We start from the raw sequence: 115343 nt of genomic DNA, 5'->3' as shown, positions 1-115343 counted from the left end.
ACCGGAACCTCTGTCGGCGACAGTGTCGAGATCGCTTCCTCCAGCTCAGTCTTCGCCGCCCGCCGCCTGCCCATCGGCTCCCTGAAAGCCAATACCGGTCACCTGATTACCGTTGCCGGCCTCGCAAGCGTCCTGAAGCTCACCGCCGCCATGCGCCGCGAAACCCTCCCCGCCATGCCGCTTGACGGCGCCGTCCTGCACGCACTCACCGGCACCGGACTCGCGCCCCTCTCCACTGCCGAGCCCTGGACGAGCGAAGATACCCCCCGGCGCGCAGCCATCAGCAATTTCGGCTTCGGCGGCAACAACGCCCACCTCATTCTGGAACAATACCAACCCAGCACAAAATACGTCACCGGCGCCCGCCCTGAAACTAACCCGCCGGACGACATCGTCATTTGCGGCATCGGCCTCCTGGGCGGGCCGGACCGGGGCGAACGTGGCGTCCTCCGCCGCCTGATGAACGCCCCGCTTCAGAGCGCGCCCGAAACGCAAACCGTCAGCGTCGATCCGATCCGCGCCCGCACACCCCCGGCCGATCTTCTCCGCGCCGAGCCTCAGCAACTCGCCATCTTCGAGACCGCCACCATGGCGCTCGAAGGTATCTCCCGTCCCGCGCCCGAAACCTGCGGTGTCTTCACCGGCACAGGCTGCGCCAATAACAGCGCCCGCTGGAGCCTGCGGGAACGGATCGCCTCTGAAGGCACCTCTTCGCCAGAAACCCTCAACGCTATCGCCCCGCCCCTCGTTGCTGCCGACGTCCTCGGCGCCATGGCCAACATGACCGCAAACCGCCTCACCGTCTCCGAAGACTTCCGCGGCCGCGGCTTTGCAATCGCCGCTGAAGAAGCCTCCGGCCTCGCCGCCCTCGACGCCGCTTGCGACGCCCTGCGCCGAGGCGACCTCGACCTGGCCATCGTCGCGGCTGCCGACTTCGCCACCGAAACGGTCACCGCCTCCCACACCCCGGCTCCGCCCGGCGACATGGCCGCCGCCCTCGTCCTCAAACGCCGCTCAGATGCCGAGGTCGCCGGTGATCCTGTCCTCGGCACAATCAGCGCCATCGACTGGGGGTCCGTTACCCCCGCAGACGCAGACGCGCGCCTCATTCAGTCCGCCTATGGCAGCGCCCCCATCGCAGCGCCCCTCTTCGATCTCGCCGTCCGTCTCGCCCTTGCCGCGCGGGGTCTTGCCCCGATGGCAGACGGCTCCATCGCCGCCCCCGCCCTTGCCCACGCCATCCCCGCTTTCAGATCATCCGCGCCCGCCACCGCGACATCCCCTGGCCTCACCGTCTCGATCACGCCTGCCCCCGTCCGTCCGTCGCCGGACATGCTCCGCCCCACGCCCCAGCTCTTCTGGGCTGCCGCAGCTAGCCGCGCCGCCCTCGCCAGAAAACTGATCGCAGGCAAACAGGGCGGCAGCGGCAAACACCGGATCGCCCTCCTCTCCCACACTGAAGAAACCCTCCTTGAACGTCAGAGTTACGCCGCAAGCGCGCTCGCCGTAAATGCGGCCCCGGAAGGCGAAGGCATCTTCTATGGCGCAGGTGAGCCCGATGGCGAACTCGCCTTCGCGTTCACGGGCTCGGCTGCCTCCTATCCCCGCATGGGCCGCGGCCTCCTCGCCGCCTTCCCGGACGTCGCCGCAAAGCTCAGTGACATCCCCGCCGCGCAGGCCATGACGCCCCTCCTGGCGAAATCCAGGCTCACGGAGTTCGAGCAACTCTGCGCCGTCAGCCTGCTGACACAGGCCCACACCATCCTCCTGCGCGACGTGCTCGGCCTCGCGCCGACCGCCGCCCTCGGCCTTTCGCTCGGCGAAAGCAACGCCCTCTTCGCCTTCGGCTATTGGAAGGACATGGGCGCCCTGCTGGACGATATCGCCGGCGCGGCCATGTATGAACGCCATCTGGGCGGAGACTTCGAAACAGCCAAAGAGGCCTGGGGGCCGAACGTCCCCACAGATTGGTCAAACTGGCGCCTGCGCGCGCCCATCGCAGATGTCCGCAAGGCGGTAGCCGCCCATCCCAATGTCGAAATAACGATCATCTATTCGGATATGGACGCGATGATCGGCGGCCCGGCTGAGGCGTGCCGCGCCGTCGCAGACTCCCTTGGTAAAGACGCTGGCGCGCTGATGCATCAGCATCTGATCGTTCATGCCAGCGCCATGGCGCCCTTCGCGGAAAAATGGCGCGAGCTCCACACCCGTCCGGTCTCCCGCATCGAAAACGGCCCCCGCCTCTACGCCAACGCCATCAACGCCGCCTACAAGCCCACCAAGGCCAAAGTTGCCGCTATGCTCACCCGGCAGGCCGTAACCACCGTCGACTTCCCCGCCACGGTGCGCCAGGCCTGGGAAGACGGTGTGCGGACCTTTATCGAACTCGGCCCCCGCGACTCCCTCACCCGGAGCATCGCGCTCACCCTGAAGGACAAGCCCCACCTCGCCATAGCAACGGACGAGATCGAAAGCGGAGATCTCGCCCATATCGCGCGCCTGGCCGCCACACTGTTCGCTGCAGGATACGCCATCCGAATAGACACGGTCTCGGCCCGGCTCGACGCCGCTCGCGCCCACCCCTGGGCCGCGCCCAAAGCTGCCACCGTCACCCAGCCGGCAAAATACGAAACACCCGTTGTGCCCAAGCGCAGAAAGTCGGCTGCGCCGCCCGGTGCCCCTGCCCGCTGCCCCTGCCCGCTGCCCCAGTCCTGCCCCCGCTCGTCTATGCAGGCATGACGCCCCCGCCTGCCCCTGACGGCCCGGTTCCCTTCCCGCCTCCCCCGGAGCGCGACAGCCCTGCAGCCCCAAACGGGCGCAGCCCGCCCTGCCCCCGCCCTCCGGCGTCGTCTCCGGCCGTCAACCGCTCGCCAGGCGCGCGCCCACTGGCAGGTCCTGGGACCGCCCCGCCATCGAGGCCGCCTCGCGCGGCCCTATGTCTGCCCTCTTCGGAGACGCTTTCGCCGAGCAGGACCAGTACGCCCGAAACGTGCGTCTGCCTGCCGCGCCGCTCCTCCTCGTTGACCGCGTCACCGGGATTGACGCCGCGCCGCTCGTCGATGGCAAAGGCGTCATCTGGACCGAGACAGACCTCACCGCAGATCACTGGATGATGCAGAACGGCCGCATCCGCCCCGGCCCTCTGATTGAGTGCGGCCAGGCAGACCTAACCCTTATCGGCTGGATGGGCGCAGATCTCCGTAACCGGAATGACCGGGTCTACCGCCTTCTCGGCTGCGAAATAACCTTCCATGAAGGCGGCCTGCCAGAAGCTGGCGAAACGCTCAAATTCCAGATCGAGATCACCCAGCACGCCACATTCGGCGGCGTGCGGATGTTCTTCTTCCAGTACGACTGCGAAGCCGGCGGTCGGCGCGCCTTCTCTGTTCGCCAGGGACAGGCAGGCTTTTTCACCGACGCCGAGCTCGCTTCGGGAAAGGGCGTCGTCTGGGACGCTGCCAGCGATGACCCGCCCACAGCACACCCCGCCCCGGTCAACACCGTCCGCGCCAGCCGCAAACCAGCCTTCTGCGCCGATGACGTCTCCGCCTTCCGCATGGGCGACGCGTTCGCCTGTTTCGGCCCAGGCTTTGAGCTTTGTGCCGCCCAGTCCTTCCCGGCCCACCTTCCCGGCGGCAAGCTCACCTTCTTTGACGACGTTCCCGAATTTGATCCCGCCGGCGGCCCCTGGAAGCGCGGCTATCTCAAGGCCCGCGCCAGCACGCCGAAAGACGCCTGGTTCTACGAGGGCCACTTCCACAACGATCCCTGCATGCCCGGCACGCTGATGGCAGAAGCTGGCGTTCAGGCGCTCGAATTCTATGCTGCCGCCCTCGGCCTCACCCAGGAACGCGATGGTTACGTTTTCGAGCCCGTCCCGGGCGAAACGGCAAAGTTCATCTGCCGCGGCCAGGTCATTCCGGATACGGATCACGAGATCACATATGAAGTCTTCATCGATGAAGTGATCGATGGTGAAACGCCCAAAGTCTTCGCAGCGCTCCTGGCCAGCAGTGACGGCAAGAAGGTCTTTTATTGCCCTCGTTTCGGCATTCAGCTGCGCCGGCAATGGCCTGCCCCGCGCGTTTCGCCCGCGCCCATCCGCACAGGTCCCGAACATGAAAGCCGGGGCGATTATGCCGCCCTGCTTGACTGCGCCAATGGCGCGCCCTCCGCCGCCTTCGGAGAGATGTACCAGCGCTTCGACACCGAGGGGAAAGTGCCCCGCCTGCCCCAGCCGCCCTATCACATGATGTCACGCGTCGTGGCTGCCACAGACCGTCCCGGCGTGCGCCGCGCCGGCGCCTCTATCTCGGCCGAATACGATATCCCGCCCGACGCCTGGTATTTCGCGGACAATCGCAACGGCGAAATGCCCTTCTCCGTCCTCTCCGAAATCGCGCTCCAGCCCTGCGGCTGGCTCGCCAGCCATTGCGGCTTTGCCCTCGATGGCGGCGACCGCTTCCGAAACCTCGAAGGTGATGGCCGCGTCTATCGCACGCTCGGTCCCCGAGACGGGACAATCTGCGTCGATACCACCCTCTCCTCCTTCTCCAAGGTCGGCCCGATGACCATCGTGGCGTTCGACCTGAAAGGGCGCCTCAAATCCGGCGAGCCGGTCATCGACCTTTCCACCCGCTTCGGCTTCTTCCCCGCTCAGGCCCTCATCCGACAGGCAGGCCTGGGCGCAGGAGACATGGACAAATCCTGGCTCGCTCTTCAAGGTGACGCGGGAGACCTGACGCCCCGCGATCCCCGCATCGCTGCTGGCCGGCTCCGTATGCTCGACCGCGTCGACTATTTTGACCCCGAAGGCGGAAAAGCCGGCCTCGGCCTCGCTCGCGCCCGGCAAGTCATCGATCCCTATGCCTGGTATTTCAAAGCCCACTTCTTCGGCGATCCCGTTCAGCCCGGCTCCCTTGGCCTCGATGCCATGGTCCAGCTCCTCACTCGCGCCAGTCTCCTCAAGGGCTTCGCGGCGGAGACCGCTCATGTCGAGACCCTCGCTGCCGGCATGCCGGTCAAATGGTCCTATCGTGGCCAGGTCACGCCCGAGAAAAAGGAAGTCATCACCGTCATGGAGATCACCGAAGTCTCCGGCGACGCTTGCCGGCGCATCGTTACAGGCCGCGGCTCGCTCTGGTGCGATGGTCTGCGTATCTATGAGGCGAGCTGCATCTCGATCGCCATTTCGGCTCGTGACTAGTCCAGCTGCAGCCTCCGCCCCATCAGATCCCGAAGCGCCCCGCTCCTGCTATGTTCTCCAACTCCCCAAAGTTGAGAATTTTCTGCCTTCTCAAACTCCCCTCGACTTCCGCAAGAAAGCAAATGCGCAAGTGACACCGGCCCGGATACGCTCCGCCCACGAATAATCAGGAGTAATTTCTCTCCACACGCGAAGTTGGACAGAGGCAAAGTTCTGTCTGCGCAGGCTCCAACTTCGGCGCGTCCCGCCAAATGCTGTGCCTATACAGGCGGAACAGCGCTGGGCTCACTGTAGAGCAAACGACCGGAAGACAATATACCTCAATAAAACAATGCATTAACGGCCTTAATGAAATCTGCTGGCGGAAATCCTGTTTATTACCGCCTTGTATTGCCGCTCCTGAAGTATTGTGGCTTTACTTGCTATAGTGTCAGGGCGTGACAGAGCCTGTCCGCCGAGCGGACCCAGGCCAGCAGAGGCGGTAGAATGGCGGTCGACTCCGTGCAGTCAGGCAGCAGCAGTGTCTCCACGGCAAGGCGATATCGCCGGGCCGACGGAGCCGCTTTGCCCTTTCTGCCCTATGGTCTCGTGCCCATCGCCGGCCTCGCTGCCCTTCTCCTTCTTGGCTGGACCGTCATCGCCCAGACCACCGTTCAGGGCACAGCGCTTGCCGCCGCCGAACGTGCCCTGGCAGAGTCCGGTGAAAGCTGGGCCCGCGCGGAAGCCTCCGGCCAATGGATCCGCCTGGAAGGCTCGCCCCCTTCGCCCGAGGCCGGCGCCCGCGCGGTTGCGGCCGTCAGAAACGCCTCTGCGCCAACATGGCTCGGGAATGCCCGCCCCGTCACCCGCGTGACCACAAACTTTGGCGCCACAACGCCCGCCCAGGCCAATTCGATCACCGCCACGCCGGGTGGTGGCGCAGACCCGGAATTCCTCTTCCGCCTCACGGCTGGCACCCTGACCCTCAACGGCAAAGTGCCCTCAGAAGCGCTGAAGACCGATCTGGGCACCAGAGCAGAAGCTCTCAAATCGGACGATCACCTTCTCGATGTCATCAACAGCCTTGAGGTTACCGGCGGTGACGGGCCTGTCGGCTTCGAAGACGTCGCCAATCGCGGCGTCGACACGCTCGCCCAGTGCAGTTCCGGCACAGCGACCTTCACCGAGAGAACCTTCAGCCTCCGCTGCGAAGCAGACGACGAGAAAGTTGATACGATCCGCACCGCTGCCAATGCAGGCCTTCCACTTGGCGCTTTCGGCAAGATCGAAATCCTGCCCCGGAAAGCCGTTGCCAGCTGCGAGGAAGACCTCTCGCGCCTCCTGGAAGCGGCCCGGATAGAATTCGCGCCCGGTAGCGTCGTCCTGAATGTGGCCAGCGGGCCTGTGCTTGATCTTGCCGCAAGAGCGGCCAGCGATTGCCCGGGAACGCTGCGGGTGGAAGGTCATACCGACGACACAGGCAACCCGGCCTTCAATGACCAGTTAAGCCTGCGCCGGGCACAAGCCGTCCGCGCCGCCATGATAGAGCGCGGCGTCGCTGCAGACCGCCTCGTGGCTGCCGGCCTCGGACAAAGCCGGCCCATTGAAGATAACGCGACTGAAGACGGCCGCGCCCGCAATCGCCGCATAGAAATTCGTATCGTCAGGCCCGGCGAATGACCCCCCGCCTGCTCACCCCTAGCGCCCCGACTGGCGGAGATCGTCCATGTGGTTCCTGATTCTTCAGATCTTCTTCTTCATGTGCATCGCTGCTGCACTTGGGGCCGCGCTTGCCTGGTGGTGGCTTCGCCGGCGGTTCGTAGATGTCACCGAAACTCATGCCGAACTCACACGCCAGGTGGAAACCGCCATCGCCGAAGGGCGGGCTCTGAAAGCCACAGATGTGGATGCGAGTCTGGCGACGGCGCTCGCCGGCTACAAGCCGCCCCAACCTGATTTCCAGCCCCTTCAGGACCGACTGGAGCGCCTTGAGGCGCATGTTGCGGCGCCCGATCCCGATGCTGGTCTCCTCAAGGAGCGCATCGGCTCGATCGAGCAGGCTGTCTCGACAATTTCGGCCTCGATTGCATCCCTGAGAAGCATCCATCTGGAAGGCATCACCCAATCCCTGAAGGATGTGACCGAACGGGTCGAGAGCATTCAGATGCCCGACATTGAGACCGTCCATGCCCGGGTTGCCTCGCTCGCAGACACGGTCACCGCAAGCAAGCCCGATCTGTCCCCCCTGCAGGAGCGTATTGGTGCGCTTGAAGACCGCATTGCAAACTTCAAAGTTCCGGACGTAGACCTCGGCCCGGTCCATAGCGGTCTGGCCCGTCTTGATCTTACCCTGTCAGAACTGCAGCCGCCTGAAGTCGATCTCCGGCCAATCGAAACCCGCCTTTCCAAACTTGAGGAACTCCTCGAGACGCAAGACCAGAAGGAAGCCTTTGCGGCGCTCGCTACGGACGTTTCCCTCATCAATGCGGAACTCGAAACCATGTCTGGAGGCATCACCACGGTCTCCTCCGACATCGCCCGGGTTTCGGGCGATGTCGCGACCGTCAGTGCGGCACTCAACCGTCTCGAGATACCCCAAGCCCCGGACCTCGATCCGATCTACCACCGGCTTGCAGATATTGATGCTTCGCTGATGGATCGCTTCGCGCTCGTCCAGGAGTCCATCTCTGCTGCCACCCCGCTCAATGACGCCCTGATCGCCACCCTGGCCGGGATAGAATCCGATCTTGATGTAGTCGCCTCCCGCCGGGGACCTGACCTTGAGCCTCTGTTTGCGCAGCTCGCGTCACTGGACACGTCCGTCAGCACGATCCGCAACGAGTTACGCGGCCAGACGCGGCTGGAGACGATTGAACGGCGTCTGATCTCCCTTCAGGACGCCGTCCAGAACCCTCCCTCCACGGAAGTCACGCGAGAAGATCTGACGGCGCTGGAAGACCGGCTCACCTCCATCGAGTATGGCATCACCGCCCTCCACCACATGCTCCGTGGGCGCGGTGATGTTTCAAGAGGAAATGCTGACCATGAAGGCCCGCGCGCCCGCGCGGAGGCGGCAAACCATGAAGCCCGCTCCGCCGCGCGCACAACCCGCTCCTTGCCAGCTCTTGAAACCCAAGCGCAGGTTGCCAGGAAGGCCGAAGCCATCGCCAAGGCGCGCCGGCCCGATGATCAGGCAAACCTTCTGACACACGCCGCGTTCGGCGAAGGCGATGACCTCGCCCGGATCGTCGGCGTCGGGCCGATCCTCACCGAACTCCTGCACGATGTTGGTGTGTTCTACTTCTGGCAGATCGCCGAATGGAGCGATGAGGACATCGACTATGTCGATGAAAAACTCCTCCACTTCAAAGGCCGGATCCAGCGTGATGACTGGGTTGGCCAGGCCAGGGCCCTTTGGGAACTGCCCGGTGCTGCGCAGCGCCCGGAGAGTGATTGATCTGCCCCTGCGGAACGGGTTGGCGGGCCGGGGCAGAGACGCCTAATCTGACACCAGACAGGCAGGCATGTTGGCCACCTGCCCACATGGAGAATGACACATGCTCGAAGGCATCCGCGTCGTCGAATACGCAACTTACATGGCCGCTCCGGGTGCGGGCTGCATTCTTCGGGACTGGGGCGCCGATGTCGTAAAGATTGAGCCGCCGGGCGGCGATCCGATCCGGCTGTTTTTCCGCACCATCGGCACCGACTATCCGGACAATCCCGTATTCGATTTCGACAATCGCGGCAAACAGTCGATCATCATCGACACCAGCAAGCCTGAAGGTCAGGCACTGATCCGCGAGCTGGTGAAGGATGCTGATGTCTTTCTTACGAATGTTCGTCCAGGCGGACTTTCGCGGTCCGGCCTCGATTATGACTCCCTGAAGGAAATCAATCAGAAGCTCGTCTATTGCTCCCTCTCCGGCTACGGCCTTCAGGGCGAAGATGCTGACCGCCCGGGGTTTGACATCGCCAGTTTCTGGAGCCGCACGGGCGTGGCCAATCTGACCATTCCCAAAGGCGGGGAACCCTTCCCCTTGCGCACGGCATTTGGGGATCACACAACCTCGATTGCAGCCGCTGCGGGCATCTGCGCGGCGCTTGTGGAGGCACAACGTACAGGCACGGGCCGTCTCGTCGAAGCTTCGCTCTTCCGCACTGGCCTCTACACAATGGGCTCAGACCTTGCGATTCAGCTCTTCTTCGGCCGCGTGGCGTCGACCAAGGGCCGTCATGAACAGAATGTCCCGATCTCGAACTTTTATCAGAGCAAGGACGGAAAGTGGTTCTGCATCGTGGCACGCCAGGGTGAAACGGATTGGGCGCCTCTCTGCCGCGTCGTCAACCGGCCAGACCTTGCAACAGATCCCCGCTTCAACAATGCCAAGGGTCGCCGTGCAAACAATGCCGAGGTGGTGAACATTCTCGATGCCGGTTTCGGGGCTTACGACATGGCAGATCTGGCCAAGCGTCTGGACGCTGAGTCGATTGCGTGGGCGCCGGTGCAAACGCTCGCGGATGTGGCCAGGGATCCCCAGGCCCACGCCGCTGGCGCTATTGTTCAGACGCCGAGCTCCAAGGGCGACGGGACGAGTTATGCCTCCCCCGCCTCCCCTGTCCGTTTTCCGGGGGCAGATGATGGTCCGAAAGGTCCCTCCCCTGGCCCTGGAGAACACACCCGGCATGTTCTGGCGTCACTCGGCCATGACGAGGCTGCGATCGAGGACTTCTACAAGTCCGGCGTTGTATTCTGATGATATGAAAAGGGCGCGAGTTTCCTCGCGCCCTTGCTTCTCCAGCCTCAGAAGCGGAAGCCTCAGCTTCCTTTGAATACCGGCGTTCGCTTCTCGAGGATGGCGTTCACGCCTTCGATATGATCATCTGTCTCGTGCATCAGGGCCTGAGACGCCGCCGAAAGCTCCATGATCGTGTCATAGGATGCGTTCGTTCCGTGCCGCATAAGCGTCTTGGCAAGGCGCAGGGCCTGCGGCGGCTGACCGGCTATCCTGTTCGCCATTGCCATCGCCTCGTCCATCAGCTTGTCAGCAGGCACAACCTTGCTGACGAGGCCCCATTCTGCGGCGGTCTTTGCGTCGATCACATCACCGGTAAACAGAAGCTCTGCGGCGCGGGAAGACCCGATCAGACGCGGCAGCAGCCATGCGCCGCCATCTCCCGGGATCAGACCGAGCTTCAGGAACGTAACACCCATCTTTGCGGTTTCAGAAGCGATGCGAATGTCGGCCATGCAGGCAACATCGCAGCCAAGGCCAATCGCCGCGCCATTGATCGCTGAGATCAGGGGCGTCTCCATATTGTACAGCGAGCGGACGATCATGTGGATGTTGCGGCGATATCCTTCCCGGATATCGGCCGGGCTTCCGCCAAAAGCGCCTGTCTTTTCCTTCATCGCCTTGACGTCACCGCCAGCGGAGAATGCCCGGCCTGCGCCGGTGAGGATCGCGCAGCGGATCTGCGGATCAGCGGCTATCTCTGCACACACCGCCGCTACAGCCGGCCCATCGCCTTCCTGCCCAAGGGCGTTCATCATTTCCGGGCGGTTGAGCGTCATCACGGCGATCGGGCCGTGTTTCTCGAGGAGCAGAATGGACATCGGCGTTTCCTTTGGTCTTGGCGGTGTCAGTTTTGAGGGATTTTGGCGGTGTGACGGCTGCCCGGTTCAGGTGGCGCCGCCGGCGGGCCGGCAAAACACTGCGCCTTTGACATCCAGTCTGCAGCGACCGGCCCGGTCACCTCGAGCGAGGTGTCATGAATATTGCGGGTCTGCGTGACGACCTGACAGAACTCTTCCGCCTTGCCTTCAATACGCTCAGCCTCGCTTGGGTTTCCATATGTCCAGATCGCACCGGAAGGCGCCGTCAAGACAATATGGGGCATGTCACCGGGAGGCATCTCCCGGCGTGTTGCATAGGTCCACCCGAAAGTGTTGATCCCCAGCATGACGATGTTGCCGATACGGTCTTCGTTCTGCCTGACGACACCCAGATGATCATACACTTCCTGGCCATGGGCCCAGGTTTCCATCAGCCGCGCCGTAATGGACGAGCGCGCGCTCATGTCCGGCCCGGCCCATTTAAGCCGCGCTTTGGGGTCAGCGACGGCAAACCGGTCTGCGGTTTCCTCAAACTGCTTTTCCCACTCCGCCACGAGCGCGCAGCCATCGAGTCCGCAGAGCGCTTCATTCTCGTACTCACGCATGGACTGGCCGGACTTGGCCATCGTCGTCAGGTGATGAACCAGTTCATCTTCATCCGCCAGCTGTAGATAGGCCATCCGGTTCCAGAAATGCAGGTGCTGAAGTACGTCATGAATGCCCCACCCTTTGAACTGGGTGGGCTCCCGATACCGGATCGGCGCGGTGCCGGAAACGAGGCCATGCAGGGCACGGCTTTCTGCCCGGAAGTCTGCGGCTTGCTGCATGGATCAAAGCTCTCCCTTGAGGTCTTTCATGACGCCGGAGAAATCAAGGCCGTCAAACCCGCGCTCTGAGAGGTTTTCGTAGATGTCCTCGGCCATTCTGCCGAGGCGGATGTCAGCGCCTGCTTGCCTCGCGGCGTTTGCCGCCAGGTGGAGATCCTTAAGCATCATGGCGACCGCAAAACCCGGCCTGTAGTCGCGATTGGCGGGAGAAGTGGGCACAGGCCCCGGCGCGGGGCAATAGCTCGTCATGGACCAGCATTGGCCTGACGAAACCGATGAAATCCTGAAGAAGGTTTCTGCGTCAAGGCCGAGCTTTTCAGCGAGGTTGAACGCTTCGCACGTGCCGATCATCGAAATGCCGAGCAACATATTGTTGGCGATCTTGGCCGCCTGACCATTGCCTGCCCCGCCGGCATGGAAGATGTTCTTGCCCATGCCTTTCAGGACTGGCTCAGCCAGGGAATAGGCGACTTCCCTGCCCCCGGCCATGAACGTCAGCGTGCCCGCTTCAGCGGCCGCCACGCCGCCGGACACAGGCGCGTCGACCATCATGAAACCAGCCGCTTCGGCCTTCTCATGCGCGTCTCTCGCGTCAGTGACAGCGATCGTCGAACAATCGATCAGCAGGATACCCTGAGGCGCATGTGCCGTAACGCCTTCGGGGCCAAAATAAACGCTGAGAACGTGTTTGCCGGCCGGCAGCATTGTGATGACGACATCGACGCCATTTACAGCATCGGCAATTGATTCTGCCGCGCGCGCTCCAAGCGCTTCAGCCGATGCCACTGCCTCCGCGTTGAGATCAAACGCTGCGACGTCATGGTGTGCCTTGACAAGGTTGGCGCACATTCCGCCTCCCATGTTTCCAAGGCCGATAAAGGCAATTTTTGCCATGACTTTTCCTCCGGAGACCCCGCTGGCCTACTTGTCTTCAAACCTGGCAGCGCGCTTTTCACTGAATGCGCTCATGCCTTCTTTCTGATCGGCCGTGCCGAAAAGGCCCTGGAACAGGCGCCGCTCGAACTTCACGCCTTCTGTGGTCGGAAGTTCAAGTGCCCGGGCGACCATCTCCTTTGCAGCCATCAGGGACGGTATGGAGAACGCAGCAATCTCCTCAGCAGCCGCCATGGCAACATCCATCAGCGTATCATGCGGTACAATGCGGGAAACAAGACCGATACGGTCGGCTTCCACAGCGTCGATCATGCGCCCGGTGAGGACGAGGTCCATCGCCCTGGCCTTGCCGACAGCCTTGGTCAGGCGAATGGAGCCGCCCATGCCGGGCGTAACGCCGAGCTTGATTTCAGGCTGACCAAACTTGGCCTTGTCCGACGCGATGATCAGGTCGCACATCAAGGCGAGTTCGCAGCCGCCACCAAGCGCAAACCCGTTGACCGCAGCAATCACCGGCTTGCGGGAGGCCGCGAACCGGTCCCATCCGGCGAAGTAGTCTTCCACATACATATCCGAGAAAGACTGCGGCTGCATTTCCTTGATGTCTGCCCCCGCAGCGAAGGCCCGGCCCGCGCCCGTCAGAACACTGACGGCGATGTCCCTGTTGCGGTCGATCGCCGCGAAGCAATCTACGACTTCCCGCATGACTTCAGCATTTAACGCATTGAGTGCATCAGGGCGGTTAAGGGTAACGACGGCTACCCTGCCCTTCTGTTCAAACTGAATCGTCTTGTAGTCACTCATGTCGGTTTACCCCATTGTCGGAATGACGAACGCCTGATCGCCGATGTCGCCCTCGGGCCAGCGCTGCGTGATTGTCTTGATCTTGGTCCAGAAGCGCACGCCTTCGGGTCCATGCTGGTTGGTGTCGCCGAAAGCCGACCGCTTCCAGCCACCGAAGGTGTGATAGGCCACCGGCACCGGGATCGGCACGTTTACGCCCACCATGCCGACATTCACCTGCGCCGCAAACTCGCGCGCGGCGCGCCCGTTTGACGTGAAGATCGCGCAGCCATTTCCGTACTGATGGTTTGACGGAAGCGCTGCAGCCTCTTCCAGCGTCTCTACCCGCATCACCTGCAACACCGGACCAAAGATCTCTTCCTTGTAGGACTGCATCGAGGCGGTGACATTGTCGAACAGGTTCGGGCCGATGAAATAGCCGCCTTCATTGCCCTGGAGTTTCAAGCCACGACCGTCGAGAAGCAGGCTGGCGCCTTCATCCACGCCCATCTGGATATAGCTTTCGACCTTCGCCTTGTGGGCCGCCGAAACAACCGGGCCATAATGGGCATCAGCATCCGTGGAGATCCCGACCTTCAGAGCGCGCGCCGCTTCGATCATCCGCTCGACGAATTCATCGCCCGTCTTCTTGCCGACCGTTACCGCGACAGGCAGCGCCATGCACCGTTCGCCCGCTGACCCATACGCAGCGCCGACAATATCCTTGACCGCCTGCTCAAGATTGGCGTCCGGCAGGATGATGCCGTGGTTTTTCGCGCCGCCCATTGCCTGCACGCGCTTTCCGTGCGCCGTGCCGGTTGAATAGACATATTGTGCGATGTCGGATGAACCGACAAAGCTCACCGCCTTTATGTCGGGATGGGTCAGGATCGCATCAACCGCTTCCTTGTCGCCATTGACGACATTGATGACGCCTTTGGGCAGGCCCGCTTCCATCATCAGTTCGGCCAGACGCATCGGCACCGACGGGTCTTTTTCGGACGGCTTCAGGATGAAGGTATTGCCGCACGCGATCGCCACGGCCGCCATCCAGCAAGGTATCATCGCAGGAAAGTTAAACGGCGTGATGCCCGCGCACACGCCCAGTGGCTGGCGCATGGAGTAGACGTCAATGCCGGGGCCTGCGCCTTCGGTGTATTCACCCTTGAGGAGGTGGGGAATACCACATGCAAACTCGACGACATCAAGGCCGCGCTGGACGTCGCCCCTGGAGTCGGCAATCACCTTGCCATGCTCGGATGAGAGCATGTGTGCCAGCTCGTCCATATTGGTTTCAACCAGGCGCTTGAACTCGAACATCACGCGCGCCCGGCGCTGCGGATTGGTGCTCGCCCAGCCCGGCAGCGCCGCGCTGGCGGCGTCCACGGCAGAACCCAGCTCGGCTTTGCTTGCCAGCGCCACCCTGCCCTGAACCTTGCCCGTGTTGGGATCAAAAATGTCGCCAAACCGGCCGGAAGTGCCGGCTACATTTTTACCATCAATGAAATGGTGCACCTCGCGCATGCGCGTTTCTCCTGACACTGGCCTGAGTGGCTGTCGCAGCATGGTCTGCGCGCCGACGCGGCGTTTCTGATGGCTGCGGGCTTGCCGCATTTTCAGAGCCGTTGCAAGGAAGTGGCAGGCTTTCAGGCCGCGCTATTGGGCTCATGCAGGAGCCTTCCCGAGAGGAATGCGCCTCGCACACGGGGGACTTGTATGGGCCAAAAACCAACAGGTTTGGGAAAGTGGTGCCGGCTACAGGACTCGAACCCGTGACCCTCTGATTACAAATCAGATGCTCTACCAGCTGAGCTAAGCCGGCACAGGTTTCGCGTTACCGGAAAGCCCCGCCGGGCGCAAGACGCCCCGCTGCAGGACTTGCCCCAGCCCGCCCATGCTGGTTTCCTGCCTTATGCAAAGAAAAGCCCGGTCATGACCTCCAATACGGCCCCTGCTCCGCCCCGCGCCCTCATGCCGGACCTGATCCGGGCATTTGCCCTCGTCGGTATCGCGCTGGTCAATGTCATGGGCTTTGCTCAACCGGCACTGTCGGGATATTACGATGGCGCCCTGGAGTCCCAGTTAGACCAGGCCGCCTTTGGCGCCGTCACCGGCTTGTTCTTCATGAAGTCCTATCCGCTCTTTTCAATGATGTTCGGCGCAGGGCTCGCCTGGCAACTGGCTGCCGCAGAGCGGGTCAGGGCGGATGGCGGCGCCCGGTACTTCCGTCGCATGGCAGCCTTGTTCGGGCTTGGGGCCCTGCATTTTATCTTCTTCTGGTATGGCGACATCCTGATGACCTATGCCCTTCTGGGCTGCCTGCTGTTTACACTGCGCGGGCTCTCCCCCAGGGCGCTGGTCATGACGGGCATCGCGCTGATCGCCCTGAACACGCTCGTTCTGCTGGTGTTTGCAGCTGGCCTTTACGCAGCACAAGCCCATGCGCCAGAGGTGATGGCCGAAGTGCGGGACCCTGTCTTTGATGAAGCGCAAACTCTGGCTTTCACAGAAGGCGGCTTCCTGGCGGCTGCGGCCTGGCGCTTTGGTCAGCTGCCAGCCGTCCTGCCGTCGGTGATCCTGCAGCAGGGGATCGCTGTTTTCGGCTTTTTCTGTTTCGGTCTCGCGGCGGTGAAGGCTGGCGCAATTGACGCGCCTCAGGCCCGCATCTGGCGTCTCTCGCGCCGTGTGCTCCTGCCAATTGGTCTGCTTGGCAGCGCCTGGGGCACCATTTTCCTGCTTGATGCCCCGTCGATTGTGAGTGGCTCCGCCATGCTGGGAATGGCGATCCTTATGGGATTTTCTCCGTTTTCTGCGCTCGGCTATGCCGGTGTCGTTTCCCTGTTTTCCACAGGCCGGCCAGGGCCTGTGCGAACCCTCATTGCCCGCGCTGGCTCGGCATCACTGACTGCCTACCTCTTTCAGTCAGTGCTTCTGTCCTTCGTGTTCGCTGCCTACGGCCTTGGTATGTTCGGGCAAATGACAGCTGCAGGCGCCATTTTGACAGCCCTGCTTGTTGCCCTTTCCTCCCTTGTGTTCACGGCCACCTGGCGCAGCTTTGCCAGGCGTGGACCCATGGAAGGCCTGCTTCGCAGGGTTACCTATTGGAGCCGCGCCTAGAGCTTTCCTTTACCAGCCGGAGCGTTAAAAGGCGCATTCCGCAATAGAAAGGCTCTGAAAAGGCCCCATGACCCAGCCACGGCGCATCCTGATCACTTCTGCCCTGCCCTACATCAATGGCGTAAAGCATCTCGGCAATCTCGCCGGATCGATGCTGCCTGCCGATGTATATGCCCGGGTAATGCGCCTTCGCGGCCATGAGGTGACCTATATCTGCGCCACCGACGAGCACGGCACGCCAGCTGAACTCGCTGCCCAGGCCGCAGGCATGAGCGTTCAGGCCTATTGCGACGAGCAGTACGAAGTCCAGCGCAAGGCCGGTGAAGGGTTCAACCTGTCCTTCGACTGGTTCGGCCGAACCTCACGCCCCGCCAACCACGCCCTGACCCAGCATCTGGCCCAGCAGCTCGAAACGAACGGCCTGCTCGAAGTGCGCACGTCCAAGCAGGTTTATGCGGTTGATGACGGACGGTTCCTTCCGGACCGTTATGTGGAAGGCACCTGTCCGCATTGCGGCTATGAGAAGGCTCGCGGCGACCAGTGTGACAGCTGTGGCCGCCTGCTGGACCCGACCGATCTTCTGAACCCCTATTCCTCGGTGACCGGCAGTCGTAATATCGAGGTGCGCGATACCGATCACCTTTACCTGCTCCAGACCGGTATGCAGGAGCGCATCCGGGACTGGGTCAATCAGAAGGGCAGGAACTGGCCCTCCCTCGCAGTCTCCATCGCCAACAAATGGCTCGACGAGGGCCTGATTGCCCGCTCCATCACGCGCGATCTCAGCTGGGGCGTGAAAGTCACGGACGCGGACGGATCACCGCGTCCGGGCTTCGAGAACAAGGTGTTTTACGTCTGGTTTGACGCGCCGATCGGCTACATCTCCGCCACGCAGGAATGGGCGCAGGCCACGGGCAATGACTGGAAGAAACTCTGGCTGACCGATCAGGGTGCTGACGAAACCGAATATGTTCAGTTCATGGGCAAGGATAACGTTGCGTTCCACACCGTCAGCTTCCCGGTCACCCTGCTTGGCTCTGGCGAACCCTGGAAAACCGTCGACAAGCTGAAAGCCTTCAACTGGGTCACCTGGTATGGCGGAAAGTTTTCGACCAGCCAGAAGCGCGGCGTCTTCATGGACCAGGCGCTCAGCCTTCTGCCATCGGACTATTGGCGCTGGTATCTCGTCTCCAACGCGCCAGAGGGTTCCGACGCTGCTTTCACATGGGAAGGCTTCCAGGCGGCGGTGAATTCAGACCTTGCAAACGTACTCGGCAATTTTATCAACCGGATCACCAAATACTGCGCCTCGAAATTCGATGGCAAAATTCCCGAAATCGGCACATCGGGCGACGCGGAAGCCTGGATGGCAAACGAACTGGCCGAACGCCTGCCGCGCCTCATCGAGTTCTACGAAGCCATGGAGTTCCGCAAGGCCGCCGCCGAAACGCGCGCGATCTGGGCCGCGGGCAACGAATACCTCACCAAGGCGGAGCCTTGGGTGAAGTACAAGAATGATGTGGATGCCGCCGCTGTCGGTGTGCGCGCCGGCATCAACCTGGCCGCGCTTTTTGGCATCATTGCCCAGCCGATCATACCGGACGCGGCAAAGAAGATCCTCGATGCCCTGGGTATCCCGGAGGCAAACCGCAAGATGCCCGGTGGTTCGAAGGCGGAAGACTACGCGGCCTTGCTCGACGCCATTCCGCGCGGCCACGTCATAACGCCGCCAGATGTCCTCTTTCAGAAGATTGAGGATAGCCAGGTTGAAGACTGGACCGCCCGGTTCGGCGGCGGCAAGGACTAGGTTGATGAACCTTGTGCGAACAGGCGTCTGTCAATGCGGACGCATCCGGGCGCGTGCAGCGAGCCTGCGCGATACCTCACATGTCTGTCATTGCCGCATGAGCCAGAAGGCAACGGGAAACTTCTTTGCCGCTTTGGCAGACGTTCCGGACTCAGATTTCCAGTAGGCGCGTGGAGCGCAGGCAGAATTTCACCGCTCCGGGAAAGCCCGGTATGGCTTTTGCCGGCGTCCTCGCCAGCAACACGCAGCATTCCGATCACGACACGCACGAGGGGACGCACAAAGCCTAAATCTTGCGGAAAAACACGGTCAGATTGTTTGCAGGCATTTGAACGACCGACTCCAGGCGCAGTCCCCCCTTCTGCGCCAGCGGCACTAACTCCCCGTCGAGATCCCGCACGCCCCAGCGCGCATCCCGGCGTTTCAGGCTTTCGTCAAATGCGGCGTTTGAAGGGGCAATCACGCCGTCGCGCGCAAACGGCCCGTACAGCGTCAGCAGGCCATCCGTCTTCAGCAATCTGCCTGCCCCCTCGATCAGGCCAGAGACGGCCTCAAACGGCGCAATATGAACCATGTTGGCGCTGAAGAGGACGTCCCAGGCGCCCGGTCGCTCCGCGTCACCCCAATTTGTTTCCGCCGCATTGATTTCCAGCGGCCCTCTCAACAGCGGCGCGCCCGTCGCATGACGCCAGGCGCGCTGGCTTTCCAGGCTCGGTCCGTCAATATCCGAATACGTCCAGTCAAGCCCCGGCAGCTCTGCGACAAGGTAGGCACCATGCTCTCCCGTGCCTGACGCAATTTCGAGCACGCGCGCAGGCAGGCAGAGATGTGCTGAGAGCACATCCCGTATCGCGTCCCGGTTTCGCGCGATGGACGGCGAATAGCGCCGCCCGTCTCCGCCCTCGCCGCGATCTTCCAGCGCAACAGGCGGCCTATCCGCCATGCTGGCGCTTCTCGAAGTCGAACATCTCAGTCGTTACGCTCGCCTGCCCCGGCCCGGAGTAACGGGGACCAACCGCGCGTTCTGGCGCAAACGCCACATCCAGCTGCGCCACCTGCTCCGCTGTCAGACGAACACAAGCTGCCGCATGGTTCTCCTCCATGTGCGCCATGTTCCGCGTTCCCGGAATGGGCAGCACATGCTCCCCCTTCGCCATCGTCCAGGCGATCGCAAGCTGCGCTACCGTGCAATCTGCCTCTGCAGCGATTGTCCGCGCGGCGTCCAGCAGGGGAAGGTTCCCCGAATAGTGCTCATCTGAAAAACGCGGAAACATTGTCCTGCGCATATCGACGGCATGAAATGTCGCCGGATCGGCAGGCGGATCTGCAAGGAACCCCCGGCCCACTGGCGAAAACGCGACCAGAGCAACACCCAGCTCCCGGCACGCCTCAAGGACGGCGATCTCAGGATTGCGAACCCAAAGGGAGTATTCTGACTGCAGCGCGGCAACAGGATGAACGCCATGCGCCCGGCGCAGCTGATCCTCCCCCATTTCCGACAAGCCATAGTAACGGATCTTGCCCTCGCTTATCAGATCGCACATCGCACCAGCAGAGTCTTCCACCGGCACTTTGTGGTCGGGCCGGTGCAGGTAGTAAAGGTCAATCACGTCCGTTTTCAGACGTTTCAGACTGGCTTCACAAGCAGCCTTGATTGCCTCCGGCCGCCCGTCGAGTATCCGCTCGCGCCCCTGAAACCCCAGGACACATTTGCTCGCCAGAAAATACTCTTTCCGGCGATGGCTCAGCGCTTCCCCGATGAGTTCCTCGCTTCGCCCCAACCCATAGATCGTTGCCGTATCAAGAAAGTCGCATCCGATATCCAGTGCGCGGGCGAGAAGCGCTTTGGCGTCGGCTTCATCAACAGGTGGCCCATAAGCGTGCATGATGTTCATGCATCCCAGACCGACCGGATGAACCATCCGGTCTCCAATTAATCTGCGTGCGGCATCCATTGACTAGGCCCTTGCCTTGAAGCGTTGCCGCAGGTCAGCTTTCAGGATCTTGCCATTGGCATTGCGCGGCAGCGGTTCGGCCTGAAACTGGATTTCGACCGGAACCTTGAACGCCGCAAGTTGTCCCGCCACATGCGCGCGCAGTTCAGCTTCGGTTGCCGTCTTGCCCGGCTTGAGCTGCACCACGGCGCCGACTTCTTCTCCCAAGATCTTGTGCGCAATCCCCACCACGGCTGCGTCCATCACCGCCGGATGGTCATACAGGGCGCTTTCCACTTCGATACAGTAGACGTTTTCGCCGCCGCGGATGAGCATGTCTTTCGCCCTGTCAACGAGATAGAGGAAACCCTCTTCGTCAATCCGCGCCAGGTCACCGGTAACGACCCAGCCATTGCGGAAGGTTTCTGCTGTGGCGTCAGGCCGGTTCCAGTAGAGCCGGCAGTTCGCCGCGCTCCTGCACCAGAGTTCGCCCACTTCGCCAGCCGGCATTTCCTTGCCGTCCGGATCGCATATCTTGAGTTCAACCGCCGCCGGCGGAGCCCCCGCGCTGGACGGCCGGTTCACATAGTCCTCACCAATGTTCAGGGTCGCCGTCGCGCAGGTTTCCGTCATGCCCCAGCCATTTCCAGGCGCGGCGTCGGGGAAGCGTTTCTTGATGGTTGAGACAAGCTCTGGCGCAGATGGCGCACCGCCATAGGAAATCGCCTGAATGGACGAGAGGTCGTATCTGTCCCTGTCGGGATGTTCAAGAATCTGCCACGCGATCGCCGGAACGCCGCCAACGGCCGTGATCTTCTCGCCCTCAATGATCGGCAATGCCTCGCCCGCGTCCCACTTGTACATCGCGACAACCTTATCGCCCCTCAGGGCCGAGGGGATGAGGATGGCGAATGAACCGGTCGCATGGAAAAACGGAATGGAGATCAGCGTCGCGCGCATGGCCTCCGGATCGGGTTCCGGAATGGCCTCGCCCTTTCTCAGGAACATGCGCGCCTGGCAAGCCGAGGAGTTGAACATGTTCGTGATCACAGCGCGGTGGGTTGCCAGGGCGCCCTTCGGTTTGCCCGTTGTGCCCGACGTGTACATGATTGTGGCATCGTCATCGGGCCCGATGTCGACACCCGCCGGCCCGGCGTCTGCAAGTTTGCCCCAGCTGTTGGGATCCCCCACAATCGCATCCAGCGAGGAAACGCGCGGGTCCGCGATCTCTTCGGCAGTATCCCGGGCGATGAGGATATGCTCGAGCTCTGGCAGCTTGTGCAGATGATCGCGAATACGCTCATAAATCTGCAGATCCATGATCGCCAGTTTGACACCTGCAAATGACAGCCCGTACTCCAGCTCTTCAGCCGTCCACCAGGAGTTCATCGGCGTGGCGATCGCGCCGAGGCTCAGCGCCGCGTAGAAGCCCAGCGGCCATTGAGGATAGTTGCGCATCACGATGGCGACCCGGTCGCCCTTCCTGATCCCGTATGTGTCGCGCATTTCGGCGGCCAGCCTGCGAACGGCAAGATGAAGCGCCCGGAACGTCACCCGCTCGTTCTGGTAAACCAGATAAGTGCGCTCTGCGAACTGCTGCGCCGCCAGATCAAGAATTACGGGAATGTTTGGCGGCGCGTTCTTGTAAACCTTCATCGGCACGCCCCGGATGACGGCGTCTTCGAGTTCGAGCGGTGAGCCAGGCCCGGCCAGCAATGCGTTAGCCTGTGCGATCGGCATGACGGGCCAATTCGGGGGAAGATTATCTGACGGCATGGGTTTCCTCGACGTGTATGTTTGCTGCCGCCAGACAACCACGCACGCGCCGGATATAGAAGAGGGTCACCTGCGACACCGCGTCATTTTTTGCGCCAGAAGCCTCCCATCGCCGCCAAAACGCAAAAACTTTTCCGTGAACGAGGCTAGAAGCCCCGGCTCCTGCTCATGCTATCGCTCGCCATCAGCCGCCCAGGTCACCCCTCAGATCAGGTGATCGCCACAACCTCTTCAAGGTCAGTGTCAGGATTGAACGCTCGCGGCCGGGACGTCCGGGCTCATCCCGGCAAGACCGGGAGCGTGATCAGGACAAGAACGCCTATAAGAACGCGCTCAAGAACGATTGTTGTCGCGACACTTGCAAAACTGACCGGAAGAGCAAATAGCCCCGTCGCCGACAGTCCAAACGCTCCGAAAGAAGTCAGAACAAGCGGCCAGCAAATCTCCGGGCGCTCCCCTGCCCGGAACTCTGCTTTCGGGGTCGAGCGCCCCGCGCCCAGCGCCGCCATCCAGAGCATGGGGTAAAAACTCTCCGAGCGGTCCTCGAAGTTGGCTGAGCCTTGCAAAATGCAGGGGGGAGATGGGAAGGCGAGAGGTGTTTCCTGAACGCTCGAGGAGAAGCCTTCCAGCCTGCCCGCCGCTGGACCCGAACCCGGCGTACCGCTGCAGTGGGAACCGTCAGCCACACTGCGCCCTCCGGTCCAGTCTTTTCCAACCGGTCCGGAAAGCCCCGCCAGAGTGTTTCCCCCTTTTCCAGGATCGAAACCCTCTGGCGCAACTGATTTGCGTCCATGCAGCTCCCCGCTCAGTAAGGAGCGGCCTGATCCTACTTCCCGAAGTCGCAAAAGCGCAGTTTGCGCGCCGTGCCGTCCCGGTCGGAGACCGTGTAGCTTTGCCCGGTCAGCCCGGTTTCATCGCAAAGATAGCCGATCTGGTACATCGCCAGCTTCACTTCATTGTCCGGCTCGATCGAGTATTGCGTCATCAGGTCAATTGCCTCCTGGTGCCGGCCCAGCTTCATAAGGGCGTAGAACTGCTCGGTATACGTCGACGCGGGCGAAGTGACCACGCCATTGAGCGTCTCCATCTCCGCCCGGGCCGCCGGCAACTTGCCTTGTGCCTGGCGTGCCCACTGCGTGGCCGGATAGGTTGCGATCACCTCATCGAAATAACCCACTGCGCCGGCAACATCATTGCCGGTGGGGCTCATGCTGAGGACCCCCAGCTGGAAGAGAACATTTGCTTTCTGGTCAGGTGTCAGCTCGGGATCGCCCGCAAGCTGCATCAGACGCTGGATAGCCGTCGGCACATTGCCGGCGTCCTGCAGCTCGGCTGCAGTGGTCATGCCCAGTTCGAACTGGGACGGCACCACAACAGCCGCAGCCGGGGTGCCCGCCGGCTCGGTCTGAGTTGCACAGGCGGCAAGCACGATTGCAGACGCCATGGCGGCGAGGCTGAGACGCATCATATCAAACTTCCTTCTTGCAAGCGGAATCAGGGGAATTGCCAGCTCCTGCATACCCTGCCCAAACGAGCGGGCACAGGGCCGAAGTGTGATGTTAGTGTGGCAATGCCTCAGGCGGAGGCCAGACGCTCGATGGCTGACATGTCGCCCCGCCCAAGTGCCTCAATTGCCCGCAGGGCAATGTGGCGTGCAGAAAGGCCTGCCTGATCATACATGGCGGCTGGGGTGTCCTGATCCTGGAAGATATCCGGAAGCGTCATGACGCGAACCTTGAGGCCTCTGTCGAGCGCGCCGCAATTGGCCAGATGTTCAAGCACAAAGCTGCCAAAGCCGCCGCGCGCGCCTTCTTCGAGGGTCACGAGCACTTCATGCTCCCTGGCCAGCCGTTCGATCAACTCATTGTCCAGAGGCTTGGCAAACCGTGCGTCCGCGACCGTTGCACTCAAGCCCTGGGCCGTCAGCATGTCAGCCGCCCTGAGGGCTTCCTGCAACCGGGTCCCGTAGGAAAGGATTGCGATCGAGGTGCCTTCGCGAACGACCTTGCCCTTGCCGATTTCGAGCGGGGTCAGGAGTTTGGGGATCTCGACGCCGGTGCCCTCGCCCCTCGGATAGCGCACTGCGCTCGGGCAATCATCAAGTTGCAGGGACGTCAGCACCATCCGCGCCAGCTCTGCCTCATCCGAAGGTGCCATGCAGACAAAGCCCGGAAGCGCGCCCAGGTAGCCAACATCGAAAGACCCCGCATGGGTCGCCCCATCCGCGCCGACAAGACCGGCCCGGTCTATGGCAAAGCGAACCGGCAGCTTCTGGATGGCAACGTCATGGACCACCTGGTCATAACCGCGCTGCAGGAATGTCGAATAGATTGCGCAGAACGGCTTCATGCCATCGGCGGCAAGGCCCGCCGCAAACGTCACGGCATGCTGCTCGGCGATGCCAACGTCAAAATGGCGTTCAGGGAACTTCTTGCCGAAAATGTCCGTACTCGTGCCAGACGGCATGGCAGCCGTAATTGCGCAGATCCGGTCATCTGTTTCGCCGAGTTCTGCCAGCGTCTGGCCGAACACCTTCTGATAGCTGGGCGGTCCGCCTGCGCCCTTGGCCTGCTCGCCGGTCACCACGGAGAATTTGGAAACTCCGTGATACTTGTCGGCGGAGTTCTCGGCGGGCGTATATCCCTTGCCCTTCTGCGTCACCACATGCAGCAGGATCGGCCCGTCCTGCATCGTCTTGATGTTTTCCAGAAGGTCCAGCAACGTATCGAGATCATGCCCGTCGACCGGGCCGATATAATAGAACCCCATCTCTTCGAAGAGTGTGCCGCCCATCGCAAAGCCGCGCAGGTATTCCTCTGCGCGCCGCGCGGGCGATTCCAGCCCCATCGGCTGAACAACCTTCTTGGCGATCCGGCGCAGGCCCCGATAGGGCCTTGAAGACACAAGCCTCGAGAAGTAATGGCTCATCGCGCCCACGGGCGGTGCAATCGACATGTCATTGTCATTCAGGATGACAATCATCCGTGAACGGTCGGCCCCGGCATTGTTCATTGCCTCATAGGCCATGCCGGCAGACATCGACCCGTCTCCGATAACGCAGATGACGTGATTGTCCTTGTTCTGCAGATCCCGCGCTTTCGCAAAACCGAGACCCGCCGAGATCGACGTCGAGGCATGAGCCGCCCCGAACGGGTCATACTCGCTCTCGGACCGTTTGGTGAAGCCGGACAATCCCCCGCCCTGGCGCAGCGTGCGCATGCGGTCCTTGCGGCCGGTCAGGATCTTGTGCGGATAGCACTGGTGCCCGACATCCCAGATGAGCTTGTCGGCCGGCGTTTCGAAAACCGAATGGATCGCCACGGTCAATTCGACCACGCCAAGACCCGAGCCCAGATGACCTCCGGTTACCGATACGACATCAATAACCTCCTCGCGGACTTCGGCGGCAATCTGCTTCAGATCGGCGCGGCTGCGGCCTTTGAGGTCCGACGGCGAATCGATCGCGTCTAGGAGGCGGTTTGGGCGTGTCTCAGTCATGTCTGCGTGCGTCTCTCGTCGTCGCGTGTGCCCGATCCTAGCGGGGTCTGTTGAGCACATAATCAACCGAATGCAGCAGGATGTGGGCCTTGTCACGGAAAATTGCCAAATGTTCCTTGGCCTGCGCGGCCAGCAGCCGCACCCTTTGCCGGGCACCGTCGACCCCCAGGAGGGTCACAAAGTTCGCCTTTCCGGCGTTTTTGTCCTTTGAAAGCGCCTTGCCGACAACGCTTTCATCTCCTTCTGCGTCCAGGATGTCATCGGCAATCTGGTAGGCGAGCCCCAGATCGTTGGCAAAGCCCGCCAATGCGTTGCGCTCCGCTTCCCGGGCATGCCCGATGATGGCGCCCGCCTCCAGGGCGTAGGATATCAGCGCCCCCGTCTTCAGCCGCTGCATGCGGGTGATTGTGTTGAGGTCCCGTGGGCTCTTTTCCTCCAGCATGTCGATCATCTGACCGCCCACCATGCCCCGCGCGCCCGAGGCGTCTGCCAGACGCTCGATCAGCTGCACCCGCACAGCCGGATCATCATGTGTCTCGCTGGAAGCGAGTATCTTGAAGGCCAGCGTCAGCAGCGCGTCGCCCGCAAGGACAGCCGTCGCCTCGTCGAAAGCTTTGTGAACGGTCGGCTGCCCGCGGCGGAAATCATCGTCATCCATGCACGGCAGGTCGTCATGCACCAGAGAGTAGCAATGCACGCATTCAAGTGCAGCCGCCGTCCGCAGGAGGCTTTTCTCCGATACGCCAAACATGGCGCCCGTCTCCAGTACGAAGAACGGCCGCATCCGCTTTCCATTGGCCAGCGCCGCATGGCGCATGGCGCGCATGAGGTTGGCCTCAGGGCCGCTGGCGGGCGGTATGAGCTGGTCCAGCGCCACGGTCACCTTGTCGGCGACCTCTTTGAGGCGCTGTTCGAAATCGGCAACCTGCCCGGATTCCACCCCCATTGCAGCGCGCCTAATCGAATGAGGCGGGCTCGGTCGCCGGACCGTTCGCCCCTTGCACGATCTGCTCGACCTTGAGCTCTGCGGATTTCAGCCGGGCATCACAATGCGCCTTCAGGGCCGCGCCGCGCTCATAGATCGCAATGGACTTCTCTAGCTCCACCTCGCCCGCTTCGAGCTGCCGGACAATGCCTTCCAGCTCGGCCAGGGCTTCTTCAAAGCTCATTTTATCAACGGGTCTGGCTTTGGTATCCGACATGGCGCGCCTGTTTTGTGAAACCGTACGAGACTGTCTAAAGCCCGCAGCGAGGCCCTACAACCGTAATCGTGTCACTTCCCACGGTATTCGTAGACGCGGTAGGACCAGTAGCTGTCTCCGCCATCGCGAACGCAAACCCAGCCAAGAGCGCGCAGTTCCGGCCTCAGCATCCGGTTGAACCATCCGTGTGCGGCCAGATAAACCTTGGCCTCGGCGGCCGCGTCATGCAGCTTCGCCGCCGCCGCCCTGGCCCGGGCGCGGGCCTCGGTGACGGACTCTCCATCCAGAGAATGCCCGGTTAGCCAGACCGTCCTGGCCAGCACATTCCAGGTCTTTGGCAATGCCCGAAACCCGTGCAGTCTCGGGGGCGGCAGAGGTGCTTCATTGAACACCGGGTCGTAAACTGCTTTGAGATGGGGCGCCGCGCTGTCGGCGGTCTGCTGCGCCCTGAGCCTGGCAGAGGCAAAGACTATGTCTGCGTCCTTGACCATGTTCTTCAGAGCGTCCGGCGCAGCTTGCCCGTCCGCCAGCGGTCCCAGCTCGTATCGCGCCCACCAGTCGACATAGTCCCGCCAGTGGATGCGCGGTCCCATATTGCGGTCCAGGGCCGGCCGCCCGTGCCGCGAGACTATGATCGGCCCACGGCTCGGCTTTGTCGATGTCGTATCGGGCATCGCCAGTTTTCCGTCTCGCCGCTGGAGGCCCCGCGCCCCCCGGTCAGACCCCGACTAGCGGTGTTGGCCCCGGCGGGCAAGATTGGAATGCCCTCTCACAGGTCCTTCCAGACCCGTTTGCGGCAGGGCTCATCATCCTGAAGCTTGCAGCGATGAAAGGTCATCAGCACCGTATCGGCCCGCCCGATCAGGTGATCGAGGGGCACAAATCCGATGGAGGCGTCGTCTGCAGCAACCCGCAGCGGGCATCCGGCCCGGTCAACAACACCGTTTACCGGCGGGCAATGCCCGGAAAGTTCACGGCTGTCATAGGAATTGTTGCGGTTGTCGCCCACCAGGAACATATGCCCCTCGGGCACGACAAAAAGCGCCGTATCGTCAACAGGGTGCCCGCGCAGGCCCCGATGGGTCAGCCAGGTCTTGTCCCCGATGGTCTCCTGCCATTCATAAGCTGTGTCCACCGTGTCAGTCCGGTCAGGCACATAGCGCACCGTGCGCTCAAATTCAGCCTGCACCGGCTGACCGTTGATCACCAGCTCCTCATTGATCATCTGCACGGTGTCGCCCGGCAGGCCGACGACGCGCTTGATCATGACCCGCTCTGAATGCGTGTGCTCGAACACCACAACATCGCCGCGTTCGGGTGTTCCGGGAAAATAGCGGCCACTCCCAAGGGGAAGATAGCGTCCAATGCTCAGTGGCAGGGAATAGCGCCCATAGCCGAAGGCGAACTTAGAGACGGCAACCCGGTCGCCGACTTCCAGCGAAGGCACCATGCTCTCGGAGGGAATCACCCGCTGCTCGTAAAGCAGTCCGGTAAACAGCAGGAAGGCCGGCGCCACGATGGCAAGGGTTGCGCCCCATTCGCGCAATTCCTGCTTCACCTTCGCCCAAAGCCCGACAGGCTGGGATGGCGCCTCGGCCGCGACGCTGTTTTCCTCAGTCATTCCAACCTCGACTACCATCAAACCGGCTTGTCTTAGACGAAAAGCCATACCCTTGCGAAGGCGAAATGCCCGGCAGGACTGTAATTCAATGTGACGCCAATCGGCACGTCATGCGAGGCTGTAGAGCAGTGCCCCGTCGCTGTCGGGACGGGTTTTTACCTCTCCCCGGTGGATCAGGTAGTTGAGGTGCGCCAGGGCTTCACCGGTGGCGCTGCCCATTTCATCATCCTTGATGGCGCGTCCGAACAACGTCACGAACGTGTCCGGAACCCTGACCGGCCCCTTCTCCAGCTTCTGGCGAAGCCGCGTCAGCGACGTCTCATGCCCGGCAATCAGGTTGCGAAGCCGTATATGCGCGCCTGTGAACGGCTCATTGTGCGCTGGCAGGATGAAACAATCCTCGGGCAATTCACGCAGCAGCTTCTCGCAGCTCCTGATCCAGTCATCGAGCGGATTGGCACCCGGCTCGGTCGGGTGAACCGACACATTGGACGAAATCCGCGGCAGCAGCTGGTCGCCCGTGATCGCCATATTCAATGTTTCGCTGAACAGGCACACATGCTCGGGCGAATGCCCGTTGCCGGTGATGACCCGCCACTCCTGCCCGGCCAGCTTTACGCCATCGCCATCTTCCAGCCGCCTGAAAGCGTCCGGCATCTGGCTGACGCCCCGCCCAAAGCCCCCGAAGCGCGACACATAGTTGTCAATGGCCTTCTGCGGCCAGCCCGCGCGAACGTAGAAGTCGATCCCGGCTTTCGGCGCGTCCCGGCCGGTGTCAGCCACCAGCATCCGGCAGGTCGTATATTCCAGACGGCTGATCCACAGCTCCGCATCATACTTGTAACAGAGCCACCCGGCGCACCCGATATGGTCGGGATGCATATGGGTAATGATCACCCGTTTCAGCGGCTTCTCCGGCGTTACCCGCTCATCGAGCAATTTGCGCCAGGCATCCTTGGTGTCAGGCAACGGCATGCCGGTATCCACGATGGTCCAGCCATCGCCATCATCGAGTATCCAGACATTGATGTGCTTGAGTGAAAACGGCAGCGGCATCCGCGTCCATTCCACACCCGGCGCCAGCGTGATCGCCTCTCCAGGCTCGGGTGCCAGTGTTCCGTGCGGAAAGGTCAGACCCTTGTAATGGGTCGGTTCTGAAAGAAATCCATCCATGAGGCTCACGATACGGCGGCAGCCCTCCCCGTCGAGCCGTCACGCGGGGGAAAGATCACTTGATCGGCTTGCGCGCGCGAGGGGGCAGTTTGGTCCGCTTGAATTTGTCGCCCTTGAGCGCGGACGGGCGATTACCCTCCGGCTTCGGGGTGGGGGCTGCCGCAGGTTTTGTCCCCGGACGGGCCGGTTTTCCGCCGGCGCGCGCTGGCTTGCCGCCATCCCGGTCCGGCTTGGGTCCGCTGCGGGGTTTATCTGGCCGCCCCTGGCCGGGCTTGTCCCGAAATGTCCGCGGCCTGTCACGCTCTGTCCGGGGACGCTCGCGCCCTGGCGCCTCGTCTGAGCGGGGGCGCTCCTCCCGGCGCGCGGGCCGCGACCGCACGTCCTCGCCTGCCCCGGCCGCCAGCAGCGCAGCCCGCTCCCTGGCACCAAGCGGGCGCCATTTGCCCTCCGGCAACCCGGCAAGGGCAATCGGCCCTACGCGAATCCGCTGCAAATCCTGGACCCTGAGCTCTACCAGCTCACACATCCGCCGGATCTGCCGGTTGCGCCCCTCCTTCAGAATGAACCGAAGCGTGTTGCTGCGCTCCTGCTGGACATCCGCCGGACGCAGCTGTCGCCCGTCTAGCTCCAGCCCATGCCGCAGAAGGGCCACCTTGGCGGGCGTGATATCGCCTCTCACTTTGACAAGGTATTCCTTGTCCATGTCGCTGAGCGGGCCGATGATCGCTTTGGCGAGCACGCCATCCTCCGACAGGATCAGCAGCCCGTGCGAATCCTTGTCGAGCCGCCCGAGCGGCGCCATCTTGTTCGAGCGCTGCGGGATAGCATGCGCGCTTCCAGACAGGTTCTCGGCTGAAATCAACCGGATGGCCGGTATCTCGCCAGGCTCGGGCGTCCCGGAAACATACCCCACCGGCTTGTTGAGGACCACCGAAAGCTGGTTATCCAGACGCCGCGAAGCCGCATCCGTGAGGCTCAGCGTCTGCCCCTTCATCACCCGCTCGCCGGCAACCGTCACAGGTTTGCCGTCAAGCTCAATCAGGCCCTTTTCAATGAGCGCGTCGGCTTCCCGGCGCGAGCAAACGCCTTCCTGCGCCAACCATTTGTTGATGCGCAGCGGCTCGTCACCGGTATAGGTCTTCGTCCAGGCCATGAGCCCATTTGCTCCCTCGGGGGTCAGCGCCCCTCTTACCGGCCACCGACCTCGCCAGCAACTGCCGGGCCGCTAGATGCCGAACAGGGCCTTGCTGCCCTCCAGAAAGCGCGATCCGCCTTCCGTGATGGCCGGAACCCGGCCCGGCGCCGCCGCCAGCGCGGTCTCCGCAAAGAACCCCGCCAGTGCCAATTGCCGCGCCCGCTGATCCAGATCCTGGCCGCTCCGCGCAGCAATCGCGCCCAATGCCAGGAAATGACCGCCGATCACATCGCCCGCCAGCGCGAGATACTCTGTCGCGCCAGCCAGGCCCTTGTCGGGCTCATCGGCCAGTGTCCTGACCATCCAGTCGCTGGCTTCAGCAAGGGACGCCGACGCCGCCTTCAGCCGGTCGGCAATCTGCACAAGCTGGGGATCATTTGTGGCCCGCGCCTGGCGCACCGTCTCTTCGACCTCAACCAGCATTGCCTGCATCGAAGCGCCCCTTGTGCCCGAAAGCTTTCGCCCGACAAGGTCAATGGCCTGAATGCCGTTGGTGCCTTCATAGATCGGCGCAATCCGGGCATCCCGGTAGAGCTGCGCCGCCAGCGTCCCGTTCATGAAGCCCATGCCGCCATGCACCTGCACGCCAAGGCTCGCCACCTCAACGCCGACATCCGTGCTCCAGGCTTTGGCAATCGGCGTCAGGAGATCTTCCCGCATCTTTGCCGCCGCCCGCACGTCCGGATCAGGCGAGCTGTGCGCCAGATCCGCTGCCACGCCGCAAGCATAGCAGATCGCCCGCGCCGCAGCGACTTTCGCCCGCATGGTCGTCAGTGTGCGCCGCACATCAGCGTGATGCAGAATCGGCGCCGGCCCGGTCACGCCAGCCGCCACCCCCTGCTTGCGCTCCTGCGCATAGGCAAAGGCAGCCTGAAACGCCGCCTCCCCCACCGCAACCCCTTCCAGCCCCACATTCAGCCGGGCCGAGTTCATCATCGTGAACATGCAGGCAAGCCCGCGGTTTTCGTCGCCGATCAGCCAGCCCTTGGCGCCGGCATACTCCATCACACAGGTCGGGCTGCCATGAATGCCCATCTTCTTTTCAAGACCAATGCAGCGCGCGCCATTTCGGTCTCCGGGTTTTCCCTCCGCATCCAGAACAAATTTCGGCACGATAAACAGCGATATGCCTTTTGATCCGGCCGGCGCATCCGGCAGACGCGCGAGCACAAGATGGATAATATTCTCAGCCATGTCGTGGTCGCCCCACGTGATGTAGATTTTCTGGCCGCTGATCGAATAGCTGCCATCCCCATTGGGCAGAGCCCTGGTCTTGAGCGCGCCGACATCGCTGCCGGCCTGCGGCTCTGTCAGGTTCATCGTCCCGGTCCACTCGCCGGAGACCAGCTTCGGGAGATAGGCAGCACGCTGGTCATCGGTCCCATGCGCAAGCAGGGCCTCAATCGCACCGAAACTCAGCATCGGGCAAAGGCCGAACGCCATGTTCGCGCCGTGGAACATCTCCATCACGCCCAGCGCCAGCGCCTTGGGCAGACCCTGCCCGCCCCATTCCTCCGGAGCAGCCAGTCCCATCCAGCCACCGGCAACAAAGGCTTTGTACGCGTCGGCAAATCCGGGAGGCGCGAGAACGCCGCCATCCTTCAATACAGCCCCGTGCGCATCCCCCACAGGGTTCAGCGGCGCGAGAACATCGCGGGCGAGCTTCGCCGCTTCTTCCAGCACGGGCCGCACAAGTTCGGGGTCATACGCGTCATGGCCGGGCAACCCCGCCAGCCGGTCAATCCGGGCAAAAGCGTTCAGGGCAAACTCGATATCGCTGACCGGAGCGTCGTAGGCCATGTCCATCCCTTTGTGTTTCTGAATAAATGATATGTCGCGTGGATGTTAAAGTTGAGGTTCACACTGTAAACTGGTGCATTATCTAGACTGCTCCCATACGGCAATTGGAGGGACTGATTCCATGCGACTTCTACTCATATCCGTCAGCGCGCTGATTCTCGCGGCCTGTTCTGAGACAACTCCCGCAGCGCCGGCTGCAGAAGCCTCCGCGCCCGCAGAGGCAGAAGCTGCCCCAGAGGGCGCGGCGGCCCCTGTCGACTATGGCGCCGCCGGCACCTATGCCATCGACCCCACGCACACCTCGGTCACCTGGCGTGTCGATCACTTCGGCCTCTCCGCCTATACCGGGCGCTTCAAGACGGTCGACGCCACGCTGGAATTCAACCCCGCTGACCCTGCCGCGACCCGCATCACCGCCACGATTGACCCGCTCTCGGTCGAAACGGATTACCCGGCCGATTACAAAGCCAGCCACGCCGACAGCGCGTACGACACCTGGAACGAAGATCTCGGCCGCAACCCGAACTGGCTGAACGGCGACGCGTTCCCCCAGATCACCTTCACCAGCACGTCGGTGACGCAGGACACCCCGACCACGGGCAAAGTGACCGGTGACCTGACCTTCCTCGGCGTGACCAGGCCGGTGACCCTCAACGTAACCTACAACGGCAAGGCGAACTTCCCGTGGGCGCCGGAAGCAGACAAGATCGGTTTCTCCGCGACGGCCGTCCTGAAACGCTCGGACTTCGGTAACGCCACCTACGCGCCCAATATCGGCGATGAAGTGGAAATCATCATCGAGACCGAGTTCCAGCAAGTCGTTGCTCCGGCTGAACCCGCACCGGCAGAGTAAGCCGACATGAAGGCATCCTCACCGGCGTCCCGCTACACCGCCGTTGCCGTTGGCCTTCACTGGGCAATGGCTGGCCTCATCCTCTTCATGATCTGGCTCGGCTGGAACATGGACGACAATGAAGCCCGGTATCAGCTGCACAAGTCGGTGGGGATCACCCTCCTTTTTCTGACAATCGCCAGGATCGCCTGGCGGCTGCTCAACCCGCCCCCTCCCGAACCGGCAACACTCAAGCCCTGGGAGGAGAAACTCTCGCATTTCGTGCATATCGCCTTCTATGCCCTGATGGTAATCATTCCGCTCGCGGGTTGGCTGCTGGTCTCAATATCCCCCTTCCAGATTTCCACAGTCCTCTACGGAGCGGTCGATTGGCCCCATCTCCCGTTCACCTCCGGCCTGCGCCAGGGTAACGAGCTGCTCCATGGCATAGTCGAAAACATCCATTCCAAGGGCGCCTGGGTGATCATCGTGCTGCTTGGCCTGCATGTTGCCGGCGCCGTCAAGCATGAGTTTGACGGGGAGGAAGGCGTTCTCAAACGCATGATGCCCGGCCTGTTCGGCCAGACCTCACCACCCTCCCCGCCAGCCCGGGGCGCTGTGGTGGCTTTTGGCAGCAGCCTGCTGCTCTTCGCCCTCATCGCTGCCGCCGCGCTGCTCGGATCGTCTGGCCAGGCAAGCGGGCTCGCCAAAGCTTCGGGCGCAGAGCCCAATGGTAATTGGGCCGTTGACTATTCGGCTTCCGAAATCGGCTTTTCCGGCATCTATGACGGCAAGCCGTTTGAAGGCGTGTTTGGCAAATGGACCGCCCAGGTCGCCTTCTATCCCGAAGACCTCAGCTCGTCCGCAGTCTCTGTCCTGGTCGAACCTGGCAGCGTCACAACCGGCACGAAACTCTATGATTCAACCCTGCGCGAGGCCGAATGGTTCAACACCGGCGCATTCCCCCAAGCCACAATCGTGTTGTCCGGTTTCGAGAGCTCTGGCGAGGATGCATACGTCGCCACGGCAACAATGACCCTCAAAGGCAGGGAAACCAGTGTTCCATTGACCTTTGAGCTTGAGATCAACGGCAATCAGGCGACGCTGGATGGCTCGGCGGTCTTCTCCCGCAAGGCGCTTGATCTGGGACAGATATCGGATGCAGGCGCCAGCTGGGTCTCCGACGAGATCACCGTAACCGTCAAAGGCACGGCAACCCGCACCGATTAAGGCGCAGCCCCGCAGGCGCCCGCTCATTGACCGCCGCCAGCCCGGTGCTAAGCGAGACCTCATGTCAGCCTCGATTGTGCCCGTCCTGCCAGAAACTGTCGCGCTGGCGGTGGAAATCCTCAATGCGGGCGGCCTCGTTGCGATGCCGACGGAGACTGTCTACGGGCTTGCCGCAGACGCTTCCAATCCGGACGCCGTTGTGCGCCTCTATGAAGCCAAGGGCCGGCCCCGTTTCAACCCTCTGATCGCGCATGTGTCCGGACTGCCTATGGCGATGCACGAGGCCGTCTTTTCTCCCCTCGCCGCCCGCCTGGCCCAGACATTCTGGCCTGGCCCGCTGACGCTCGTGTTGCCTGTCATAGCCGGCGGGAGCGTCTGCGACCTGGCGCGTTCCGGCCTGCAGACCGTCGGGCTGCGCTGTCCCTCACACATGGCCGCCAACGCGCTCATAGCCGAATTTGGCCGGCCGCTCGTCGCGCCTTCTGCCAATCGCTCCGGCCATGTGAGCCCCACACGGGCCGATCATGTCGATGCCGATCTCGGTGACCGGATTGACCTCGTTCTTGATGGCGGGCCCTGCGATGTCGGCATCGAGTCGACGATCGTTGCCGTCGAAGGCGACACCGTAACGCTGCTTCGCTCCGGCGCGGTGCCGGCAGATGCCCTCGAAGCATTCATCGGCAAGGCTTTGGAACGCGCTAGCGGCTCGGGCATCACGGCGCCCGGTATGCTCAAATCACACTATGCACCCAAGGCCCGTCTGCGCCTCAACGCTACAGAACCGGGTTCAGGAGAAGGCTATCTGGGGTTCGGCCCAGGTGCGCGGGAAGGCTTGAACCTTTCGCCGGAAGGCGATTTGGCTGAAGCCGCCACCAAGCTGTTTGCCATGCTCCGCGCGCTCGATGCCCGGTATGATCGCATTGCTGTAGCGCCCATCCCGATGGACGGGTTAGGCGAGGCCATCAATGACAGGTTGGCGCGCGCGGCCCACCGCGACGCGTGAACCAGCGCGGCCTCAGCCGCCCATGATGTCCTCTTTGAGGACCGTCATCATGAACTGGTAGGACGTCTCGCCTTCGTCTTCGTCCTTGTACACGACCGCGATAAACTCTGCGCCGAGATATACTTCGACGGAATCATCGGCTTTCTGTCGCGCGAGCAGGCGAAGACCCGGGTGAAGTTTTTCCTTGAGATAGGCCTCAAGACGCAATGTTTCTTCGCGCTCCATGGCGTCACTCCTTGTTTTATCTGAACTGGCTGGCGGGAACCTAGTCAGTTTCGCAGCCAGTGCAATGCACCGGCTGCAAGCGGCTGTGAAGCCTATTCAGCCGAAGTCTCAGGAATGGCCTGGTCCATGCTCTGCGCCGGCTGGCAGCAGGCAGGGCCTGCGACGACCTTGGCCGGAACACCCGCCACCGTGCACCGCGCGGGGACATCCTTCAGTACCACGCTGCCTGCGGCCACCTTGGCTTCGTCACCAATCGTGATGTTCCCAAGGATCTTGGCACCGACCGACAGGAGCACGCCGCGCCCGATCTTCGGATGCCGGTCGCCCACTTCCTTGCCCGTCCCGCCAAGGGTGACGCCATGCAGCAGGGAGCAGCCGTCGCCTACAATCGCCGTTTCACCAATGGTTATCCCCGAGGCGTGATCAAGCATCACGGCGCGCCCGATCCGGGCTGCCGGGTGAATGTCCACGTCGAACAGCTCAGACGCGCGGCTCTGGAAATGAAACGACAGCGTTTCCCTGCCCTGCCGCCAGAGTTGATGCGCAATCCGGTGGGTCTGCAGCGCCAGGAACCCCTTGAAGAACAGGAATGGCTGCAGCATCCCCCGCGCCGCCGGATCGCGCTCGATCACCGCCTGCATGTCCGCTTCAGCATACTCGATCAGCGATGGGGCAGAATCATAAACCGCTGACAGGATATGGCGAACCTGCTGCGGTCCCATGCCCGGCCCGGAAAGCTTTTCGGCCAGATGGAACGACAGTGCCTGTCCCAGCGTCGCATGCGACAGGATCGCCGCATTCAGATAGCTCGACAGTGTCGGCTCTTCCGCGGCGGCAGCCTGTGCTTCGAACCGTAGCCGCTTCCAGGCTGGCGGGGGCACGCCGATATCAGGGTTTTCCATGGCAGCAGCCTCCTTGATCACTGGTGAAGCAGGGACATGGCATCGCGTCCGCCATGTTTCAATTCCCCGGGCCTATTCTGCCGGTTGAGGATGAACCGGCCGACGATAACCGAACATCCGGCGGATCGGCTTCATGGTCATGATGCGGAACACAGCCGGCGTGAAGTAAAGACCGATCAATGCCGATCCGCCCACACCCCCTGCAATACCCGCCGCCAATGGCAGCCAGAACGTGTCGCCGGTCATCAGGATCGGCACAAATCCGCCCATCGTCGTCAGGGTCGTCGCCACAATGTGCCGGGTGGCATCCATCACCACTTCGCGCTGCGCGATCACGTCATCTGCCATCGCCTTCGCATCCGCCCGCAATAGCGACAGCACAACGATCGAGCTGTTGATCGCAATCCCGAACAGCCCGAGGCTGCCGACAATGGCGTTGAAACCGAACGGCAGATTGAACAGCCAGACCCCGAAAAAAGCGTAAAACACCGAGATCACCCCAGCCGCCACAATCAGGAGCATCATCCGGAAGGAATTGAATACGAGCGTTATGGCGCCCGCCATGACCAGCATGAGCGGAATGCCGACACCGGCAAGGTTGCCGACCGCCTCGCCGGAATTTTCCGCCTCGCCGCCAATCAGCATGTCATATTCAGGCGGCAGAACAAATCCGCTCCCGGCCAGTTTCTCCTGAAACTGCGCAAGCGTGGGGGCTGGCAGCGTATACGGATCAAGATAGGCCAGGATCTGGTTCGTGCGCAGCCCGTCCCGGCGCGAAATTGTGGCAGTCTTGGGCGTAAGCTCCATGGCGCCAAGGGCAGAAATCGGCGTGCCCGTCGCGCCCGGCATGGCGCCGATGGTCTTGGACTGCAGATCGGAAAGCGACTGGCGCCGGCTGTCAGACCCAATGATCCGCACAGGAAGCTCCTCTGTTCCCTCCAGAATCGATCCTGCTCGTATACCCTCAAGCTCCGTATTCAGATTGGCCGCCAGGTCCGCCAGCCGCGAACCGGCAAGAGCGGCCGCCGCTTCATCTGCCTTCAGCCGCAGCGTCGGCGCACCGAGTTGCAGGGATGCTACGGTATAGGTCACTCCCGGCGTTTCCCCCAGGATTGTGCGCAATTCGTTTCCAAGCCGGTTCAGCGTTTCAAGGTCGGGCCCTCGAAGGATCAGCTCAATCGGCGCGTCGGCGGGCGGCCCCTGTTCGAAGGGCAGCGCCAGGAACCGCGCAGACGGAAACTCCTGGCGCACGCGCCGCTGCACATCATCCACGATCTCATGCGTCCGGTCCGTGCTGTCAAGCTGCACCCACCCCGAAGCAAACCCTTCAACGCCCTGCGTATTGTTGATCGCATTGTAGTACACACGCGGCGAAGGCTCCCCCAGAACCCACGTCACTGACCGCACCCCCTCACTCGCCATGATGAAGTCCGTCGCACGCTGTGTGATGGCTTCAGCGTCGGCAATATCTGCCTCCAGGGGCAGGTTGAGAACGACCTGGAACTGATCCCGCTCTGTGGGCGGAAAGAATTGCTGCGGCAGTGTGCTCGTGAGGTAAAGGCCGGCGACGGCCGGCGCCAGGCCGATGAATATCCCCACTGGCGGAAAGCGGAGCACAGCCTCCACAGTTGCACGGTATCCGTCCGAAATGAAATCAATCGTCACCCCGTCCCGCCACCAGCGGCGGGGGCGCTGCTCATCTCCGCGCTCCCAGCTCCGCTTGCGGTCAAACCAGCCCGCCATCGCCGGAACAATCGTGACGGAAATCAGGAACGACGCCGTGATCGAATAGATCACGGAAAGCCCGATCATGCCGATGAACTCCCCGGCTGCGCCCGGCAGCATGGCGATGGGCGCAAAGGCCAGCGCTGTCGTCAATGTCGAGGCCGCCAGCGGGGCAAACAGCTGCTTGAGGCTGTGCTCGATGGCTTCCAGCCGACCGAGACCCCTGGCCCGCCACTGGTCCACATCATCAGCAACCACAATTGCGTTGTCGATCAGAAGGCCAAGAGAGATCACGAGCCCGGTGACCGACATCTGGTGCAGCGGATGCCCGAAAACATTGAACAGGATCAGGACAAGGCCAACCGTCAGGGGCATCGCAAAGCCCACCACGATCGCAGACCGCCAGCCCATTATGAAGAAGAGAACCAGAAACACGATCAGCGCGGACATCAGAAGGTTCTGGGCAAGGCCGCTCAGCCGGTCATTGGTGTAGACGCTCTGGTCAAAGACGATTTCGGCTGAAAGGCCCGGTGGCATGTTCACCGAAAAATCTGCAACAATCCTGCGGGCGCCTTCAGACCAGAAATCAACACGCTGCTCCGGCGAGATATAGGCGGCCACGAGAACCGACCGGTGCCCGTTTTCATACGCCGCGCGTGTCGAAGGCTCCTGAAGCCCTTTCTCGATCCTGGCGACGTCGCCGAGGCGAACCGAGCTTCCGTCCGCGCGCTGAAGCACGGGCACTTCGGCAATCCGGCCGATATTGGTGAATTCGCCCTGCACTTCCACGCCAATGGTTCCGCCATCGGTCCGCAGACGGCCAGCAGGGTTTTTAGCGTCCGCTGACAGAACGGCGCCTGCTGCCTGGCTGAACGAAAGCCCGGCGGCAGACAGCGCCTGCGCATCCATCACCACACGAACCTCCTCGACCGGCATGCCGAATGTCTCGGTCAGTTCGGTCGCGCCCAGCCTTTGAAAGCGGTCCTGAAGGTCAAGTGCCAACCGCCGCATGATCGGAAGTGGCACGTCGCCGTCTCCCGTCCATGTCAGGGAGACGATCATGGTCGCCGCGCCAACATACTGCCGGGTCACTTCCGGCGTCGACGTTCCGGCAGGAAATGAACTTCTCGCCTGCTCGACCTTCTGCCGGACAAGCGTCCAGGCATTGTCGACTTCGGTCTCCGACAGGTCCTCCTGCACATCCAGAACGACCTGCACGACACCGTTGCGCGACATGGTCTCGACCTGGTTGACCTCGGGCAGCTCCATGAGCGCTGCTTCAAGCGGCTGGGCAACGAGCGCCTCCATGCGCTCGGCGTCTGCGCCGGGAAGGAACACAACGACTGTTCCGAAACGCTCCACCAGCGTCGGGTCTTCCTGTCGCGCAAGCGACAGAAGCGCGCCGAGCCCGCCCAGCAGGATCACGAGGATCGCCAGGATGGTCAGGCGCGAATTCCGGAAAAACAGTGTGCTCACCCCTGCCCCCTTCGCGAACTCAACCGCCGCTCGCCGTATCGGCGCGCTGCACGTCTCTCGGGGTTACGCGCGCCCCGGGGGTCACACGTTGCAGGCCGTCCACGATGATCCGGTCACCGGCCTCAACAGGTCCGCGCACATAGGCCCGGTCCCCGGCCGGATAAACCATTTCGACAAGCCTCGGCTGGGCGCGCCAGTCAGAGCCTTCTGCGACCACGGCATAGACCGTCCACATTCCCCGGTTGGCGCTGGACAGGGCCTTTAGCGGAACCCAGAAGCCTTTCTCCTGCATCTTTCGATCCACCTTCAGGCGGACAATCGAGCCTGCCGGAACGCCGCTGGTTGCCGGAACATCGAACACCGCAGCAACAGTCCGCTGGGAGGCATCCACGACGCCGGTCACACTGCGCAGCGGCGCCTCCACTGACCCTGTTTCGGCCTCAAGCGTGTAGGTAGTTCCGGGCACAAGCTCAGGAACAATCCGCGCAGAAACCCCGATCCTGGCTTCAAGATCGCCAGCTTCCACAAGTTCGAGAATAGCCTGGCTTGGACCGGAGATTGCGCCTTCATCGGCGAATCTGGAGACAATCACGCCGTCATAAGGCGCCGTAATGCTGGACAGATCGATCTGGACACGGAGCGCGTCTGCCTGCGCCCTCGCGGCGTCTACTCGGGCAAGCGCTGTCGTGGCCTGCGAAACAAATTCTTCAACGCGCTGCTGCGACACATGCCCCTGCGCCTGAAGCTGGCGCTGACGATCAGCGGTGTCCAGCGCCAGCTGATGAGCCGCTCTTGCTTCGTCAACAACCGCTTGCGCCGAGGCGAGCTGGGCGCCCAGTCCGCGGGTGTCAAGCTTTGCAAGGGTCTGGCCTTCCTTCACGCGGTCTCCGACGCGCACATCGATCCGGTCAATCCGGCCGCCGGTCTGAAAGCCCAGCCGGCTTGTCCGCCGGGCTTCGGCGATCCCGGTAAACAGCTCTTCAATGTCGAGTTCCTCAAGGTATTCCACCGGGATGACACTGACAGCGAGCGGCTCCGGTTCCACAGTCGCAATCTTTGGCCCCTCTTCGCTCCGGAAAAGGGTCGCGGCCGCCAGCAGACCGGCAATCGTGATTGCCAGCAGGACGACGAAGATCAGCCCCTTTATCAATGTCGGGCGGCGGCGGCCGGTATCAGTTTCGTATGGCGCTTCTTGTGTCATAGGGTGTGCCCGGAAGGTTCAGGGGAGGAAGGAGCAACGCAAAGACTGCGAAACAGCAGCCCGGCATGAAACTGGATGAAGGCTGCCGTGTTCAATCCGTGATCCGGTGTCGGTAGTATTACGGGAAAACCCGGCAGGTGGATGAGCAGAAGCGCAACCCCGTGCATCGACGCCCAGAGAGACTTGGCCGCAATGAACGGATCGAATGAGGCGTCAAATACCCCGATCTCCTGGCCTTCGCGGACAAGTCCGACGACGACCATGAAGGCCTGGCCCTTATGGCTGGTCTCGAACTCTTCCCAGCAGATATCGGCTAAATGGGCCGCGCTCGTGTCGGGCACAGATGAAAATGCAGCCGCATAGTGGTGCGGCCGTTCGATTGCCGTTTCTACATATCTGGCAAAGCACTGGCGAACCCGCGCCTCAAACGGCAGGGCCGTCAGTGAAGCCTTGTCGATGGTCGACATCAGCCGCTCGAAGAACGACTCCTTGAGTTCGTCCAGCAACTCGTCCTTGGAGCCGAAATATTTGTAGATGGCGGCGGGCGAGTAATCGATTTCATCAGCCAGGCGGCGAATTGAAAGGCCTGCTTCGCCCTCCTTCGAAAACACGCGCTCAGCAGCGTCCAGGATCGAGCTGCGCACGCGTTGCCGGCGGCGCTCGGCAGGGCTTTCTTCAGGAAGGTTATCCGTATCCAAAGGCGCGCCCTTCATTGGATGTTCATTTAGTGAACACCGTTCACTAATTCCATTACGCCGTCGACAGGCCGCCTGCAAGCGTTTGATTGGCCTGAATGAAGCTTTTCGGCGGCGCCCTGAAACGCTAAGGCGTGATGCGTGACCAAACTCTTCCCCGATCCCCCGCCCGCCGGCTCTCCCCTGCTCGCTGCCAGGCCAGCAAACGAAGTCCGATCCTTTCTTGCTCTCCGGAAGTCCGCCAACAAGATCTTCCTCGGCGAACCAGGCCCGACGGCCGATGAGCTTCAACAGCTCCTGTCCATTGCCGTGCGCGTGCCCGATCACCGGAAAATGGCACCCTGGCGGTTCGTGACCTTCCAGGGTGAGGCCCGCCGGGAGTTTGGCAAGGCACTCGCCCACATCGCCGGAAGCAAGGACGGCGCAGAAGCACGTGATGTCGTCGAAGCCGCCGGCCTCCCGCTCCGCGCGCCCACAGTCGTGGCGGTGATTTCCGCGCCGGTCGACGATGGCAGAACGCCGGTCTGGGAGCAGGAGCTCTCCGCCGGAGCGCTCTGCTACAACCTGCTCCTTGCTGCCAATTCCTGCGGATGGGGCGGTGTCTGGTTGTCAGAGTGGATCACCTTCAGCAAGGACGTCGACACGCTCCTCGCTCTCAAGGAGAACGAGCGCCTGGCAGGCTTCATTTACATAGGAACGGCGAGCGCTCAGCCTCAGGAACGGGTGCGCCCGGACGTGTCACAATTGGTCTCAGCCTGGCCGCCAGGGGACCTCTGATGTCCCTGTTTGGCCGGATTTGGCCAAGGATTGACTGGCTTCAGCCGCGTCCGCGATAGGATGCGACACCCGTTTCAGGCACATAAAGCCCTTTCGGGACATCCCCTGACTGCCAGAAGACATCGATGGGTATTCCCCCTCTGGGATACCAGTACCCCGAGATCCGGAGCCACTGGGCCTCGGTGAATCCGAATATCCGTTTCCCGATGGAAACGGTGCACTCCTCGTGAAAGGCCCCATGATTCCGGAAGCTCGTCAGGTAGAGTTTCAGGCTTTTGGATTCGACCAGCCAGGGCCCCGGCGCATAATCGATCACCAGATGGGCAAAGTCCGGCTGCCCCGTCACCGGACACAGCGACGTAAACTCCGGCGCCACAAACCGCGTCAGGTAAAGCGTATCAGAATGAGGGTTTTCCACCCGCTCAAGCCGGGCCTCTTCCGGCGAGGGCGGCTGGGAGGTCTGCTGACCGAGTTGGCCGAGTTTCTGGTAGATCGGATTGTCTGCCATCATGGGAACATCGCGGGTACAGGAATGAGATCGAAGGTCAGGCCCATATAGAGGACATAGCCGAGGAGCAACACCGCGCCCTCCCAGCGGGCCAGCTTGCGGCCCGAAAGCGCGAACAGGAACAGCAGCGCCACAGAAAGGACCAGTGCGCCAATGTCTACAGAACTCATGATGCTGACCGGCTCGCCTCCAGCCATACCTTCTGCGCCGGCGTCGCCGCGCACGCTGAACGGCTGAACAAGCGCCGTGACACCCAAAATACCCAATATATTGAATATGTTAGACCCAATTACGTTGCCCAGGGCGACATCGGCCTTCTTGCGGAGCGCCGCGACAATCGATGTTGCCAGCTCCGGCAGGCTTGTGCCGATGGCCACGATGGTCAGGCCGATTACGGTTTCGCTGATCCCGATGGACCGGGCCAGTGTGACGGAGCCTTCAACCAGCAGATTTGCCCCGGCGACGACACCGGCTAGTCCCACGACGGCAATCAGAAGGCCTAATCCCAGACCATACTGGGCATCGACAACCTCCCCTCTTCCCGGTGCATGTCAGCCGTCGCATCCTGGCGCCGCTGGTCCATCACGAGCGAGAAGACGAGGTAGCTGATCAACAGGACAAGCAGCAAAAAGCCGGAAATACGGTTGAACTGGTCAAACCAGAGGAGGCCGCAAAGCAGGGCCGTGGCGCTTACCATAACCAGCCCATCGCGCATAATCGCGTTGGGATGAACGATAATCGGCGACAGAATGACTGCAATTGCGAGCACCAGCATCACGTTGGCGATGTTCGAACCCACAACGTTGCCGATAGATATACCCACCGCGCCCTGCCCCACGGCCTGCAGACTGGTCACGAGCTCTGGAACTGAAGTCCCGAAACCGACAAGGGTAAGCCCGATAACCAGTTCGGAAATGTTGAGTTTGCGCGCAACGCTGACGGATCCGCGCACCAGTGCTTCCCCGCCTACAAACAGCAGCACCAGCCCTGCCGCGATCATCAGATACATCATCACAGTTCAATCCTGCTGAAATCAGGTGCTTATATGATTCCCCCTACCGGAGTTACAATCGGCCTTACAAACTTATCTGAGAGGTTCAGCCTCTCTGCGCTTCATGTTTCCTTTAGGATGACTGGGCCAGTTCTTGCAGGGAAAGACACAGCAGAAAGCTGAACGCGACGAACCATGATACGCCGTGCGCCGATCACCAGATTAAATCGACTTCGGCCGATTGCCGGGGCTTGCCTGCTTGGTGCGGCAGCCGCTTGCGCGTCCATAAATGGCACGCAGAACGCAGATCAGGCTGTTAACGCCACCGTCTCCAATGGCCAGTTCCGATTAACGGGCGTACCAGCCCCACTCGCCTCCCGCGCGAATGCCCTGCTGCAGACCGGAGAGCCTGCCCCGCGAAGCGTGCTTGAAAAACGCAACCGCGCCCAGTCGCTCGCCAGGCGTGTCGAGGACCTCCTGGCTTCTGAGGGTTATCTCGCCGTCGAAGTATTTCCAGAAGACATGACCACCCTGGAGGGCAGCTCTGAACTGCTGGTGCGCCCCGGCCCGGTGTTCACGATCGCCACGGTCAGCCTGGAAGGCGCCGATCCCATCGATGCCGAGACGCGCCAGGTAATCGACAGAGCCCTGGCCAGGCTGCCCGCCGGATCAAGCGTGCGAACGGCAGATGTGGAACGCACAGAGGCCGAAATCATTTCCCTGCTTCACGCCCGTGGGTATGCCTTCGCATCGAGCCCTGGCATAGACGCGCTGGCGTCAAGACAGGATGCCAACGTCGAAATCACCTACTCGGTATCCCCGGGCCCGCTGGTGCGCCTTGGTGATCTGGTGAGCGAAGAGACCGATCCTCGGTCCCAAAAGGCGATCGAGGTGCTCAAGACCTGGAAAGAAGGGGCAAGGTACACGCCTCGCACAGTTGACAGGCTGCGCACCCGCCTGCGGTCCAGCGGGCTTTATGAAGGCATTGGTATCGTAATCTCCGAGGAACCAGATCCCGATGGCTACCATACCGTTTCCCTGACGCTGGCAGAGGCCAAACCTCGCTCCGTGAGCTTTGGTGTGACCGCCTCTACGACTGAAGGCGTCGGCGCCGACGCCCAATGGGAAAGACGCAACATTACAGGACGCGCGGACAAGGTCACCGTTCGCGCCGAAGCCGCCACGCTTTCACGAAGCTTTACCGGCATTTACGAGCGGCCCAACATCGGGCGGTTTGGCCGCACGCTTTCTGCCGAGGCCGGCGTCAGGCAGGAAGAGACCAAGGCCTATGACCTTGACGGGCTCAAGGTCGGGGCGAGGCTCGCTCAACCCTTTACCCGCCAACTTACCCTGTCAGTTGGCGCGGCAGTTGACCTTACTCGGATTACCGATCAGCGAAGCCGCATCTTTCTCGGAGACCGCGAGCAGGTCACCTTTTCGATTCCTGTCACGGCAAATTACAGCGATGTCGGCGACCCTTTGGACCCTCAGGAAGGCATTCGAGGCTTTGCGACCGTAGAAAGCGGTGTGTCGGTTGGCGAAGGCACGCCCGGATACACACGCATGCAGGTATCGGGCGCCACATACAGGAAGATTGCAGAAAACCTGGTGGCAGCCGTTCGCGCCGAGTACGGCGCTTTCACCGGATCAAATGCTGTTCCAGCCGACAGGCTGTTTTTCGCCGGTGGCGGCGGCACTGTTCGCGGATATGAATATCAATCCCTCTCGCCGACAGATCAGTTCGGCGAGTTTCTTGGCGGCCGAAGCCTGTTTTCGGCGTCTGCCGAACTCAGGTGGCGGCGATCGGAACGGTTTGGATATGCGGCGTTCATCGATGCAGGCGCAGCCAGCGATGATGCAGGGAGCGTGTTTGGTGAAGCCAAAGCTTCGATCGGCTTCGGCGTCCGCTACTATCCCGGGTTCGGGCCCATCCGGTTTGACGTTGCAGCGCCGCTGAACAAGCGAGACGGCGACGCTCCGTTGCAAATCTATGTATCGATCGGACAAGCGTTCTGATGAAACGTCCGATCCTTCCCTTCAAGGGCTGGCGCAGCCGGCATCCCTGGCTTGCCGGCGCGCTTATAGCCGCGGCAAGCGGCGCGGCCATAATCGGCGTCGCGCGCATATGGATCACGACAGAGAGTGGACGCAACTTCATTGTCTCTCAACTCGACGGAATGGACATTGCTGGCTATGGCCAGCTAAGTGTTGAGGGCCTTCGCGGCGACCCTCTCTCGGATATGCGGATCGACAGGATCCAGATCATCAACGAAAGCGGAATGTGGGCAGAAGCCCGGGATATTCGCATGCGTTGGTCTCCCCTCTCTCTGCTGTCGCGTACACTCGACATAACAGAGCTGGATATCGACAATGCCTCCGTTTTCTCGCGGCCAGTGCGAGAGCCTCGCCCGCCTTCCGAAAGCGGTGGAACCTTCAAGGTAAACCTGAACGCTCTGGTTCTCGACAGGCTGGTGCTTGCCGAAGGTGTCGCGGGCGGTCAGTCTACTTCCGAAATCAGCGCGCGCTTCGTGCAGCAGGCAAACGGCGCGCTCGACGCGGCGCTCCGCCTTCGGCCAGTTGAGGGTCGCGGTGATCGCGTAGACCTCCTCATCGTAATGACAGCATCAAACCGGTTTGACATCACCGTCATCGCCGATGCGCCTGCGGACGGCATCTTTGCCCACATGCTGGAACTTGAACCTGGTTCGGCCGCGCGGCTGGAGGCAAACGGCGCAGGGGACCTGCGAAACGGCGTCGGGGAGGCGCGGCTATCGATTGACAGGGAAGACAGGGCATATTTTTCGGGAAAGGTCGAGGAAGGCCGATTGAGCGCATCGGCCAAAGTTGATGCGACTGCCCTTCCGTTTCCGGATGACTTTGTTGCCTTTCTGGGTACCTCGGCTGAAGCCTCCCTGTCGGCCAGTATCGACGAAGATGAAGCCCACTTCGAGTTGGATGGTCTCGTTGCTGAAGGCGAGGTGCATCTGGCAGGATTGGCCGATCTTGACACCTATGAACTGATTGGCCCGGCTCGTCTGAGCGCAGACATGGCATCGCTGCAGCCGTTCTGGGAAAATGGCGCAGGCGTCTGGCTTGATGGCGAACTGACCTACGCACAAGGCGATGCAGGCTATTCCGGTGATATCCGGCTTGTTGCCAGTGAAGAGACCATACTTCCGTTTGAAGCGGCTGCAGGGCACGTTTCGGTAGCCTTCGATGGCGGCTCTGTTCCCTTCTCCGGCAATCTTGAACTCCAGGGGCCATTTCCGGTTGGAGAGACCGCCGGCGCGGCGCTTGGGCCGACACCCACGGTGAACCTGAACGGCCGCTTCGACATCGCATCCGGCGCACTGTTGCTCGATGAAGCCGATCTGCAGCACAAAACAGGTTCCCTGCGCCTTGCTGGCGAGATCAGCACAAAGGCTGCACGGCTGTCACTCGCAGGCCGCTTGAACCAGTCCATCGCCCCGCTCATCCCGGGGCTTACTGGAAGCGCCGAAGGCATTTTGAGCATTGACGGGCCGCTGACCGCCTTTGATGTCTCAACCAACCTTTCACTTCGCAACCTGTCTGGGCCAGATACCGCAGCGTCTCTTGTGAATGGAGACGGGATGGCGGCAGCCACACTTTCTGTGTCCGGAGGTAATGTGTCCGCCAGAATGATGCGGCTGCGCTTACCGGGCCTCAGCGCTGACATCTCCGGGTCGATCGCCGGAGAGCGAGGCTTGAATCTGACGGTCGTTGCCGAGCAGAGGGCCGATCTGGCGCTCAGTGGAACACTGATCAATGCCGGAGCGTTGCAAGGCACGATATCCCGGGCAGGTCAAAAAATCCTGATCGAAGCCAGCAGCGAAGGCGGTCGCATTGAGAATGGCGCCAACGCTGTGCGAGATCTGACGATTTCCACATCTGTAGTCCAGGATGGAACCAGTTTGAATGGTCCCGTGCGGCTGACGGGGCGCTATGAGGAAGAACGGATCGATCTTTCTGCCATTCTTCAGCGTCAGCAAGGCTCGACAAGGATTGACGATCTTGCGGGCTTCCTGGGGCGCCTGCAAGTGGGTGGTTACGCAGATATCGGAGACAATGGGGATCTAAATCTGGCGACCCGCGTATCGGGAAAAGACTTCGTCTTCGGCGGCATAGAGTTCGGGCAGACAACGATCGACGCCTTTGCGCAGCAGACGTCAGATGCGCCGATGACGCTTTCTCTTGAAGCAGATGCCCGCAACGCGGTTTTCAGTGACGACCTTCGCTTTGAACGCATAAGGACGAATATCCAGACCACTGAGCAGGGCTACCAGTTCTCTGCTCAACTGGACGATTCCGCACGCGGCCGTGAAACGGACATGCAACTTTCAGGGCGGGCCACGCTCAACGGCGAAGCGCCCGGGGGCACACTGGCAATAAGGGGCAAGATCCTTGGTCAGAGCGTATCTACCCGCAGGGATGCGATCTGGCGCCTGGGTGGAACGCCCGAAATCGACACCGAGATCTCAATCCTCGGCGGTGTCGTGAAAGCCTCGCTCGTATCAGCCGGCACCGAGCCCGAACTGAGGTTTGAATTTGACGACGTTGATGCGGGCCCGTTGCTTGCGTCTCAGGGCGCGCCTGTAACTGCAGCGCGCATTGATGGGACGGGGGTGTTCATGCCTTATGGCGCATCCCCCTCAGGCAGATTCAACATTCGCACGAACAGCCCTGTCAGCGGTCTGGACGGCACAATTGAACTGGACGTCACCGGCAAACTCAATGCGCGCATGCTGTCGGTCAACGGGATCGCCAGTTATGGCCCGACGCTGGGCGGTGACTTCGCGCTAGCCTTGCCCGTCAGGGCGCAGGCAGGTGAGTTTGTCCGGCCCCATCGGGAGGGCGCGCTTCTCGGCAATGCGCGTATAAGCGGCGACCTTGAAGCGGTCCGCCAGATCGCACTGGCATATGGTCATGATATCGACGGAGACATCGACGTGACAGTGCGGGTCGCAGGAACACTTGGCACGCCTGAGATTGAGGCCCGGGCTGATATCAAAGACGGACTCTATGAGTATGGTGCAATGGGTTTCCGCCTGGCGCGCTTCGACATGAACGCAGCCTATGAAGCCGGCGCAATTGCGGTTGACGCGACCGGACAAGGTCCTGACGGAGGCAATCTGAAAGCTTCTGGCCGCATCGATGCGTCCGGCGAAGGTCAGGTCAATCTCGAACTCAAGCGGCTTCTCGTCTATGATCGCAGCTCCGACAACATGCGCCTGACGGGCAATGCAGCCCTTACGGAAACGGCAACAGCGCGAATCGTTTCCGGCAAGCTCAATGTCGATGAAGCCAGCTTCTCTCTGGACAATTTGCCTGCCCCAGGCGCACGGCGCCTGGATGTCAGGTGGCGCGAGGACATCTCTGATGAACCGTCCGATCCGGTTCTCGAGAAGCCAATCAGATATGATTTTCAGGTTCTCTCCGACCGCAGGATCTTCATTGATGGCCGCGGCCTCGACTCCGAATGGGGCGTGAATGTCAATGTTACCGGGTCGCCGTCTGCGCCTCTCCTGAATGGCCGGGCGAGCCTTGTAAGAGGCGAACTGGAACTGGCACGGCGTCCTTTCGTGTTTGATTCAGGGGTTGTCACTTTTGACGGCCCGCTCGACTCCGCGCGGGTCGCCATCAGCGCAGCGCGCCAGGTGGACGGCTTTTCGGCCCGCGTGGACGTTACCGGGTCGCCGTCAAACCCGCGGATCGAACTCTCGAGCACGCCGGACCTCCCGCAGGATGAAATCCTCGCACGCATGTTGTTCGGGCGGTCCATGATGGATCTTTCGGCACTGGAGGCTGCTGAACTGGCAAGTTCCATTGCCCGGCTCAGCGGCCAGGGTTCAGCGATTGATCCACTGGGTCAGATACAAGCCGGACTTGGTCTGGACCGCCTGCGACTCGGCATGAGCAATGAGGGAACAACTGAGCTGGGCGTCGGCCAATACCTTGCTTCTGATGTCTATCTGGAGGTGACAACCGCCGGCGCTGCGGGAAATTCAGTTGAGGTTGAATGGCAGCCCCGCCCGCAGATATCCGTGACATCCGAAGCCAGCTCGACCGGAGAATCACGCGTTTCTGTCCGATGGAAGCGGGATTACTAGTATTTAAGGCTTGTTCCAGAGGCTGCGGGCGTAAGCTGGAACTGCGCGTCACCCTCTCATACGTTATGCGCGAACCCCTTGGTATTTCAGATATTTGGCAGGTATTTCAGAAATTTATGAATCACTGCGCTTGCTTGAACGCCTGTCACTCAGGAGACAGAATAAAACCTAAAGGTGGAAAATGATGCAAGATGAAATGCGTACTGCTGGTTCCCGCTCTCCCACCAGGGTTGACCAACAGGTCGGCGAGAAAATCCGGGAACTTCGAATTGCCCAGAACTTCACCCTGTCGGAGCTGGGACAGGAGCTCGGGATCAGCCATCAGCAGCTGCAGAAGTACGAGACCGGGACCAACCGCCTGAGCGCAGGCATGCTCTCAAGCGTGGCGCGCGCGTTGCGCGTTCCGATCTCCGAGCTCTTCCAGACATCAGATGCCGCCTCAAGTGAAACCAGGGACCCGGTCAGCGAATCGCGCGCCCGGTGCCATGCCCTGATCGACCGGACGAGCTCTGTTGCAAAACTCGACACCATGGCCAAAGTCCTGCGAGCCCTGTCGGCCGACTGATTGCGCCCTCGGAGAAAAAAAGAGCCGGAGCGGCAACGCTCCGGCTCTTTTTGTGTTTGCAGAGGGCGTTATTTCACGCGCACGTACGGCCCGCGAAATGTGTAGACATCAGGCCCCATCGCCACGTCGAGATTGAGGTAACCCTCTACCCTGGCTCCCTGCGAATCGCGAATACGTTCTCCCGTGCCCCGCAAAAGGGTCTGTCCCGACCTGTCGTTGACTGACCAGCTCACGGGCGTCATCCCGCGTGCAGAAAATTCGGCACGCAGGCTTTCCGCGTCCCCGGCATACATTGGTAAAGGCGTCTCCAGCCTTCCTTCCACGCGAGCCAGCAGCTGTACGACATACAGGCGGCCATCCTGCTCGAAACTTCCAATGCCCACATGGCCGAACCCGCCCCGAAGCAGGTTTTCGGAATTTGACGGGTCGGACATGAGCGCGGCCAGGACTGAGCCGGGATCCGCCCCTGCCTCGGCAACCGCGATCATCGTGCCGAAGGAGCTATAAAGTGTCTGCCGGTCTTCCTGCCGAACTGTATCGAGCAGGCTGAGCCCCTCTGGCGTTACATCCGCCGCATACCGCCGCTCGGCCATATCTTTGGCATGAGCCTGAGCCACCATGGTGAGCGAGCCATGGGCCGTCAAACCGGCAAGGCCTTCGCTAAGGCGGGCATCCTGGACCAGTTGCAGCAATTGATCATCAAAATGTTCTGCTTCGCCAGGCGACGCCCTGGTGCCTGCCTCGCCTGGTGAGAGAAGGGCCGGTGCGACGGCTTCGGAAAGGGCCAATCCTGGCGCCGCAACCGCCAGCGCGAGGAGTGACAATGTTCTGTATTTCGACTGTAACATAACTGTCATATTAGTGGTTTTGTAGTTTTGTGTCAATGAGATACACGTAACTGTATCTTCCGTGTATTGATCGTTCTGCTCCGTTCACGGATCCCTTTCATACGTCATTAGACTGTCACATCCCTGCACTAACCGAGGCGCAGAGTTGGAGTAAATGTCGATGACAATCAGCGATGAGTGGCTGACATATACCTGGGTCCGCCTGCGGTCGGGCGTGGACCCCCATGAGGTCAAGCGGCTGCTTGCCCAGAATGGCTTTGATGAGGCCGCCATCAAAGCTCTCATGCGCGCCGCATACGGCGGACGGCGTCCGGTATCTGACGTTGATCACGAGGCATTGGCCAACGCTCCGATCACGAGGCGCGCGCAGTCCCACCCCCTTCTCCGCCGCGTACCTGCCTCCAGGGCTCAGCTCTACGTGTGGCCAAAATTCCTTGTTCCGGAAGTGTGCGACGAACTCGTCGCGCTCACTGACGCAAGGCTGAGGGCATCAACAACGACGGACGTTTTTGCGGATCCGAAAATCAGGACTTCGCGTTCCTCCGACATAGGGTCTCTGGGCCACAATCTCGTGATGCAGCTGGATGAACTGATCGCTGAAGCACTGGGTATCCATTGGTCGTATTCCGATGCCACACAAGCCCAGCGCTATGATGTCGATCAGGAATACAAGGCGCACTACGATTATTTCACGCCAGGCACGCGCGACTACCAGGTTCACTGCCAGTTTACCGGCCAGCGCACCTGGACCTTCATGATCTATCTCAATGATGTCGAAGAAGGTGGCGGAACCCGCTTCAGGCGGCTGGAGAAAACGATCATGCCGGAGAAGGGAAAGGCTGTGATCTGGAATAATCTGCACCCGGACGGAACCGTAAACCCCTACACAATCCATCATGGCATGAAAGTTCGTGCCGGGTCGAAATACGTCATCACAAAATGGTTCCGCGAACGCGGCTGGGGCGACATGTTCCCGGAGGATTACTCCAGTAATCTGTAGTGTGGCCGCGGAGTGACATAGGCTGGGCTGCCTGATCTGCTTCACGCAACTGTCATCTAAACTTCCCGTAAGTGTTGCAATCAAATCTTAAGGCTCCTGCCTGCGGGCAGGCGGCTGAAATCGTCTGGCGAGCGCGGCGGGGGGAACCGTCTGCGCGCCCGCTCAGGGTTCATGACGGAGACATTGATGTTGACCAATAAAAACTTCCGCGCGGTTCTGCTCGGCTGCGCTGCAGTTGCGCTGCTTGGTGCTTGCAGCGGCGCTGACGGCGTGGCCTCGCCCGGCGTGGGCGCGTTCGTACCGCCGCCAGCCGCGCCGCCTCCGCCCCCGCCCCCGCCTCCTGCGCCGCCGCCGCCGACCGGTGGTCCGGCCGCGAGCTGCCCCACCGGCTTTGCAAATGTCGGCGTCATCAGCGATCTTCGGAATTGTCAGCTTCCCAGCACCATCACCGGAAACCTGGTCGTCCCAAAAGTTGAAGGCACCATCTATTCCGTGTCCGGTCGCACGCAGGTCGGCACTGACGCCGGCAACAACCCGCTGAGCCCCATTCCGGGCAGCCAGCAGGGCATCCTGACAATTGAGCCTGGCGTCAGAATCTTCGGCAACTCGGGCGGCGATTACCTGCTGGTAAACCGCGGGTCACAGATATTTGCCGAAGGTACCGCAACTGACCCGATCATCCTGACCAGCCGCCAGAGCATCCTGGGTGAGACCAATGAAAACTCGATCGGCCAGTGGGGCGGTTTCATCATCAACGGCCGCGCCCCGATCACCGACGGATGCCCGGCAGGCGTAACCCCGCCCAGCGCGTCCTGCGAAGCACAGGTGGAGGGCTCGAATGCGTTCTACGGCGGCAACAGCCCGCTCGATAACAGCGGCCGTATCCGCTATCTGCGCGTCCAGCACTCCGGCTTCGAAATTGCACCGGATAACGAGCTCAACGGCATCACTCTGGCGGGTGTCGGCAGCGGAACCGTGTTCGAATATGTTCAGGTTCACAACAGCTCTGACGACGGCATCGAAATCTTTGGCGGAACCGTGAACATCCGCTACATCGTGCTCACCGGCAATGACGACGATTCCTTCGATACCGACTCAGGCTGGCAGGGCGCGTCCCAGTTCGGGATTGTCCGCCAGCGCACCCAGGGCGGCGACTACGGGTTTGAGACCAGCGGCAAAGGCGGCGTCGATACGTTCACGACACGCCCCTACTATGTGAACTGGACAGTGATTGCTCGCTCCGGCGTCGCCCGCGACACGGTGGTTCACAATTCCGGTCACATCGGCGTCATGTACAACTCCATCCTGGTGCATGAGGGCACCGGAACCCAGAACACCTGCTTCCAGCTGAACGGCGCGGCCACCCGCGATCGGGCAAACGGGTTTGGCACCAACGGGCCCCGCTGGAACTCGGTTCTCTTCTCCTGCCCGGCAGGCAGCTTCCGCGGCGCAGGCGGCGTAACCAACGCTGAAGTCGAGGCAATCCTCAATGCAGGTCAGAACAACGTCCTGAACCACACCTCGACCCTGACGAACTCGTTCGTCAACGGTGCGAACGAGGCCGCCGCTGTGGCAACCGCCTTCCCGACCACGAACTCCGGCGCAGGGGCGCCTGACGTCCCGGATGCGGTCATCGCCTTCATCCAGCCGGCAAATTATGTCGGCGCGGTCAGGGACGCTAACGACACCTGGTACCAGGGCTGGTCGTGCGGTCTGCCGGGCGAGCCGGCCTGCTGATTGGCCGCGATGATTGGGGGGGGCGCGTTCAGCGCCCCCCCCTTTCTCGTGTTTTCATAATAATATTCACAGGATCAGGATCCATGTCAGTCAATTCTCTGTCATTCAGAGCGCTGCTCATTGCCTCGGCAGCAATATTTGCGCCCACTTTTGCCAACGCTCAGGAAGCAGAGCAGGAACCTCAGGAAACCGTCGCCGACAGTGCTGAAGAAGGCCTGACACTGCAGGAAGTCGTCGTGCTCGGACGATACATCCCTGAAGTTCTCAGAAGCACGTCTGAGGTAGCAGCCTTTCTCGCTCCGGAAGATCTCGCGCGGCAGGGGGACTCCAATGCCGCTCTTGCGCTCACCCGGGTGACGGGGCTCAGCATTGCAGAAGGCCGGTTCATCTATGTTCGTGGCCTGGGCGAGCGCTATTCTTCCGCCCGTCTCAACGGCTCACCGCTACCGAGCCCTGAACCGCTGCAGCGGGTCGTGCCGCTTGATCTCTTCCCGACGAAGATTCTCGAGAATGTGCTCGTCCAGAAAACCTATTCGGTTGAATACCCTGGCGAGTTTGGCGGGGGCATCATTGATCTGCGCACCCTCAATATTCCAAGGGAAAACTTTCTCTCGATCAGCGCATCGGGCAGCTATAACAACGAAACCAGTCTCCAGGATGGCATCACCCATTACGGCTCAGAAACCGACGGAGCCGGCTGGGACAACGGCACCCGGAAAATCCCGGTCGCTGTCCGCCAGGCGATAGCGCGCGGACGTATCGATGAAGGCAATTTCACTCAACAGGAATTGCAGTCGATCGGACAGAGTTTTCGAAACGCTGAAATCAATCTGATCCAGAGCAATGACGAGCTGCCGCTGAACGGGTCCTATTCCATCAAAGGTGGCAGGACGTTTGACCTCAAAGGCACCGAACTCGGCCTGGTCGGCGTCCTTGGCTACAGCAATGGCTGGCAGAACCGCGAAGGTCGTCAGCAAGTCGGAGACCTGCAGGACACGCTCGTCCTCGAGCAGGACTATGAATACCAGCAATCAACCCAGAATGTCGGCTGGGACGCCCTCTTCGGCATGGGGCTGGATTTTGGGAATGACGAGATCAACTGGACCAATCTCATGGTACGGCGGACTTCGAAACTGACCAGCATCCGGGAAGGCGACAACCAGCTCGGTGCGGGTTTGTCGCGCGATGACCGGACGGGGTGGTATGAGCGGGAATTGCTGTCCTCCCAGCTTTCCGGTTCACATTATCGCGGGCCTTTTACTCTTGACTGGCGCGGGTCGGTGTCAACATCCCGGCGGGACGCGCCCTATGAGCGGGTGATCCGCTACGTGTTTGACGAGGTTGTGGACGGGTTTGTTTATGATCCGCGCAGTTCCGCATCGTTCAATTCCACGGCCTTCAGCTTTCTCGATGACAAGGTCTCCAGCGCGGGCGCTGATATTGAATACGTTCAGGCCCTCTCCTCGGCACGAGACATTACCTATTCGGCAGGGGTGGAGTATCTGAACAATGAGCGTCAGGGGTCTCAGCGCGAGTTCCGCTTCCTCGTTCCTAACCCGCCGCTCGATTTTCTGATCCAGCAACAGCGCCCGGACTTCCTGTTTGCAAATTACAATATCAGCCCCGACGGGTTCCAGTTGCGGGAAACCACGGCGCGGGAAGGGGCTGCAGGCTATGAGGCCGACCTTGAAGTCTCATCGGTCTATGCCAAGGTCGATGCTGAAGTCCTGCCGCTGGTTCGGGTTGCCTTCGGCCTTCGCTATGAAGACGCAACACAGACGGTGACGCCTCTGTCGATCGTTCTCAACGAAACAACACCGCTGGCCCCGCCATCGCTGGACAACCAGTATGTTCTGCCTGCTGCGACGCTTACCTGGAACTTTGCCGAAAACCAGCAGCTTCGTCTTGGCGCCTCACAGAGCATCGGGCGCCCCCAGTTCCGGGAACTGGCACCCCAGCAATACTTTGATCCGGAGTCCAGCCGGATCTTCATCGGTAACCCCTACCTCCAGGATACCGAACTCCTCAATCTCGATGCCCGGTATGAGTATTATTTCGACCGTGGACAGTCGGCGACTGCCGGAGTGTTTTACAAGCAGCTAGACAAGCCCGTGGAGTCGGTTGTCACCACTCAGAGCGCATCGACTTTCCAGACCTATCTCAATGCACCTCAGGCCGTGATCTACGGAACAGAGCTTGAGTTCAAGAAGGTCTTCGACAGCCCGCTGAGCGGCGCCTTCTTCGAGACCAAAGAGTTCCTGCTTCAGGCCAACTATACCTACAGCAAGTCAGAGCTTCAGGTCAGCGAAGGCGATGTTGTCTTCCCGCTTCAGGCAGGAGGACAATCTCGTCCGGCATCAGATTTTGTGATCGATGGCGAACGCCTGCAGGGGCAGTCCGAGCATCTGGCCAATCTGCAGCTGGGCTGGGAGGATGAGGCTGCCAAGTCCCAGGCCACCATGCTTGTGACCTACGCCAGCGAACGCACGACGGCGCGGGGACCGGGCGGCCAGCCTGACTTCGTTCAGGAACCGGGGACAATGGTCGACTTTGTCTACAAGAAAGGCCTCGAGATCGGCGGACGAGAGTTCGGATTCGATTTCAAGGTCCAGAACATCCTCGGCACGGACTTTAACGAATTCCAGAGCGGGAACGGCGGTTTCGTTCAGGTTAACCAGTATGAACTTGGAACAACCCTCTCTGTCGGCCTGAGCGCAGAGTTCTGAGCTCTGGTTAATTTTCTCCCCACTGGCGAAGTGGGATGAAAATCGGGGCACGGCCGGTCACAAGGATCTGCCGTGCCTCATTTTTGGGGTGAAAGGTTGTGTCTTTCTGGCTACTGAAAGACGGATACAACTGAACGGCAGAAAGTCGCGCCTGCCTGCTTCTTCAGGGCAGCATGCGTCTCAGAACTGTCGCACAAGTGTGATTAAGCGGGACGGGCGTCTTACGGGAGTTCAGGGCCAATGAAACTTTTCGGACCCGAAAGCGGCGCGAGGCTCGCCTATGGCTCAATCGGCCGTACCGCCCTGGAAGCAATCCTTGCGCTCACGACAGGCATACTCCTTGCCCGTTTTGCCTGGGTCGCCGTCGCTCCCGGGCAAGGGATCGAGCTGGCTCAGTCTCCACAGCTCCCCGCTCTGTCTGACAATGCAAAAACACCCAACGCACTGGCACTGCTGACGCAGACCAATCCGTTCCAGGCAGTCCCCGCCGCGGCAGATCAGATCGCTGTGCCGACGTCCCTCAATCTCAAGATAGCCGGCTTGCGCTGGTCAGATGGAGAAGCGGGGCAAGGCAGCGCGGTTCTTATCCTGCCTGACAGTTCCCAGAAACGGGTCTCGGTGGGTGATCAGATCATATCCGGCGCTGTCCTGGAGACCGTCGCGGCTGACCGTGTGTTTTTACGCTTCAATGGCCAGCTGCAGGAATTGCGTCTGAACGATCCGAACAAACCTCTGTTTGGGTCATCCCAGCCCGTTAGCCCGGCATCAACCCCGGATGGGCTGCAGGAACTGCCAGCTCCGGTCCGGACTGGCGCGGATGCACCACCTGCCACGACACCCGCACTGCTGATGAGCGACATAGACCTGAAACCTGAATTGCGGAACGGCGCGCTGTCTGGTTATCGCCTTGCTCCCCGCGGACAGGGCCATTTTGAAGCGGCAGGTCTTGAGCAAGGCGATCTCGTTTTGCGCGTAAATGGAAACAGTATCGAAGGCATGGGCCCTGAAGCGATCCAGAGTGCCGTGATGTCTTCTGAAACAATCGCGCTGGATGTTGTCCGCAACGGCGCAATCGTCCGCCTGCGGCTTTCTCCTGAATCTGGCCTCTCTCAATGACCAAGCGTATATTGCTGGCGGCAGCAGCCGCCTTCTCTGCCTCGCAGTTTGCTGCCGCACAGACCCCTGCCCCCTCCCAGGACCGGCACGTACTGAATCTGGAAGACGTCGAACTGAACACCCTCATAGAGGATGTTTCGATGCTGACGGGTTACACCTTCGTGACCCATCCTGACGTCCGCAAGGCGCGTGTATCTGTTGTCTCGCAAACACCCATGACAACACCGGAACTCTTCCAGGTGTTCCTGACAACCCTGCGCATCCAGGGCTTTGCTGCCGTACCGGCCGGTAAGGATACCTATCGCATCCTTCCTCGCGCGATTGCGTCAACCGAAGCTCCGATGTCGGGTCCGGGCGCCAATGCGTTCATTACCGAGATCATCAAGCTCGACCGCGCAAATGCGATGGAAGCAGCGCAGATGATCAAGCCCCTTCTCGATACGCAGGGTCAGGTCGTGGCCAATGCGGGCACCAATACCCTTGTTGTCGTTGATTATGCGTCCAACCTGGAAAGGGTGCGCCGTATCATCGAGACGCTCGACCGGGACCAGACCGTTATCGAAACGGTTGCGCTGTCCAATGTACCCGCCGTTGAAATGGAAACGGTCCTCACCCGCCTTCAGGGAGACCCCGCAGCGCAGCAGGGACAAGCTACATCCCGCCTGTCGGCTGTTGCATCGCAGACAAGCAACTCCATCATCCTGCGCGGCGACGCAACGACGGTCGAGCGCGCCAAACGCGTTGCCCTTGAACTCGACGCGACCAATCCGCAGCGGGATCATGTTCGCGTGATCACGCTGAATTATGCGGATGCAGCTGAAGTTGTGCCTATTCTGGAGCGCGTGGCAAACAGCATGGCCATGCAGCGCGCCCCATCCGAGACGGCGCCTGTTGCGCAGACAATTGCGCATCATGGCCCCACGAATTCGCTTGTCATCAGCGCCAACCCGGAAACCATCCTCGCGATGGAGCGGGTCGTTTCAGCGCTCGACGTCCGCCGGCCCCAGGTCATGGTGGAAGCCATCATTGTCGAGATGTCGGATGATGCAGCCCGTGAACTCGGCCTGCAGTTCCTTCTTTCTGGCACTGGCGGAGATGTGCCCTTCGCGTCCACGAACTTCTCCCGCGCAGCGCCCAACCTGCTCGCACTGACCGGCGCGCTGGTGACCGACGCATTCGAGGATCCCTCGTCTGCCAATCCCTTCCGGGATGCGGCCATAAGCTCCCTGACAGGATCATCAGGCCTCACGCTCGGATTTGGCGGCACATCCGGCGACAACCTCTTTGGCGTAATCCTGAATGCCGTTCAGGACGACACCTCTTCACGCATCCTGTCCACGCCCTTCGGGATGACGTTGAACAATGCGACCTCCGCACTGATTGTGGGTCAGGAAATTCCCGTTACCACCGGCCAGGTTCTGGGAGACGCCAATTCCAACCCGTTCCGAACTGTCGAGCGCAAGGACATTGGTATCCAGCTGGAAGTGACCCCCCGCATCGGCGAGAACGACACCGTCCGTCTCGACATCCGGCAGGAGGTTTCGAGCGTCTTCGGCAGTGTCGGAACGGTCACGCCCGACCTCATCCTCGACAAGCGGGAAATTCGCGCCAGTGTCCTTGCCGACGATGGCGAGATCATCGTGCTTGGCGGTCTTGTTGAGCAAACCGATACCGTTCGCGATACAAAGGTGCCTGTACTTGGCGACATTCCAGGTGTCGGCCGCCTCTTCAGATCGGAAGGCAAGGCCGCCACGCGCCGTAACCTCATGGTCTTCATCCGCCCGACGATCGTGCGCAGCAAGGCAGATGCGCAGGCCATAACACAGCAGAAGTATCTTTATGTTCAGGCTGAGGAACTGATGCGGGATCCATCATCGGGTGGATCGATCGATCAGTTTGTCCGGGAAGTTCTGGGTAGCAGCGGCCCGGTTTCCCAAGCGGTTGAACCACCGCGATAGTCTTCTGATGACACGCCCCCAGGTCACCTATTCATTTGCCCGGGATAAAGGCATCGTTGTCGTTCCCGGACGGCAGGAGCTGACCTTTGCGGTGCGCGACGGCGCCAATCCGGTCGCCCTGATTGAGGCGCGCCGGGTCGCGGGAAAACCCGTTCACCTGGAGCCGATGAACGCGGCGCAGTATGAACGACAGCTGTCAGAGAGCTTTGGCCAGTCCAAGCTGGATGGCAGCGCGGCAGAAGCGGCCGCCGGCACTGGCGGAGATCTGGAAAGTCTTTTTGACGGCCTTCCGCAGACAGAAGACCTCCTGGCCGGCAATACAGATGCGCCAATCATTACCCTGATCAACGGCCTTCTTCAGGATGCCATTCGCCGGCGCGCGTCTGACATCCATATTGATCCGTTTGAAGATAAACTCTCTGTCCGCTACAGGATCGACGGCGAACTCCAGGAAGTGTTCACTGCGTCGCGGCGCGTGGCGGCTCCGCTCGTCTCCCGCATAAAGGTGATGAGCCGGCTGGACATAGCCGAAAAGCGCATGCCTCAGGACGGGCGCATCTCGCTCACCCTGGGCGGGAGGGCGCTGGATGTTCGCGTGGCCACCCTGCCCACCCGCTATGGCGAACGCGTCGCCTTGCGCATCCTGGATACGAGGCAGGCCCTGCTTGGTCTTGAAGTTCTGGGGATGGACGACCCCACCGAACAGCGCTTCAGGAAGGCGCTGAGTGAGCCAAATGGGGTAATCCTTGTCACCGGCCCGACCGGATCTGGAAAAACCACAACCCTCTATTCGGCCCTTGCCCAGCTCAACACAGGCCGGGTCAACATCATGACCCTGGAAGATCCGGTAGAATACGGGCTTGATGGCATCAGCCAGACCCCGATGGACCACAAGGTCGGCCTCACTTTTGCAGCGACCCTGCGCTCCATTCTGCGCAACGATCCCAACATCGTCATGGTCGGCGAGATCCGAGACGCGGAAACAGCCGAAGTCGCTCTTGAATTCGCACTGACGGGCCGCCTCGCTCTCTCCACTATTCACACCAACAGTTCTGCCGGCGCGATCACACGCCTGCGCGACATGGGGATCGAAAGCTTCCTTCTGGCATCGACGCTTCGGGCCGTGCTTGCCCAAAGACTGGTGCGCAGGCTCTGCGGTCACTGCAAAGAAATCTACACACCTGCTGCCCCCCTGCTGGAGCGGCTGGGACTGGAGGATAAACCCGGCCTGACCCTCTGCCGCGCCACCGGGTGCCCGGCATGCGGCCATACAGGGTATGAAGGCCGGCTGGGCGTCTATGAACTGTTGCTCGTCGACACATCGATCCGCCGCCTGATCCATGACGGCGCCAGCGAAGAGGAAATAGAACGCGCAGCATTCGCCAAATCTGATATGTTGTTCCAGAACGGCATGCGGCATGTGTTGAGCGGCGAGACGAGCGCCGAGGAGCTGCTCCACGTCTGCCGCCGGGAGGCATGGTTCGGTGGCAGCGTTTGAATACAAGGCCCTGACAGCTGACGGCCGGCGCACCAGCGGCGTCATATCGGCCGACACAGCGCAGGCGGCACGGCGCGAATTGCGCGGCCGCCAGCTGACGCCCGTATCCCTGACCGAAGCGCGCGGTGAAAAGGCGCCTGGATTTGCAGGGTCTGGCCGGTTAAGCGACAAGGAACGCACCCTGCTCACCCGGCAGCTGGCCGTTCTGGTATCCTCGGGAATGACCATCGAGCAGGCCCTGACCGCGGCGGCCGGAGACAGCGACGCCTCGCCCCGGCGCGGCCTGCTCCTGGGCGTCCGGTCCCAGGTGATGGAGGGAGCGCCCCTGGCGGAAGCCATGCGGGCAGCGCCCCGCGCCTTCCCCCCCCTCTTTCGAGCGGTCGTCTCCTCAGGAGAGACGTCCGGCCGCCTCGGCCTCGTCCTGGATCAGCTCGCCCACCACCTGGAACGCAGCTACCGTCTGCGCACCCTTGTTCGCTCCGCCCTGATCTATCCTGCGATACTGGGCGTCATGGCCACATTCATGGTCACAGCCCTCATGGTCTGGGTGGTCCCCAAACTGGTGGAGCAGTTTGCCATGCTCGGGGCCGACGAGCTGCCACCTTTGACCCGTTTTGTCATTGGTTTGTCCGGGTTTGTTCAGGATTGGGGCCTGTTTGTCCTGCTGGCTGCCGGTATGTCCGTCTATCTGGTCCGCCTGGTTCTCAAGATACCGCGCTGGAAACTGCAATGGGACGGCCTCGTCCTTCGGGCGCCCTTCTTTGGCGACATGGCCCGAAAGGTCTCCGCCGCAAGGTTTGCCCGCATTCATGCCACAATGTCAGGCGCCGGAGCGACGGTCATCGAAAGCCTCTCCGGAGCCCGCAATGCCATGGGAAACCTCGTCTTCAGGACTGCGGCCGATCAGATCCTCGAGACCGTCCAGCGGGGCGGAGCCCTTTCCTCAGCCATGAAATCGACCGGCGTCTTTCCGCAGATGATGGTCCACATGGTCGCCAGCGGGGAAGCGGCCCGCAACGTTCCGGGCATGATGAACCGGGCAGCCGACTTCCTGGAGGACGAGTTTGAAACCGCCACAAATGTTGCGCTCGGCCTGCTCGAGCCGATGATCATCATCCTGCTCGGCGGCATCGTGGGCACCATAGTCCTCTCCATCATGCTGCCGATCATGCAGCTCAATACGCTTGCCCTAGGATAAAGGAGCGCATTCATGTCCCCTGTGACTGATCCAAAGACTGAAGAGAAACGCCGCCAGCAGGGCGGTTTTTCACTTGTCGAACTCATGGTTGTTGTCTTCATCATGGGCCTGCTTGCCACGCTGATTATCGTGAACGTTGCCCCTGTGGGCGATCGCTCCCGCGTCACCAAAGCCCAGGCAGACATCTCGAATCTGGAAAACGCCCTCGAACAATACAGTCTTGATCTCTACACATATCCATCAACTGATCAGGGCCTTGCCGCTCTGTCTTCCCCTCCCGCCGGGATTGATGCGACGCTTTACCGTCCGGGTGGATATATCCGCCGTGTGCAGAACGACCCTTGGGGCAACCCCTATCAGTATGCTTTTCCCGGCACGCGCTCCGGGGGCCGGTTTGACGTATTTTCCTTCGGCGCTGATGGTCAGCCAGGAGGAGAAGGTAACAACGCCGACATCGGCAACTGGGACTGACCGTTGCCGTGCAGTTTGTTGCCCCGCCTTCCTGGAAGCTGACCCTGACAACGCGCGCCTGCGCCTCACAGGCCGGCATCTCGCTGGTCGAGATGATGGTGACACTTTCCATCATTGCCGTGGCAACATCACTCATCCTCCTTACCGTTCCAATGCGGCCTCAGTTCAAACAGGAAACCGGCCTCCTTCAGGAAGTGCTTGAGCAGACAGCGTCCAGAGCCATGGTTTCCGGGCAGCCCATGGGGGTGATCATAGAGGGAAACTCTTACTCAGCTGCGGTCTGGCAGGATGGCACATGGCGCCTATTGAAAACCCATCTACTCCCTGGTGACATCAGACTTCAGATCGACGGGAAGCCGCAAGGACCAGGAGAAGCGGACGCACCTGTCGTACCTGCGGTGATCTTTGATCCACTCGGCCATACAAGGCCAGTCGCCATCGAACTCGTCCGGAAGGACATCCTGACGAGCCTGACCCTGGGTCCTGACGGCAAGGTCGAGGTAATTGTCCGCTGATGCAGGATCAGGCCGGGTTCTCGCTGATGGAAGCCCTGGTTGCTATCGCCGTCTTTGCGACAGCCGCTACGGGTCTCATATCCCTCAACACCAACAGTCTCCGGATAAGCGGTGAACTGAGCGACAGGGTGCTTGCCCGTCAGGTTGCCGAAAACATAGCCGTGGAAACGATCACTGATCCCCAATTGCTTATCATCGGCAGCGCGACAGGCGAAGATGTGCAGCGCAACCGAGATTTTGTTTGGGAACGCAACATCACCCCTGCCCCCCGACCAGACCTTGTTGAAATAACAATCCGCGTCCGCCGTCAGGACCAGGAGACCTATCTCAGCGAGGTGACACTCCTTGAACGCACGCGGGCGGAACAATGACCGGCGCTCGTTCCGCTCAGTCTGGCATCTCGCTGATGGAGACCCTGATCGCCCTGTTTGTTGTGGCGCTTCTGGCCACAGCAGGAGGGATCATGCTGACACAAACCCTGCGAGGCACCAGACTTCTGGAAGAACGCGGCACGGCTGCTACCCGCCTGCAAAGCGCAATGTCCATATTGCGCGATGATTTTTCCAGTTTTGTCGATCGCGCCAGCCGCACGGATGGAACATCTGAATTGCCTTCGCGCTTTTACGGCCAGCCGGTCCGCTCGGCTGACCGTGTCGTGACATTTGTCAGAAACAGCTGGTCGAATCCAGGTGATCTGCCCCGCAGCGACCTGCAGAGACTGGAGTACCGTTTCGAGGACGGCGCCCTGATCCGCAGGTCGTGGAGCGCGCCAGACACAGCCCCGGGCACAATTGTGTCCGACCAGGTTCTGCTGACCGGTCTTGACGAGATGTCCGTGAGGTATGGCCGGGAACGAACCTGGAAAACAGATTGGATCGTGGCGGCAGGCTCAACGGAAACTGAGTTTCCCGACAAGGTCGAGTTTGTTTTCACATTTGCAGAGGACGATACAATGCGGGCCGTGTTCCGGCTGGGAGGGACTGAATGATACCCTGTCATTCCCAACGCGGAGCCGCGCTCCTGTCGATTTTGCTGATCGTGGCCGCCCTGGCCGTTGCCGCTCTGATCGCAACCACTGCCATCGCGCGACAAACCGATCTTGCAAAACTGGCCGCGCGCCGGTCTGACGCTGGCTGGGCGGCCCATTCTGCAGAAGCGCTCGCCTTGAGCGCAGTCGCCGAACTGACCGCATTGGCAAACGGCCAGGTGACAGCGCAAACTCCCGGCCTTGGCGAACCGGTCGTCATTCCGGTAAAAGGAGGCATTGCATCCCTTGAAGTGCGCGATGCAACCAATTGCTTCAATTTGAACGCACTTGCGAATGCCGACGAAGGCGCCGCGACGCTCGCGCGCCTGTCCTGGGTTACCATGCTGAGCGATCTGGAGATACCGGCAACAGAAGCAAACAGCCTCGCGAACGCACTCGCTGACTGGCTCGACAGCGATGGCAACACGCGCCAGGGCGGCGCAGAGGACGCCTATTACCTCACTTTGAGCCCGCAATACCGCGCGGCAAATCAGGTCATGACGAGCCCGCGGGAGCTTGCCTCGATCCAGGGATATACCAGGTCCCTGCGGGATACCCTGGCTCCGGTCGTCTGCGCCCTTCCTGAAACCCAACCCTCCAGACTGAACATCAACACGCTTCGTCCCGAGCAGGCCTCGCTGCTGCGGGCGATCTATTCCCAAGCGCTCTCGATCACCACCGCAGAGCGCATAATTGCCGGCCGTCCCGAGCAAGGCTGGGCAGGTGTTGCCGACTTTGAGGCGCTGCCAGATGTTCGGGCGATCCCGGAGGGGCAAAAGCGGACAGAAAGCCTGTCAACAACGAGCTTTCTCTATCTTGCCGAAGGCCGAACGACCCTTGACGGCGGTAGCTGGCCATTCTCCTTTCTCATCTCCGCCAATGGCGGTAGTGAACCCGAAACGATCTGGCGCCGGATGGGAGAAGAATAGTGAAATCCATCCTTTATGTTGGCCTGCCTGTCCACGAAGGAGACCCGGTTCAGGTCGCCCGTGAACACGGTGACCGTCTCGAAATACTCACCCATCGCGGCCCTTTCGGAACGGCAAACTGTGTGGCATTTGCGCCGGCGACTGCCGTAGCGCACTTCAGGGCTCCCGTGCCCGCGCGATCGGAAACCGAAGCCTTGCGCGCCGCCCTCTACGCCATTGAAGATGAACTTGCCCAGCCTGTAGAGGAGGTCCATCTGACCCTTGGTCCGAAGGCGAGAGCCTCAATGGAACGAGATATCTATGTCGTGGATAAATCGGTGATGGCAGTCTGGCTCGCCGTCCTTGCAAAAGCCGGCATGTCTCCAGAGACCATAATTCCCGAACAGTCTCTGTTTACTGACATCGAACATTCCGTAGACCTTGGTGACAGGGTTATCCAGCGCGATGGCAACCGGATCATCGGAATTGAAACGACACTTCCTGCAGGTGTTCTCGATGCTTTGTCCGTATCTTCCCAATCAGAAAGTGTTCAGGACGGGCTGCAACTCATCCGGCTTGCAGAACGCAGCGCCACACGCAAGGGCGTCAACTTGCGAACCGGTCAGTTTGCTCTTGAGAAAAATCAGAAGCAGGGAGCCGGCGCCTGGAGAAAAGCCGCTGGAATAGCTGTTGCCGCAGTTTCGGTCTGGACGGGAACACTCATCCTGGAAGCCCACAATTACAATTTCGCGATCAGGCAAATGAACAGTCACGCCGCCGAACGCTACGCGGCGCTCTTCCCCGGCGCAGCAGTGCCCGGGGATATCGAACGCGCAACGCGAAGCATGCTGGCCGTGACAGGAACGCCGGACCGGCTGGAGTTTCGAACCGCCACCGCTGCTCTCTATGAGGCTGTCGCGCTCAATCCGGGCATTTCAATTTCAGCATTGACCTTTGACAGGCAAGACAACCGGCTGTCAGCCCGGGTCAACATGAACTCATCAGAAACGGAAGGGTCAATCGTGGCTTTTCTTCAAAGCAGAGGATTCCAGGTAAGCACGGCACAATCGGGTGAAAATGAAAGCGCTCCGTCTACGGAGATCACTTTGGAGCCAATTCCATGACCGCCTGGTGGAGTTCTCGCACGACACGTGAAAAGGCACTTCTGAGCGCCGCCGCCTTCTTGATGGCCGTTGCATTGATCTGGCAACTGGTCTTGCGCCCGGCAATCAACACGCTCGAAACCGCAAAGTTCAATCATGACCGGGCTGCCCAAACTCTGGCGCGCCTTGACCGCATCGAGACACTCCTGGAGCAGGGCCAGGCCATTGCGCCCGCTCATGTTTCTTCTGCGGGGCAGTCCTTGCCCGCGCTTCAGGCCGGCGCCGCCAGCGTGGCCGAAGATCTTGGATTGTCTGTAACCCTCTCTGCAAGTGCGGGCAGTTCAGCTATCAGGTTTCAGGTGACGAACGCACCGGGCCAGACCTTCTTCAAATGGGTGGAGCAGGTGGAAGCCGGCCTTGGTTTAGCCGTCATTTCAACGTCCATATTACAGAACCCTGACGGCACCCTGGACGCAGAACTGGAATTTGGAATGGATACACCACCATGATGCGCTTCCTGTTGCTTTTCTTGCTGATCGCCGGTTTCGTTATTGGACTGATCGTGTTTGCGCCTCTGAGTTTTATCCTCAAGACGACTGGCGCGGCAGACCGCGGTTTAAGCTGGACATCCGTGGACGGCACACTCGCGGGTGGCAGGATAACCGGGCTCAGGGCCGGGCAGGACCTTCTTGGCGATGCCAGTCTGAAACTCAATCCGGCCTCTCTGCTTGGCCTTGGAATCGAGTACAACTTTGACTGGAGCGGTCCTTCTGGTGAGGGAAGAGGTCGCGCAGGGGCATTCGCTTCGGGGACAATGGAGCTTCGCGACTTTGATATCGAGCTTGATTTCGCAGCGCTCGATGGCGCTGCCGCGTGGATCCGGCAGTCTGGGGGAAAGGCTCGTCTTACCGGAGATCTGATCCGCTTCCGCAAAGGAACATGCGACACGGCAACCGGACAAACCTGGAGCGACGTTCTCGACAAGAACTCTGCTATCCTTGGTCCGGGCTGGCCTGATCTTTCCGGCAATCTTACTTGCGAAGGCGAAATGCTCCTGATTCCGCTACAGTCGAGAAGCCCTCTCGGAACGCAACTCGACGCTGCGGCGCGCTACAGACCCGGGGGCGATGCCAGTGTCGTCGCGCGTGTATCCGGCGTCATCCCGCAGCAGTTCCACTATGGCCTTCCCCTTGCTGGCTTTGCGCCCGATGCCGGCACATATGTATATCGCTACCCCGCCAGTGTTCAGGACCTGTCCCAATGATCCGCCTGTTTCTTGTTTCAACAGCTTCCCTGCTGCTTGCAGCGTGCGCTACCAAATCAGATGAGCGCCCGGAAACGTCTTCTGTCCAGGTAAGGGACTCTCCGGTCTCGCAGGTTCCACCTGAGGGCTTGCCTCCGCAGAGTCTCGCAGCCGGGGAATGCGGCCTGTTTCTTTGGGGCATGGCCGCGCCCCGCCGCTTCACCTTCTTCACCGAGTCATCCTCCGGAGAGGCCCTCATCCTGCTGGATGAAGCGCCTCAAAAGCTGATTGTAACGGACACAAATGGCGATGTGTTCGGCCAGTTTTTCACCGATACACACTATCTCTCGGCCGATGGGACATGGTCGGTAAACCTGAGCCTCAAGCCCGGAGAGCTTCTGGAAGGCGGCCAGAGAATTGAATCCGGACGGCTTGTCACGACAGGCGCAGACGGTTGGGAAACCGTCCTGCCGGTCACAGGTGTGCGCGCCTGTATCCCAGGCTGAAGGACCAGGTTTCAGGTTAGCAGGTCGACGGGAACGGCAAGAGAATCCGCGAGGCGTTTGGCCGTCTTCAAGCCGTAAGACATGCCCCGTTCAATTGCAGAGATATGGTTGGGCCGTATTCCGCAAAGCTCGCCGAGTTCTTTCTGCGTCATCAAGCGGAATTGCCGGACCACGCGGACGGGATGTTCGCCATCATTGATGCGTTTGAGCAGCGCAGGCGGAAGCGCCACAAGCCCCGGGTCAGCGCCCTTTACGCGGCCACTGGTAATTTCCTTCAGACTGCTCTCCAGCTCAGCGACCTTCTGCTCAAGGTCGATTACACGAATCTCAAGCGAATAGACGAGTTTCGGATCCTGCATGATACCTGCTGCCCCTGTCACACAGCCTGCAGCGCTAATGGGGTTCCGCTACATTTCGGTGTCGGCTCTGATAATGTTTTGTGTCAGTGCGCTAACACTCGATCACATTGACCGCGAGCCCGCCCTGGCTTGTCTCCTTGTATTTGGATGACATATCCAGACCGGTCTGCCGCATGGTTTCGATCACCTGATCCAGCGAAACCTTTGTCTGCTCGAGCGAATGCAGGGCAAGGCGCGCCGCGTTCGCCGCTTTCACGGCGCCAATTGCGTTACGCTCTATACAGGGGATCTGAACCAGACCGCCGACAGGATCACAGGTAAGCCCGAGATTGTGCTCCATACCGATCTCGGCGGCATTGGCGACCTGTTGGGGCGTGCCCCCCCAGACGGCCGCCAGCCCGCCGGCGGCCATGGAACACGCAACTCCCACCTCCCCCTGACATCCCATTTCGGCACCCGAAATGGACGCGCGCTGTTTGTACAGAAGCCCAATCCCGCCCGCCGTCAGAAGGAACTTCCGAATTCTGGACCGGGCATCTTCTGTATCCGCACAATAGTGCCGGATCACGGACGGAATGATCCCGGCAGCGCCATTGGTCGGCGCCGTCACAACCTGCCCCCTGCTGCGTTCTCCTCATTCACTGCCATCGCGTAAACGTTCAGCCAGTCGAACAGCTGCTCACGTTCGTTTGAGGGCGGACCGTCCTGCAGTTTCTGCCAGATATCCGGTGCCCGCCGGCGCACTCTAAGGCCGCCTGGAAGCTCCCCCTTTCGCACAAGTCCCCTGTCGATGCAGGCCATCATCACCCCGGCTATCCGGTCGAGTGCCTCGTGGGTCGCAGTCCGGGGCCGCTTTGTGTCCTCATTCGCAAGGATCACCTCATCAATACTCAGCTTTTCCGACTGACACGTGGCGAGTAATTGCGCCGCGGAGGTAAACCCGAATGGTACAGGCTCCCCGACAGCCAGGATGTCACCTTCTACCGGCTTTTCCAACTGCTTGCGCGTCGCAATGAAGCCCCCGCCAGTCGAGTACCAGGTCTCATCGGCGATTGTGCTGCCTTGTGCATTGAAAGCCCGGACCCGCAATCCGTTCGGGTGCAGGTCCGGCATGACATCATACGCAAAACGTATATCCGTCTCGGGATCAAACCTGATCTTGCGTCCGTCAGACACCAAAAGCAGTTTCTCCTTGTACGCAAGCGCGACCAACCGGTCGGCTTCTTCAGGATCGAGTGTTTCTGGCTCCAGGCTGAGCAAGCCGAGCACCACAGCCTTCGGTGTGGCGTGCCCCACACCGGTAAGTGCCAGTGAACCTTGCAGCTCGGCCTCAATGCCGACTGTGTCTGCAAGTTTTCCGCTGTTGGCGAGTTGCGCCATGAACCGGTTACCGATCCGGATCGGACCTACCGTGTGCGAACTCGAGGGACCGATACCGACCCTGAAAATATCCAATACCGACAGCATCTGAAGAGACGGTTTCCTCTGCGTAACCTTGTGCAGTCTCGTGGCCGAATTGGCTGGCAGGCGCAACCTGTGTCAGTCAGGTTCCGTCACATCCAGTCCATATAGCCAGTCGTGCCGGCCATGGACCAATGATGGCAGGTATTTTCCGGCAACCCACATAGGTCCATAGGTACAAAGTTGGGAGAGTGGGTTTGAGCGATGAAACAGCGCCGCATTTTCCCGGGCAGCGGCCTGCACGCGGGTGGCGCGGGGCTTGCGTTTCATTTCATAAACCCGCAGCGATTCCTGAACTGGCCTCTCGCGAGCAACTTCGCGCGCCAGAACATACGCATCTTCGATCGCCATCACGGCGCCCTGCGCCATGAAGGGCAGCATAGGGTGGCAGGCGTCCCCCAGAAGCACGACCCGCCCCTCCTGCCATTTGGACAATTCAGGCCGGTCGTAAAGCGACCACCGCATCAGCAACGGTGCTTCGTCAATGATCCTCTGGATTACCGGGTTCCAACCCCGGAAATCCTTCAAGGCCTGCTGGCGGGCGCCCACTGCCGTCCAGGACTCATCGCCAGGCTGATCAGCTTCAACGACACCGACAAAATTTGCCAGGCTCCCCCGGCGCAGACGGTATGTCACAGCATGACGCCGTTTGCCCGCCCAGACGCACGCCGTCTCCGGTGGCGGATAATCGCCAAGCCTGGCTACCGGCACCACTGCACGCCATGCGACATTCCCTGTGAAGCGTGGATTGTCAGGCCCAAGCATCTGTGTGCGGATGGTTGAGTGTATGCCATCGGCTCCGACAAGAAGGTCCCCGGTGACCTTTTCGCCGTCGCTCAGAACCGCCGTGACGCCTGTGTCACTCGGCTCATAGGCGGTTACGCGCGCACCCAGCCGGATGGCATCTGGCGCGCGATCAACCACACACCCCTGCAATGCCTCGATGAGATCTGCCCTGTGTATGTGGAGATACTCGCCCCGCCATCTGGCCTGGGACGCCTCACGCAGCGGCACACTGAATATCCGCCCCCCGCTCCGCCCCAGCCGCAGCTCCTGGGCCCTCGGCCGGAAAGCATCCCGGGCAACACGGGCGGATGCCCCAGCGCGTCGAGCACCTTCATGCCATTTGGGCTGATCTGAATGCCCGCGCCCACATCGGCGATCTCAGGCGCCTGTTCCAGGACCGAAACCGTATGCCCTGCTTTCAGACATGCCAGCGCTGCTGTCAGTCCACCGATCCCCCCGCCTGCAATCAGGATGTGCATGGGCTTGCCGCCGGTCCTGTTGGGGGCCGCCTCCTCAGCGCGCTTGTGAAGGGTCTTGCTTGCCGCCAATCAGGACAAAGCGGCGATCGCAGTATTTGCACTCGACGAAATCTTCGTCGCCCATCTCGTACCAGACTTTCGGGTGGCCCAGAGCGCCGCCCCCGCCATTGCAGGAAACCTTGTGGCTGGTGACCATCGAAATCTCTGGCGGTGAGAATACATCGCGTTTGGCGGGCATGCCGGTGGGTCTCCTGAAATGGCATTGCCGCGATTGCTTGCGGCGCAGCCAGCAGCCCCCTAACTAAAGACTGGGCATGGACCGCGCAAGGCACCCTGCCATCTGGAAGCGAGCGACCATGCCTGAACCCACCTATGCCATTGAGGTCCGGGACCTCCGGAAGACCTATGCTGCATCTGGAAAAATGCCAGAAAAACAAGCGCTCAACGGCATCAACCTGGCAATTCCGACCGGAACTATCTTCGGGCTTCTTGGACCAAACGGCGCAGGAAAATCGACGTTCATCAATATTCTGGCAGGCCTCGTCAAAAAAACATCCGGCACTGCGCGAATATGGGGTCTCGATGTCGATAAAGACCCTCGCCAGAGCCGGGCCGCAATTGGCGTTGTGAACCAGGAAGTCGTTGCCGACCCGTTCTTTACGCCCTTCGAGATGCTGGAGCTGATGGCGGGTTTTTACGGCGTACCAAAAGCAGAGCGCCGCACAGTTGAAATCCTGACCGCTCTCGGCCTTGCCGACAAGAAAGACGCCTATGTCCGCCAGCTGTCGGGCGGCATGAAACGCCGGCTTATGGTGGCAAAGGCGCTTGTGCATAATCCCCCGGTCCTGATCCTGGATGAGCCTACCGCCGGGGTTGACGTGGAACTTCGCCGCCTCCTCTGGGATTATGTTCGGGAACTTCACGCCAAAGGCACGACAATCATCCTCACCACGCATTATCTTGAGGAAGCCGAGGAACTTTGCGACACGATCGCCATCGTCAACCATGGCGAAATCGTTGCCTGTGAACCGACCCACCAGCTTCTGTCCCGTCTCGACTACAAGACACTCGTCGTCTACCCGAAAGAGCCCTTGGGCGCGATCCCGGCAGATCTGTCGGGCCTCGATGCAAAAATGCGCGCGGATGGAGGGCTCGCCCTTACCTTCCGTACCAGCGAAACAGGGATCGGGCGTCTTCTCGAACGTGTCCGCACGGCGGGTATCAGCATCGCTGACCTGTCGACGGAAGCGCCCGATCTCGAAGACGTTTTTATTTCACTGACCAGCGAAACCGCCTGAACCGCGGACCCTCAAAGGCTCTGCTTGATCCAGTCGGTCAGGGCCTGGCGGTTCATGGCGCCATTGCGTGTGGCGGTAACTTTACCGTCCTTGAACATCAGCAAAGTCGGCAGACCGCGGACGCCATATCTCGCGCCAACCAGCGGAAAATCGTCGACATTCACTTTGACGATCTTGACCTTGCCGGTCATTTCCTCGGCGACAGCCTCCAGATGGGGCGACATCTGCTTGCACGGCCCGCACCATTCGGCCCAGAAATCGACCACGACCGGGGTCTCTGATGCGGTGACGACGCCGTCAAAATCATCTTCGTTTACATTGATCGCTGCCATGGTTGCGGCTCCTTCTGCCGTCAGTCTGCTTTTCAAGCCTGATACATAGGGACTCTTGTGCCAAGTCAAACCATCGCGCGCGCACTTGTAAGCACAGCTAAAAGCTGCGCCTCCGGCAGGCGCATCAGGCGCGGCCCATCTGTCCAGCAGAGCGCGGCCACAATGTCCCGGTCTGGAAACGCCGTTTTGAGGACCGCCCAATAGGCGGCCATTTGCGCCACATACGTATCGGCGACATCTTCGGGATCATCCGGCGCGGGCTGGTCAGTCTTGTAGTCAATGACCAGCACCCGCTCCGGCGTCACAACCAGCCGGTCAACGCGGCCGTTGATCACGGTACCTGACGGCAGATCTGGCGACGTGCCAATTATCGCCGCCTCTGCCCTGCCGCCCGGCTGGAATATCTCACGAAGGGATGGGTCCTGCATTACACCCAGCGCGGAAGCCTTCATTTCTGCGCGTTGGGCAGGTGTCAGATCGGTGTCTCGCGACAGATACGCTTCTGCAGCTGCCTCACGCTGCGCCTGGGGCAGCTCGGGCAAGTATTGCAGCAATGCGTGGATTGCGCGGCCACGCTTCAGCCGCTCTTCGCGTCCGGCATCAAAGGGGGCGACAATCCGCGTTTTTGGCCCGAGCAGGCTGGTCGGCGCCGAGAGACGCCTGGCCGCCGGGTCAAGCGGTGCCGGCCCCAGAGCCCAGCCTGGAAGCTGCACTTCAGCGCGGGCCTCCTCTGAACCCCGCTGCTTGCCGGTTGCCTCAACTCGGCCGAACCTGCGCACATGTCCCAGCAGCTCGTGGTCCAATTTCTCCATGGCGGCGTCGCAGAGCGCGTACCAGGACCCCTTCTCGAAACCCGGCCTGCCTTCACCAACGGGCCCGGTCCAGTGACCGGCAATGATCAGCCTGTCCTGAGCGCGTGTCAGCGCCACGTAGAGCAACCGGCGATGCTCTTGGCGCGCTTTGATTTCAGCTAGGGCGCGTGCGCGCTGGGAAGCGTCGGCATCCGTATCCTTGCGGGGAGACCACACGAGCGCGTTTGCACTCTCAAGAACTGCCGGAGCGCTCGTCTTTGGCTTGGACGTCGTATCCGGAAGGATGACCACTGGCGCCTGCAGGCCCTTGGCGCCATGCACGGTCATCACGCGCACTTCCCGCCCGGCTTCAGCCAGGTCGCGTTTGATCTCGACCGAACCTGACTCCATCGCCGCGACAAAAGCCTGCAAGGAGGATGGCGCCGCGCTGTCATGGCTGAGTGCCCGCGAAAGCAGGGACTCTACCGGATCCCGCGCCGGCGTCCCGAGACGGGCGTTGAGCCTCTCCCACCCGGTATGTCCCTCCTCACACACGCGGTCCAGGACATGGCTCAGAAACTCGAAGGGCGGCAGCTGCGCCCGGTCAAGCAGGCCCTGGAGAAACCGTGCTGCACGCTGCACATCAGGATCGCTGCTGGCTTTCACACGCGACCACAGCGTCTCTCCCCGAACCCTGCCCGAAGCCAGCGGGAACAGATACCGGTCGTCATCAACCAGACCGCAGAATGGACCACGCAGAATTTCCGCAAGCGTCAGATCCCGCAGATCGAGCGTGGCAAACCGCATCAGGTTCAGGCAGTCCTGCACACCGATAAAGTCCGTAAGCGTCAGGCGGTCTGCTCCGGCGACAGGCAAGCCTTCGCTCTTGAGCGCCGTAATGAGGGATTCAAATAGCCCTCCCTGCCGTTTGCTCACAAGGATCAGTACATCTTCGGGCCGGACAGCCCTCTGCGCCTTGCCTTCCCATATGGTCTCGCCCCGGTCGATCATGTCCTTCACCGCACGGGCAACCGAAGAGGCAAGACGAGCCTTTGGAGACGTTGCCCTGACAATGTCTACCGGGCGCTCCCAGGCATCGGTTTCGTCATCTGGCGCTTTTGGCTCAATCGGCCAGATTTCGACCGCGCCATGCTGATCCCATCTTCGGGCCGTATGCACCAGGGTCTCTGCTGATCGCGGCGGCGCGTCCCCGATCCCGGCATCGAGAGGCGGCGCACTGTTCCAGACCGTATCGACATAAGTCAGCACTTCGGGGGCAGACCGGAACGACATCAGCATCTCGACGCCCGTCGCGCCAGCCATTCGCTCTTCCAGCCGCCGCGTTTCGGTCAACAGGCGTTCAGGTTCTGCGCCCTGGAAAGAATAGATCGACTGTTTCTCATCCCCCACGATGAACATCGTCCGGGGGTCCTGCGAATAGTCCTGCCCCTCACCCGCTCCAAATTCATTCGTCAGGGCCCGGATCAGATCCCACTGCTCGGGGCTGGTGTCCTGCGCTTCATCCAGCAGCACATGTGAAATGCTGCCATCAAGCTTGTAGAGCACCCAATTGGCCATTCCCTCAGCTTCGAGCAGCACCCGCGTCTTCTGAATGAGGTCATCAAAATCGAGCGCCCCGCGCCGCGCTTTCTCGTCCCGGTAAAATTTCAGGGAAGGCAGGCCAATCCTGAGAAGCGCAGATGTCCGCGCAAACGCATTCGCGCGTCGCAACACGTCCAGGAGCTCGCGAATGCGGGCCGTTTCGCGTCCTTCACCCTCCTTGACCTGGAAATACTCCGGCAACTCCGGGCACATCTCACCGGTCTTCTTTGTGTAGGGATTCTGAGCCCTGAATTCCCCCCTGGCCGTCAGGAAAAACGGCGCGTAGGCCTCCCAGACCGCTTCGGGCGTCTGCGCAGCAAGGACACTCTCAAGCACCTGCGCCCGGTCGAGATCGGCAGTTGACCCCTTCAAAAGCGCCGTCATCGCTTCCCTGATCGCGGCCCGCGGCAAAGTCGTTCCCATCGCCGCCGTAAGGATTTCGGAGGGCGTCTCCAGCGGCGCCCCCAGATCGGCGCGCACTGCAGCCATCATATCGTCCATGTCAAACTCATAACGCTCGGCAAACCGCATCACGGCGGCACCCGATGCCCGGAGCGCATCAAGCGCGCTCGACGCGCCTTCATTCATGGCTTCCCGCGTTATCAGCGCCAACTCTTCCGGAGCGGTCTCTGCCGCCTGCAGAATGGCCCGCTCCTTTGCCAGGTGCCATAAGGCCGTGGCGTCCCGGTCTTCCATTTCAGTAAAGCCCGGCACCACCCCCGCCTCAAGGGGAAACCGGCGAAGGACCCGCGCACAGAAGGCGTGGATTGTCTCGATCCGCAATCCGCCGGGCGTCTCAAGCGCGCGCGCAAACAGGCGCCGCGCATCCCGCAGGTCATCGCGCGAATAACTTGACGCGTCCCGTCCTTCCAGCCGCGAGAGGGCTTCTTTCAGACTGTCATCTTCCTTGACTGCCCAATCCCCCAGCGTCCGGAAAAGACGGGTCAGCATTTCGTTGGCTGCAGCGCGCGTGTAGGTGATGCAGAGGATCGAGTCCGGCTCAGCGCCCGGCCGGCCATCCTCGCGCCGCAGGAGCAGCCGTGCAACCCTGTCGATCAGAACCTTGGTCTTGCCGCTGCCGGCATTGGCCGTCGCATACGCCGACACATCCGGATTGGCCGCGCCGGCCTGCGTGCGAATCGCCTGTCGAAAAGCGGTTTCGTGCGTCTGCTGATCACTCATCGCCGCCATCTCCACCTGCCGTGTCGCGGTTCCATTCGGCCCGGCGTGCCAGCAGGTTATAGCCATAATCATACTTCACGAACTGAACGCGGGGCGCAGAGGCAAATACCGCCTCAGGATCGCGGTAGGCTGCCACCAGCCTTACATACCCGTCTGCCGCCGCTGAAATCAGCTCTTTGAGCGTTTTCTGGCTGCTCTTTCCTTCGGCAATCCGGCGCGCTTCCGGCCGTCCACGGATGGCCACATATTCAAGCGCGTCAACCGGCGCCGGACGGACATTCCTGAAGCCCCCCTGGGCTGCAATGACGGCCTGAAGCGGCATCTGCTGGTCGTATCCCGCTTCAATCGCCTTGTCCGAAGGCGGCAGGCCTGTCTTGAAATCAATGATGACCAGACCGCCGGTGGACGTCCGCTCTATCCGGTCTGCAGTCGCTGAAAGCTCGAACGGGCGTCCGGATATTTCAATGGCAATTTCACCCGGGACTTCCCGTTCAAACGTCCCGGAAATATCCCGCCTGTCCCGCCAGCCCAGATACCAGGCCACCACATCCTGCCAGATCGCGAGCCGGCCAGCCCAGGCCGCTTCTGGTTCACCGGTGCGCGAAAGCTCGATACGAATGAGGTCCAGCAGGCTTTCAGCGGTTTTGGCAACGCCCTCATTCTCGAACGCGTCGAGCGCGGCGTGAATGGCTGTGCCGCGCAGATTGCTGGCGAGTTGAGCGCCCAGGACATCCACCTGCTTCAGGCCGAGAACGGACTCAGCCCAGATCGAATAGGGATCGCGCTGCAGACGGTCCACACGCGTAACGGACAGCCGCCTCGGCCAGTCTTGAGGTGCCCGCTTCTTCGGTTTGGGCTCGGCAAAATCTGCAGGCAGAGCATTCGTGTTCCGCTTCTGAAGCGTATTGACCAGATGCATAAGCTGGCCGGTCTCGCCCTGAAGCAGCTCTGGTGTCCGGTCGCCAAACGCGCCCTCCGCCAGTGTCCGGAGACGCCACACCCAGCGCGAGGCAACCGCCGGACTGTCATCCCGCCGCCCGGCATACAGCATCACGACATGCGGCGCGGCCGCCAGCTGGGCAAAGTCATGCGCCGAAAGCCCCATCCGCTCTTCAGGATCATTCAGCCCAAGCGGCGCCCGGAAGCGGCGCGGCAGGAACGCATCTGCCGGTGGCTTCTCGGGCCAGACATCTTCATTCAATCCAGCAAGGATAAGCCGGTCCGCAGACTGAAGCCGCGCCTCCAGCGGGCCCCAGATCGAAAGCCTTGGATGCTCAGGGTCGCCGGTCTGCACCTGCAGGTTGCGACGCCTCGGCATCAACCAGATCTGCGAATGATCCCGGGCTCATCTCTCCGAGATAGGGGCCAAGGTCGGCAAGCCGCTGAAGCAGATTGGAAGCCCCTGCGCCATCCTCCCCGGCCCAGGGCAGCGGCGTCTCACTTATGGCGCCGGCAAGATCGGCCACGCGCTTTGCCGCCTGATCTGCAGTCACCGAAGGCAGGAGAGAAAAATCCCCATCGGTCTCTTCGAGAATTTGCCCCAGACGCTGGACCAGCAGAATTGCCTCATCCTGGTCTTCCCGCCGGAAGGGCGCGTGCAGCTCCAGTTGGTGGCGAGTATCTATGCTGTGCGCCAGGTCATCAAGACTGCCCCACCGCCTCGGGCCTCTCAGGAAATAAAGGTCGAGCTTTCCAGACTCCATCTTCCGGCGGACGAATGGATGTTTCAGGACGGACGCCAGCACCGCAGGCTCTCCCGGGTCGGCAGCCCACCTGGCGCACAGGCCGATCAGGCTTCCGGCTTGTGTTCGCCCGAGCGGCACAGGCGCCGAAGGCGCAACCCTGATGCCCCACCGGCCAAGAAGCGCCGAAACCCGCCGCGCCAGCCCTGCATCCGGGGTAACCAGCGCCGCCGTCTTGCCCTCCTGCTCCAGTGTTTCGCGCATCAGCAGTGCAGCCGCTTCCGCTTCGGCAGCTTCATTCGGTGTGTTGGCAATGCTGAGGCCTGTCAGACCATCGCGCACAAAGTCCTCAATTGGCTGCGCGCTGGCCCTGGCCAGGTTCTCCAGCGTCGCGCGCCAGTCAGCTGTATCTTCGGCAGGTGCCAGCGCCTCATGGATGAGGCGAACGCGCGCCCGCGCCTGGCCGTTCTCGGAAATACCGGGCCATGGCGCAACGCTGTCCGGCGATCGCCCCAATGCCATCAGGGTCCGGATCAATGTGTTCTGCGGGTGCCCAGGCGCCTTGATGACGGAAGCCCACTGCTTGTCGTTCAGCCAAGTATCAAGGCCCGGCAGGACAATCAGCCCCTTGGGCAGACCGAGAACAGCCCGCATCAGTATCCGACCGGGCGGCGTTGCACCTGTCGATCCGGCAATGATGACCGGCCCGCCAGGGGGCTTCTCCCGCCAGTGGTCAGCCAGCGCAGTCGCCGCCCTGATCCGTTCCCTGAACGGATCGGTCGCGCCCAGTTCGGCCAGCCGCGCTGGCCAGTATTCCGTGACAATCTTCAAGAAGTCTGCCGAGCGTGACCAGTGCGCAGCAAGGTCGGCTCCCGGGTTGAGGTCGGCCAGCTTGCTCCAGTCAGCAGTCTCACTCATCGCGGCCTGCTCAAGCAGGCGCAGGAGCTCGCGGGCTGAGGAAAGTGCGCTCGCAGGCGGCAGATCCATCCTCAGCGCGTTGCGGTAATATCCCCGCACCAACTGCGTAATTTCGCCGAGCTGTTTCGTGCCCGAGAGCGGCGGTGCGATGCCCGACAACGCCTGTTCGGCAACCGGCGGCGGCTCGCCGCTGTCCAGATCACCCAGCGCGCGGATGTCCGGTGGCAGAAGGGTCTCTCCCCCCGCAGCATCAAATAGCGCGAGCGAAAGCGCACGGGCAGACCGGCGGTTGGGAACATAGATGATCGCATCCGCCAGTGCGTCAGGGCGCTGCGCCAGCGATGTCTCGGCCGCCAGCGCGCGGGACAGTTCCCTCACGAAGGCGGTGCCGGGCGCAATCGTCCGGATGCGCGGCGCATCCGGCCCGAACAGCGCATCAGCCGCCATGACAGGCCACCCACATCTCCGCATCCTTCAAGGCTTGCGGATCCCCCACATGCAGCCAGAAGGAATCGAGCGCCAGTCCGCGCGCACGGCCCTGGGGGATCAGTTCGTCCCAGACCTTAACCGCTGAAAATCGCTCCACCGGCCGTGCATCATAAATCCGGGGCTTCATGATCCGGACCCCGGCATAGGCCCAGGGCGCGGACGCTGCCTCACCGCGCCGCTTCAGACGCCCGTCCGGTTCCATAAAAAAGTCACCCGGCCCGTCAAAACCAAGCGCGCGCCCTGTGTCGGCCAACAGCAGCCGTTCATCCTCCTGCGCCGGGTCAAAGGCGTCTGCCAGCGCAAGCAACGGATCTGCCAGTTCAGGCGACCAGAAAGCATCAGTGTTCAGGACAAATACCGGGTCTTCCCCCAAAAGCGGCCGCGCCTTGGCCAACCCGCCTCCTGTCTCCAGGACCTCGCCTCGTTCATCGGAAATGATCACCTCGAAGCCGGATAGGCCTCTGAGGTAATCCTCGATCTGCTCGGCAAGATAGTGAACATTTACGACAATCCGTCGGACACCTGCCTGCGCAAGAGGCCCGATCACCCTGTCGATCAGTTTGCGCCCACGCACGGCGATCAGCGGCTTCGGGCAGTCATCCGTCAGCGGCCGCATCCGTGTGCCGAGGCCAGCGGCCAGCACCATAGCCGTATGCGGAACCGGAACGCTCATATCCTGGCCTCGAACACAAAGGGGGTCTGCTCGCGCACAAACGCCCGCATCCCGGAAAGCGACGGATGGGCAAGATTGCGCGCGAGAATCGTCAGCTGCCGGGGTTGGAACGCGCCATATCTCGGCTTCTGGTCACGGTGCTGGAGACGGGAGAATACCCCGGCAATCCGAAGCGCGTTCAGAACGCCGATCACGGCCAGTCGCTCGTCAAAATCTGTCCGGGATTGGCCGGTTCTGGCCAGAAATGTCTCTATGGCAGCCTCCGAGGCGTCATGGGAGACCACCCTGCGCGCGTCCTGGGTCAGCATTGCCATGTCCCAGGCGTCCCATCCGCGCACAGCATCCTGAAAGTCCAGAAGGCCCACGCGCCCGCCGGGGAGCCACAGCAGATTCTCGGCATGGTAATCCCGAAGCGTGAAAGTCCTGGGAAAAGACGCGGCTTTTTCGATCAACGCATCCCGCTCGTCTTCCCAGCGGGCCCGCGCGGCGCCGGTCATCTTTGTGCCCCCCGCTTCCAGCGGCAACCAGTCGGCATAAAGGTCGGCATTGGCGCCCAGCGCGACCGCGTCAAAGTCGAGGATCGGCCAGCTTATGCCAGACTTTTCAAGCCGGTGCGGCACCGGTGCAGCATGCAGAACCGCCAGCGTCTCTGCCGCCGCGCGGTAAAGCGAGGGCTCATCGGCCTCTCCCCGCTCGATCATCCGGGCAAACTCCCGCCCTTCGCCAAAATCTTCAATCAACGCAAAGCCATGCGCCGGATCAAAGGCATAAACTTCCGGGGCCGCCAGGCCGAGACCCCGCAAATGTCCGGAAATCAGCGCGAATGCCTCGACCCTCGACGCCGCCAGCCGCGTCATCGCGTTCCAGCCCATCTTCTCGCGCAAGGAGCGGTCTGCATCGGGCGGACAAGGATCATCCTCCACCCTGGGTGCATCCATGAGCAGCGCAAAAGCGCCATCTTCCCTTTGAAGCCGGATATAGCGCCGCGTTGACGCATCCTGGCTCAGCGGTTTGTGAATGGCACGGTCCCATCCCTCGCCCGCGCGGGCGAGGAACCGGCCAATCTCTGAAGCGCGCGAGTCAGTGGCTGAATCCATGCAGCCGTTCCTGCCAGCCTTCGCCCTTTGGTTCCAGCCTCGCGCGTCGCTGATCCCCGTGAATTTCAAGCAACACATCCAGCCGCACGCCTGGCAAATGCCGTCCGGCCCTCTCCGGCCACTCGACCAGGGCGACACCGTCAACAGTCTCATCCCAGCCCAGTTCCTCTACGCCTTCGGGATCCTCAAGCCGGTAGAGATCAAAGTGCCAGAGTGGAAAAGCTGGCCCATCATACATCTGTACCAGCGTGTAAGTCGGGCTGGGCACCTCTTCATCGCTCCCCAGAAGCGCCTGAACGATGCCGCGCGTCAGCGTCGTCTTGCCTGCCCCAAGATCCCCATGCAGCGCCAGAAAGTCGCCGGGCCTCAGAATCCGGGCGATCGACTGACCCAGCGCGAGCGTTGCATCCTCATCGGGTAAAACAAAAGTATGATCCATACTTCTTCCTAGCCTTGCGCTGACCTTGCGCAACCTCGGTTTAACCGCAGTATGTGACGGAGTGACCCGGCTTGCAGTGCTTGCGGGTCGCGCTACAACTGCTTAGAACCAGTCGAAAGATGACGCTTGCGTCACCAATAGGGATCAGGGGGCGTCGTGGACCTTTCAGACGCAAAAAGGATTGTAATAGCCGGTGCTGGCCAGGCGGCCGCTCAGGCTGTGCAATCCTTGCGTCAGGGGGGCTATACGGGCGCACTTACACTTGTCGGCGAAGAGGCAGCCATTCCCTATCAGCGCCCGCCGCTCTCCAAAGCCTACATGAAGGGCGAGATGGCTGAGGAACGCCTGTATTTCCGCCCAGCCTCCTGGTATGAGGACAACAAGATCGAAGTCATGCTGGGCTCCCGCGTCACTTCAATCGACCGCGCCGCGCGCATCGCGCATATCCAACATGGCGCGGAGCTTCCCTATGATGCGCTCGTGATTGCCACCGGTTCGCGCCCGCGCGCGCTTGCCTGCCAGGGCGCAAATCTTGCCGGCGTGCATGATTTGCGCAGCCTGTCGGATGTCGAGCGCATCCGCCCGCAAATGGTCGAAGGCCGCCGCATGGTCATCATCGGCGCTGGCTATATCGGCCTGGAGGCCGCTGCGGTCGCCCGCACCATGGGTCTCGATGTCACCGTCCTGGAAATGGCGCCGCGCGTGCTCGCCCGCGTCACCAGCCCAGTGATGAGCGCGTTCTTCGCCGATGAGCACAGCGCCAGGGGCGTCAAGATCCTCACCAGCACAGCGCTGTCGCATCTTGAAGGCAAGGACGGCCAGATCAGCGCTGCCGTCCTGGCTGATGGCGCAAAGCTGCCCGCAGACATTGTCCTCGTCGGGATCGGCATCGTGCCCAATGAAGAACTGGCAAAGGACGCCGGTATCGCCTGCTCCAACGGCATCCTGACCGACCGGGACGGGCGCACATCCGATCCGCACGTCTTCGCTGCCGGAGACTGCGCCAGCCGCCCGCTGGTTCATTACGGCCGTACAGGCCGTCTCGAAAGCGTCCACAACGCCATCGAGCAAGGCAAACTCGTCGCCGCGGCCATTCTCGGCCAACCCCGTCCATCTGAAGACTGTCCCTGGTTCTGGTCGGACCAGTACGACCTCAAACTTCAGATCGCCGGCCTCAGCACGGACTATGACACCATCGTCCTGCGGGGTGATCCGACGGATCGGAAGTTTGCCGCCTTCTACATGCGCAACGGCACGCTCATCGCCGCGGACGCCGTCAACAGCCCGCCGGAGTTCCTGGCATCCAAGAAACTCATCATGTCGGGCGCAAAGATTGCGCCTGATGTGCTCAGCGACGTATCAATCCCAATGAAAGACATCGCCGCAAAAGCTGCGGCCTGAAGGAGACGGAAATCCAAATGGCAAAGATCACCTACATTTCGCACGATGGCACCGAACGCACGGTGGAGGCGAAGAACGGCGAATCTGTAATGGAAGCGGCGATCAAGAATTCCATTCCCGGAATTGATGCTGATTGCGGCGGCGCCTGCGCCTGCGCCACCTGCCATGTCTATGTTGACGAAGCCTTCCTCGATAAGGCCGGCGCTCAGGAAGAGATGGAAAAGTCGATGCTCGACTTCGCCGAGAATGTGCGCCCCAATTCGCGCCTTTCCTGTCAGATCAAGGTCAGCGATGCACTCGATGGCCTGCGCGTCTCCACGCCGGAGAGCCAGCACTAGGTCTTGCTCACAGCCAATCCTTCACGCCCCGGCCCCCAGGGCCGGGGCGTTTTCATTTGCCCCAACGTTATCTATTGGTTCCTTTTCGGAACCATGATGAAAAGGCGCCATACCCTGCCCTCCCAGGAGCCTGACGATGAACTACACCGATCTGCTGGCCTCGATTTCGGACTCTGGCCCGAACGCGCGATCAACACATATTCCAGAAACCTGGATGCAGGGCCGCACGGCCTATGGAGGGCTCACCGCCGCACTCTGCCTGGAGACTGCACGCACGCTCGCCCCCGGCCTTCCCGTGCGCGCCGTACAGGTGGCATTCGTTGGCCCTGTTAACGGGCAAGTCACCTGCAAGGCTGAAGTGCTCCGGCAGGGCAAGAACACCATCTTTGTGTCTGCACGGATGACAGGCGATGAGGGCGTACTGGCAGACTGCATCTTCACTTTTGGCGCTTCGCGCGCGTCCTCACTGAACTTCGCCGATCTGCCGGCACCTGACGTCCTCAATCCGGAAGACGTGAAGCCCTATTTCCGCAATCATCAGGGCCCCGCCTTTGCGCAGAATTTTGATCTGCTGATCGCGGGCGGCGCCATGCCGCTCTCGGGCGCAGACAGGGCTGATGTGTCGATCTGGATGCGTCACAAGGATGAAGCCATGCCCATGGACGCCGTCTCATTGCTGGCCCTTGCAGATGCGCCGCCGCCAGCGGCCATGAGCATGTTCAAGGAGCCCGGGCGCATAAGCTCAATGACCTGGATGGCCGAGTTCCTCACCGAGGAAATCGAAACGCAGGATCGCTGGTTTCTGGCGAGGCATGTCGCCCAGACCGCGCGCAATGGCTATTCCAGCCAGGAGATGCTGCTCTGGAACAAGGACCGTCAGCCCGTCATGGTTGGCCGCCAGACAATTGCCCTGTTTGTCTGACGCTTCATCGCAGCCAAAACAGAAAAATCCCCGGCATCTCTGCCGGGGATTTTCTTGATCAGAATGTATCCTGATCAGTTCGCGAGCGCGTTGCGCAGGCCCTCAAGATAAGAAATCTGATGCTCGAACACCACCCGCCGGGTGTCGTCCTTGTCGAGTTCAAGAAGCTTGAGCCTTGCTGCTTCGATCTCAACATCGATCTCCTGCGCGTTCACGTCCGAGAGGCTGCGTGCCTCTTCGGCGAGAATGGTCAGGCCAGCGGGCGTCACATCCGCAAATCCGCCGCGCACATAGAAACGATGCCGCACAACATCGCCCTCAAGCACGCGCACGACGCCGTTCTTCAGGGTGGTCATGAATGGCGCGTGGTTCACCAGAACGCCAAACTCACCTTCCGTGCCCGGAGCAATCACGTGGTCAACCGCGCCTGCGAAAAGCTCTCGGGCCGGTGAAACGAGCGAAAAGTGAAGCTTGTCAGCCATCCGTCAGATCCTCAGGCAGCTTCCGCCATCAGCTTCGCAGCCTTGGCTTTTGCTTCCTCGATATTGCCAACCATGTAGAAGGCGGGCTCCGGCAGGTGATCGAACTCGCCGCTGATCAGGCCTTTGAAGCCCTTGATCGTATCTTCCAGTTTCACCTGGACGCCCGGCGAACCGGTGAAAACCTGCGCCACGTCGAAGGGCTGGGACAGGAAACGCTCGACCTTACGGGCACGCGCCACGGTCAGCTTGTCGTCTTCGGAGAGCTCATCCATGCCGAGAATGGCGATGATGTCCTGAAGTTCCTTGTACTTCTGCAGGATCTGCTGAACGCCGCGGGCCACTTCGTAATGCTCTTCACCGACAACCATCGGGTCAAGGATACGCGAGGTGGAATCGAGCGGGTCCACAGCCGGGTAGATGCCTTTTTCCGAGATGGCGCGGTTGAGAACCGTCGTCGCGTCCAGGTGGGCAAACGAAGTTGCAGGGGCCGGGTCTGTAAGGTCATCGGCAGGAACGTAGACGGCCTGAACCGAGGTGATCGAGCCCTTGTTGGTCGAGGTGATGCGCTCCTGAAGTGCCCCCATGTCGGTTGCAAGGGTAGGCTGGTAGCCCACGGCCGAAGGGATACGGCCAAGAAGAGCGGACACTTCCGAACCGGCCTGGGTAAAGCGGAAGATGTTGTCGACAAAGAACAGCACGTCCTTGCCTTCCACATCCCGGAAATACTCCGCCTGCGTCAGCCCCGTCAGAGCGACGCGCGCGCGGGCGCCCGGCGGCTCGTTCATCTGGCCATACACCAGCGACATGCGGCTTTCGCCTTCCAGGTTGATCACGTTCGACTCGATCATCTCGTGATAGAGATCGTTTCCTTCACGCGTGCGCTCACCGACACCGGCGAACACCGAATAACCACCGAACAGCTTGGCGATGTTGTTGACGAGTTCCATGATCAGAACCGTCTTGCCAACGCCGGCACCGCCGAACAGGCCGATCTTGCCGCCCTTGGCATAGGGGCAGAGCAGGTCAATGACCTTGATGCCCGTAACCAGAACTTCCGACTCGGTCGCCTGGTCAACAAACTCCGGCGCAGATGCGTGGATGGGCATGTAGGTATCTGCGTTCACCGGGCCGCGCTCATCGATCGGCTCGCCGATCACGTTCATGATGCGGCCGAGCGTTGCCGGGCCAACCGGAACCTTGATCGGGGTGCCAATGTCTGCAACCGGCTGACCGCGAACAAGACCTTCGGTCGAGTCCATCGCGATGGTGCGAACGGTGTTTTCCCCGAGGTGCTGCGCAACTTCGAGAACAAGGCGTGAGCCGTTGTTGTCAGTTTCCAGAGCGTTGAGGATCGACGGGAGTTCTCCATCGAACTCTACGTCGACAACAGCGCCGATTACCTGGGAAATGCGGCCTTTGGCGTTTGCGGGGGTGCTCATCTGATCGTCTCCTCGGGAGATGAAGTATTCTTAAAAAGGTTGGTTGCTAGAGGGCTTCGGCCCCGGAGATGATCTCGATCAGCTCCTTGGTAATCTGTGCCTGGCGGGCGCGGTTGTATTTGAGGTTCAGCGCCTTGATCAGGTCCTTTGCGTTGCGGGTCGCATTGTCCATGGCGGTCATGCGGCTCGCCTGCTCACCGGCCGAGCTTTCCAGCATGGCCGACAGGATCTGGGTATTGATGTAACGCGGCAGAAGCGCCTCGAGAATGGCCTCTTCGGAGGGCTCGTAGAGGTACTGCGCGCCGCCAAGATCGATCACAGGAGCCCCTTCCGGTGCCTTGGCCGGAATCAGCTGCTGCGCGGTCGGAACCTGAGACAGCACGTTCTTGAACTGGGAATAGATCAACGTTGCAACATCGAACTCGCCCTTTTCAAAGCCCTGGGTCAGCATCTGCCCGACCGACAGGGCCGCGTCAGTGAAGTTGTTGCTCTTCACATCAGACAGGCTGACATGCCCGACGAACAGCCCGCTGTGTTCACGGGCCAGGACTTCCCGGCCCTTCTTGCCGATGGTCAGAAGCTTGACGGTCTTGCCTTCAGCCTGGAGCTGCTGGATCTTCAAGCGGGCCAGCTTGGCCACATACGCATTGAAACCGCCAGCAAGGCCGCGCTCTGCCGTCATGACAACGATCAGATGGGTCTGGTCATTCCCGTTCCCCGAAAGCAGCTTCGGGCCGCCCTGTCCGGTCGTCGCAGCCAGATTTGCCAGAACGGCAGCAAGCCGCTCAGCATAGGGACGCGCAGCCGTTGCCGCGTCCTGCGCGCGCTTAAGCTTGGCCGCAGCAACAAGCTGCATGGCTTTCGTGATCTTCTGCGTGGATTTCACGCTTCCGATCCGGTTCTTAAGGTCCTTCAAGCTGGGCATGTCAGGCCTTTACCGTCCTTGGTTCAGTCAACAGATCAGGCGAATTTCGAAGTGAAATCGTCCAGCGTTTTCTTGACTTCGTCTTCGATCTCGCTGGTGAGTTCTTTCTTCTCGCGAAGCTTGGCGAGCAGCTCTTTCTTCGCGCCGCGCAGGTGCACGAGCAGTTCCTTCTCGTAACGGGTCACGTCCTTGAGGGCGACCTTGTCGAGATAGCCGCGCGTACCGGCATAGATGATCACGACCTGCTCTTCCATCAGCAGCGGCGAGTATTGCGGCTGCTTCAGAAGCTCCGTCAGGCGCGCGCCCCGGTTCAGCAGGCGCTGGGTTGCGGCGTCGAGGTCGGAACCGAACTTCGCAAAGGCGGCCATCTCGCGATACTGGGCCAGTTCACCCTTCATCGAACCGGCGACTTTCTTCATCGCCTTCGTCTGGGCAGCAGACCCCACACGGGACACCGACAGACCGACGTTCACCGCAGGGCGGATACCCGAGTTGAAGAGGTCGGTTTCGAGGAAGATCTGGCCATCGGTGATCGAGATCACATTGGTCGGAATATAGGCCGAAACGTCGTTGGCCTGGGTTTCGATGATCGGCAGGGCCGTCAGCGAACCATTGCCGTTGTCATCGTTCAGCTTAGCGGCGCGCTCGAGAAGGCGCGAGTGAAGGTAGAACACGTCGCCCGGATAGGCCTCGCGGCCAGGCGGCCGGCGAAGCAGCAGCGACATCTGACGATACGCAACAGCCTGCTTGGAGAGGTCATCATAGATGATCAGGGCGTGCATGCCATTGTCACGGAACCACTCGCCCATCGTGCAGCCGGTGAAAGGCGCAAGATACTGAAGCGGAGCCGATTCCGAAGCTGTTGCCGAAACAACGATCGTGTAATCAAGGGCGCCGCGCTCTTCGAGGGCCTTGACGACCTGAGCCACGGTCGAGCGCTTCTGACCGATGGCGACATAGACGCAGAACAGCTTGTCCTTGTCGGACTTGGCCGCGTCATTGGTCGGCTTCTGGTTCAGGATCGTGTCGATGCAAATCGCGGTCTTGCCGGTCTGGCGGTCACCGATGATCAGCTCGCGCTGACCACGCCCGACCGGGATCATGCCATCGATGGCCTTGATGCCGGTCATCATGGGCTCGTGAACGGATTTACGCGGAATGATGCCAGGGGCCTTCACGTCGACCTGCGAACGGCCAGCGAGGTCCTTCAGCGGGCCTTTGCCATCGATCGGCTCGCCCAGAGCGTTCACGACGCGGCCCAGGAGCCCCTTACCCACAGGCGCCGCAACGATCTCGGAGGTGCGCTTTACAGTGTCGCCTTCCTTGATATTGCGGTCTTCGCCGAAGATCACGACGCCGACATTGTCTTTCTCGAGGTTCAGCGCCATGCCCTTGATGCCGCCATCGAACTCGACGAGTTCGCCGGCCTGGACGCTGTCGAGGCCGTAGACGCGGGCGATACCGTCGCCAACGGAAAGCACCTGTCCAACATCCGAGACTTCAGCTTCGACGCCGAAATTCTCGATCTGAGACTTCAGGATGCCCGAAATTTCTGCAGGTGAAATGTCCATCGAGCTTCTTATGCTCCCTTCATCACGGTGTTCATGCGTTCAAGTTTCTTGGCGACGCTGGCGTCCACAAGCTTGGAGCCTAGGCGCAGCTGGATGCCGCCGATCAGCGAAGCATCGACTTCGCTGGTAAGTTCAACTTCGCCGCCAACCACTTTGGCGAGCAGCGATTCGATCCGGGCCTTTTCAGCGCCGGTCATTTCTTTTGCGGTGCGGACAATTGCGCGCTGCACGCCGCGCTGTTTGGCATAAAACTGGTCAAACGCGAATTCTGCGCCGAGTATATCCCTGGCGCGGCCATTGGTGGCCATCGTGCCGAGAAACTTGCCGAACAGGGACGAATATCCAGCCTTCTTCGCGATTTCAGCAAGGGCAGAAATCTTCACTTCCCGGCTGAAGGCGGGCGAGTCGAGCAGCGTCCGGAGGTCAGCCGACGTCTTGATGAGTGCGGCGAAACCCCTGAAATCCTTATGGATTGCGGCTAGCTCGCCCTTGTCTTGCGCCAAATCAAAGAGGGCGCGAGCGTAGCGCTGGGCCGTTTCGCTTGTCTGGATCACGTTCGAGGCAGGCAAGGTCTTGAAAATCCGTCTCAGTTAGGGGGCGGAAGTGCCCTAATAAATGTCAGGCCGGCGGCGCTCGCATAACGGGCACCCCCCCGAGGCTGTGCGGCGCTTATCATTAGAAATTACCGCTGACAACAGGGCCACCGCCCACCGCGATGCGGCGAAATGGCCGCGAATGCGGCGTGCTGAGGGGAATGACCTTTTACAGGAAAGAATAAGGATCGATGTCGATTGAAATCCGCACCTGTGCGGGGAGTTTCAGGCGACCCGTCCATGCGGTCATGTAGGCTGAAAGGTCAATGATTCTGGGACTCTTGATCAGGAAACGCCGGCGGTGGCGTCCACGCAGCACGGTAATGGGCGCAGGCGCTGGCCCAAACACCTCAATCCCCTCCCCGTTGGGCGCCGCTGCTGCGATCTCCAGCGAGGTTTTATCCACAAGTTCTGCAGACGGCGCCGACAGGATCAATGCCGCCAGACGGCCAAATGGCGGCAAGACAAGCTCGGCGCGCACATCCCGCTCGGTCTGCAGGAAGCCGTCCCGGTCATTGGCCGCCAGCGCCTCCATCGCCGGGTTATCGGGGGCATAGGTCTGCACCAGCGCCCGGCCGGGGCGGTCTGCGCGCCCTGCCCGGCCAGCCACCTGGCTGAGCAACTGGTAGGTTCGCTCACCCGCCCGCAGGTCACCGCCTTTCAGGCCGCTATCGGCATCTACCACGCCCACAAGCGTCAGATTGGGGAAGTTGTGCCCTTTCGCCACGATCTGGGTGCCGATCATCACATCGATCTCGCCCTGCTCCATGCGTTCGACAAGGCTGCGGGTAACATCCGCGCCTTGCGCTGTATCTGACGAGAAAATCTCGATACGGGCGGTGGGCAGCAAGGCGCGCACTTCCTCGGCGACCCGCTCCACGCCGGGCCCGACCCCCATCAGCGAATCAGGCGCCCCGCATTGGGGACATTTGGCGGGCTTGGGGATCGAATAGCCTGTCACATGGCAGACAAGGCGACCGGAGTAGCGGTGCTCGGTCAGCCAGTTCTCGGTGCCGGGTGTTTTGAGCCTTTCCCCGCAGGCCTTGCAGATGACGAGGGGGGCGTATCCGCGCCGGTTGAGGAACAGGAGGGATTGTTCGCCATTGCCAAACGTTTCGAGCAAGGCGCGTTCGAGCACAGGGGAGAGCCATTTGCCTTTGCCTGGCGGGGCTTTTCGCAGGTCTACAAGCTCGATATCCGGCAAGCGCGACGCCCCCGGCCGCGCCGCCAGCCTGAGGTGTACATATCGCCCGGCCTCAGCATTTACGGCAGTTTCCAGCGCGGGCGTTGCGGAGGCGAGGATGACTTGTCCGCCTTCAAGCTTGGCTCTCATGACCGCCAGATCACGGGCGTGGTAGGTGACGCCGTCCTCCTGCTTGAAGGAGGTGTCGTGCTCTTCGTCGACGATGATCAGGCGCAGCTTGCGATAGGGCAGGAAAAGCGCCGAGCGGGCACCGATGACGATCCGCGCTCTCCCGTGGACAGCCTCGCGCCAGGTGCGGCGGCGGTCCTTGGGGTTGAGGCCGGAATGCCAGGGCGCCGGGGCCGCGCCAAAGCGGGCCTCGAATCGGGCGAGGATCGCCTGCGTCAGTGCAATTTCCGGAAGCAGGACAAGGACTTGCGCCTCTGGATCAGACTTCAGAGTCTCGGCGATAGCCTCGAAATACACTTCCGTCTTGCCCGACCCGGTCACCCCGTCGAGCAGGAAGGCGGAGAAGCCACCGGCGTGGATAGCCTTGGTCAATTCTCCGGCCGCAAGGGCCTGCTCACCTGTCAGAACGGCGCCCTTGCGGCCCGGATCCGGTATCGCAAAGGGCAGGTCCGTCTCGATTTCCACAGGCTCAAGGGCACCCGCATCGGCCATCCCCTTAACGACACCTGAAGACACTTCTGCGGCCAAGGCGATGTCAGACGCTGCCAACAGGAGGTCATTTCCGGCCATTCCTGGCCACTTCCGGTCACTCCGGTACACTTCCAGAACCTTCTGGCGGGCCGGCGTCATCCTCTCCGGGAGCTTCCCGGTCGCGCGGTAGCGTATCTCGACAGGGGACGGCAGCAGGCCCTCCCGCGCCCGGAGCGCCATCGACAGGACCTGCCCCGGATGGGTAACCGTGTAGCGCGCGACCCATGCCAGAAACTCGCGCATCGGGGCTCCCATCGGCGGGGCGCCATAGACCGCGTTGACCGCCTTGAGCTTGCGTCCGGCGGCGACCTCATCGCCGAGCAGGTCGACCACGATGCCGAGCCGGTCATGCGGGCCGACGGGCGCAGCGACATAGGCTCCCGGCTCAAGCACCATGCCGTCGGGCACCGCGTAGTCGAACGGTTCGGGCAGCGGCAGGGTGAAGAGGATTCGGGCGACGGCCATGGCTGATCCCGGCATAGCGCCGGAGGGGCGGGCCTGTCATCCAGACTATGCTGCGAGGTTGTGCACGGGCGGCCAAATTGCCCTAGCGTGAGTGCTTGCCACTCACCCCGGCCACCCCTACCCCTTTGACATGGCAAAAGACGCAATGACTGGCTACGAGCCGCTGACCTCGATCGAGGCAATCACCGCAGGGCTCGGCACCGCCGGCTATATCTCCACCGCGCAGATTTCGACAGCGGTGTATCTCGCCCATGGCCTTCGCAAGCCGATCCTGATCGAAGGCCCGGCAGGCGTCGGCAAGACCGACCTTGCCGCCTCACTCGGCCGCTGGCTCGACCTGCCGATCATCCGCCTGCAATGCTATGAGGGCCTCGATGAAGGCAAGGCGCTGTATGAGTGGAAATACGGCAAGCAGCTGCTGTACACGCAGATCCTGAAAGAGAAGCTCAACGAGCTGATCGGCGAGGCTGATAATCTCAGCAAGTCGCTGGGCAAGCTCGCTGACTTTGAAGACCTGTTCTTCTCGCCGCAATTCCTGGAAGCGCGCCCCCTGCTCCACGCCATGCAGCAGGACAGTGGCTCGATCCTGCTGATCGACGAAATCGACAAGTCCGATGAGGCGTTCGAGGCGTTCCTGCTGGAAGTGCTCTCCGATTATCAGGTGTCTGTTCCGGAAATCGGCACCATCCGGGCGAAAGTGCCGCCGATCGTCATCCTGACCTCAAACAATGTCCGCGAGCTGGGCGACGCGCTGAAGCGGCGCTGCCTGCATCTGCATATCGGCTTCCCCGACCATGTCCGGGAACAGAGGATCGTTCGGGCGCGGGTGGACGGGATTTCCGATACGTTGCTGAACCAGCTCGTGCGCTTCGTTCAGTCCGTTCGGGAGGCCGACATCAAGAAGCGGCCTTCCATCGCCGAGACGGTGGATTGGGCGCGGACGCTCCTGCTCCTCCACTCCGGAAGCCTCGACGAGCAGTTCGTGCGCGATACGCTCAACGTGCTGCTCAAGCATGAGAGCGACATTGCGGCCATCTCTCCACAGATCCCCAAGATGGTGCGCGAAGCGATTGGAACGGATCCGGGCGGGCGGACGGCTTCCGGCTACCCGGACATCGGATAAGGCGGCGCGCCGATGGAGCGCCAGATATCCAATTTCATCCGGGCGCTGAGGTCTGCCGATGTGAAGGTCTCCACCGGCGAAGCGCTGGACGCGGCACGCACCGTGGCGATGATCGGTTATGGCGACCGGGCGCTGCTGAAGGACTCGCTCGCCTGCGTACTGGCCAAATCCGAAGCCGAAAAGGACATGCACGACAAGCTGTTCGAGCTGTATTTCACGGCAGGCAGCAAGCGCAGCAAGCAGAGCCAGAGTGAGGAGGCCGAAGAGGGCTCTGAAGACGCAGAGAGCGGCGGGCAGGACGCGGCCGACGCCGCCGAGCAGATGATTTCTCTGACCCAGCCGGGCAATGAACAGGCGCTCGCGACGGCCGTGGAGCGCGCGGCAGAGGCTGCTGGCCTAAATGACATCCGCTTTTCGACGCAGACGGCTTACTATGCGCAGCAGATGGTGCGCGCCATGGGCGGGGAGGCTTTGCAGGCGCGGCTTCTGGAAGCCTTGCAGCGTTCTGGCGCCGGGGCCGACGCAGACGCCCAGCGCATGATTGATGCGCGCCGCGCCCTCACCCTGGCCGCGAGAGAGCGGGCCGAACGGGCTTTTGAAGTCTTCGGCGCGGGCGAAACGGAAAAATTCCGTGATGATGTCGCCGCCACCAAGCGCCTCACCGCGCTGGAAGCCCATGACATGGCACGGATGAAGCTGCTTATCGCCAAGATCGCCAGGCGGCTGGCCGTCAAACACTCGCGCCGGCGCAAGAAGACCTCGCGGGGGATCCTGGATGTGCGCCGCACGATGCGCGCCAATGCCGGCTATGACGGCGTGCCATTCAACGTCATCTGGCGGCAGAAGAAAAAGGACCGGCCGAAGATTGTTGCCATTTGTGACGTATCGGGATCAGTTGCCGCCTATGTGCGCTTCCTGCTGCTCCTCCTCTATTCGCTGAAGGAGGTCATTCCCGACCTGCACGCTTATGCCTTCTCCTACCGGCTGGGCGATGTCAGCGACATTCTCGAGCAAAACGAGTTTGACGGAGCGATGAAGAAGATCCTCCGGGAATTCGGCCTTGGCTCAACGAGCTATGGCCAGGCCTGGTCAGACTTCAAGACAGACCATGAGACGGTCATCGACCGGCGCACCACCCTCCTGGTGCTTGGCGACGGGCGCTCAAATTATGGCGATCCTCGCCTCGACCTTTTCAGCGGCTTTGCCGGACGGGCCAAGCAGACGATCTGGCTCAATCCGGAAGGTCCAGGCCTCTGGGGCACGGGCGACAGCGTGATCCCCCGCTATGCCCCCTACTGCAAACAGATGAGCCATGTGGCGACGCTCAAGGATCTTGAGCGCGCCCTGGACGAAATCCTGACCAGCTATTCGTGAACGGAGGGTCTCAGGAGAGGCCCATTTCTTCGCGGTAACGCCGGCGCAGAAGGTCGATCGGCGCAAGGTCTCGCTTGTCGGTTTCGTAGTGCCAGTAAGTCCAGCCATTGCAGGCGGGCGCCTGCTGGACCTGCGCGCCAAGCCGGTGGATCGAACCTGTGATCGCGCCGGTGGTGAGCGAGCCGTCGACGCGGATGCGGGCCTGATGGCGGCGCTGGGCGGAGAAGAGCCGGTCGCCGGGCTTGAGCCAGCCGGTTTCGATCAGCGCGCCGAAGGGCACACGGGCAAGCGACTTCTTGCTGCGTTCGGTTTCCAGTACTTCGCCTTCCAGCGGCGTGATCGCCTTGACGCGGGCCCGCGATAACCGCGCATAGCCTTCTTCGCGCTCGATGCCGATGAAATCCCGGCCAAGACGCCTGGCAGCAGCCGCGGTCGTGCCCGTCCCGGAGAAGGGATCCAGAACCAGGTCGCCGGGATGGGTGGTGGCGAGAAGAACACGGTGCAGCAGGGATTCCGGCTTTTGCGTCGGGTGCGCCTTGCGGCCTGCCTCATCCTTCAGACGCTCGCCGCCGGTGCAGAGCGGGATCGTCCAGTCCGAGCGCATCTGCTTGTCTTCATTGAAGGTTTTCAGCGCATCGTAATTGAAGGTGACGCGGCTGTCCTTGGATTTTCCGGCCCAGATCAGCGTTTCATGCGCATTCTGGAAACGGGTGCCCTTGAAATTCGGCATGGGGTTTGACTTCAGCCAGATAACATCATTCTGAATCCAGAAGCCCTGGTCCTGAAGCACCGTCCCGACCCGGAAAATATTGTGATAGGAGCCGATGACCCAGATTGCGCCATCATCTTTGAGCACACGGCGGCATTGTTCGAGCCATTGATGCGTGAACAAATCATAGTCATCAAAGCTGGCAAACTTGTCCCATTCATCATCCACACCGTCGACCACGGACTGGTCCGGGCGCGTGAGCCCGCCGCCGAGCTGGAGATTGTAAGGCGGATCAGCAAAGACGAGATCGACGGACTTGTCCGGAATACGGGACAGGACCTCGATGCAATCGCCCTGGATGATCGTGTTGCGCTGTATGGTCATGGATCGTTTGCCCTGCGACTCTACTGTGAGTGTTGCAGGAGACCCTGAATCGCGCCGGTAAAGACGGCGTGAAGGAAACCCTGCCGAAAGGTTACCAGCCGCGCGCCGGGATTATTCCTGATAGGCTTGCGGGGCGCTCTGTCAGAGGCCACAGTCGTGCGTTTGGGTAAGTGCCCAATGGAGTATTTGCGCATGATGCTGGCCCTGGAACTGCTTGGCGGTATTGGCCTGTTCCTGCTGGGCATGTCGATGACGAGCGGCGGGCTGAAAATCGCGGCTGGCGATGGCTTGCGCACGCTGCTGCGCCGCTCGACGCGCACGCCCCCTCGCGGTCTGGCGGCCGGGACGCTGCTGACGGCCATTATGCAGTCTTCAAGCGCTGTCACGGTCGCGACCATCGGCTTTGTCAATGCCGGGCTGCTGACCCTGGCTCAGGCCGTCTGGGTCATTTACGGGGCGAATATCGGCACCACGATGACCGGATGGCTGGTGGCCATGATTGGCCTCAAACTGGACATTGTGGCCATATCTCTTCCGATAATTGGCGCAGGTATGCTGGTGCGGCTGTTTGCGCGAAGCCGCGCGCGGCTGGGCGGCTTCGGCGAAGCCCTGGCGGGCTTTGGGCTCTTTTTCCTTGGCATCGGCGTGCTCAAGGAGGCCTTTTCCAGCCTGATACCCCATTTGACCGGTTTTGATCCGGAATCGGCCGGCCTGCTGGCACCCGTGGCGTTCCTCTTGCTGGGCATGATCCTGTCGATGATGACCCAGTCATCCAGCGCCGCGATTGCGATAACCCTTACGGCTGCGGCGACAGGTTCAGTGCCCATCCACCTTGCCGCCGCCACCATCATCGGCGCAGACATGGGCACCACCTCTACGGCAGCCTTTGCAGCGGTCGGCGCGACCCCCAACGCAAAGCGGGTCGCCGCCGCTCAGATCCTCTTCAACATTGCCAGCGGCACGGTTGCGTTCGTTCTGTTGCCCGTTTATCTGGGCTTTGCCGTCTGGCTGACGAACCAGGTGATGCCCGGCGCCGAAGACACCATCGCGCTGGCCGCCTTCCACACGACGTTCAATATCGCCGGTGTCCTATTCTATCTGCCATTTGCGAAAATGGTTATCCGCCGGCTCGAAAACCAGTTCGTCAGCCCAGATGAAGCGATCAGCCGGCCTCAATTCCTTGATACGACACTGGCTGAAGTGCCCGCCCTCGCGCTGCGTGGCCTGGTGCTTGAAACCCACCGGATGCTGGCTGAAGCGACCGGCAATGCCCGGAACCGGCTGCTGACGCTGCCCGCCCGCGAGGGGAATGGCGCGCATGACGCCGGCATTATTGCGCTCGGCCAGATGATCCGGGATTTTGTGGCAGAACTCAGCCGCGGCCCCCTGCCACCGGAAGTCGTCAAGGCCATCCCGGACGTTATACGCTGCGTGCAGCATATAGAGGAAGTGTCCGCAGAATGCGCGGCAACCCTGCGCGCGGGGTCCCTTCCGGACATGCAGGAACCCGCCTGGGCCAGGTTGCGCGCCGGGGTTCTTGCAGCCCTGACCACATCGACAGAAGATCCAGAGACGTTCAAGACCGAGTTCGATACCGAACTGAGCGAGGTGGAGTCTGCTTATCAGGCGATAAAGTATGATCTGCTGACCGGCGTCGCCAGAGGCTCCCTCAAGGTTGGCGCAGCTGAAGCCGCGCTCATGACGGCGCAGCGGATGCGCCAGATTGCCGAGTCTGCGCTGAAGGCAGAACGCCGGATAGCGCCCTGGATTCCGCTGGCTCAAAACCTCGTCACTGCGTCTCAGCCGGCAGCTGAAACCTAGAGATCGAAACTGAGCTGATCGGAGGGCGCGCCAGGCGGGCAGAAAAGATCCGTCCTCAGAGGGTCGCGCGGCCGGTTCAGTCCAAGCTGGGTCGCCGCGCGAACGAACCGGGCGCGGATCAGGTCTGCCACAGGTCCCCTGCCTGTTCCGCGCTCGAACCATCTGGCATCATAATCCATGCCGCCCCGCATATCCCGGAGCGTGTTGATGATCCGTGCGGCACGGTCTGGGGCATGCTGCACAAGCCATTCATGAAAGAGGTCCTTGAGTTCAAACGGCAACCGCAGGACCACATAGCCGACACCGCGCGCGCCATTGTCTGCGGCCGCCCGTATCAGCGCTTCAATCTCATGGTCATTCAGGCCGGGAATGATCGGCGCCGTCATCACTGCAACCGGGATGCCTGCTTCGGAGAGGGCCTTGACCGTTTCCAGCCGGCGCTCCGGTGTTGCCGCGCGCGGCTCCATCTTGCGCGCGAGCTTTCGGTCCAGCGTCGTGACTGAAACGCCGACGCGCGTCAGGCCTTTGGCTGCCATCGGGGCGAGAATGTCGATGTCACGCTGGATCAGAGCAGATTTAGTCAGCAGGCTGACGGGATGATTGTGGGCGGCGAGAACTTCAAGAAGCTGGCGCGTGAGGCGCTCCTCCCGCTCGATCGGCTGATAGGCATCGGTATTCATGCCCAGCGCAATCGGCCGCACGATATAGCCGGGACGCGAGAGCTCCCGCATCAGAAGATCAACAGCATTGGTCTTGCGGAAAAGCTTGCTCTCGAAATCAAGCCCCGGCGAGAGGCCTGACCAGGAATGGGTCGGCCGCGCGAAACAATAGATGCAGCCATGCTCGCACCCCCGGTAAGGGTTCACAGTCCGGTCAAAGGAAATGTCCGGCGACTTGTTGAAGGTGATGATCGTGCGGGCGACCTCGTCGAACACCTGCGTATCCAGAGGGTCGGCGGCGTCTTCCACACTATCCCAGCCATCATCAAAGCCGTGGCGCGTTTCCCGTTCATACCGTCCGGTCTGATTCGAGATGGCGCCACGCCCCCGATGCTCGAAACGCTCTGCCACGCCCGTTGTGTCGAGAAGCGTGACCCGTCCTGATTTCTTCAGCTTCTGTCCCGTACGCATGGTAGCAAGAAAGACAGAACACAAAGAACAAAGCAAGAACTTTTGGGTTACTTCCTGTGGGATTTGCGCTTTGACAGGCGCCAGCTCTCCCAGTCTGGCGCAGCATCAATATCGATAAGTGGCGGCAGGAGGCAGACACGCGCGCCCTCCGGCAAATGGCTCCAGACATCTTGCATTGCATGGGGCCCGGACCAGCGCACGCGCCGGAAAGGAGAGCGCGCCTTTGGCCCTTTATGCATTCCGAACAACCAGAAACCGCCATCCACCGCCGGCCCGAAAACGGCGTCATGGCGCATCAGGCCCCGCACGGCGGCGCGCAGGAGTGCGGGGGAAACATCCGGCGCGTCAGACCCGACAAAGAGGACCATTCCCGGTTGCGCGTCCCGGAGACCGCGCTCCAACCTGTCTGTCAGCGTACCTGCTCCCTGCGGGTGCACCTCAAGGCCGCCAAAGAGGGCCCGCCCCTGCTGCCCCCCGGCCAGCAGGTCGGGTGTGGTGTAGACTTTTGCATCCAGACCGCTCGCCCGGGCAGCGCTCAGCGTGGTCGCAAGCGTAAAACCCGCAATGCGGCGCGCCTGCGTTGGCCCGACGCCTTCGGCCAGCCTGGTCTTTGCAAGGCCCATGCGGGGTGGCTTGGCGAAAATGAGCAACGAAATCTTGTGCATGGGCCATTGTTTTGCCGGAATGAACGCCGACACTGAAATCACGAACACGAAAGCGCAATCCATGCCCGGCTTATTCCGCAACTTAGCTGCCGCCTGCGCCGCCCTGTTGCTCAGCGGCTGTTTTCTCTCGGAGAAGCCCCTGATTGGGGAAGGCGTCCATATCCATGATGGGCCCCTGACCTTCTGCCTGGACGGCGATGAGCCCTGCCATCAGACGACCCTGCAGGAAGACGCCTATCTCGTGCTGCCCCATCCTGAAGATGGCGAGGAAAGGCCTATTGCCGTCCGTTTCCGCCCGTTGATGGAGGCCGGCGGGCAAACCATCTGGCTGGGCGAAGCAAATCTTTCCGAGGACGATGAAGAAGCAGCCTGGGCCTATGTGGTCGCCCGCAAGCTCAAGGACACCGACCTTGGCGTGCGGGAGTATGAAGTCGCGGTGCCAGACTGTAGCGGCGCGAACGCCTCCGACCTCTTCCGCTACGGACTGGAAAAGGAAGGCAGCTATTCCTGCCGGGTGACGGATATCGACGCTTTCTCCGAATATCTCCGGGAACACCATGGCGCGGATTTTGCCGACAATGCCTGGTGGGAGAAGGCGCGCTAGCGATACGAGCGGGCGAGGTCTTCCGGCTTGGCGCCCATCAGGAAGCGGACCAGCAAAAGGGCGTTCTTCCAGCTGCGGCGGCGCCAGCCATCGCGTTCATACTTGGCCGCAGAGGTGCGCGCCTCCGCGTCAAGAATCACGAGCCTCTTCTTGCCCAGGGCCCGGACGATCATGACATCTTCCATCAGCGGCACATCGCTGTAGCCGCCGATATCCTCATAGAGCGCTCGGGAGATCAGCAGCCCCTGATCGCCATAGGGCAGGCCCATCCAGCGGGCGCGGAGATTGGCCCGCGCCTCCAGCCAGCGGGCAGCGCGGGCATCAGACCTGAATTTCAGCGTAAAGGCGGCGGCCTCGCCCGGGCGCCGGCCCATATGGGAAGCGGCGCGTTCGGGCCAGTCCCGCGAGAGACCGGTATCGGCGTGGAGAAACATGAGCCACTCCCCGCGCGCAGCCCGCGCGCCCGCGATCAGCTGCTTTCCCCGTCCGGCCGGGCTTTCCACCAGGTTTGCTCCGGCAGAGCCCGCAATGCGCGCCGTCGCGTCCGACGAGCCCCCGTCCACGACGATCACTTCCCGGATCAGCCCCGCTTCCAGCCCCGGCATCAGGCCCTCAAGGCAGAGCGGCAGGTCAGCCGCTGCGTTAAGGGCCGGAATGATGATCGATAGCGGCGCTGGCATGGGCAGGTGTCCGGTCAGATTGGAACGCTTGGGCCGGTGAGGCGTTCATTATGCAGTTTAGTCAAGGAGACGCTGCCATGCCCACGATCTACGAGAAACTCAAATCCGATCATGACACGCACCGCGACCTGCTGGCGAAGCTTGTGGAAACCGAAGGCAATTCAGACGAGCGCCGCGAGCTCTGGAAGTCCTTTTACTACGATGTCAGCGCCCATGCGGCCGCCGAAGAAGTGGCCTTCTACAGCCCCCTGCTGGCAGAATCCGACGGCCAGGCCGAAGGGCGCCATTCGGTCGCCGAGCACAAGGAACTCGACGACCTGCTTCAGGAACTCAACGACACGGATATGAGCTCTCCGGGCTGGCTGACGCGCCTCAGGACCATGAAGGATCGCTACGAGCATCATATCAATGAAGAAGAAGACGACATCTTCCCAGTCGCCAAGGATGTGATCGGCGCCGACAGATCCGGCGAAATCGCTGCGGAATTTGCGGAGCGAAAGAAAGAGGAACGCACGCTGGTCGACGAAAAGGCTGAAGAAGCACTGAAGGATTGATTATCCCAGCTCGCCAAGCCGCTTCTCAATCAGCAGCAGGTCGCGCCAGGCCCGGCTCTTGTCCTGCGGGCGGCGCAGGAGATAGGCCGGGTGGAGCATCGGGATCAGCGGCACGGTATAACCGCCCGGCGTGGTGTAGCTGTATTCGTTGCCGCGCAGCTTCATGATGCCGTCACGGCTGTTGAGCAGGGATACAGCCGGGACGCCGCCCGCGGCCACGATCAGTTTGGGCCGGGAAATCTCGATCATGCGGTCCACGAAGGGACGGCAAACGGCCAGCTCGTCCAGTTCAGGGTTCCGGTTGCCGGGCGGGCGCCAGTAATTGACGTTGGAAATGAGGGCATTCCCGGTGCGGCTGCGGCCAATGGCGGAAAGCATCTTGTCGAGAAGCTGCCCGGCCTTGCCCACGAAGGGCTTGCCCTGACGGTCCTCCTCGGCCCCCGGCCCCTCGCCGATCACCATCAGACCGGCCCCGGCAATGCCATCATAAACGACTGTGCTCTCGCAGCTCCCCTTGAGCGGGCTGCCAGCGAAATCGCAGATCGCTGCGGCGAGGTCATCCATTGTCGCGCAGCCGGACGCGATCCTTGCCGCCTCGCGGATCCAGTCCGAAACGCTGCGCGCGCCGCGCCGGCGAAGGGCGGGAACCTCCTGGGATCGGGCGGCTTCGGGGGCTGCCTCAACGGCAGGCGCTGCCGCCAGCAAAGCCTCCACCAGAGGCGCATCCACGGCCACGCCCATGGTCTCCCACCAGTCGGTGAGGGCAGAAACTGGCGCTCTTGACGCAGGGGGTGACATTGCGGACAGGCTGGACCTTCGGGAAACAGGCTGTAAGTGCTTAACCGGATACAGATATAAGGCGCAAAGCGCAAACAAGGAGCAGCTTATGGCGGAGACCCCAGAGCGTGAATCGATGGAGTTCGATCTGGTTATCGTTGGCGGCGGCCCCGCAGGCCTGTCGGCCGCGATCCGGTTCAAACAGCTCGCGAGTGAAGCCGGTGAAGACCTTTCGGTCGTTGTCATCGAAAAGGGCGGCGAGATCGGCGCGCACATCCTGTCGGGCGTGGTCATGGACCCGGTCGGCCTGGACCAGCTGATTCCAGACTGGCGGACCCGCGACGACCGCCCGCTGAAAACCGAAGTGACCGATGACAAATTCATCTTCCTCGGCCCCGGCGGCGCAGCTGACATCTCCTGGCTGCCCATGCCGGATTTCATGAAGAACCACGGCAACTTCACCGGCTCGCTGGCAAACCTTACCCGCTGGCTCGGCGCAGAGGCTGAAAAGCTCGGCGTGGAAGTCTTCCCCGGCTTTGCCGCTTCCGAACTCGTCTATGACGACAAGGGCGCAGTCAAAGGCATCGTCGCCGGCGTCATGGGCACCGGCGCAGACGGCCAGCCCAAGGACGACTACCAGCCCGGCATGGAGCTGCTTGGCAAATACGTGCTCTTCGCCGAAGGCGCCCGCGGCTCGCTGAGCAAGCAGCTGATCAGCAAGTTCAATCTCGATGAAGGTCGAGACCCGCAGAAATACGGCATCGGCCTGAAAGAAGTCTGGTCTGTTCCCGAAGCGAATTTCAAGGAAGGCTATGTCCAGCACACGATGGGCTGGCCACTCGACAACAAGACGGGGGGCGGCAGCTTCCTTTATCACTTCCGCGACAATGGCGAGCCGTTCATCACCGTCGGCTTCGTGGTCCACCTGAACTACGCCAACCCCTACATCTCGCCCTATGACGAGTTCCAGCGCTTCAAGCACCATGAGCTCGGTCTCCCCCTTCCTCAAGGGCGGCAAGCGGGTTGCCTATGGCGCGCGCGCCATCACCGAGGGCGGCTTCCAGTCTGTCCCCAAGCTCGCCTTCCCGGGCGGCGCGCTGATCGGCTGCGGCGCGGGCTTCGTCAACGTGCCCCGCATCAAGGGCAGCCATAACGCGATCCTCACCGGCATGATGGGCGCCGAAGCTGCCTTTGAAGCCATCCGCGACGGCCGTTCGGGCGATACGCTTGAGGGCTATGAAGAGGCCTATGCCGGCTCCTCGGTCTATAAGGAGCTCAAGACCGTCCGGAACGTGAAGCCGCTCTGGTCGAAACTCGGCACAGCGCTCGGCATCCCGATGGGCGGCCTCGACATGTGGGTCAACTCCCTCTTCGGCTTCTCCTTCTTCGGCACGCTCAGCCATGGAAAGACCGACGCTGCGTCGCTGAAACCGGCCAGGAACTTCAAGCCGATCGACTACCCCAAGCCCGATGGCGTGCTCAGCTTTGACAAGCTGACCAACGTGTCATTCACCAACACCTATCATGAGGAAGACCAGCCGGTTCACCTCAAGGTGAAGGACCTCGCCCTGCAGAAATCATCCGAATACGATGTTTATGCCGGCCCCTCGGCACGCTATTGCCCGGCGGGTGTTTACGAATGGGTCAAGGATGATGGCGGCGCGATGCGCTTCCAGATCAACTCGCAGAACTGCATCCACTGCAAGACATGCGACATCAAGGACCCGAACCTCAATATCAACTGGACAGTTCCCGAAGGTGGCGGCGGGCCCGCCTACTCCAATACCTGAACCCCGGCAACCTGATTGCGCCGCCCGCAAAGCGGGCGGCGTTTTCACCTTCACGTCATTCCCCCGGCGCCCGCCTTGCTCTTGCCCCAAGGGCCTGCTTGACTGAGCTTTCCTCAAAGAAGTGAGCGAACCCCCATGCGCCACGACTTCCGCGTCCTTGCCGGCGCATTCGTCTGTCTGCTCACCCTGTCGCCGGCGGCCTGCTCCGGAATTCCGCATCTGGCGATGCCGGTGACAGAAGATGCCCTGCCTGTCGAAACGCCTGCTCCCGCCGCTGCGACATTCTCCGAGGCGGCCCGGTCGATGGCGATCACAGCCGGCACGGGCACACCGGCAACCTATGCTTCGGCCGAAGACGCCATCCGCGCTGGTGACACTGCGGGCCTCCTGACATTTCTTTCGGCCCTGCCAGAAGAAGACCGCAGCACCGACAGTTTCGCCAATGCCTACCTGGCGCTCGACCGCGCGGCAGACGGCGACTTCCCCAGTGCGCGCAACTATCTCGGCATCACGGGTGATCCGGCGATCGAAGATGACCTGCCGGGCTTCTATCTCTGGCTAGATGCCTGGTTCATCGCACTGGAGGGCGACGCGGACGGCGCGATCAATCGCCACCGCGACGTAGCCGGATCCATGCCCGGGATCACGGCAGACCTCTCGCTCGCCGCCATGCTCGAAGCAGCGGGCCGCACGGATGAAGCGCTGGCCGTCTACGAAGCCCTCACCCCCTCGACGATTGAAGCCCCCGAACACCAGTTCGACCCGCGCGGCATCATCTTCCAGCATATCAGCACGGTTATCGTGCGCCATGCCCTGCTCCTGCAGCGGCTGGGCCGGATAGAGGAAGCCAAGGCCGCCTATGAGCAACTCGCCGCGGCAGAGCCTGAACAGGCCACCAGCTACGCCGCCGCCATCGAAAGCCTCGAAACCGGCAAGAACCTCGACAATGAACCGCTGACCGTCGTAACCGGCTTCTCCCAGTCGCTCTCCGACGTGGCCACAGCCCTGCAGCAGCAGCGCTACATCACCGCCGCGCTCGCCGGTCAGGACCTGACCGGATTTGACACCGATCGGGCCGGTTTTGACCTCATGACGCTGGTGATCGACCCCGCCAATGACGCGGTCCGCAGCGGTGTCGTGGACGCGCTGTATGAAGAGGCGCTGTTTGACGGCGCCGCCCATGTCGCCATGAAGGCGCCGGAGACGACCCCGTCCCTGCAGATATCAGCCGCCCAGTCGCTGATCATGTCGGGGCGCGAACCGGAAGCCCGCGCGGCCATTTCCGAGGCGCTCAGCCTTTCAGAGGAAGACGAGAAGCTGCAGACCCTTTATGGCGCGCTGCAGCTCAGCGCGCTGCTCAACGACCGGGAAACGGCGATGACCCTGCTGCCCGAGCTCATGCAGCTGGCCGGCAATCCGGCCGAGAAAGCCGCCGCCAATGGCCTCGCCAGTTCGATCTACAGCCATTTCGGTGACATTCCCGAGGCCGTCAGCCATGCCGAAGAGGCCCGCCGCCTGGACGACACCCATGAGCGCAGGATGACACTGGCGGACATTCTGGGCCGTGGCGGCCGGGTCAACGACGCCCTCGTGATCCTGAGAAGTGAGCGGCTGTCCCGCCCGAATGATCCCTACACGCTGAATTCACTTGGCTATTTCCTCGTGACCCGCACCGACCGCATTGAAGAAGGCTACAAGGTCCTCGCCCGCGCGATGCTCCTGGCCGAGAACGACCCCTACATCGCCGACTCCTTCGGCTGGGCGCTCTACCAGTATGGCGACCTTGAGCGGGCCCAGCGCCTGATTGAAGGCTCCCGCGAAGATCTGATGCCCCACCGGCATTGGGAAATCGAGGATCATCTCGGCGACATCTACTGGCATCAGGGCATGGAAGAAGAGGCCCGGGAGGCCTGGCAAACGGCCTTCGACAATCACCCGCCCCTTCAGGAACGCGAGAGTATCTCCAGAAAACTGGCGGAGGGCCTGTCCACACCCGTGCCGGAAAAGAAGCCCCTGCCGGAAATCCGGATCGATGATGGCGAGATCACCCGCCGCGACATCTGACACCGGCCTCTTTTACCCGCCACCGGCGCGCCTTAGTATGGCCGGAAAGGCGTGCGACCTCCCTCGCTCGTAGAGTAGACTATGGCCGCAAGGCCCATGATTCGCCGCAAGGTTTGCAGATGACAGACGCCCCTCCGACTTTCCAGCCCTCTCGCAAGCCCGATCCTTACAAGGAGCCCGGGAAGTACGACACTCTCTGGAAATGGCTCCGCCGCCTGGTGATCCTGGGCCTCGTGCTCGGCGTGATCGGCATCATCGGCATCTGGGTCTACTTCGCTGCGCTGGGACGGGACGTGCCGTCCATTGAAAAGCTGAAGCAGTATGAACCGCCGATCACCTCCCGCGTGCATGGCGGCGACGGCGCCCTGATCGCAGAGTTTGCAAGCCAGCACCGCGTCTTCGTGCCCTACGAATCGATCCCCGGGCACGTGATCGAAGCTTTCGTGGCGGCAGAGGACAAGAACTTCTTCACCCATGATGGCCTCGACTATGCCGGCATCGCCCGGGGCGGCATCAATACGGCCAAGAACAAGATCAGCGGCTCGGGCGGTATGCAGGGTGGCTCGACCATTACCCAGCAGGTCGCCAAGAACATGCTTCTGACGCGCGACCAGAACCTTGAGCGCAAAGCCAAGGAAGCCATCGTTGCCCAGCGGATGGAAAAGGAGTTCACGAAGGAACAGATCCTCGAACTCTATCTCAACGAGATCTATCTCGGCGGGCAGTCCTACGGCGTCGCGTCTGCCGCCCTGAACTATTTCAACAAATCCCTGCCCGAGCTGGACCTGTCGGAAGCGGCGATCCTCGCCTCGCTCGCCAAGGCCCCCTCGGCGGTGAACCCCTATACCAACCCCGAAAGACTTCTTGCCCGGCGCAACTATGTGCTCGGCCGCATGGTCGAGGATGGTTACATCACCCGCGAGGAGTCCGAAACGGCGCAGGATCGCCCGCTGACCACGACCCGCCGCCTGCGCGGCCCGGAATATGCCGCGGCCACCTATTTCGTTCAGGAACTTCGCCGTGAACTGATCCAGACATATGGCGAAGACACGCTCGAACAGGGCGGCCTTTCCATCCGCTCGACCATCGACACGCGCCTGCAGATCGCTGCCCAGGAAGCGCTTCAGAACGGTCTCATTGCCTATGACCGCCGCCATGGCTGGCGCGGCCCGCTGGCCACCCTTCCGCTCGACGGGAACGCGGCGGCCGCGCTCAAGGACGTCGAACTCCCCGGCGGCTTCGGAACCTGGGAAGCAGCGCTCGTAACCTCGGTTTCGGCCAATGGCGCGGAGCTTCTGCTCAGCGACAACGCAACGATCCGCCTGCCGGCCGAAGAAGTGAAATGGGCCGCCACCTTCAAACCCGAAGACGGCAAGGCCGGGCTCTTGCAAGGCCAGGTCATCCTGGCTGAATTCAGGCGCGAAGCCTCCAGGGATGGCGCGCAGGCCACGCCCGATGCTGCCACAGCCACAGAAGGCGGCGAAGCCATCGAAGCCGCAGAAGGACCGCTCCAGCCCGTCATGGTGCCTGTCGGCAACGCAACCCTGCGCCAGGTTCCGGAAGTTGATGGCTCCCTGATCGCCCTTGACCCGCACACGGGCCGTATCCTCGCGATGCAGGGCGGTTACTCCTTCTTCAAGTCGAGCTTCAACCGCGTCACCCAGGCAAACCGCCAGCCCGGGTCAAGTTTCAAGCCGTTTGTCTATGCCGCCGCGCTGGAGAAGGGCTATACCCCCGCCAGCCGCCTGCTGGATGCGCCGTTCGTATCGTTCGACGTTTCGACCCAGAAATACTGGACCCCGAAAAACTACACCGCCGGCCAGTCCTCCGGCATGGTGACCATGCGCGTGGCACTTGAGAAATCGCTCAATATGGTCACCGCCCGCGTGGCGCTGGATATCGGGATGCAGGCCGTGTCCGACCTCTCCGAACGCCTTGGCGTCTATGAGAAACTGCCGCCCTACGCAGCCATGTCGCTGGGCGCAGGCGAAACGACCATGATCGACCTGACGCGCGGCTATGCCGCTTTCGTCAATGGCGGTCGCCTCGTGACTCCCACCCTGCTGGACCGCGTCCAGGACCGCTATGGCCGCACCCTCTACAAGCACGACACCCGCGCCTGCGAAGGCTGCGACACCGATGACTGGAACGGCGGCCCGCCGCCCGCTCTGCCCGATACGCGCGAGCAGGTTCTCGACCCCATCGTCGCCTATCAGGTCACCCATATGCTCGAAGGCGTCGTCGAGCGCGGCACCGCCCGGCGCGCCCTGCGCGTGGGCAAGCCGCTCGCCGGCAAGACCGGCACGACCGATGACTATCGCGACGCAATCTTCGTCGGCTTCTCGCCAGACCTCGTGGTTGGCATCCGTATCGGCTTTGACGACAACCGCTCGCTCGGCGAAGGCGAGGCCGGCGGCTCGGTCTCCGTGCCGATCTTCACCGAGTTCATGGAAAAGGCCCTGGAGAAGGAACCGCCCACGCCGTTCCGCATCCCGCCCGGCGTTCGCCTCGTGAAGATCGACGCCCGCACCGGCTCACTCGCAACGCCGGGGACGTCGATCATCATCGACGAAGCCTTCCGCCCCGGAACAGAGCCCGGCCTGACCGCCTTCAACAGTACCGAAGACTGCCTCTCGATCTCCGGATCCTGCGGCCCGTCCAGCGATGCGCCGACCCCGGTTGAAGAAGACACCGCGAACGCCGATCTCGACGACGTATTCTGACGCGGTATTCCCAGCTTTGACCCGTTGAGGCGGCCCGGCTATAGGGTGCGCAGACACACGTTTCTTTCAATCCAGGATTACAAGAGGTTCATCATGTCCGCAGAAATCCGTTCGCTGATCGAAAAGATCGAAAGCTCCGCCGCTCTGCTACGGAGGCGTCTTTGACTGGGATACAGCCACAAAACGCCTCGACGAGCTGACCAACCTTTCCGAACGCCCCGACTTCTGGGACGATCCGCAGGAAGCACAAGCCATGATGCGCGAGCGCCAGAAGCTCGCCGATGGCATTGCGCTGGTGCAGACGCTGGAAAAAGACACCGCCGACGCCCCGGAGCTGATGGAACTTGCCGAGGGCGATCCCGGCATGCTGGCAGACCTTGAAGCATCCCTGCGCCGCTCTGCCAGGCGCGCTGCCGAAGCCGAACTTGCCGCGCTCCTCTCGGGCGAGGCTGACGGCAATGACTGCTACCTGCAGATCAACGCGGGCGAAGGCGGCACGGAAAGCCAGGACTGGGCTTCCATCCTGCGCCGCATGTATGTCCGCTGGGCTGAAAAGCGCGGCTATTCGGTCGACCTGCTGGACGAGCGTGACGGGGAAGAAGCGGGCATCAAATCCGCCACCCTGCAGATCAAGGGCGAAAACGCCTATGGCTGGCTCAAATCAGAACAGGGCGTCCATCGACTGGTGCGCATCTCTCCGTTCGACTCCTCGGCCCGCCGCCACACGTCGTTCTCGTCGGTCGCAGTTTCTCCCGTCATCGACGACAAGATCGATGTCGAGATCAACCCCTCAGACGTGCGCACAGACACCTACCGCGCATCCGGCGCGGGCGGCCAGCACGTCAACCGGACCGACTCAGCTGTCCGTCTCACTCATATCCCGACCAACACCGTCGTTCAGTGCCAGGCCGGCCGCTCCCAGCATCAGAACCGCGATGAGGCGTGGAAGATGCTCCGCTCTAAACTCTACGAACTGGAGCTTCAGAAGCGCAAGGCCGTGGCAGATGCACAGTATGCGGACAAGAGCGCCATCGGCTTCGGCCACCAGATCCGCTCTTACGTCCTGCAGCCCTACCAGATGGTCAAGGATTTGCGCACGGAAGTCGAAACGTCCGATACGTCCGGCGTACTCGATGGCGACATCGACCGGTTCCTCTCCGCCGCGCTTGCCGCATCAGTCAACAAGGAACAGGAGGCTTGACCAGGCCCGCGGAGCCTCTCTCTGCTGGCACGACTCCTCGTCAGGAGGGGCATTTGTCGGGTTGGAACGAGGCGCGCGGTTTTGGCTTCCTGAAGCCTGTCGGCGGCGGCCCGGATGCGTTTGCCCATATCCGCGCCTTCGCCAAGGATGACCGGCACATCGAAGAGGGACACCTCTATTCCTACACGGAAGAAACCGACAAGACCGGCCGTCTAAGGGCCGCCGACATCCGCCCTGTTCGCGCCATCATACCGGGGCCAAGCTTCCTCTGGAAACTCCTCACAAGATCGCCGCGCCTGCTGGTGATCCCAGCCTTCCTGTTCATTGCCGTGGCGGTCGCCATGTCGACCGAAGTCTCGACGGCCTGGTTTATTGTCTACGGCGTCGCCAGCCTCGCCTGCTTCATCGGCTACGCGCTCGACAAGCGCGCGGCCGAACACAATCAATGGCGCGTGTCTGAAACCATTCTCCTGATGGTAGGCCTCGTCGGCGGCTGGCCCGGCGCCATCATCGCGCAGGAATTATTCCGCCACAAGACGAAGAAGCCCGCCTTCCGTACACTGTTCTGGATGAGCGTTGCAATCAACATGGCCGCCTTTGTGCAGATGGCGGTGTTTACCGGGGCCTGATTGTCCCGCCGGTTGCTTGCGCCAGCGCCTTGGCAAAAACAGTCGGCAGGCCGCTTTCTTGTGCCAGGTCCGCCCAGACGCCTTCTCCGGCGGGCGCCCGCGAGACGCCAGCCTGCCACACAGATAGCCTCAGGCTGAAATGCGTGAACACATGGCGCACCTCTCCGGACGCCTGCCAATCAGCACGCATCGGCGGCTGCGCCTCGGGCAGCGCCCCTTCCTGCCAGACTCCCGTCGGCAGGGCCAGCATGCCGCCAAGCAGTCCTTCCGGTGGCCGGCGCACCAGCCAGACCTTGCCTTCTCTCAGATGAACCCAGGCATGGCCGAACCTTACGGGTTTTGCAGGTTTTGCCGGCTTGATCGGGTAGCGCTCAGGGTTTCCTTCCGTCCGCGCCGCGCAGAATTCCGTCAGGGGGCAGAGCAGGCAGTTGGGCGCTGCCGGCGTGCAGATGGTTGCACCCAGGTCCATAAGCGCTTCGGCAAAGTCCCCCGGCCGCCGCGCCGGCACGATCGCGGCCACGGCAGCTGCGATCTGTTTTTTCTCCTGCGCCCACTCCCCCTTGAGCGCCATAAGGCGCGCGAACACCCGGTCCACATTGCCGTCGACCGCTGCGGAGGGTTCGTCAAACGCAATCGCGGCAATCGCGCCTGCCGTGTAGGGGCCGATGCCGGGCAACTCCCTCAGACCCGCCGATGTCTCCGGAAACCCGCCGCGCGCAGCCACTTGGCGCGCGCATTTGAGCAGGTTGCGCGCCCGCGCATAATAACCAAGCCCTGCCCAGGCCCGCATCACGTCCCCATCGGGCGCCGCGGCAAGGTCGTTCACGCTCGGCCAGCGACGCGTGAAGGCTTCAAAGTAAGGCGCCGCATGCGGCACAGTCGTCTGCTGCAGCATGATTTCAGCCAGCCAGACGCGATAGGGATCCCGCTTCATGCCGATCGGCCCGCGCCAGGGCAACACCCGCGCATTCCGGTCAAACCAGCCAAGCAGAATTGAAGGCAGTTCACGCAAATCTGAACGCGCGGTCATACGTGTAACTTTCCCTTCTGTGCGAAGCCGGGCAAGGTAGGGCCAATGGTCCAGTTTACGAGCCTTGATCCCATCGCAGAAGCGCGCGCGCAGGTGAAGCTGCGTTATGCGCGGGCGCGGCCGGTTCGCGCGCCGATGAAGCCGGTCGGGCTCATGGCGGAACGCATCGGGCGCAAGGCGGGCACAGCCAAGCTGCCCCCGCTCAAACAGATGCAGATCAACTGGCGCCAGATCGTCGGCGAACAGATCTGGCGCTGGTGCCAGCCGGAAAAGATCACATCCTCGAAGGAGGGCCGGGTCCTGACGCTGATGGTCCTTCCCCAGGCCGCGCCGATGATCCAGCACCAGTCGGAAATCATCCGCCAGCGTGTCTCGGTCGCCGCCGGAGGAGATATCACGTCCATCCGGATCGTTCAGGGCCAGATCCGGCGCACAGGCCCCGGCGAATTCCGCCGCCGTTCCCGCACGCTCACCCCGGCCGAAAAGGCCGACGTCGCCGCACAGGCCGTTCCCATCGAGAACCCGCGCCTGCGCGCGGCAATTGTTGCGTTGGGCGAGGCTGTGCTATCCGCCACAGAGTAAACAGGATCGCCCGGTTTGTTAACGGTTTGGCAACCGGCGCGACTCATTCCTTAACGCGAGGCTTATGATCATGCTCACCCTTTCCCGGCGTTTCGCACTCACAGCGCTGTCCGCGCTGGCCCTTGTTGCCTGTGGCGCAGCGGGCGACAACGTATCCGCAGCCGGAAACGGTGATGCTGCGGCCAGCACTGATGGCGAACTTGGCCACATCATCGGCAGCGCTGACGCCCCGATCACCATCATCGAGTATGCCTCGCCCACCTGCCCGGCCTGCAAATATTTCCATGAAAGCGTGAAACCCACTCTGGAAGAGAAGTTCATCTCGACCGGCAAGGTACGGTTTATCTTCCGCGAATATCCTCTCAATGAAATCGACGTGGCCGCCTACGCCATGGCCCGCTGTGCCGGCGAAGACAAATTCTTCGACGTGCTCGATGATCTGTTCGAAAATCAGGACGGCATTCGCTTTGCGGCCCAGAACGGCGTCGTGAAGACCACCCTCAGCGCCATCGGCCAGCGTCACGGCATTGCTGACGCCGCCGCGTTCGATGCCTGCCTCGCCAACGGCGACATCCGCAAGGCGCTCGCCGACACCTACGCCACCTCCGAGAAGTGGGGCGTCGAAGGCACCCCGACCTTCATTATCGACGGCGTGAAACAGAACTTCCAGGGCGAATACACGACGGCCGAAGGCTTCGTGAAGCAGATCGAGGCAAAACTCGCCGCCAAGGGCGCTGAGTGAGCCATGAGGGCCCGGCATGCAGATAACTGAACTCCGCATCGCCGGCTTCAAGTCGTTCGTCGACCCACAGACTGTTCCGATCGAGCCGGGGCTGACAGGCATTGTCGGCCCCAATGGCTGCGGCAAGTCAAACCTCCTCGAAGCGCTGCGCTGGGCCATGGGGGCAAACTCCGCCAAGGCCATGCGCGGCGGCGAGATGGACGATCTCATCTTCTCCGGCGCCGCCTCCCGCCCCTCGCGGGAAACCGCCGAAGTCACCCTCGTCCTCGACAACTCCAAACGCACCGCGCCGCCCGAATTCAACGGAGCAGACCTTCTGGAGGTCGAGCGCAAGCTGAAACGCGGCGCCGGCTCCAGCTACCGCATCAACGGCCGCACTGTGCGCGGCAAGGACATCCAGCTCCTCTTCGCGGACGCCTCCACCGGCGCCAACTCGCCGGCCCTGGTGCGTCAGGGCCAGATCTCCGAGCTTATCGGCTCCAAGCCCCAGAACCGCCGCCGCATTCTCGAAGAAGCCGCCGGTATCGCCGGCCTCAACACCCGCCGCCATGAAGCCGAACTGAAGCTGGACGCGGCCGAAGCCAACCTCCAGCGTCTCGCCGAAGTCTCCGCCGAAGTCGAACGCCAGCTCACAAGCCTCAAGCGTCAGGCCGCCAAGGCCCGCCGATACCGGCGCCTGTCCGAAGAAATCCACGGCCTGGAAGCCCTCCTCGCCCATCTGCGCTGGGCCGAAGCGCGCCAGAATGCAGAGACTGCCCGCGCGCAGCTGGAAGTGTGCAAGCGACAGGTCGAAGACCTCTCCCGCGAAGACGCCCTGCGCGAGCGCGAACGCATCGAGGCTGGTGAAGGGGTTGCCCCTCTGCGCGAGGCTGAAATGGCCGCTGCCGGTCGCCTCTCGCAAACCCGCATCACGCTGGCAAAGCTCGAAACCGAACGCCGCATTGCCTCCCAAGCCCAGGAGCGCCTCGAAGCCGAAGCCCGGCGTCTTGAGGAAGATTTCGAGCGCGAAACCGCCGGCCGCGCCGAATCCGAGGCTGCCCTCGCCCATGCCCGCAGTGAACGCGCCGCCCTCCCGGTAGAGGACGCCGACACGAACAAGGTACTGGAAGCAGAAGCCCAGCACGCGCTCGACGCCGCCCGTGCCCGCCTCGCCGCTGCCGAATCAGCCGCCGACGAAACCCAGGCCCGCCTTTCCGAAGTCCGCGCCCGCCGCCGGGCCGCCGAAGACACCGCTGCCCAGCAGGCCCGCCGCAAGACCCAGCTCACGGCTGAAATCGACCGTCTGAAGAACGAGATGACCGGCCTTGAAGATGCCGCCATCCATGTGCTTCGCGTCCGTCAGGCCAAGAATGCCGAGGCCGAAGCTGAAGCCGCCCTCGACGATGCCGAGCGCACGGTAGAACTCGCCGAAGCAGAACTACTCCGCGTCCGTGACGCCGAACTCGCCGCCCGGCCGCCGCAGGAACAGGCAAGCCACACTGTCCGCGCCCTCGAAGCGGAAATCGCCGGCCTCGAAAAGCTCCTCGCCCGCGCCGACGCCGCGACATCCGCCCCACCGGTCGTCGAGCGCATCCGCACCCGCGATGGCTACGAGAAAGCCGTCGCCGCCGCCCTCGGGGACGACATCTCCGCCTCCACCGACAAGGCCGCCGCGCTCTACTGGGGCGGCGCCGCTGTCTGCGCCCTCGGCCTGCCAACCGGCGCCGAGCCTCTCTCGGGCTATGTCGACGCCCCCGGCGAACTTGCTGCGCGCCTTGCCCAGTGCGGCCTCGTCAGCGCTGCAGAGGGCGCCCGCCTCATGGGCGAACTCAAGCCGGGCCAGCGCCTTGTCTCCCGCGACGGTCACCTCTGGCGCTGGGACGGGTTCACCCGCACGCCACAGGCCCCCGTCAGCGCCGCCGCGCGCCTGGAGCAGCAGGCCCGCCTCGAAACGGCCCGCGCCGATCTCGCCCCCCTCCAGGCAGACCTCACCGCCCGCACGGACGCGCTTGACGCCGCCCGGAAGGCTTGCCGGCATGCCGAAGACGCCCTCCGCCATGTCCGCCAGCTGATCGGCCCAGCCCAGAAAGCCCTCAGCGATGCCCGCGCGTTCGCAGCCGAGGAAGTCCAGGCTGCCGAACGCGCGAGCCTGCGCCGTGACACCGGCAACGAAGCCCTCATCCGCGCGCAGAACGAGCTCGCCGCCATCGCCGAGACCATGGCCTTCGCCACCCCGCTTGCCGCCGATGAGCAAGCTGCCCTTGAGGCCGCCCTCAGCGCCGCCCGCAACGAGCTGACCTCCGCCCGCGCCGCCGAAACCGAAACCCGTGGCCGCCTCACCGACCTCACCCGTGGCCGCGAGCAGGCCGCTGCCCGCCGCGGCGCCCTGGAGCGCGACATCGACAACTGGACCGCCCGCCTCGCCGCGGCGGACGAACGCCTCTCCCGCCTGTCGGAGCGCCGCGCAGACGTCGCCGCCGCAGTCCTTGGCGCCAAGCAACGCCCGCAGGCGCTCAATGAGGAAATCGAAGGCCTCTCGGCCGAGCTCGAGATCTTCGAGACCGAACGAAAGGCCGCCGCCGACGCGCTCGCCGTCAAGGAAACAGCCATC

The 115343-nt window shown here is 61.8% G+C and carries 94 protein-coding genes, 1 tRNA gene and 4 pseudogenes (2 of these 99 running past the window's edge); 48 read left to right on the top strand and 51 right to left on the bottom strand.

The genetic code is table 11. From position 1 onward, the window contains the following. The 5 genes from KG722_RS11335 to KG722_RS11315 form a co-directional block, all read left to right on the top strand. A protein-coding gene (locus KG722_RS11335; RefSeq protein ID WP_213271884.1) for a beta-ketoacyl synthase N-terminal-like domain-containing protein crosses the window boundary here: on the top strand, positions 1-2742 show its 3' portion. Its footprint begins 888 nt before the window's first position; 2742 of the gene's 3630 nt are visible here — the last part of the coding sequence; its start codon lies beyond the left edge, outside the window; the stop codon is at positions 2740-2742. Between the two features lie 196 nt (positions 2743-2938). Continuing rightward, on the top strand, positions 2939-5209 hold the full coding sequence (locus KG722_RS11330) for a hypothetical protein (RefSeq protein ID WP_213271883.1): 2271 nt from the start codon (positions 2939-2941) through the stop codon (positions 5207-5209). Positions 5210-5695: 486 nt separating this feature from the next. Next, a complete protein-coding gene (locus tag KG722_RS11325) occupies positions 5696-6868 on the top strand; it encodes an OmpA family protein (protein ID WP_213271882.1) in 1173 nt (390 codons plus the stop codon). A gap of 46 nt (positions 6869-6914) precedes the next feature. Further along, entirely contained in the window at positions 6915-8645 is a 1731-nt protein-coding gene (locus KG722_RS11320; protein ID WP_213271881.1) for a hypothetical protein, read from the top strand. A 100-nt stretch (positions 8646-8745) separates the two neighbouring features. Then, complete coding sequence (locus KG722_RS11315) at positions 8746-9945, top strand: CaiB/BaiF CoA-transferase family protein (protein WP_213271880.1); 1200 nt, start codon at positions 8746-8748, stop codon at positions 9943-9945. 62 nt (positions 9946-10007) lie between these two features. On the opposite strand, the gene KG722_RS11310 is transcribed toward KG722_RS11315, so the two are convergent. The 6 genes from KG722_RS11310 to KG722_RS11285 form a co-directional block, all read right to left on the bottom strand. After that, positions 10008-10805: a crotonase/enoyl-CoA hydratase family protein gene (locus tag KG722_RS11310; RefSeq protein ID WP_213271879.1), complete on the bottom strand. Its 798-nt coding sequence runs from the start codon at positions 10803-10805 to the stop codon at positions 10008-10010. Between the two features lie 26 nt (positions 10806-10831). Beyond that, entirely contained in the window at positions 10832-11632 is an 801-nt protein-coding gene (locus KG722_RS11305; protein WP_213271878.1) for a TIGR03084 family metal-binding protein, read from the bottom strand. Positions 11633-11635: 3 nt separating this feature from the next. Next, positions 11636-12526: a 3-hydroxyisobutyrate dehydrogenase gene (gene mmsB / locus KG722_RS11300; protein WP_213271877.1), complete on the bottom strand. Its 891-nt coding sequence runs from the start codon at positions 12524-12526 to the stop codon at positions 11636-11638. A 27-nt stretch (positions 12527-12553) separates the two neighbouring features. Then, positions 12554-13330, bottom strand: coding sequence for an enoyl-CoA hydratase-related protein (locus KG722_RS11295; RefSeq protein ID WP_213271876.1), 777 nt, complete (start codon positions 13328-13330; stop codon positions 12554-12556). Between the two features lie 6 nt (positions 13331-13336). Next, entirely contained in the window at positions 13337-14833 is a 1497-nt protein-coding gene (locus tag KG722_RS11290) for a CoA-acylating methylmalonate-semialdehyde dehydrogenase (RefSeq protein ID WP_213271875.1), read from the bottom strand. A gap of 222 nt (positions 14834-15055) precedes the next feature. Next, positions 15056-15131, bottom strand: a tRNA-Thr gene (locus tag KG722_RS11285). Between the two features lie 110 nt (positions 15132-15241). Here KG722_RS11285 and KG722_RS11280 point away from each other — a divergent pair. The 3 genes and pseudogenes from KG722_RS11280 to KG722_RS15470 all read left to right on the top strand — a co-directional run. Continuing rightward, a complete protein-coding gene (locus KG722_RS11280; RefSeq protein WP_213271874.1) occupies positions 15242-16426 on the top strand; it encodes a DUF418 domain-containing protein in 1185 nt (394 codons plus the stop codon). A gap of 67 nt (positions 16427-16493) precedes the next feature. Beyond that, on the top strand, positions 16494-18233 hold the full coding sequence (metG, locus tag KG722_RS11275) for a methionine--tRNA ligase (RefSeq protein ID WP_213271873.1): 1740 nt from the start codon (positions 16494-16496) through the stop codon (positions 18231-18233). A gap of 4 nt (positions 18234-18237) precedes the next feature. Further along, a pseudogene (locus tag KG722_RS15470) lies at positions 18238-18369 on the top strand (GFA family protein); the annotation flags it as partial. A gap of 150 nt (positions 18370-18519) precedes the next feature. Here the strand turns inward: KG722_RS15470 and KG722_RS11270 are convergent. The 12 genes from KG722_RS11270 to KG722_RS11215 all read right to left on the bottom strand — a co-directional run bounded on the left by KG722_RS11270 (position 18520) and on the right by KG722_RS11215 (position 32432). Further along, positions 18520-19176: a DUF938 domain-containing protein gene (locus KG722_RS11270; RefSeq protein WP_213271872.1), complete on the bottom strand. Its 657-nt coding sequence runs from the start codon at positions 19174-19176 to the stop codon at positions 18520-18522. Beyond that, positions 19166-20155, bottom strand: a complete 990-nt coding sequence (locus KG722_RS11265) for an aldo/keto reductase (protein WP_300998445.1) — start codon at positions 20153-20155, stop codon at positions 19166-19168. The genes KG722_RS11270 and KG722_RS11265 overlap by 11 nt, the downstream gene beginning before the upstream one ends. Positions 20156-20191: 36 nt before the next feature. Beyond that, positions 20192-21943: an AMP-binding protein gene (locus tag KG722_RS11260; protein ID WP_213271870.1), complete on the bottom strand. Its 1752-nt coding sequence runs from the start codon at positions 21941-21943 to the stop codon at positions 20192-20194. An 826-nt stretch (positions 21944-22769) separates the two neighbouring features. Beyond that, complete coding sequence (locus KG722_RS11255; protein WP_213271869.1) at positions 22770-23411, bottom strand: hypothetical protein; 642 nt, start codon at positions 23409-23411, stop codon at positions 22770-22772. 107 nt (positions 23412-23518) lie between these two features. Further along, complete coding sequence (gene dxs / locus KG722_RS11250) at positions 23519-25441, bottom strand: 1-deoxy-D-xylulose-5-phosphate synthase (RefSeq protein WP_213271868.1); 1923 nt, start codon at positions 25439-25441, stop codon at positions 23519-23521. Positions 25442-25478: 37 nt separating this feature from the next. Beyond that, positions 25479-26387, bottom strand: coding sequence for a polyprenyl synthetase family protein (locus tag KG722_RS11245; protein WP_213271867.1), 909 nt, complete (start codon positions 26385-26387; stop codon positions 25479-25481). A 10-nt stretch (positions 26388-26397) separates the two neighbouring features. Next, the gene (locus tag KG722_RS11240) at positions 26398-26643 is read right to left on the bottom strand and encodes an exodeoxyribonuclease VII small subunit (protein ID WP_213271866.1); all 246 of its coding nucleotides are present in this window, start codon (positions 26641-26643) and stop codon (positions 26398-26400) included. A gap of 71 nt (positions 26644-26714) precedes the next feature. Next, positions 26715-27317: a histidine phosphatase family protein gene (locus KG722_RS11235; RefSeq protein ID WP_213271865.1), complete on the bottom strand. Its 603-nt coding sequence runs from the start codon at positions 27315-27317 to the stop codon at positions 26715-26717. Positions 27318-27412: 95 nt separating this feature from the next. Beyond that, positions 27413-28264 (bottom strand): signal peptidase I, encoded by an 852-nt coding sequence (lepB, locus tag KG722_RS11230; RefSeq protein WP_300998443.1) that lies wholly within the window; start codon positions 28262-28264, stop codon positions 27413-27415. A gap of 108 nt (positions 28265-28372) precedes the next feature. Next, entirely contained in the window at positions 28373-29437 is a 1065-nt protein-coding gene (locus tag KG722_RS11225) for an MBL fold metallo-hydrolase (RefSeq protein ID WP_213271916.1), read from the bottom strand. A 55-nt stretch (positions 29438-29492) separates the two neighbouring features. Then, positions 29493-30590 carry a pseudouridine synthase gene (locus KG722_RS11220; RefSeq protein WP_213271864.1) on the bottom strand — a complete coding sequence of 366 codons (1098 nt, stop codon included), beginning with the start codon at positions 30588-30590 and terminating at the stop codon, positions 29493-29495. Between the two features lie 72 nt (positions 30591-30662). Continuing rightward, positions 30663-32432, bottom strand: a complete 1770-nt coding sequence (locus tag KG722_RS11215) for an acyl-CoA dehydrogenase (RefSeq protein ID WP_213271863.1) — start codon at positions 32430-32432, stop codon at positions 30663-30665. A 121-nt stretch (positions 32433-32553) separates the two neighbouring features. On the opposite strand from KG722_RS11215, the gene KG722_RS11210 reads away from it, so the two are divergent. From KG722_RS11210 to KG722_RS11200, 3 genes are all read left to right on the top strand, one after another. Continuing rightward, entirely contained in the window at positions 32554-33285 is a 732-nt protein-coding gene (locus tag KG722_RS11210; RefSeq protein WP_213271862.1) for a YceI family protein, read from the top strand. A gap of 6 nt (positions 33286-33291) precedes the next feature. Further along, positions 33292-34494, top strand: coding sequence for a cytochrome b/b6 domain-containing protein (locus KG722_RS11205; protein WP_213271861.1), 1203 nt, complete (start codon positions 33292-33294; stop codon positions 34492-34494). Between the two features lie 61 nt (positions 34495-34555). Next, complete coding sequence (locus tag KG722_RS11200; protein WP_213271860.1) at positions 34556-35497, top strand: L-threonylcarbamoyladenylate synthase; 942 nt, start codon at positions 34556-34558, stop codon at positions 35495-35497. Positions 35498-35509: 12 nt separating this feature from the next. On the opposite strand, the gene KG722_RS11195 is transcribed toward KG722_RS11200, so the two are convergent. From KG722_RS11195 to KG722_RS11175, 5 genes are all read right to left on the bottom strand, one after another. Beyond that, on the bottom strand, positions 35510-35722 hold the full coding sequence (locus KG722_RS11195) for a DUF3126 family protein (protein WP_213271859.1): 213 nt from the start codon (positions 35720-35722) through the stop codon (positions 35510-35512). A gap of 92 nt (positions 35723-35814) precedes the next feature. Beyond that, positions 35815-36624: a serine O-acetyltransferase gene (gene cysE, locus KG722_RS11190; protein WP_213271858.1), complete on the bottom strand. Its 810-nt coding sequence runs from the start codon at positions 36622-36624 to the stop codon at positions 35815-35817. A gap of 72 nt (positions 36625-36696) precedes the next feature. Next, on the bottom strand, positions 36697-39825 hold the full coding sequence (locus KG722_RS11185; protein WP_213271857.1) for an efflux RND transporter permease subunit: 3129 nt from the start codon (positions 39823-39825) through the stop codon (positions 36697-36699). Positions 39826-39844: 19 nt separating this feature from the next. Continuing rightward, positions 39845-41026: an efflux RND transporter periplasmic adaptor subunit gene (locus KG722_RS11180; RefSeq protein WP_213271856.1), complete on the bottom strand. Its 1182-nt coding sequence runs from the start codon at positions 41024-41026 to the stop codon at positions 39845-39847. Continuing rightward, positions 41023-41739 (bottom strand): TetR/AcrR family transcriptional regulator, encoded by a 717-nt coding sequence (locus tag KG722_RS11175; protein WP_300998441.1) that lies wholly within the window; start codon positions 41737-41739, stop codon positions 41023-41025. Before KG722_RS11175 ends, KG722_RS11180 begins: the two co-directional genes overlap by 4 nt. A gap of 123 nt (positions 41740-41862) precedes the next feature. On the opposite strand from KG722_RS11175, the gene KG722_RS11170 reads away from it, so the two are divergent. Then, complete coding sequence (locus KG722_RS11170) at positions 41863-42498, top strand: nitroreductase family protein (protein WP_213271855.1); 636 nt, start codon at positions 41863-41865, stop codon at positions 42496-42498. Positions 42499-42538: 40 nt separating this feature from the next. Here the strand turns inward: KG722_RS11170 and queF are convergent, their stop codons facing one another. From queF to KG722_RS15155, 3 genes are read right to left on the bottom strand one after another with little or no spacing between them, the layout of a single operon-like run. Continuing rightward, positions 42539-43006: a preQ(1) synthase gene (gene queF, locus KG722_RS11165; protein WP_213271914.1), complete on the bottom strand. Its 468-nt coding sequence runs from the start codon at positions 43004-43006 to the stop codon at positions 42539-42541. Beyond that, positions 43006-43488, bottom strand: coding sequence for a hypothetical protein (locus KG722_RS15160; protein WP_366910231.1), 483 nt, complete (start codon positions 43486-43488; stop codon positions 43006-43008). The genes queF and KG722_RS15160 overlap by 1 nt, the downstream gene beginning before the upstream one ends. A gap of 17 nt (positions 43489-43505) precedes the next feature. After that, the gene (locus KG722_RS15155) at positions 43506-44018 is read right to left on the bottom strand and encodes a hypothetical protein (RefSeq protein ID WP_300998439.1); all 513 of its coding nucleotides are present in this window, start codon (positions 44016-44018) and stop codon (positions 43506-43508) included. Between the two features lie 174 nt (positions 44019-44192). Here KG722_RS15155 and KG722_RS11155 point away from each other — a divergent pair, with 174 nt between their 5' ends. From KG722_RS11155 to KG722_RS11145, 3 genes are all read left to right on the top strand, one after another. Then, positions 44193-46013: a BamA/TamA family outer membrane protein gene (locus KG722_RS11155; protein WP_213271854.1), complete on the top strand. Its 1821-nt coding sequence runs from the start codon at positions 44193-44195 to the stop codon at positions 46011-46013. Next, on the top strand, positions 46013-50125 hold the full coding sequence (locus KG722_RS11150) for a translocation/assembly module TamB domain-containing protein (protein ID WP_213271853.1): 4113 nt from the start codon (positions 46013-46015) through the stop codon (positions 50123-50125). The genes KG722_RS11155 and KG722_RS11150 overlap by 1 nt, the downstream gene beginning before the upstream one ends. 196 nt (positions 50126-50321) lie before the next feature. Next, entirely contained in the window at positions 50322-50690 is a 369-nt protein-coding gene (locus KG722_RS11145; protein WP_213271852.1) for a helix-turn-helix transcriptional regulator, read from the top strand. 68 nt (positions 50691-50758) lie between these two features. Here KG722_RS11145 and KG722_RS11140 read toward each other — a convergent pair whose 3' ends face one another. Continuing rightward, positions 50759-51478, bottom strand: a complete 720-nt coding sequence (locus KG722_RS11140) for a CAP domain-containing protein (protein ID WP_213271851.1) — start codon at positions 51476-51478, stop codon at positions 50759-50761. A gap of 214 nt (positions 51479-51692) precedes the next feature. On the opposite strand from KG722_RS11140, the gene KG722_RS11135 reads away from it, so the two are divergent. From KG722_RS11135 to KG722_RS11060, 16 genes are all read left to right on the top strand, one after another. Further along, entirely contained in the window at positions 51693-52538 is an 846-nt protein-coding gene (locus KG722_RS11135) for a 2OG-Fe(II) oxygenase (RefSeq protein WP_213271850.1), read from the top strand. Positions 52539-52724: 186 nt separating this feature from the next. Further along, positions 52725-54275 carry a hypothetical protein gene (locus tag KG722_RS11130; protein ID WP_213271849.1) on the top strand — a complete coding sequence of 517 codons (1551 nt, stop codon included), beginning with the start codon at positions 52725-52727 and terminating at the stop codon, positions 54273-54275. An 83-nt stretch (positions 54276-54358) separates the two neighbouring features. Further along, positions 54359-57001: a TonB-dependent receptor gene (locus KG722_RS11125; RefSeq protein ID WP_213271848.1), complete on the top strand. Its 2643-nt coding sequence runs from the start codon at positions 54359-54361 to the stop codon at positions 56999-57001. A 240-nt stretch (positions 57002-57241) separates the two neighbouring features. After that, a complete protein-coding gene (locus tag KG722_RS11120; protein WP_213271847.1) occupies positions 57242-58117 on the top strand; it encodes a type II secretion system protein N in 876 nt (291 codons plus the stop codon). After that, positions 58114-60075: a type II secretion system secretin GspD gene (gene gspD, locus KG722_RS11115; protein ID WP_213271846.1), complete on the top strand. Its 1962-nt coding sequence runs from the start codon at positions 58114-58116 to the stop codon at positions 60073-60075. Before KG722_RS11120 ends, gspD begins: the two co-directional genes overlap by 4 nt. A 7-nt stretch (positions 60076-60082) precedes the next feature. Further along, positions 60083-61573: an ATPase, T2SS/T4P/T4SS family gene (locus tag KG722_RS11110; RefSeq protein WP_213271845.1), complete on the top strand. Its 1491-nt coding sequence runs from the start codon at positions 60083-60085 to the stop codon at positions 61571-61573. Beyond that, on the top strand, positions 61560-62771 hold the full coding sequence (locus KG722_RS11105) for a type II secretion system F family protein (protein WP_213271844.1): 1212 nt from the start codon (positions 61560-61562) through the stop codon (positions 62769-62771). Before KG722_RS11110 ends, KG722_RS11105 begins: the two co-directional genes overlap by 14 nt. Positions 62772-62783: 12 nt before the next feature. Next, entirely contained in the window at positions 62784-63242 is a 459-nt protein-coding gene (gene gspG / locus KG722_RS11100) for a type II secretion system major pseudopilin GspG (RefSeq protein WP_213271843.1), read from the top strand. An 8-nt stretch (positions 63243-63250) separates the two neighbouring features. Continuing rightward, on the top strand, positions 63251-63757 hold the full coding sequence (locus tag KG722_RS11095) for a GspH/FimT family pseudopilin (RefSeq protein ID WP_213271842.1): 507 nt from the start codon (positions 63251-63253) through the stop codon (positions 63755-63757). After that, on the top strand, positions 63757-64128 hold the full coding sequence (gene gspI, locus KG722_RS11090; RefSeq protein ID WP_213271841.1) for a type II secretion system minor pseudopilin GspI: 372 nt from the start codon (positions 63757-63759) through the stop codon (positions 64126-64128). Before KG722_RS11095 ends, gspI begins: the two co-directional genes overlap by 1 nt. Further along, positions 64125-64745 (top strand): type II secretion system minor pseudopilin GspJ, encoded by a 621-nt coding sequence (gene gspJ, locus KG722_RS11085; RefSeq protein ID WP_213271840.1) that lies wholly within the window; start codon positions 64125-64127, stop codon positions 64743-64745. The genes gspI and gspJ overlap by 4 nt, the downstream gene beginning before the upstream one ends. Continuing rightward, on the top strand, positions 64742-65713 hold the full coding sequence (gspK, locus tag KG722_RS11080; protein ID WP_213271839.1) for a type II secretion system minor pseudopilin GspK: 972 nt from the start codon (positions 64742-64744) through the stop codon (positions 65711-65713). Before gspJ ends, gspK begins: the two co-directional genes overlap by 4 nt. Beyond that, on the top strand, positions 65713-66816 hold the full coding sequence (gene gspL / locus KG722_RS11075; RefSeq protein WP_213271838.1) for a type II secretion system protein GspL: 1104 nt from the start codon (positions 65713-65715) through the stop codon (positions 66814-66816). Before gspK ends, gspL begins: the two co-directional genes overlap by 1 nt. Beyond that, positions 66813-67304 carry a type II secretion system protein GspM gene (gene gspM, locus KG722_RS11070; protein WP_213271837.1) on the top strand — a complete coding sequence of 164 codons (492 nt, stop codon included), beginning with the start codon at positions 66813-66815 and terminating at the stop codon, positions 67302-67304. Before gspL ends, gspM begins: the two co-directional genes overlap by 4 nt. After that, positions 67301-68059, top strand: a complete 759-nt coding sequence (gene gspN, locus KG722_RS11065) for a type II secretion system protein N (RefSeq protein ID WP_213271836.1) — start codon at positions 67301-67303, stop codon at positions 68057-68059. Before gspM ends, gspN begins: the two co-directional genes overlap by 4 nt. 179 nt (positions 68060-68238) lie before the next feature. Further along, the gene (locus tag KG722_RS11060) at positions 68239-68544 is read left to right on the top strand and encodes a hypothetical protein (protein ID WP_213271835.1); all 306 of its coding nucleotides are present in this window, start codon (positions 68239-68241) and stop codon (positions 68542-68544) included. 11 nt (positions 68545-68555) lie between these two features. Here KG722_RS11060 and KG722_RS11055 read toward each other — a convergent pair whose 3' ends face one another. The 5 genes and pseudogenes from KG722_RS11055 to KG722_RS11040 form a co-directional block, all read right to left on the bottom strand. Further along, positions 68556-68903, bottom strand: coding sequence for a helix-turn-helix transcriptional regulator (locus KG722_RS11055; RefSeq protein WP_213271834.1), 348 nt, complete (start codon positions 68901-68903; stop codon positions 68556-68558). A gap of 91 nt (positions 68904-68994) precedes the next feature. Continuing rightward, positions 68995-70370 (bottom strand): annotated as a pseudogene (locus KG722_RS11050) (L-serine ammonia-lyase). A 72-nt stretch (positions 70371-70442) separates the two neighbouring features. Further along, complete coding sequence (locus KG722_RS11045; RefSeq protein WP_366910230.1) at positions 70443-71378, bottom strand: FAD-dependent monooxygenase; 936 nt, start codon at positions 71376-71378, stop codon at positions 70443-70445. 188 nt (positions 71379-71566) lie between these two features. Continuing rightward, positions 71567-71629 (bottom strand): annotated as a pseudogene (locus KG722_RS15150) (hypothetical protein); the annotation flags it as partial. A gap of 34 nt (positions 71630-71663) precedes the next feature. After that, a complete protein-coding gene (locus KG722_RS11040; protein WP_213271833.1) occupies positions 71664-71867 on the bottom strand; it encodes a zinc-finger domain-containing protein in 204 nt (67 codons plus the stop codon). A 118-nt stretch (positions 71868-71985) separates the two neighbouring features. On the opposite strand from KG722_RS11040, the gene KG722_RS11035 reads away from it, so the two are divergent. Then, positions 71986-72927: an ABC transporter ATP-binding protein gene (locus KG722_RS11035; protein WP_213271832.1), complete on the top strand. Its 942-nt coding sequence runs from the start codon at positions 71986-71988 to the stop codon at positions 72925-72927. 11 nt (positions 72928-72938) lie between these two features. On the opposite strand, the gene trxA is transcribed toward KG722_RS11035, so the two are convergent. The 7 genes from trxA to tsaE all read right to left on the bottom strand — a co-directional run bounded on the left by trxA (position 72939) and on the right by tsaE (position 82132). Then, on the bottom strand, positions 72939-73259 hold the full coding sequence (gene trxA / locus KG722_RS11030; protein WP_213271831.1) for a thioredoxin: 321 nt from the start codon (positions 73257-73259) through the stop codon (positions 72939-72941). Between the two features lie 65 nt (positions 73260-73324). Further along, entirely contained in the window at positions 73325-76834 is a 3510-nt protein-coding gene (gene addA / locus KG722_RS11025; protein WP_213271830.1) for a double-strand break repair helicase AddA, read from the bottom strand. Continuing rightward, positions 76827-78152, bottom strand: coding sequence for a PD-(D/E)XK nuclease family protein (locus tag KG722_RS11020; protein WP_213271829.1), 1326 nt, complete (start codon positions 78150-78152; stop codon positions 76827-76829). The genes addA and KG722_RS11020 overlap by 8 nt, the downstream gene beginning before the upstream one ends. Then, complete coding sequence (locus KG722_RS11015) at positions 78109-79881, bottom strand: hypothetical protein (protein WP_213271828.1); 1773 nt, start codon at positions 79879-79881, stop codon at positions 78109-78111. Before KG722_RS11015 ends, KG722_RS11020 begins: the two co-directional genes overlap by 44 nt. Next, positions 79871-80596, bottom strand: coding sequence for a nucleotidyltransferase family protein (locus tag KG722_RS11010; RefSeq protein WP_213271827.1), 726 nt, complete (start codon positions 80594-80596; stop codon positions 79871-79873). Before KG722_RS11010 ends, KG722_RS11015 begins: the two co-directional genes overlap by 11 nt. After that, positions 80593-81693, bottom strand: a complete 1101-nt coding sequence (locus KG722_RS11005; RefSeq protein ID WP_213271826.1) for a phosphotransferase — start codon at positions 81691-81693, stop codon at positions 80593-80595. The genes KG722_RS11010 and KG722_RS11005 overlap by 4 nt, the downstream gene beginning before the upstream one ends. Beyond that, a complete protein-coding gene (tsaE, locus tag KG722_RS11000; RefSeq protein WP_213271825.1) occupies positions 81677-82132 on the bottom strand; it encodes a tRNA (adenosine(37)-N6)-threonylcarbamoyltransferase complex ATPase subunit type 1 TsaE in 456 nt (151 codons plus the stop codon). Before tsaE ends, KG722_RS11005 begins: the two co-directional genes overlap by 17 nt. Before the next feature lie 156 nt (positions 82133-82288). On the opposite strand from tsaE, the gene KG722_RS10995 reads away from it, so the two are divergent. From KG722_RS10995 to KG722_RS10985, 3 genes are all read left to right on the top strand, one after another. Next, positions 82289-83533: an FAD-dependent oxidoreductase gene (locus tag KG722_RS10995; RefSeq protein WP_213271824.1), complete on the top strand. Its 1245-nt coding sequence runs from the start codon at positions 82289-82291 to the stop codon at positions 83531-83533. A 17-nt stretch (positions 83534-83550) separates the two neighbouring features. Continuing rightward, complete coding sequence (locus KG722_RS10990) at positions 83551-83871, top strand: 2Fe-2S iron-sulfur cluster-binding protein (protein WP_213271823.1); 321 nt, start codon at positions 83551-83553, stop codon at positions 83869-83871. Positions 83872-84007: 136 nt separating this feature from the next. Then, on the top strand, positions 84008-84793 hold the full coding sequence (locus tag KG722_RS10985; RefSeq protein WP_213271822.1) for a thioesterase family protein: 786 nt from the start codon (positions 84008-84010) through the stop codon (positions 84791-84793). A gap of 74 nt (positions 84794-84867) precedes the next feature. Here KG722_RS10985 and KG722_RS10980 read toward each other — a convergent pair whose 3' ends face one another. From KG722_RS10980 to KG722_RS10955, 6 genes are all read right to left on the bottom strand, one after another. After that, positions 84868-85275, bottom strand: a complete 408-nt coding sequence (locus tag KG722_RS10980; protein WP_213271821.1) for a F0F1 ATP synthase subunit epsilon — start codon at positions 85273-85275, stop codon at positions 84868-84870. A gap of 11 nt (positions 85276-85286) precedes the next feature. Further along, on the bottom strand, positions 85287-86714 hold the full coding sequence (gene atpD, locus KG722_RS10975; protein ID WP_213271820.1) for a F0F1 ATP synthase subunit beta: 1428 nt from the start codon (positions 86712-86714) through the stop codon (positions 85287-85289). A 46-nt stretch (positions 86715-86760) separates the two neighbouring features. After that, on the bottom strand, positions 86761-87639 hold the full coding sequence (locus tag KG722_RS10970) for a F0F1 ATP synthase subunit gamma (RefSeq protein ID WP_213271819.1): 879 nt from the start codon (positions 87637-87639) through the stop codon (positions 86761-86763). 35 nt (positions 87640-87674) lie between these two features. Further along, on the bottom strand, positions 87675-89210 hold the full coding sequence (atpA, locus tag KG722_RS10965; protein WP_213271818.1) for a F0F1 ATP synthase subunit alpha: 1536 nt from the start codon (positions 89208-89210) through the stop codon (positions 87675-87677). 8 nt (positions 89211-89218) lie between these two features. Continuing rightward, entirely contained in the window at positions 89219-89779 is a 561-nt protein-coding gene (atpH, locus tag KG722_RS10960; protein WP_300998438.1) for an ATP synthase F1 subunit delta, read from the bottom strand. Positions 89780-89972: 193 nt separating this feature from the next. After that, a complete protein-coding gene (locus KG722_RS10955; RefSeq protein ID WP_213271817.1) occupies positions 89973-92171 on the bottom strand; it encodes a primosomal protein N' in 2199 nt (732 codons plus the stop codon). Positions 92172-92316: 145 nt separating this feature from the next. Here KG722_RS10955 and KG722_RS10950 point away from each other — a divergent pair, with 145 nt between their 5' ends. Both KG722_RS10950 and KG722_RS10945 read left to right on the top strand, forming a co-directional pair. Continuing rightward, entirely contained in the window at positions 92317-93294 is a 978-nt protein-coding gene (locus tag KG722_RS10950; RefSeq protein WP_300998437.1) for a MoxR family ATPase, read from the top strand. 12 nt (positions 93295-93306) lie between these two features. Beyond that, the gene (locus tag KG722_RS10945) at positions 93307-94668 is read left to right on the top strand and encodes a VWA domain-containing protein (protein ID WP_213271815.1); all 1362 of its coding nucleotides are present in this window, start codon (positions 93307-93309) and stop codon (positions 94666-94668) included. A 10-nt stretch (positions 94669-94678) separates the two neighbouring features. Here the strand turns inward: KG722_RS10945 and KG722_RS10940 are convergent, their stop codons facing one another. Next, the gene (locus tag KG722_RS10940) at positions 94679-95761 is read right to left on the bottom strand and encodes a site-specific DNA-methyltransferase (protein WP_213271814.1); all 1083 of its coding nucleotides are present in this window, start codon (positions 95759-95761) and stop codon (positions 94679-94681) included. Positions 95762-95953: 192 nt separating this feature from the next. Between KG722_RS10940 and KG722_RS10935 the strand changes: the two genes are divergently transcribed. Next, entirely contained in the window at positions 95954-97582 is a 1629-nt protein-coding gene (locus tag KG722_RS10935; protein WP_213271813.1) for a Na/Pi symporter, read from the top strand. On the opposite strand, the gene KG722_RS10930 is transcribed toward KG722_RS10935, so the two are convergent. Further along, positions 97579-98712 (bottom strand): PA0069 family radical SAM protein, encoded by a 1134-nt coding sequence (locus KG722_RS10930; RefSeq protein ID WP_300998436.1) that lies wholly within the window; start codon positions 98710-98712, stop codon positions 97579-97581. The genes KG722_RS10935 and KG722_RS10930 overlap by 4 nt on opposite strands. Before the next feature lie 47 nt (positions 98713-98759). Further along, positions 98760-99440, bottom strand: a complete 681-nt coding sequence (locus KG722_RS10925) for a DUF2064 domain-containing protein (protein WP_213271812.1) — start codon at positions 99438-99440, stop codon at positions 98760-98762. On the opposite strand from KG722_RS10925, the gene KG722_RS10920 reads away from it, so the two are divergent. Then, positions 99439-99981 carry a hypothetical protein gene (locus KG722_RS10920; RefSeq protein WP_213271811.1) on the top strand — a complete coding sequence of 181 codons (543 nt, stop codon included), beginning with the start codon at positions 99439-99441 and terminating at the stop codon, positions 99979-99981. The genes KG722_RS10925 and KG722_RS10920 overlap by 2 nt on opposite strands. Here the strand turns inward: KG722_RS10920 and KG722_RS10915 are convergent. After that, positions 99978-100661: a TIGR04283 family arsenosugar biosynthesis glycosyltransferase gene (locus tag KG722_RS10915; protein ID WP_213271810.1), complete on the bottom strand. Its 684-nt coding sequence runs from the start codon at positions 100659-100661 to the stop codon at positions 99978-99980. The genes KG722_RS10920 and KG722_RS10915 overlap by 4 nt on opposite strands. A 77-nt stretch (positions 100662-100738) precedes the next feature. Here KG722_RS10915 and KG722_RS10910 point away from each other — a divergent pair, with 77 nt between their 5' ends. Then, the gene (locus KG722_RS10910) at positions 100739-101215 is read left to right on the top strand and encodes a hemerythrin domain-containing protein (protein WP_213271809.1); all 477 of its coding nucleotides are present in this window, start codon (positions 100739-100741) and stop codon (positions 101213-101215) included. Here KG722_RS10910 and KG722_RS10905 read toward each other — a convergent pair whose 3' ends face one another. Continuing rightward, positions 101216-102013: a uracil-DNA glycosylase gene (locus tag KG722_RS10905; RefSeq protein ID WP_300998435.1), complete on the bottom strand. Its 798-nt coding sequence runs from the start codon at positions 102011-102013 to the stop codon at positions 101216-101218. An 88-nt stretch (positions 102014-102101) separates the two neighbouring features. Between KG722_RS10905 and KG722_RS15465 the strand changes: the two are divergent. The 5 genes and pseudogenes from KG722_RS15465 (at position 102102) to KG722_RS10880 (ending at position 110399) form a co-directional block, all read left to right on the top strand. Then, positions 102102-103782 (top strand): annotated as a pseudogene (locus KG722_RS15465) (electron transfer flavoprotein-ubiquinone oxidoreductase). 135 nt (positions 103783-103917) lie between these two features. Continuing rightward, positions 103918-105846, top strand: a complete 1929-nt coding sequence (locus KG722_RS10895; RefSeq protein WP_213271808.1) for a tetratricopeptide repeat protein — start codon at positions 103918-103920, stop codon at positions 105844-105846. A gap of 119 nt (positions 105847-105965) precedes the next feature. After that, positions 105966-108569, top strand: coding sequence for a penicillin-binding protein 1A (locus KG722_RS10890; protein WP_300998433.1), 2604 nt, complete (start codon positions 105966-105968; stop codon positions 108567-108569). 93 nt (positions 108570-108662) lie between these two features. Continuing rightward, positions 108663-109770 (top strand): peptide chain release factor 2 gene (gene prfB, locus KG722_RS10885; protein WP_213271806.1). Its coding sequence is split into 2 segments (ribosomal slippage): positions 108663-108731 and positions 108733-109770, totalling 1107 coding nucleotides; the frame shifts between segments, so codons are not numbered across the junction. 53 nt (positions 109771-109823) lie between these two features. Further along, positions 109824-110399, top strand: coding sequence for a DUF1294 domain-containing protein (locus tag KG722_RS10880; RefSeq protein WP_213271805.1), 576 nt, complete (start codon positions 109824-109826; stop codon positions 110397-110399). Here the strand turns inward: KG722_RS10880 and KG722_RS10875 are convergent. Further along, positions 110386-111429 carry an A/G-specific adenine glycosylase gene (locus KG722_RS10875; RefSeq protein ID WP_213271804.1) on the bottom strand — a complete coding sequence of 348 codons (1044 nt, stop codon included), beginning with the start codon at positions 111427-111429 and terminating at the stop codon, positions 110386-110388. The two genes, KG722_RS10880 and KG722_RS10875, sit on opposite strands and share 14 nt — an antisense overlap. Before the next feature lie 45 nt (positions 111430-111474). Between KG722_RS10875 and KG722_RS10870 the strand changes: the two genes are divergently transcribed. The 3 genes from KG722_RS10870 to smc form a co-directional block, all read left to right on the top strand. After that, entirely contained in the window at positions 111475-112011 is a 537-nt protein-coding gene (locus KG722_RS10870) for a DciA family protein (protein WP_213271803.1), read from the top strand. A gap of 70 nt (positions 112012-112081) precedes the next feature. Further along, positions 112082-112753: a thioredoxin domain-containing protein gene (locus tag KG722_RS10865; RefSeq protein ID WP_213271802.1), complete on the top strand. Its 672-nt coding sequence runs from the start codon at positions 112082-112084 to the stop codon at positions 112751-112753. Between the two features lie 16 nt (positions 112754-112769). Then, on the top strand, positions 112770-115343 hold the 5' portion of the coding sequence (gene smc, locus KG722_RS10860; RefSeq protein WP_213271801.1) for a chromosome segregation protein SMC. Its footprint extends 888 nt past the window's final position; only the first 2574 of its 3462 coding nucleotides appear in the window; it begins with the start codon at positions 112770-112772; its stop codon lies beyond the right edge, outside the window.

This window comes from Hyphomonas sp. (assembly GCF_018402285.1).
In the GTDB taxonomy this organism is placed as follows: Bacteria; Pseudomonadota; Alphaproteobacteria; order Caulobacterales; family Hyphomonadaceae; genus Hyphomonas.
Note: the sequence above shows the minus strand (reverse complement) of the source record. Positions and strands in the feature narration are given on the sequence as shown.

What these genes read in the sequence shown, in the direction of transcription:
- KG722_RS11330 (WP_213271883.1), top strand. Translation starts at nt 2,939, where the DNA reads ATGTCTGCCCTCTTCGGAGACGCTTTCGCCGAGCAGGACCAGTACGCC.
- KG722_RS11325 (WP_213271882.1), top strand. Translation starts at nt 5,696, where the DNA reads ATGGCGGTCGACTCCGTGCAGTCAGGCAGCAGCAGTGTCTCCACGGCA.
- KG722_RS11320 (WP_213271881.1), top strand. Translation starts at nt 6,915, where the DNA reads ATGTGGTTCCTGATTCTTCAGATCTTCTTCTTCATGTGCATCGCTGCT.
- KG722_RS11315 (WP_213271880.1), top strand. Translation starts at nt 8,746, where the DNA reads ATGCTCGAAGGCATCCGCGTCGTCGAATACGCAACTTACATGGCCGCT.
- KG722_RS11310 (WP_213271879.1), bottom strand. Translation starts at nt 10,805, where the DNA reads ATGTCCATTCTGCTCCTCGAGAAACACGGCCCGATCGCCGTGATGACG.
- KG722_RS11305 (WP_213271878.1), bottom strand. Translation starts at nt 11,632, where the DNA reads ATGCAGCAAGCCGCAGACTTCCGGGCAGAAAGCCGTGCCCTGCATGGC.
- mmsB (WP_213271877.1), bottom strand. Translation starts at nt 12,526, where the DNA reads ATGGCAAAAATTGCCTTTATCGGCCTTGGAAACATGGGAGGCGGAATG.
- KG722_RS11295 (WP_213271876.1), bottom strand. Translation starts at nt 13,330, where the DNA reads ATGAGTGACTACAAGACGATTCAGTTTGAACAGAAGGGCAGGGTAGCC.
- KG722_RS11290 (WP_213271875.1), bottom strand. Translation starts at nt 14,833, where the DNA reads ATGCGCGAGGTGCACCATTTCATTGATGGTAAAAATGTAGCCGGCACT.
- KG722_RS11280 (WP_213271874.1), top strand. Translation starts at nt 15,242, where the DNA reads ATGACCTCCAATACGGCCCCTGCTCCGCCCCGCGCCCTCATGCCGGAC.
- metG (WP_213271873.1), top strand. Translation starts at nt 16,494, where the DNA reads ATGACCCAGCCACGGCGCATCCTGATCACTTCTGCCCTGCCCTACATC.
- KG722_RS11270 (WP_213271872.1), bottom strand. Translation starts at nt 19,176, where the DNA reads ATGGCGGATAGGCCGCCTGTTGCGCTGGAAGATCGCGGCGAGGGCGGA.
- KG722_RS11265 (WP_300998445.1), bottom strand. Translation starts at nt 20,155, where the DNA reads ATGGTTCATCCGGTCGGTCTGGGATGCATGAACATCATGCACGCTTAT.
- KG722_RS11260 (WP_213271870.1), bottom strand. Translation starts at nt 21,943, where the DNA reads ATGCCGTCAGATAATCTTCCCCCGAATTGGCCCGTCATGCCGATCGCA.
- KG722_RS11255 (WP_213271869.1), bottom strand. Translation starts at nt 23,411, where the DNA reads ATGATGCGTCTCAGCCTCGCCGCCATGGCGTCTGCAATCGTGCTTGCC.
- dxs (WP_213271868.1), bottom strand. Translation starts at nt 25,441, where the DNA reads ATGACTGAGACACGCCCAAACCGCCTCCTAGACGCGATCGATTCGCCG.
- KG722_RS11245 (WP_213271867.1), bottom strand. Translation starts at nt 26,387, where the DNA reads ATGGGGGTGGAATCCGGGCAGGTTGCCGATTTCGAACAGCGCCTCAAA.
- KG722_RS11240 (WP_213271866.1), bottom strand. Translation starts at nt 26,643, where the DNA reads ATGTCGGATACCAAAGCCAGACCCGTTGATAAAATGAGCTTTGAAGAA.
- KG722_RS11235 (WP_213271865.1), bottom strand. Translation starts at nt 27,317, where the DNA reads ATGCCCGATACGACATCGACAAAGCCGAGCCGTGGGCCGATCATAGTC.
- lepB (WP_300998443.1), bottom strand. Translation starts at nt 28,264, where the DNA reads ATGACTGAGGAAAACAGCGTCGCGGCCGAGGCGCCATCCCAGCCTGTC.
- KG722_RS11225 (WP_213271916.1), bottom strand. Translation starts at nt 29,437, where the DNA reads ATGGATGGATTTCTTTCAGAACCGACCCATTACAAGGGTCTGACCTTT.
- KG722_RS11220 (WP_213271864.1), bottom strand. Translation starts at nt 30,590, where the DNA reads ATGGCCTGGACGAAGACCTATACCGGTGACGAGCCGCTGCGCATCAAC.
- KG722_RS11215 (WP_213271863.1), bottom strand. Translation starts at nt 32,432, where the DNA reads ATGGCCTACGACGCTCCGGTCAGCGATATCGAGTTTGCCCTGAACGCT.
- KG722_RS11210 (WP_213271862.1), top strand. Translation starts at nt 32,554, where the DNA reads ATGCGACTTCTACTCATATCCGTCAGCGCGCTGATTCTCGCGGCCTGT.
- KG722_RS11205 (WP_213271861.1), top strand. Translation starts at nt 33,292, where the DNA reads ATGAAGGCATCCTCACCGGCGTCCCGCTACACCGCCGTTGCCGTTGGC.
- KG722_RS11200 (WP_213271860.1), top strand. Translation starts at nt 34,556, where the DNA reads ATGTCAGCCTCGATTGTGCCCGTCCTGCCAGAAACTGTCGCGCTGGCG.
- KG722_RS11195 (WP_213271859.1), bottom strand. Translation starts at nt 35,722, where the DNA reads ATGGAGCGCGAAGAAACATTGCGTCTTGAGGCCTATCTCAAGGAAAAA.
- cysE (WP_213271858.1), bottom strand. Translation starts at nt 36,624, where the DNA reads ATGGAAAACCCTGATATCGGCGTGCCCCCGCCAGCCTGGAAGCGGCTA.
- KG722_RS11180 (WP_213271856.1), bottom strand. Translation starts at nt 41,026, where the DNA reads ATGACACAAGAAGCGCCATACGAAACTGATACCGGCCGCCGCCGCCCG.
- KG722_RS11175 (WP_300998441.1), bottom strand. Translation starts at nt 41,739, where the DNA reads ATGAAGGGCGCGCCTTTGGATACGGATAACCTTCCTGAAGAAAGCCCT.
- queF (WP_213271914.1), bottom strand. Translation starts at nt 43,006, where the DNA reads ATGGCAGACAATCCGATCTACCAGAAACTCGGCCAACTCGGTCAGCAG.
- KG722_RS15155 (WP_300998439.1), bottom strand. Translation starts at nt 44,018, where the DNA reads ATGATGTATCTGATGATCGCGGCAGGGCTGGTGCTGCTGTTTGTAGGC.
- KG722_RS11155 (WP_213271854.1), top strand. Translation starts at nt 44,193, where the DNA reads ATGATACGCCGTGCGCCGATCACCAGATTAAATCGACTTCGGCCGATT.
- KG722_RS11150 (WP_213271853.1), top strand. Translation starts at nt 46,013, where the DNA reads ATGAAACGTCCGATCCTTCCCTTCAAGGGCTGGCGCAGCCGGCATCCC.
- KG722_RS11145 (WP_213271852.1), top strand. Translation starts at nt 50,322, where the DNA reads ATGCGTACTGCTGGTTCCCGCTCTCCCACCAGGGTTGACCAACAGGTC.
- KG722_RS11135 (WP_213271850.1), top strand. Translation starts at nt 51,693, where the DNA reads ATGTCGATGACAATCAGCGATGAGTGGCTGACATATACCTGGGTCCGC.
- KG722_RS11130 (WP_213271849.1), top strand. Translation starts at nt 52,725, where the DNA reads ATGTTGACCAATAAAAACTTCCGCGCGGTTCTGCTCGGCTGCGCTGCA.
- KG722_RS11125 (WP_213271848.1), top strand. Translation starts at nt 54,359, where the DNA reads ATGTCAGTCAATTCTCTGTCATTCAGAGCGCTGCTCATTGCCTCGGCA.
- KG722_RS11120 (WP_213271847.1), top strand. Translation starts at nt 57,242, where the DNA reads ATGAAACTTTTCGGACCCGAAAGCGGCGCGAGGCTCGCCTATGGCTCA.
- gspD (WP_213271846.1), top strand. Translation starts at nt 58,114, where the DNA reads ATGACCAAGCGTATATTGCTGGCGGCAGCAGCCGCCTTCTCTGCCTCG.
- KG722_RS11110 (WP_213271845.1), top strand. Translation starts at nt 60,083, where the DNA reads ATGACACGCCCCCAGGTCACCTATTCATTTGCCCGGGATAAAGGCATC.
- gspG (WP_213271843.1), top strand. Translation starts at nt 62,784, where the DNA reads ATGTCCCCTGTGACTGATCCAAAGACTGAAGAGAAACGCCGCCAGCAG.
- gspI (WP_213271841.1), top strand. Translation starts at nt 63,757, where the DNA reads ATGCAGGATCAGGCCGGGTTCTCGCTGATGGAAGCCCTGGTTGCTATC.
- gspJ (WP_213271840.1), top strand. Translation starts at nt 64,125, where the DNA reads ATGACCGGCGCTCGTTCCGCTCAGTCTGGCATCTCGCTGATGGAGACC.
- gspK (WP_213271839.1), top strand. Translation starts at nt 64,742, where the DNA reads ATGATACCCTGTCATTCCCAACGCGGAGCCGCGCTCCTGTCGATTTTG.
- gspM (WP_213271837.1), top strand. Translation starts at nt 66,813, where the DNA reads ATGACCGCCTGGTGGAGTTCTCGCACGACACGTGAAAAGGCACTTCTG.
- gspN (WP_213271836.1), top strand. Translation starts at nt 67,301, where the DNA reads ATGATGCGCTTCCTGTTGCTTTTCTTGCTGATCGCCGGTTTCGTTATT.
- KG722_RS11060 (WP_213271835.1), top strand. Translation starts at nt 68,239, where the DNA reads ATGGCCGCGCCCCGCCGCTTCACCTTCTTCACCGAGTCATCCTCCGGA.
- KG722_RS11055 (WP_213271834.1), bottom strand. Translation starts at nt 68,903, where the DNA reads ATGCAGGATCCGAAACTCGTCTATTCGCTTGAGATTCGTGTAATCGAC.
- KG722_RS11040 (WP_213271833.1), bottom strand. Translation starts at nt 71,867, where the DNA reads ATGCCCGCCAAACGCGATGTATTCTCACCGCCAGAGATTTCGATGGTC.
- KG722_RS11035 (WP_213271832.1), top strand. Translation starts at nt 71,986, where the DNA reads ATGCCTGAACCCACCTATGCCATTGAGGTCCGGGACCTCCGGAAGACC.
- trxA (WP_213271831.1), bottom strand. Translation starts at nt 73,259, where the DNA reads ATGGCAGCGATCAATGTAAACGAAGATGATTTTGACGGCGTCGTCACC.
- addA (WP_213271830.1), bottom strand. Translation starts at nt 76,834, where the DNA reads ATGAGTGATCAGCAGACGCACGAAACCGCTTTTCGACAGGCGATTCGC.
- KG722_RS11020 (WP_213271829.1), bottom strand. Translation starts at nt 78,152, where the DNA reads ATGCCGAGGCGTCGCAACCTGCAGGTGCAGACCGGCGACCCTGAGCAT.
- KG722_RS11015 (WP_213271828.1), bottom strand. Translation starts at nt 79,881, where the DNA reads ATGGCGGCTGATGCGCTGTTCGGGCCGGATGCGCCGCGCATCCGGACG.
- KG722_RS11010 (WP_213271827.1), bottom strand. Translation starts at nt 80,596, where the DNA reads ATGAGCGTTCCGGTTCCGCATACGGCTATGGTGCTGGCCGCTGGCCTC.
- KG722_RS11005 (WP_213271826.1), bottom strand. Translation starts at nt 81,693, where the DNA reads ATGGATTCAGCCACTGACTCGCGCGCTTCAGAGATTGGCCGGTTCCTC.
- tsaE (WP_213271825.1), bottom strand. Translation starts at nt 82,132, where the DNA reads ATGGATCATACTTTTGTTTTACCCGATGAGGATGCAACGCTCGCGCTG.
- KG722_RS10990 (WP_213271823.1), top strand. Translation starts at nt 83,551, where the DNA reads ATGGCAAAGATCACCTACATTTCGCACGATGGCACCGAACGCACGGTG.
- KG722_RS10985 (WP_213271822.1), top strand. Translation starts at nt 84,008, where the DNA reads ATGAACTACACCGATCTGCTGGCCTCGATTTCGGACTCTGGCCCGAAC.
- KG722_RS10980 (WP_213271821.1), bottom strand. Translation starts at nt 85,275, where the DNA reads ATGGCTGACAAGCTTCACTTTTCGCTCGTTTCACCGGCCCGAGAGCTT.
- atpD (WP_213271820.1), bottom strand. Translation starts at nt 86,714, where the DNA reads ATGAGCACCCCCGCAAACGCCAAAGGCCGCATTTCCCAGGTAATCGGC.
- KG722_RS10970 (WP_213271819.1), bottom strand. Translation starts at nt 87,639, where the DNA reads ATGCCCAGCTTGAAGGACCTTAAGAACCGGATCGGAAGCGTGAAATCC.
- atpA (WP_213271818.1), bottom strand. Translation starts at nt 89,210, where the DNA reads ATGGACATTTCACCTGCAGAAATTTCGGGCATCCTGAAGTCTCAGATC.
- KG722_RS10955 (WP_213271817.1), bottom strand. Translation starts at nt 92,171, where the DNA reads ATGGCCGTCGCCCGAATCCTCTTCACCCTGCCGCTGCCCGAACCGTTC.
- KG722_RS10950 (WP_300998437.1), top strand. Translation starts at nt 92,317, where the DNA reads ATGACTGGCTACGAGCCGCTGACCTCGATCGAGGCAATCACCGCAGGG.
- KG722_RS10945 (WP_213271815.1), top strand. Translation starts at nt 93,307, where the DNA reads ATGGAGCGCCAGATATCCAATTTCATCCGGGCGCTGAGGTCTGCCGAT.
- KG722_RS10940 (WP_213271814.1), bottom strand. Translation starts at nt 95,761, where the DNA reads ATGACCATACAGCGCAACACGATCATCCAGGGCGATTGCATCGAGGTC.
- KG722_RS10935 (WP_213271813.1), top strand. Translation starts at nt 95,954, where the DNA reads ATGATGCTGGCCCTGGAACTGCTTGGCGGTATTGGCCTGTTCCTGCTG.
- KG722_RS10930 (WP_300998436.1), bottom strand. Translation starts at nt 98,712, where the DNA reads ATGCGTACGGGACAGAAGCTGAAGAAATCAGGACGGGTCACGCTTCTC.
- KG722_RS10920 (WP_213271811.1), top strand. Translation starts at nt 99,439, where the DNA reads ATGCCCGGCTTATTCCGCAACTTAGCTGCCGCCTGCGCCGCCCTGTTG.
- KG722_RS10925 (WP_213271812.1), bottom strand. Translation starts at nt 99,440, where the DNA reads ATGGATTGCGCTTTCGTGTTCGTGATTTCAGTGTCGGCGTTCATTCCG.
- KG722_RS10915 (WP_213271810.1), bottom strand. Translation starts at nt 100,661, where the DNA reads ATGCCAGCGCCGCTATCGATCATCATTCCGGCCCTTAACGCAGCGGCT.
- KG722_RS10910 (WP_213271809.1), top strand. Translation starts at nt 100,739, where the DNA reads ATGCCCACGATCTACGAGAAACTCAAATCCGATCATGACACGCACCGC.
- KG722_RS10905 (WP_300998435.1), bottom strand. Translation starts at nt 102,013, where the DNA reads ATGTCACCCCCTGCGTCAAGAGCGCCAGTTTCTGCCCTCACCGACTGG.
- KG722_RS10895 (WP_213271808.1), top strand. Translation starts at nt 103,918, where the DNA reads ATGCGCCACGACTTCCGCGTCCTTGCCGGCGCATTCGTCTGTCTGCTC.
- KG722_RS10890 (WP_300998433.1), top strand. Translation starts at nt 105,966, where the DNA reads ATGACAGACGCCCCTCCGACTTTCCAGCCCTCTCGCAAGCCCGATCCT.
- KG722_RS10875 (WP_213271804.1), bottom strand. Translation starts at nt 111,429, where the DNA reads ATGACCGCGCGTTCAGATTTGCGTGAACTGCCTTCAATTCTGCTTGGC.
- KG722_RS10870 (WP_213271803.1), top strand. Translation starts at nt 111,475, where the DNA reads ATGGTCCAGTTTACGAGCCTTGATCCCATCGCAGAAGCGCGCGCGCAG.
- KG722_RS10865 (WP_213271802.1), top strand. Translation starts at nt 112,082, where the DNA reads ATGCTCACCCTTTCCCGGCGTTTCGCACTCACAGCGCTGTCCGCGCTG.